Origin of the sequence: Erwinia wuhanensis (assembly GCF_030484085.1) — a bacterium.
Classification (GTDB): Bacteria; Pseudomonadota; Gammaproteobacteria; order Enterobacterales; family Enterobacteriaceae; genus Erwinia; species Erwinia aeris.
The window spans coordinates 1-113,713 of record NZ_JAUJUH010000010.1 but is presented as its reverse complement, the minus strand read 5'-3'; the positions used below and the strand labels follow the sequence as shown (position 1 = coordinate 113,713).

Annotated in this window: 107 protein-coding genes, 2 pseudogenes and 1 riboswitch (1 of these 110 cut by a window edge); of the genes and pseudogenes, 47 read left to right on the top strand and 62 right to left on the bottom strand. The window is 56.9% G+C overall.

What is annotated here, in order from left to right:
* Positions 1-1,076: the 5' portion of a glutamate--ammonia ligase gene (gene glnA / locus QZH36_RS20435; RefSeq protein ID WP_301730996.1), read on the bottom strand. The gene continues 334 nt to the left of window position 1, outside the view; the window shows 1,076 of its 1,410 coding nt (coding positions 1-1,076); it begins with the start codon at positions 1,074-1,076; its stop codon lies beyond the left edge, outside the window.
* Between the two features lie 433 nt (positions 1,077-1,509).
* Between glnA and typA the strand changes: the two genes are divergently transcribed.
* The 5 genes from typA to fabY all read left to right on the top strand — a co-directional run bounded on the left by typA (position 1,510) and on the right by fabY (position 6,359).
* Positions 1,510-3,333, top strand: coding sequence for a ribosome-dependent GTPase TypA (gene typA, locus QZH36_RS20430; RefSeq protein WP_125290646.1), 1,824 nt, complete (start codon positions 1,510-1,512; stop codon positions 3,331-3,333).
* A 154-nt stretch (positions 3,334-3,487) separates the two neighbouring features.
* The gene (gene yihX, locus QZH36_RS20425; protein WP_253456940.1) at positions 3,488-4,087 is read left to right on the top strand and encodes a glucose-1-phosphatase; all 600 of its coding nucleotides are present in this window, start codon (positions 3,488-3,490) and stop codon (positions 4,085-4,087) included.
* On the top strand, positions 4,074-4,997 hold the full coding sequence (locus QZH36_RS20420; protein ID WP_369896567.1) for a virulence factor BrkB family protein: 924 nt from the start codon (positions 4,074-4,076) through the stop codon (positions 4,995-4,997). Before yihX ends, QZH36_RS20420 begins: the two co-directional genes overlap by 14 nt.
* The gene (dtd, locus tag QZH36_RS20415; RefSeq protein WP_301730995.1) at positions 4,933-5,370 is read left to right on the top strand and encodes a D-aminoacyl-tRNA deacylase; all 438 of its coding nucleotides are present in this window, start codon (positions 4,933-4,935) and stop codon (positions 5,368-5,370) included. Before QZH36_RS20420 ends, dtd begins: the two co-directional genes overlap by 65 nt.
* Positions 5,371-5,417: 47 nt before the next feature.
* Complete coding sequence (gene fabY / locus QZH36_RS20410) at positions 5,418-6,359, top strand: fatty acid biosynthesis protein FabY (protein WP_253456948.1); 942 nt, start codon at positions 5,418-5,420, stop codon at positions 6,357-6,359.
* Here fabY and rluF read toward each other — a convergent pair.
* The 3 genes from rluF to QZH36_RS20395 form a co-directional block, all read right to left on the bottom strand.
* Positions 6,356-7,255 (bottom strand): 23S rRNA pseudouridine(2604) synthase RluF, encoded by a 900-nt coding sequence (rluF, locus tag QZH36_RS20405; protein ID WP_253456951.1) that lies wholly within the window; start codon positions 7,253-7,255, stop codon positions 6,356-6,358. The two genes, fabY and rluF, sit on opposite strands and share 4 nt — an antisense overlap.
* A gap of 88 nt (positions 7,256-7,343) precedes the next feature.
* Entirely contained in the window at positions 7,344-9,023 is a 1,680-nt protein-coding gene (locus tag QZH36_RS20400; RefSeq protein ID WP_253456954.1) for an AsmA family protein, read from the bottom strand.
* Positions 9,024-9,127: 104 nt separating this feature from the next.
* Entirely contained in the window at positions 9,128-10,510 is a 1,383-nt protein-coding gene (locus QZH36_RS20395; protein WP_301730994.1) for a nucleobase:cation symporter-2 family protein, read from the bottom strand.
* 160 nt (positions 10,511-10,670) lie between these two features.
* Between QZH36_RS20395 and QZH36_RS20390 the strand changes: the two genes are divergently transcribed.
* Positions 10,671-11,333 (top strand): SDR family oxidoreductase, encoded by a 663-nt coding sequence (locus QZH36_RS20390; protein ID WP_301730993.1) that lies wholly within the window; start codon positions 10,671-10,673, stop codon positions 11,331-11,333.
* Positions 11,334-11,370: 37 nt separating this feature from the next.
* Here the strand turns inward: QZH36_RS20390 and recG are convergent, their stop codons facing one another.
* Genes recG through gmk form a run of 5 tightly spaced genes read right to left on the bottom strand, consistent with a single transcriptional unit; the run spans position 11,371 to position 17,240 of the window.
* Positions 11,371-13,452, bottom strand: a complete 2,082-nt coding sequence (gene recG / locus QZH36_RS20385) for an ATP-dependent DNA helicase RecG (protein ID WP_301730992.1) — start codon at positions 13,450-13,452, stop codon at positions 11,371-11,373.
* Entirely contained in the window at positions 13,449-14,147 is a 699-nt protein-coding gene (gene trmH / locus QZH36_RS20380; RefSeq protein ID WP_301730991.1) for a tRNA (guanosine(18)-2'-O)-methyltransferase TrmH, read from the bottom strand. The genes recG and trmH overlap by 4 nt, the downstream gene beginning before the upstream one ends.
* A 3-nt stretch (positions 14,148-14,150) precedes the next feature.
* Positions 14,151-16,265: a bifunctional GTP diphosphokinase/guanosine-3',5'-bis pyrophosphate 3'-pyrophosphohydrolase gene (spoT, locus tag QZH36_RS20375; RefSeq protein WP_125290632.1), complete on the bottom strand. Its 2,115-nt coding sequence runs from the start codon at positions 16,263-16,265 to the stop codon at positions 14,151-14,153.
* Between the two features lie 22 nt (positions 16,266-16,287).
* Entirely contained in the window at positions 16,288-16,563 is a 276-nt protein-coding gene (gene rpoZ / locus QZH36_RS20370) for a DNA-directed RNA polymerase subunit omega (RefSeq protein ID WP_016191359.1), read from the bottom strand.
* Between the two features lie 53 nt (positions 16,564-16,616).
* Positions 16,617-17,240, bottom strand: coding sequence for a guanylate kinase (gmk, locus tag QZH36_RS20365; protein ID WP_125290631.1), 624 nt, complete (start codon positions 17,238-17,240; stop codon positions 16,617-16,619).
* Positions 17,241-17,491: 251 nt separating this feature from the next.
* Between gmk and ligB the strand changes: the two genes are divergently transcribed.
* Positions 17,492-19,156, top strand: a complete 1,665-nt coding sequence (ligB, locus tag QZH36_RS20360) for an NAD-dependent DNA ligase LigB (RefSeq protein WP_301730988.1) — start codon at positions 17,492-17,494, stop codon at positions 19,154-19,156.
* A gap of 5 nt (positions 19,157-19,161) precedes the next feature.
* Here the strand turns inward: ligB and QZH36_RS20355 are convergent, their stop codons facing one another.
* Positions 19,162-19,779 carry a trimeric intracellular cation channel family protein gene (locus tag QZH36_RS20355; RefSeq protein WP_125290629.1) on the bottom strand — a complete coding sequence of 206 codons (618 nt, stop codon included), beginning with the start codon at positions 19,777-19,779 and terminating at the stop codon, positions 19,162-19,164.
* A 262-nt stretch (positions 19,780-20,041) separates the two neighbouring features.
* On the opposite strand from QZH36_RS20355, the gene QZH36_RS20350 reads away from it, so the two are divergent.
* On the top strand, positions 20,042-20,443 hold the full coding sequence (locus QZH36_RS20350; RefSeq protein WP_301730987.1) for a hypothetical protein: 402 nt from the start codon (positions 20,042-20,044) through the stop codon (positions 20,441-20,443).
* A gap of 47 nt (positions 20,444-20,490) precedes the next feature.
* Here the strand turns inward: QZH36_RS20350 and QZH36_RS20345 are convergent, their stop codons facing one another.
* The 5 genes and pseudogenes from QZH36_RS20345 to QZH36_RS20325 all read right to left on the bottom strand — a co-directional run bounded on the left by QZH36_RS20345 (position 20,491) and on the right by QZH36_RS20325 (position 24,156).
* A complete protein-coding gene (locus QZH36_RS20345) occupies positions 20,491-20,823 on the bottom strand; it encodes a zinc ribbon domain-containing protein YjdM (RefSeq protein WP_253456977.1) in 333 nt (110 codons plus the stop codon).
* Between the two features lie 307 nt (positions 20,824-21,130).
* On the bottom strand, positions 21,131-21,595 hold the full coding sequence (locus QZH36_RS20340; protein ID WP_301253387.1) for a DUF943 family protein: 465 nt from the start codon (positions 21,593-21,595) through the stop codon (positions 21,131-21,133).
* The gene (locus tag QZH36_RS20335; RefSeq protein WP_301730986.1) at positions 21,585-22,433 is read right to left on the bottom strand and encodes a YPO3983 family protein; all 849 of its coding nucleotides are present in this window, start codon (positions 22,431-22,433) and stop codon (positions 21,585-21,587) included. The genes QZH36_RS20340 and QZH36_RS20335 overlap by 11 nt, the downstream gene beginning before the upstream one ends.
* 247 nt (positions 22,434-22,680) lie before the next feature.
* Positions 22,681-23,058: pseudogene (locus QZH36_RS20330) on the bottom strand (DUF943 family protein).
* Between the two features lie 234 nt (positions 23,059-23,292).
* Positions 23,293-24,156, bottom strand: coding sequence for a YicC/YloC family endoribonuclease (locus tag QZH36_RS20325; protein WP_301253389.1), 864 nt, complete (start codon positions 24,154-24,156; stop codon positions 23,293-23,295).
* Positions 24,157-24,377: 221 nt separating this feature from the next.
* Here QZH36_RS20325 and rph point away from each other — a divergent pair, with 221 nt between their 5' ends.
* The gene (gene rph / locus QZH36_RS20320; RefSeq protein WP_125290623.1) at positions 24,378-25,094 is read left to right on the top strand and encodes a ribonuclease PH; all 717 of its coding nucleotides are present in this window, start codon (positions 24,378-24,380) and stop codon (positions 25,092-25,094) included.
* A 51-nt stretch (positions 25,095-25,145) separates the two neighbouring features.
* Positions 25,146-25,787, top strand: a complete 642-nt coding sequence (gene pyrE, locus QZH36_RS20315) for an orotate phosphoribosyltransferase (RefSeq protein WP_253456988.1) — start codon at positions 25,146-25,148, stop codon at positions 25,785-25,787.
* A gap of 181 nt (positions 25,788-25,968) precedes the next feature.
* Here the strand turns inward: pyrE and slmA are convergent, their stop codons facing one another.
* From slmA to coaBC, 3 genes are all read right to left on the bottom strand, one after another.
* Positions 25,969-26,565 carry a nucleoid occlusion factor SlmA gene (slmA, locus tag QZH36_RS20310; RefSeq protein WP_253456991.1) on the bottom strand — a complete coding sequence of 199 codons (597 nt, stop codon included), beginning with the start codon at positions 26,563-26,565 and terminating at the stop codon, positions 25,969-25,971.
* A 107-nt stretch (positions 26,566-26,672) separates the two neighbouring features.
* Entirely contained in the window at positions 26,673-27,131 is a 459-nt protein-coding gene (gene dut, locus QZH36_RS20305; RefSeq protein WP_301730985.1) for a dUTP diphosphatase, read from the bottom strand.
* Positions 27,109-28,320, bottom strand: a complete 1,212-nt coding sequence (gene coaBC / locus QZH36_RS20300) for a bifunctional phosphopantothenoylcysteine decarboxylase/phosphopantothenate--cysteine ligase CoaBC (RefSeq protein WP_301730984.1) — start codon at positions 28,318-28,320, stop codon at positions 27,109-27,111. Before coaBC ends, dut begins: the two co-directional genes overlap by 23 nt.
* A gap of 184 nt (positions 28,321-28,504) precedes the next feature.
* On the opposite strand from coaBC, the gene radC reads away from it, so the two are divergent.
* The 4 genes from radC to mutM all read left to right on the top strand — a co-directional run bounded on the left by radC (position 28,505) and on the right by mutM (position 30,801).
* Positions 28,505-29,173, top strand: coding sequence for a RadC family protein (gene radC / locus QZH36_RS20295; RefSeq protein WP_253456999.1), 669 nt, complete (start codon positions 28,505-28,507; stop codon positions 29,171-29,173).
* Positions 29,174-29,455: 282 nt separating this feature from the next.
* Positions 29,456-29,692: a 50S ribosomal protein L28 gene (gene rpmB / locus QZH36_RS20290; protein ID WP_004154798.1), complete on the top strand. Its 237-nt coding sequence runs from the start codon at positions 29,456-29,458 to the stop codon at positions 29,690-29,692.
* Between the two features lie 16 nt (positions 29,693-29,708).
* Positions 29,709-29,876, top strand: coding sequence for a 50S ribosomal protein L33 (rpmG, locus tag QZH36_RS20285; RefSeq protein ID WP_001051798.1), 168 nt, complete (start codon positions 29,709-29,711; stop codon positions 29,874-29,876).
* A gap of 115 nt (positions 29,877-29,991) precedes the next feature.
* Positions 29,992-30,801, top strand: a complete 810-nt coding sequence (gene mutM / locus QZH36_RS20280; RefSeq protein ID WP_301730983.1) for a bifunctional DNA-formamidopyrimidine glycosylase/DNA-(apurinic or apyrimidinic site) lyase — start codon at positions 29,992-29,994, stop codon at positions 30,799-30,801.
* Here the strand turns inward: mutM and coaD are convergent, their stop codons facing one another.
* The 8 genes from coaD to QZH36_RS20240 form a co-directional block, all read right to left on the bottom strand.
* Positions 30,802-31,284 (bottom strand): pantetheine-phosphate adenylyltransferase, encoded by a 483-nt coding sequence (gene coaD / locus QZH36_RS20275; protein ID WP_301730982.1) that lies wholly within the window; start codon positions 31,282-31,284, stop codon positions 30,802-30,804.
* On the bottom strand, positions 31,281-32,069 hold the full coding sequence (locus tag QZH36_RS20270; protein WP_253457005.1) for a glycosyltransferase family 2 protein: 789 nt from the start codon (positions 32,067-32,069) through the stop codon (positions 31,281-31,283). Before QZH36_RS20270 ends, coaD begins: the two co-directional genes overlap by 4 nt.
* Positions 32,070-33,344, bottom strand: a complete 1,275-nt coding sequence (waaA, locus tag QZH36_RS20265) for a lipid IV(A) 3-deoxy-D-manno-octulosonic acid transferase (protein ID WP_253457007.1) — start codon at positions 33,342-33,344, stop codon at positions 32,070-32,072.
* Between the two features lie 103 nt (positions 33,345-33,447).
* Positions 33,448-34,581, bottom strand: coding sequence for a glycosyltransferase family 4 protein (locus QZH36_RS20260; RefSeq protein WP_301730979.1), 1,134 nt, complete (start codon positions 34,579-34,581; stop codon positions 33,448-33,450).
* Positions 34,574-35,647: a putative lipopolysaccharide heptosyltransferase III gene (rfaQ, locus tag QZH36_RS20255; RefSeq protein ID WP_301731003.1), complete on the bottom strand. Its 1,074-nt coding sequence runs from the start codon at positions 35,645-35,647 to the stop codon at positions 34,574-34,576. The genes QZH36_RS20260 and rfaQ overlap by 8 nt, the downstream gene beginning before the upstream one ends.
* Before the next feature lie 76 nt (positions 35,648-35,723).
* Positions 35,724-36,725: a glycosyltransferase gene (locus QZH36_RS20250; RefSeq protein WP_301730978.1), complete on the bottom strand. Its 1,002-nt coding sequence runs from the start codon at positions 36,723-36,725 to the stop codon at positions 35,724-35,726.
* Between the two features lie 2 nt (positions 36,726-36,727).
* Positions 36,728-37,828, bottom strand: coding sequence for a glycosyltransferase family 9 protein (locus QZH36_RS20245; protein WP_301252463.1), 1,101 nt, complete (start codon positions 37,826-37,828; stop codon positions 36,728-36,730).
* A gap of 213 nt (positions 37,829-38,041) precedes the next feature.
* Positions 38,042-39,127, bottom strand: coding sequence for a glycosyltransferase (locus QZH36_RS20240; protein WP_253461183.1), 1,086 nt, complete (start codon positions 39,125-39,127; stop codon positions 38,042-38,044).
* Positions 39,128-39,444: 317 nt separating this feature from the next.
* Here QZH36_RS20240 and QZH36_RS20235 point away from each other — a divergent pair, with 317 nt between their 5' ends.
* Positions 39,445-40,407 carry a polysaccharide deacetylase family protein gene (locus QZH36_RS20235; RefSeq protein WP_125290610.1) on the top strand — a complete coding sequence of 321 codons (963 nt, stop codon included), beginning with the start codon at positions 39,445-39,447 and terminating at the stop codon, positions 40,405-40,407.
* A gap of 15 nt (positions 40,408-40,422) precedes the next feature.
* Here the strand turns inward: QZH36_RS20235 and QZH36_RS20230 are convergent, their stop codons facing one another.
* The 8 genes from QZH36_RS20230 to envC form a co-directional block, all read right to left on the bottom strand.
* Positions 40,423-41,340: a glycosyltransferase family 2 protein gene (locus QZH36_RS20230; protein ID WP_301730976.1), complete on the bottom strand. Its 918-nt coding sequence runs from the start codon at positions 41,338-41,340 to the stop codon at positions 40,423-40,425.
* Positions 41,337-42,326, bottom strand: a complete 990-nt coding sequence (rfaC, locus tag QZH36_RS20225) for a lipopolysaccharide heptosyltransferase RfaC (RefSeq protein ID WP_253457018.1) — start codon at positions 42,324-42,326, stop codon at positions 41,337-41,339. The genes QZH36_RS20230 and rfaC overlap by 4 nt, the downstream gene beginning before the upstream one ends.
* Positions 42,314-43,375, bottom strand: coding sequence for an ADP-heptose--LPS heptosyltransferase RfaF (rfaF, locus tag QZH36_RS20220; RefSeq protein WP_253457021.1), 1,062 nt, complete (start codon positions 43,373-43,375; stop codon positions 42,314-42,316). The genes rfaC and rfaF overlap by 13 nt, the downstream gene beginning before the upstream one ends.
* Before the next feature lie 16 nt (positions 43,376-43,391).
* Complete coding sequence (gene rfaD / locus QZH36_RS20215; RefSeq protein WP_125290606.1) at positions 43,392-44,324, bottom strand: ADP-glyceromanno-heptose 6-epimerase; 933 nt, start codon at positions 44,322-44,324, stop codon at positions 43,392-43,394.
* 133 nt (positions 44,325-44,457) lie between these two features.
* Positions 44,458-45,366, bottom strand: a complete 909-nt coding sequence (locus QZH36_RS20210; RefSeq protein ID WP_253457024.1) for a hypothetical protein — start codon at positions 45,364-45,366, stop codon at positions 44,458-44,460.
* Positions 45,359-46,594, bottom strand: a complete 1,236-nt coding sequence (locus QZH36_RS20205; RefSeq protein ID WP_301252503.1) for a glycosyltransferase — start codon at positions 46,592-46,594, stop codon at positions 45,359-45,361. Before QZH36_RS20205 ends, QZH36_RS20210 begins: the two co-directional genes overlap by 8 nt.
* A gap of 46 nt (positions 46,595-46,640) precedes the next feature.
* Positions 46,641-47,528 carry a divergent polysaccharide deacetylase family protein gene (locus QZH36_RS20200; protein ID WP_301731002.1) on the bottom strand — a complete coding sequence of 296 codons (888 nt, stop codon included), beginning with the start codon at positions 47,526-47,528 and terminating at the stop codon, positions 46,641-46,643.
* A 48-nt stretch (positions 47,529-47,576) separates the two neighbouring features.
* Positions 47,577-48,881 (bottom strand): murein hydrolase activator EnvC, encoded by a 1,305-nt coding sequence (gene envC, locus QZH36_RS20195; protein ID WP_253457027.1) that lies wholly within the window; start codon positions 48,879-48,881, stop codon positions 47,577-47,579.
* Positions 48,882-49,194: 313 nt separating this feature from the next.
* On the opposite strand from envC, the gene QZH36_RS20190 reads away from it, so the two are divergent.
* From QZH36_RS20190 to cysE, 5 genes are read left to right on the top strand one after another with little or no spacing between them, the layout of a single operon-like run.
* Positions 49,195-49,626 carry a rhodanese-like domain-containing protein gene (locus tag QZH36_RS20190; RefSeq protein ID WP_253457030.1) on the top strand — a complete coding sequence of 144 codons (432 nt, stop codon included), beginning with the start codon at positions 49,195-49,197 and terminating at the stop codon, positions 49,624-49,626.
* 17 nt (positions 49,627-49,643) lie between these two features.
* A complete protein-coding gene (grxC, locus tag QZH36_RS20185) occupies positions 49,644-49,895 on the top strand; it encodes a glutaredoxin 3 (protein WP_125290603.1) in 252 nt (83 codons plus the stop codon).
* A 48-nt stretch (positions 49,896-49,943) separates the two neighbouring features.
* Complete coding sequence (gene secB, locus QZH36_RS20180) at positions 49,944-50,411, top strand: protein-export chaperone SecB (protein WP_125290602.1); 468 nt, start codon at positions 49,944-49,946, stop codon at positions 50,409-50,411.
* Positions 50,411-51,421, top strand: coding sequence for an NAD(P)H-dependent glycerol-3-phosphate dehydrogenase (gene gpsA, locus QZH36_RS20175; RefSeq protein WP_301730975.1), 1,011 nt, complete (start codon positions 50,411-50,413; stop codon positions 51,419-51,421). The genes secB and gpsA overlap by 1 nt, the downstream gene beginning before the upstream one ends.
* A gap of 47 nt (positions 51,422-51,468) precedes the next feature.
* On the top strand, positions 51,469-52,290 hold the full coding sequence (gene cysE, locus QZH36_RS20170; RefSeq protein WP_253457035.1) for a serine O-acetyltransferase: 822 nt from the start codon (positions 51,469-51,471) through the stop codon (positions 52,288-52,290).
* Here the strand turns inward: cysE and trmL are convergent.
* The 3 genes from trmL to cpxR are packed head-to-tail and all read right to left on the bottom strand — an operon-like array spanning position 52,287 to position 54,873.
* A complete protein-coding gene (gene trmL, locus QZH36_RS20165; protein ID WP_125290599.1) occupies positions 52,287-52,760 on the bottom strand; it encodes a tRNA (uridine(34)/cytosine(34)/5-carboxymethylaminomethyluridine(34)-2'-O)-methyltransferase TrmL in 474 nt (157 codons plus the stop codon). The genes cysE and trmL overlap by 4 nt on opposite strands.
* Positions 52,761-52,801: 41 nt before the next feature.
* Positions 52,802-54,178 (bottom strand): envelope stress sensor histidine kinase CpxA, encoded by a 1,377-nt coding sequence (gene cpxA / locus QZH36_RS20160; protein WP_125290598.1) that lies wholly within the window; start codon positions 54,176-54,178, stop codon positions 52,802-52,804.
* Entirely contained in the window at positions 54,175-54,873 is a 699-nt protein-coding gene (cpxR, locus tag QZH36_RS20155; RefSeq protein ID WP_125290597.1) for an envelope stress response regulator transcription factor CpxR, read from the bottom strand. Before cpxR ends, cpxA begins: the two co-directional genes overlap by 4 nt.
* Before the next feature lie 152 nt (positions 54,874-55,025).
* On the opposite strand from cpxR, the gene cpxP reads away from it, so the two are divergent.
* The 6 genes from cpxP to QZH36_RS20125 all read left to right on the top strand — a co-directional run bounded on the left by cpxP (position 55,026) and on the right by QZH36_RS20125 (position 61,300).
* The gene (gene cpxP, locus QZH36_RS20150; protein WP_253457037.1) at positions 55,026-55,535 is read left to right on the top strand and encodes a cell-envelope stress modulator CpxP; all 510 of its coding nucleotides are present in this window, start codon (positions 55,026-55,028) and stop codon (positions 55,533-55,535) included.
* A gap of 579 nt (positions 55,536-56,114) precedes the next feature.
* The gene (locus QZH36_RS20145) at positions 56,115-56,774 is read left to right on the top strand and encodes an Ssp6 family T6SS pore-forming effector (protein ID WP_301730974.1); all 660 of its coding nucleotides are present in this window, start codon (positions 56,115-56,117) and stop codon (positions 56,772-56,774) included.
* 362 nt (positions 56,775-57,136) lie between these two features.
* Positions 57,137-58,033 carry a CDF family cation-efflux transporter FieF gene (gene fieF / locus QZH36_RS20140; RefSeq protein ID WP_253457039.1) on the top strand — a complete coding sequence of 299 codons (897 nt, stop codon included), beginning with the start codon at positions 57,137-57,139 and terminating at the stop codon, positions 58,031-58,033.
* A gap of 204 nt (positions 58,034-58,237) precedes the next feature.
* Positions 58,238-59,200, top strand: coding sequence for a 6-phosphofructokinase (pfkA, locus tag QZH36_RS20135; RefSeq protein ID WP_125290594.1), 963 nt, complete (start codon positions 58,238-58,240; stop codon positions 59,198-59,200).
* 151 nt (positions 59,201-59,351) lie between these two features.
* Positions 59,352-60,344 carry a sulfate ABC transporter substrate-binding protein gene (locus tag QZH36_RS20130; protein ID WP_301730973.1) on the top strand — a complete coding sequence of 331 codons (993 nt, stop codon included), beginning with the start codon at positions 59,352-59,354 and terminating at the stop codon, positions 60,342-60,344.
* Between the two features lie 197 nt (positions 60,345-60,541).
* Positions 60,542-61,300, top strand: coding sequence for a CDP-diacylglycerol diphosphatase (locus QZH36_RS20125; protein WP_301730972.1), 759 nt, complete (start codon positions 60,542-60,544; stop codon positions 61,298-61,300).
* A 6-nt stretch (positions 61,301-61,306) separates the two neighbouring features.
* Here the strand turns inward: QZH36_RS20125 and yhjD are convergent, their stop codons facing one another.
* On the bottom strand, positions 61,307-62,302 hold the full coding sequence (yhjD, locus tag QZH36_RS20120; RefSeq protein ID WP_253457045.1) for an inner membrane protein YhjD: 996 nt from the start codon (positions 62,300-62,302) through the stop codon (positions 61,307-61,309).
* A 56-nt stretch (positions 62,303-62,358) separates the two neighbouring features.
* Positions 62,359-63,258 (bottom strand): LysR family transcriptional regulator, encoded by a 900-nt coding sequence (locus QZH36_RS20115; protein WP_301730971.1) that lies wholly within the window; start codon positions 63,256-63,258, stop codon positions 62,359-62,361.
* Positions 63,259-63,373: 115 nt separating this feature from the next.
* Between QZH36_RS20115 and QZH36_RS20110 the strand changes: the two genes are divergently transcribed.
* Positions 63,374-64,132, top strand: coding sequence for an SDR family NAD(P)-dependent oxidoreductase (locus QZH36_RS20110; RefSeq protein ID WP_301730970.1), 759 nt, complete (start codon positions 63,374-63,376; stop codon positions 64,130-64,132).
* A 42-nt stretch (positions 64,133-64,174) separates the two neighbouring features.
* Here the strand turns inward: QZH36_RS20110 and QZH36_RS20105 are convergent, their stop codons facing one another.
* Positions 64,175-65,026, bottom strand: coding sequence for a PhzF family protein (locus tag QZH36_RS20105; RefSeq protein ID WP_301252475.1), 852 nt, complete (start codon positions 65,024-65,026; stop codon positions 64,175-64,177).
* 150 nt (positions 65,027-65,176) lie between these two features.
* On the opposite strand from QZH36_RS20105, the gene QZH36_RS20100 reads away from it, so the two are divergent.
* Positions 65,177-65,800 (top strand): glutathione S-transferase family protein, encoded by a 624-nt coding sequence (locus QZH36_RS20100; RefSeq protein WP_253457057.1) that lies wholly within the window; start codon positions 65,177-65,179, stop codon positions 65,798-65,800.
* A 4-nt stretch (positions 65,801-65,804) separates the two neighbouring features.
* On the opposite strand, the gene QZH36_RS20095 is transcribed toward QZH36_RS20100, so the two are convergent.
* Positions 65,805-67,262, bottom strand: coding sequence for an aminotransferase-like domain-containing protein (locus QZH36_RS20095; protein ID WP_301730968.1), 1,458 nt, complete (start codon positions 67,260-67,262; stop codon positions 65,805-65,807).
* Between the two features lie 136 nt (positions 67,263-67,398).
* On the opposite strand from QZH36_RS20095, the gene QZH36_RS20090 reads away from it, so the two are divergent.
* Positions 67,399-67,983 carry a LysE family translocator gene (locus QZH36_RS20090; RefSeq protein WP_301730967.1) on the top strand — a complete coding sequence of 195 codons (585 nt, stop codon included), beginning with the start codon at positions 67,399-67,401 and terminating at the stop codon, positions 67,981-67,983.
* Between the two features lie 30 nt (positions 67,984-68,013).
* Here the strand turns inward: QZH36_RS20090 and QZH36_RS20085 are convergent, their stop codons facing one another.
* The 4 genes and pseudogenes from QZH36_RS20085 to QZH36_RS20070 all read right to left on the bottom strand — a co-directional run bounded on the left by QZH36_RS20085 (position 68,014) and on the right by QZH36_RS20070 (position 74,220).
* On the bottom strand, positions 68,014-70,413 hold the full coding sequence (locus QZH36_RS20085) for a phosphoketolase family protein (RefSeq protein ID WP_301730966.1): 2,400 nt from the start codon (positions 70,411-70,413) through the stop codon (positions 68,014-68,016).
* A gap of 151 nt (positions 70,414-70,564) precedes the next feature.
* Positions 70,565-72,121 (bottom strand): annotated as a pseudogene (gene mqo, locus QZH36_RS20080) (malate dehydrogenase (quinone)); the annotation flags it as partial.
* 618 nt (positions 72,122-72,739) lie between these two features.
* Positions 72,740-73,507, bottom strand: coding sequence for a triose-phosphate isomerase (gene tpiA / locus QZH36_RS20075; RefSeq protein WP_253457069.1), 768 nt, complete (start codon positions 73,505-73,507; stop codon positions 72,740-72,742).
* A gap of 119 nt (positions 73,508-73,626) precedes the next feature.
* Positions 73,627-74,220: a YiiQ family protein gene (locus QZH36_RS20070; RefSeq protein WP_301730964.1), complete on the bottom strand. Its 594-nt coding sequence runs from the start codon at positions 74,218-74,220 to the stop codon at positions 73,627-73,629.
* A 92-nt stretch (positions 74,221-74,312) separates the two neighbouring features.
* On the opposite strand from QZH36_RS20070, the gene QZH36_RS20065 reads away from it, so the two are divergent.
* A complete protein-coding gene (locus tag QZH36_RS20065) occupies positions 74,313-74,756 on the top strand; it encodes a DUF805 domain-containing protein (protein ID WP_301730963.1) in 444 nt (147 codons plus the stop codon).
* On the opposite strand, the gene fpr is transcribed toward QZH36_RS20065, so the two are convergent.
* Positions 74,747-75,493, bottom strand: a complete 747-nt coding sequence (fpr, locus tag QZH36_RS20060) for a ferredoxin--NADP(+) reductase (protein ID WP_301730962.1) — start codon at positions 75,491-75,493, stop codon at positions 74,747-74,749. The two genes, QZH36_RS20065 and fpr, sit on opposite strands and share 10 nt — an antisense overlap.
* Positions 75,494-75,773: 280 nt before the next feature.
* Between fpr and emrD the strand changes: the two genes are divergently transcribed.
* The gene (gene emrD / locus QZH36_RS20055; RefSeq protein WP_253457079.1) at positions 75,774-76,952 is read left to right on the top strand and encodes a multidrug efflux MFS transporter EmrD; all 1,179 of its coding nucleotides are present in this window, start codon (positions 75,774-75,776) and stop codon (positions 76,950-76,952) included.
* Between the two features lie 29 nt (positions 76,953-76,981).
* Here the strand turns inward: emrD and glpX are convergent, their stop codons facing one another.
* The 3 genes from glpX to QZH36_RS20040 form a co-directional block, all read right to left on the bottom strand.
* Positions 76,982-77,992: a class II fructose-bisphosphatase gene (glpX, locus tag QZH36_RS20050; RefSeq protein ID WP_301730961.1), complete on the bottom strand. Its 1,011-nt coding sequence runs from the start codon at positions 77,990-77,992 to the stop codon at positions 76,982-76,984.
* 145 nt (positions 77,993-78,137) lie between these two features.
* Positions 78,138-79,649, bottom strand: a complete 1,512-nt coding sequence (gene glpK / locus QZH36_RS20045) for a glycerol kinase GlpK (RefSeq protein WP_253457085.1) — start codon at positions 79,647-79,649, stop codon at positions 78,138-78,140.
* 31 nt (positions 79,650-79,680) lie between these two features.
* Positions 79,681-80,523 (bottom strand): MIP/aquaporin family protein, encoded by an 843-nt coding sequence (locus QZH36_RS20040; protein ID WP_301252485.1) that lies wholly within the window; start codon positions 80,521-80,523, stop codon positions 79,681-79,683.
* Between QZH36_RS20040 and QZH36_RS20035 the strand changes: the two genes are divergently transcribed.
* Together QZH36_RS20035 and zapB are read left to right on the top strand one after the other, a co-directional pair.
* Positions 80,522-80,980 (top strand): hypothetical protein, encoded by a 459-nt coding sequence (locus tag QZH36_RS20035; protein ID WP_253457091.1) that lies wholly within the window; start codon positions 80,522-80,524, stop codon positions 80,978-80,980. The two genes, QZH36_RS20040 and QZH36_RS20035, sit on opposite strands and share 2 nt — an antisense overlap.
* Positions 80,970-81,209, top strand: coding sequence for a cell division protein ZapB (gene zapB / locus QZH36_RS20030; protein ID WP_125290575.1), 240 nt, complete (start codon positions 80,970-80,972; stop codon positions 81,207-81,209). Before QZH36_RS20035 ends, zapB begins: the two co-directional genes overlap by 11 nt.
* A 96-nt stretch (positions 81,210-81,305) precedes the next feature.
* Here zapB and rraA read toward each other — a convergent pair whose 3' ends face one another.
* The 7 genes from rraA to priA form a co-directional block, all read right to left on the bottom strand.
* Entirely contained in the window at positions 81,306-81,791 is a 486-nt protein-coding gene (gene rraA, locus QZH36_RS20025) for a ribonuclease E activity regulator RraA (RefSeq protein ID WP_253457093.1), read from the bottom strand.
* 106 nt (positions 81,792-81,897) lie between these two features.
* Positions 81,898-82,827: a 1,4-dihydroxy-2-naphthoate polyprenyltransferase gene (locus tag QZH36_RS20020; protein WP_253457096.1), complete on the bottom strand. Its 930-nt coding sequence runs from the start codon at positions 82,825-82,827 to the stop codon at positions 81,898-81,900.
* Between the two features lie 172 nt (positions 82,828-82,999).
* Positions 83,000-84,331: an ATP-dependent protease ATPase subunit HslU gene (gene hslU / locus QZH36_RS20015; protein ID WP_125290572.1), complete on the bottom strand. Its 1,332-nt coding sequence runs from the start codon at positions 84,329-84,331 to the stop codon at positions 83,000-83,002.
* 11 nt (positions 84,332-84,342) lie between these two features.
* On the bottom strand, positions 84,343-84,873 hold the full coding sequence (hslV, locus tag QZH36_RS20010; RefSeq protein WP_012439891.1) for an ATP-dependent protease subunit HslV: 531 nt from the start codon (positions 84,871-84,873) through the stop codon (positions 84,343-84,345).
* 90 nt (positions 84,874-84,963) lie between these two features.
* Positions 84,964-85,938, bottom strand: coding sequence for a cell division protein FtsN (gene ftsN, locus QZH36_RS20005; RefSeq protein ID WP_301252492.1), 975 nt, complete (start codon positions 85,936-85,938; stop codon positions 84,964-84,966).
* Between the two features lie 159 nt (positions 85,939-86,097).
* Positions 86,098-87,135: a DNA-binding transcriptional regulator CytR gene (gene cytR / locus QZH36_RS20000; RefSeq protein ID WP_253457102.1), complete on the bottom strand. Its 1,038-nt coding sequence runs from the start codon at positions 87,133-87,135 to the stop codon at positions 86,098-86,100.
* Between the two features lie 198 nt (positions 87,136-87,333).
* Positions 87,334-89,532, bottom strand: a complete 2,199-nt coding sequence (gene priA, locus QZH36_RS19995; RefSeq protein ID WP_253457105.1) for a primosomal protein N' — start codon at positions 89,530-89,532, stop codon at positions 87,334-87,336.
* A gap of 215 nt (positions 89,533-89,747) precedes the next feature.
* Here priA and rpmE point away from each other — a divergent pair, with 215 nt between their 5' ends.
* On the top strand, positions 89,748-89,960 hold the full coding sequence (rpmE, locus tag QZH36_RS19990) for a 50S ribosomal protein L31 (protein ID WP_024966154.1): 213 nt from the start codon (positions 89,748-89,750) through the stop codon (positions 89,958-89,960).
* Between the two features lie 84 nt (positions 89,961-90,044).
* Here rpmE and metJ read toward each other — a convergent pair whose 3' ends face one another.
* Positions 90,045-90,362: a met regulon transcriptional regulator MetJ gene (metJ, locus tag QZH36_RS19985; protein ID WP_125290568.1), complete on the bottom strand. Its 318-nt coding sequence runs from the start codon at positions 90,360-90,362 to the stop codon at positions 90,045-90,047.
* A 244-nt stretch (positions 90,363-90,606) separates the two neighbouring features.
* Between metJ and metB the strand changes: the two genes are divergently transcribed.
* From metB to QZH36_RS19965, 4 genes are all read left to right on the top strand, one after another.
* Positions 90,607-91,767, top strand: a complete 1,161-nt coding sequence (metB, locus tag QZH36_RS19980) for a cystathionine gamma-synthase (protein WP_301252494.1) — start codon at positions 90,607-90,609, stop codon at positions 91,765-91,767.
* Between the two features lie 2 nt (positions 91,768-91,769).
* The gene (locus QZH36_RS19975) at positions 91,770-94,199 is read left to right on the top strand and encodes a bifunctional aspartate kinase/homoserine dehydrogenase II (RefSeq protein ID WP_301730960.1); all 2,430 of its coding nucleotides are present in this window, start codon (positions 91,770-91,772) and stop codon (positions 94,197-94,199) included.
* Between the two features lie 266 nt (positions 94,200-94,465).
* Entirely contained in the window at positions 94,466-95,368 is a 903-nt protein-coding gene (gene metF / locus QZH36_RS19970; protein WP_253457115.1) for a methylenetetrahydrofolate reductase, read from the top strand.
* An 88-nt stretch (positions 95,369-95,456) separates the two neighbouring features.
* Entirely contained in the window at positions 95,457-96,035 is a 579-nt protein-coding gene (locus tag QZH36_RS19965) for a hypothetical protein (RefSeq protein ID WP_253457119.1), read from the top strand.
* A gap of 38 nt (positions 96,036-96,073) precedes the next feature.
* Here QZH36_RS19965 and ppc read toward each other — a convergent pair whose 3' ends face one another.
* Positions 96,074-98,725, bottom strand: coding sequence for a phosphoenolpyruvate carboxylase (gene ppc / locus QZH36_RS19960; RefSeq protein WP_301252495.1), 2,652 nt, complete (start codon positions 98,723-98,725; stop codon positions 96,074-96,076).
* 237 nt (positions 98,726-98,962) lie between these two features.
* Positions 98,963-100,114, bottom strand: a complete 1,152-nt coding sequence (gene argE / locus QZH36_RS19955; RefSeq protein ID WP_253457124.1) for an acetylornithine deacetylase — start codon at positions 100,112-100,114, stop codon at positions 98,963-98,965.
* A 171-nt stretch (positions 100,115-100,285) separates the two neighbouring features.
* Between argE and argC the strand changes: the two genes are divergently transcribed.
* From argC to argH, 4 genes are all read left to right on the top strand, one after another.
* Positions 100,286-101,290 (top strand): N-acetyl-gamma-glutamyl-phosphate reductase, encoded by a 1,005-nt coding sequence (argC, locus tag QZH36_RS19950; protein WP_253457127.1) that lies wholly within the window; start codon positions 100,286-100,288, stop codon positions 101,288-101,290.
* Positions 101,291-101,305: 15 nt separating this feature from the next.
* On the top strand, positions 101,306-102,082 hold the full coding sequence (gene argB / locus QZH36_RS19945) for an acetylglutamate kinase (protein WP_253457130.1): 777 nt from the start codon (positions 101,306-101,308) through the stop codon (positions 102,080-102,082).
* Positions 102,083-102,101: 19 nt separating this feature from the next.
* Positions 102,102-103,316 carry an argininosuccinate synthase gene (locus QZH36_RS19940; protein WP_125290558.1) on the top strand — a complete coding sequence of 405 codons (1,215 nt, stop codon included), beginning with the start codon at positions 102,102-102,104 and terminating at the stop codon, positions 103,314-103,316.
* Between the two features lie 79 nt (positions 103,317-103,395).
* The gene (gene argH / locus QZH36_RS19935) at positions 103,396-104,769 is read left to right on the top strand and encodes an argininosuccinate lyase (protein ID WP_253457133.1); all 1,374 of its coding nucleotides are present in this window, start codon (positions 103,396-103,398) and stop codon (positions 104,767-104,769) included.
* A gap of 98 nt (positions 104,770-104,867) precedes the next feature.
* Here argH and QZH36_RS19930 read toward each other — a convergent pair whose 3' ends face one another.
* Positions 104,868-105,599, bottom strand: a complete 732-nt coding sequence (locus QZH36_RS19930) for a glutathione peroxidase (RefSeq protein WP_125290556.1) — start codon at positions 105,597-105,599, stop codon at positions 104,868-104,870.
* A gap of 135 nt (positions 105,600-105,734) precedes the next feature.
* Here QZH36_RS19930 and oxyR point away from each other — a divergent pair, with 135 nt between their 5' ends.
* Positions 105,735-106,652 (top strand): DNA-binding transcriptional regulator OxyR, encoded by a 918-nt coding sequence (oxyR, locus tag QZH36_RS19925; protein ID WP_253457136.1) that lies wholly within the window; start codon positions 105,735-105,737, stop codon positions 106,650-106,652.
* Here the strand turns inward: oxyR and sthA are convergent.
* Positions 106,635-108,035 (bottom strand): Si-specific NAD(P)(+) transhydrogenase, encoded by a 1,401-nt coding sequence (gene sthA / locus QZH36_RS19920; protein ID WP_253457139.1) that lies wholly within the window; start codon positions 108,033-108,035, stop codon positions 106,635-106,637. The genes oxyR and sthA overlap by 18 nt on opposite strands.
* Positions 108,036-108,228: 193 nt before the next feature.
* Here sthA and fabR point away from each other — a divergent pair, with 193 nt between their 5' ends.
* Both fabR and QZH36_RS19910 read left to right on the top strand, forming a co-directional pair.
* Positions 108,229-108,870, top strand: coding sequence for an HTH-type transcriptional repressor FabR (gene fabR / locus QZH36_RS19915; RefSeq protein ID WP_253457141.1), 642 nt, complete (start codon positions 108,229-108,231; stop codon positions 108,868-108,870).
* Positions 108,871-108,879: 9 nt separating this feature from the next.
* Complete coding sequence (locus QZH36_RS19910; protein ID WP_253457144.1) at positions 108,880-109,233, top strand: YijD family membrane protein; 354 nt, start codon at positions 108,880-108,882, stop codon at positions 109,231-109,233.
* Positions 109,234-109,283: 50 nt separating this feature from the next.
* On the opposite strand, the gene trmA is transcribed toward QZH36_RS19910, so the two are convergent.
* Complete coding sequence (gene trmA, locus QZH36_RS19905) at positions 109,284-110,384, bottom strand: tRNA (uridine(54)-C5)-methyltransferase TrmA (protein WP_301730959.1); 1,101 nt, start codon at positions 110,382-110,384, stop codon at positions 109,284-109,286.
* A gap of 126 nt (positions 110,385-110,510) precedes the next feature.
* Positions 110,511-110,683: riboswitch (cobalamin riboswitch) on the top strand.
* Positions 110,684-110,749: 66 nt separating this feature from the next.
* Here trmA and btuB point away from each other — a divergent pair.
* The gene (btuB, locus tag QZH36_RS19900) at positions 110,750-112,621 is read left to right on the top strand and encodes a TonB-dependent vitamin B12 receptor BtuB (RefSeq protein WP_301252501.1); all 1,872 of its coding nucleotides are present in this window, start codon (positions 110,750-110,752) and stop codon (positions 112,619-112,621) included.
* A complete protein-coding gene (gene murI / locus QZH36_RS19895; protein ID WP_253457155.1) occupies positions 112,566-113,417 on the top strand; it encodes a glutamate racemase in 852 nt (283 codons plus the stop codon). Before btuB ends, murI begins: the two co-directional genes overlap by 56 nt.
* Positions 113,418-113,713 lie beyond the last annotated feature (296 nt).

The following is a 113,713-nucleotide window of genomic DNA, read 5'->3' as shown; positions in this document are numbered from 1 at the left end:
GCTTCAATACGGCGCGCTTTCGGGCTGGCAACCACTGGAATACGGATAGAGGCGGAACGGTTACGGGCAGAGTAGGCCAGCATAACCGGCGCTTCGTAACCCGGAACCAGACGCTTGTAGGAGTTGGTAGTCGGGTTAGACAGCGCGTTGATCGCTTTAGCGTGCTTGATCACACCGCCGATGTAGAACAGGGCCATTTCAGACAGCCCGCCGTATTTGTCGCCAGCGAACAGGTTGGTGCCGCCTTTGGACAGGGACATATGGCAGTGCATACCGGAACCGTTATCGCCAAAAATTGGTTTTGGCATAAAGGTCGCGGTTTTGCCGAAAGCGTGCGCCACATTGTGCACGACATATTTGTAGATCTGAATTTCGTCGGCTTTTTTGGTCATGGTGTTGAAGCGGGTGGCCACTTCGTTCTGACCTGCGGTCGCCACTTCGTGGTGATGAGCTTCAACAACCAGACCCATCTGCTCCATGGTCAGACACATAGCAGAACGGATGTCCTGTGAAGAGTCGACCGGTGGCACCGGGAAATAGCCGCCTTTCAGGCCCGGACGGTGGCCTTTGTTGCCGCCTTCATATTCTTTGCCGGTGTTCCATGCCGCTTCGATATCATCGATAGCCACGTGAGAGCCAGAGGTGGTCGCGCCGAAACGCACATCGTCAAACAGGAAGAATTCTGGCTCCGGGCCAAACAGCACGGTGTCCGCAATGCCGGAAGAACGCAGGAAATCTTCGGCGCGCTTGGCGATAGAACGTGGGTCGCGATCGTAGCCCTGCATGGTGCCTGGCTCAAGGATGTCACAACGAATGATAAGCGTAGAGTCTTCAAAGAAAGGATCCAGGACCGCGGTGGTCGCGTCCGGCATCAGCACCATGTCGGATTCGTTAATGCCTTTCCAGCCGCCGATGGAGGAGCCGTCAAACATTTTGCCTTCTTCGAAGAAGTCAGCGTTAACCTGGTGAGCAGGAATGGTAACGTGCTGCTCTTTACCTTTGGTGTCAGTGAAGCGCAGGTCAACAAATTTGACTTCATGCTCGTTCATCATCGACAGAACGTGTTCAGCGGACATACTTAACTCTCCTGGATTTGTCATGGTCGTCGGTTAGAGAACTTTCGCGGTGCGCTTTGCTTATCTCGCCCAGCCGACCGATAATTATGTTCTCTGACTGCTTAGCAACCGTTGTGGAAACTGGCCTCTTTCGCTTGTTATAATTAAAGCGAAAACTATGCCAACTTTCTTAATTGATGAAAAAAGCGCTATGATGCGCCCTCTCGTGAAACGGGAGCTGCACCATGATGGAAGTCGCGCACCATTATGGTGCTTTTGCGTGCGGTCAGTGCACAATAATAGTGCATTTTTCTGATAAAGGGTGTTTTTTGCACCGGAAACGGCCCCGAAAGCAATCCCGAAAGTTATCTTTAATTGAAAACTGTGATCCTGTTCAGCTCTTCGATTAATCCGTGTACAATAGCGCGCTATTTCTAATGCCTGAGGCAAAGCTGTGATCGAAAATTTGCGTAACATCGCCATTATTGCCCACGTTGACCATGGTAAAACTACCCTGGTTGATAAGTTGCTGCAGCAGTCCGGGACCTTTGACGCCCGCACCGAAGCGACCGAACGCGTAATGGACTCCAACGATTTGGAGAAAGAGCGTGGGATTACCATCCTCGCAAAAAACACCGCCATTAAATGGAACGACTACCGTATCAACATCGTGGATACCCCGGGACACGCCGACTTCGGCGGCGAGGTAGAGCGTGTGATGTCTATGGTCGACTCGGTGCTGCTGGTTGTGGATGCAATGGATGGCCCTATGCCGCAAACCCGCTTCGTGACCAAAAAAGCGTTTGCTAATGGTCTGAAGCCGATCGTGGTCATCAACAAGGTTGACCGCCCTGGCGCACGTCCTGACTGGGTTGTGGATCAGGTCTTTGACCTGTTCGTTAACCTGGACGCGACCGACGAACAGCTCGACTTCCCGGTTATCTACGCTTCTGCTCTGAACGGTATTGCTGGTCTTGACCACAGCGACATGGCAGAAGACATGACCCCGCTGTATGAAGCCATCGTGCAGCACGTTTCTCCTCCACAGGTAGAAATGGAAGCGCCGTTCCAGATGCAGATCTCGCAGCTGGACTACAACAACTATGTTGGCGTTATCGGCATCGGCCGCATCAAGCGCGGCAAAGTGAAGCCGAACCAGCAGGTCACCATCGTCGATAGCGAAGGCAAAACCCGTAACGGTAAAGTCGGCAAGGTGCTGACTCACCTGGGTCTGGAGCGTATCGACGCGACCGAAGCGGAAGCGGGCGATATCATCGCTATCACCGGTCTGGGCGAGCTGAACATCTCCGACACCATCTGTGACCCACAGAATGTGGAAGCGCTGCCGGCGCTGAGCGTTGATGAGCCAACCGTTACCATGTTCTTTAACGTCAACACCTCGCCGTTCTGCGGTAAAGAAGGTAAGTTCGTTACTTCTCGTCAGATCCTGGATCGTCTGCGTAAAGAGCTGGTGCACAACGTTGCGCTGCGCGTGGAAGAGACCGAAGACGCCGATGCATTCCGCGTTTCCGGCCGTGGTGAACTGCACCTGTCCGTACTGATCGAAAACATGCGTCGTGAAGGCTTTGAGCTGGCGGTATCCCGTCCAAAAGTTATCTTCCGCGAAATTGACGGTCGTAAGCAGGAGCCGTTCGAGAACGTCACCCTGGATATCGAAGAGCAGCATCAGGGCTCTGTGATGCAGGCGATGGGCGAACGTAAAGCGGACATGAAAAACATGGATCCGGATGGCAAAGGCCGCGTACGTCTTGACTACGTGATCCCAAGCCGTGGCCTGATCGGCTTCCGTAACGAATTCATGACTATGACTTCCGGTACCGGCCTGCTGTACTCCACCTTCAGCCACTACGACGATATTCGTCCGGGCGAAGTGGGCCAGCGCCAGAACGGCGTGCTGATCTCTAACGGCCAGGGTAAAGCGGTAGCTTTCGCCCTGTTCAGCCTGCAGGATCGCGGTAAGCTGTTCCTGGGTCACGGCGCAGAAGTTTATGAAGGCCAGATTATCGGTATTCATAGCCGTTCTAACGACCTGACCGTGAACTGTCTGACCGGTAAGAAGCTGACCAACATGCGTGCTTCCGGTACTGACGAAGCGACCACGCTGGTGCCGGCTATCAAGATGACGCTTGAGCAGGCGATTGAATTTATCGATGACGACGAGCTGGTGGAAGTGACTCCGCTGTCCGTACGTATCCGTAAACGTCACCTGACTGAAAACGATCGTAAACGCGCATCACGCGGCAGCAAAGAAGCTTAATCGCTTTTTTTAAGCTGTAATACAGGGCCGGATCTTTCCGGCCCTGTTTTTTTTCGCCTGTGGAACCTTCCTTCCAGATTTCAAAATCCTGCCCTGTTCAGCTTCTCTTTTTACCGCTAGAGTGAATACCTTACCGGAACAAATGGAGATGGCCATGCTGTATATCTTTGATTTAGGTAACGTCATTGTTGATATTGATTTCAACCGGGTTCTGGGCGTCTGGAGCGATCTGGGACGCGTGCCTTTGGCCACGCTGCAAAGCCGTTTTACGATGGGAGAAAGCTTTCATCGTCATGAACGAGGAGAAATCAGCGACGAGGATTTTGCCGAACAGCTGTGCGACGAGCTGGGTCTGGCGCTGAGCTTCGAACAGTTCACCGCAGGCTGGCAGGCTGTTTTTGTCGGCGTCAGGGCGGACACCATCCGTATCATGAACGGACTGCGCGCGCGCGGCCATCGGGTCGTGATCCTGTCTAACACCAACCGGCTGCATCAGCGTTTCTGGCCGTCGCAGTATCCTGAGGTACAAAGCGCGGCGGACAAGCTCTATCTTTCCCAGGAGATGGGGATGCGCAAGCCGGAAGCGCGTATCTATCAGCAGGTGCTGAGCGAAGAGGGCTTCACCGCCGACCAGGCTATTTTCTTTGACGACAACCAGGAAAATATCGACGCGGCGCAGGCGCTGGGCATTCAGAGCGTGCCCGTATTTGATGCGACCACCATACCGGCCTTTTTCGCTAATGCGGCCGATTAACCATTATCGACACCGCCTGCGGGCGACCTGGCGCTGGATAAAGCTGCTGTGGCAGCGTATCGACGAGGATGGCATGACGCTGCTGGCGGGGCATCTTGCCTACGTATCGCTGCTGTCGCTGGTGCCGCTGGTGGCGGTGGTATTTGCGCTGTTCGCCGCGTTCCCGGCCTTCGCCGATGTCAGCAGGCAGCTCAAGCTGTTTATCTTTCAGAACTTTGTGCCGGCGTCCGGCACGGTAGTTCAAAGCTATCTGGAACAGTTTGTCGCCAACGTCAATAAAATGACGGCGGTGGGCGCCTGCGGGCTGGTGGTGACGGCGCTGCTGCTGATGTACTCCATCGACAGCGCGCTAAATGTCATCTGGCGCAGCAAGCGCAAGAGGCCCCTCGTTTACTCTTTTGCCGTCTACTGGATGATCCTGACGCTTGGCCCGCTGCTGGCGGGTGCCAGCCTGGCGATCAGCTCTTATCTGCTGTCGCTGCGCTGGGCTTCGGTCAGCGGCGTCAGCGGACTGATTGACTACGGGCTGCGTATTTTTCCGCTGCTGCTCTCCTGGCTGGCTTTCTGGCTGCTCTACAGCATTGTGCCAACGCGGCAGGTACCGGGGAAAGATGCGCTGGTCGGCGCGCTGGTGGCGGGGCTGCTGTTTGAGCTGGGGAAAAAAGGCTTTGCGCTCTATGTTACGATGTTCCCTTCATATCAGCTTATCTATGGCGTGCTGGCGGTTATCCCTATTCTGTTCCTCTGGGTTTACTGGACATGGTGTATTGTCCTGCTGGGTGCAGAGATCACCGCCTCTCTCGGCGACTATCGCCAGCTTAAACAGGAAGAAGAAAAGGAAGAGAATGATTGCCTTAATTCAACGAGCGCTGAGCGCCAGCGTGACGGTAGCCGGTCAGACCATCGGTGAAATCGGGCCGGGATTGCTAATCTTACTGGGCGTGGAAAAAGGCGACGACGAGCAAAAAGCGCAGCGGCTGTGCGACCGCGTGTTGGGCTATCGCATTTTCAGCGATGAGAACGGCAAGATGAATCTTAACGTGCAGCAGGCTGGCGGCAGCGTGCTGGTGGTTTCGCAGTTTACGCTGGCGGCCGACACGCAAAAAGGCATGCGCCCAGGCTTTTCGGGCGGCGCGGCGCCAGCGGAGGCCGAGCGGTTATATGAGTACTTTGTCGCCTGCTGTCGCGAAAGAGGCCTTGTCGCCGAGACGGGCCGCTTTGCGGCGGATATGCAGGTATCGCTGGTTAATGACGGGCCGGTGACGTTCTGGCTCCAGGTATGAAGCGGTCGGAAAGGCTAACGGGCGCTCCGGAAAAAGAGAATCACTTTATGTATCATCTTCGTGTACCTGAAACCGCAGAAGAGCTGGATATCTACTACCAGTTTCGCTGGGAAATGCTGCGTAAACCGCTTCGCCAGCCCAAGGGATCGGAGCGCGACGCCTGGGATGCCTTTGCGCATCACCAAATGGTGGTGGATGAAAGCGGCGCGCCGGTTGCCGCAGGGCGGCTCTATATCAATGCGGATAACGAGGCGGCCATTCGCTTTCTTGCCGTGCACCCGGCGGTGCAGGGCAAAGGATTGGGCACGCTGGTCGCGATGACGCTGGAGTCGGTGGCGCGTCAGGAAGGGGCCAAGCGCGTGGTGTGCAGCGCCCGTGAAGACGCCGTCGAATTTTTCGCCAAGCTTGGCTACGTCAATCAGGGCGAAATCACCGTGCCACAGACAACGCCGGTTCGTCATTTTTTAATGATTAAGCCGGTGATCACGCTGGACGATATTCTGCATCGTGCCGACTGGTGCGGGCAGCTGCAGCAGGCCTGGTACGAGCACATCCCGCTCAGTGAAAAAATGGGCGTGCGTATTTTGCAGTATACCGGGCAAAAATTTATCACCACGATGCCGGAAACCGGCAACCAGAATCCGCACCATACGCTGTTCGCCGGCAGCCTGTTTTCGTTGGCGACGCTAACCGGCTGGGGGCTGATTTGGCTGCTGCTGCGCGAGCGGCATTTAGGCGGCACCATTATCCTGGCCGATGCGCATATCCGCTACAGTCATCCCATCAGCGGCAGGCCGGGCGCGGTAGCGGACTTAGGCTCGCTGAGCGGCGATCTGGACAGGCTGGCCCGGGGACGCAAGGCGCGCGTTCAGCTGGAAGTCGAGCTGTTTGGCAATGAAGAGTGCGGGGCGGTATTTGAGGGCGTCTATATTGTGTTGCCTGCCGATCCGGATGGCCCGCTGGAGCCAGCCGGATCGAATATGCCTTAACGGCCTTTTTTCTTGCGGCCCGGCTGGGTAAAGCGCTTGCGGGAGGCCAGGTTGCCCGGCGTCTTCGCGCCTTCTTTACCGCCTTTATCGCCGCCTTTCGGCCCGCCGATGGCCGGTTTCTTCGCGGCGGCGGGCTTCGCTTTCGCCTGCGCTTTTTTGGCGGGTTTCGCTTCGGATGAGGAATCCTCAATCAGGCCGAACAGCTCGGTCAGCTCGTCGTCGGTCAGATCGCGCCACTCGCCCAGCGGCAGGCCTTTCAGGCTGACGTTCATAATGCGCGTGCGTTCGAGCTTAGTGACCTCGTAGCCAAAGTGCTTACACATGCGGCGGATCTGGCGGTTAAGCCCCTGCACCAGCGTAATGCGGAAAACAAACGGCGCTTCCTTTTGCACCTTGCATTTCAGCGTCACCGTGCCCAGCATCGGCACGCCAGCGCTCATGCCCTCAATAAACTCATCCGTCACCAGCTTGTTTACCGTGACCACATATTCTTTTTCGTGGTTGTTTCCGGCGCGCAGAATTTTATTGACCAGATCGCCGTGATTGGTCAGGAAAATCAGGCCCTGCGAATCTTTATCCAGGCGGCCAATAGGGAAAACCCGCTTGCTGTGGTTAACGAAGTCGCTGATGTTATCCCGCTCGCCTTCTTCCATGGTGGTGATAATGCCGACGGGCTTATTCAGGGCGATAAAGACCAGGTCTTCCTCATCGCGCGGCTCGATAAGCTGACCGTTCACTTTCACCACGTCACCGGCAAAAACCTGCGCGCCAACGGCGGCCCGCTTGCCGTTAATAAAGACATTTCCCTGTTCGATATAGCGATCGGCATCGCGACGAGAACAGATACCGCTCTCGCTAATGTATTTATTGAGACGTATGGATGAGTTGGTCAGCATGGTTCCTCCGTAAAAAAGCGGACTATACATTAACCGCGCTACGTTGCGAATACGGGTTAATCATATAGTCCGCTTACGGACAGCGTTTTTACCTGCTGCCGAGATTACCTGCCTGCACGGTCTGCTGAACTGACTTATCGCCAGCAACAGCGGAAAGCGAGCCGTTAACGGAAGGCTTCAGCGGCGCGTCTTTCGCCAGGCTGCCCTGCATCTTCAGCGTCAGCTCACCGTTTTCGGTCAGGGGCACCGCTGGCCATCCCCAGTCCTGCAACAGATTCAGCGGCGTTTCACGGCCATGCAGCGACAGCGAAAAGGCGCGCTGCGGCTGCTGCGAAACCGTTGCCAGCCCTTCGAGAAGGCCGCTGCGGGGAAACGCGCTCATCTCCGTGACGTTAATGGCATTGCTGTCCGCCGTCAGGGCGAGAGAAGGATGACGCAGATCCACACGGTTAAAGGTCGCTTCCGCTGCGTTAAAACTCAGGTTGCCGCCCCAGATGCCCCATTCCCGATCGCGCGCCAGCAGCAGGTTGCTGCCGTTGCCATCCAGCGAGGTCAGCTGGAAGGGAAAATCCGGATCGATATCAATAATCAGGTTATGGCTGACGTTCAGCTTTGTTACTTCCACAGCGTGCAGCCACGCCGGTAAACGGCTAAGCCAGAACGTCCGCCAGGCTGGCGGCAGCGTGTACTCCAGCCCGGCGATTACCACGTCATCCAGCGTCAGCTTTTTATCGCTGCGCGTCCAGTTACCTGACGCGCGGATCAGCCCGTTAACCCAGCGGGAGCTGAACTGCGTCAGCGCCGCGCCCTGCGGCGAGAAGGTCATATTAACGATAGGATCGTTCAGCAGCAGCGCGCCATTTACAAAGCTGCTGGCGTTCATCGACAGCGAGCCGTCCTCGCTTTCCCAGTCGCCGTCGCGCAGCGTTATATTTTTCAACGCCAGATTAAGATCGGTCACCGCCCAGTTCTGACCTTCCAGTCGGGCATCGGTTACATCCACTCGCTCGAAATGCACGACGGGCAGCGTCAGTAGAGGCTGTAGAAATTCGGCAAGCGTTTTGCTGCTTTGCAGACGCAGATTGTTCAGCCTTAGCGTGCTGACCTGCCAGCTGCCCTGCTCGTCACGCTGTGCGCTGGCCGTCACCGATCCGCGCGCCACGTCGGCGCCCATATTACTAAGCTCCAGCTGTTTGGACCTGATGCGGCCTTCAATCAGCACATTCCTGGCGGGAATGTCTTTAAACGTCAGCGATCCGGCGCTGAACTGGAAGCTGGCATTATTACCGATAAAGCTTGTCGCCTCGGGCTGCCACGGCATCACGCCGCCGTTTACGTGCTGAGCGTCCAGGGGCAGCATGTCGTGATGGCTGCTAACCGCCATTTCGCTCAGCTGCAAACGCGCTGCGGAAAGAGGCAGTTGGCTGGTTTTGCTGGTAATTCTTAGCGTACCCTGGTTAAGCAAAACGCTGGCAAAATGCAGCGGCCGTGAAAACTGCCCGGCGCTTAACCCTAAGTCGACGCTTTTTGCCACCAGGGTGGCTGGTCGGGTTTTATGGCCGAACGAAACGTCATGAAGGATGAGATGCGATGGCGCGGAAAAATTATGCTCCAGCTTGCCGACTGCCAGCTGATAACTACTGTGCTGGCTAACGGTGCGGCTGAGCCAGCTGGCTCCCCAGCGAGTTTGCAGCAGTAGATACAACACAATGACCAATGCCAGCAGGATAACCAGCAGCGAAAGAAGAATTTTTCCAACAAATTTCATGAGCTATCCCTGTGCGCTTGCAATAAGGGGTGTTATGCCTGATTTATGCGCGAAGCTCAACCCTGGGAAGACGGCAGAAGGCGCTTTGCCCTCTGCCGTTTACGCTATTTCTCCTGCGGGAAAAGCAGATTCAGGATGATAGCGGTAATGCCGCCGGCGGCGATGCCGGAAGAGAGCAGCGTTTTCAGCCATTCCGGTGCGAATTGCAGGATCAGCGGCTGTTGTGAAACGCCCAGTCCCACCGCCAGCGACAGCGCAATAATCATAATCGCCCGACGATTCAACGGCTCGCGCGAGACGATGCGCACGCCCGAGGCCGCAATCGTACCAAACATAACGATGGTCGCGCCGCCCAGCACCGGTTCAGGAATATGCTGCACAAAGCCGCTGACCGCCGGGAAAAGCCCCAGCACGATCAGCATCAGCGCCACCACGAAGCCAACGTAGCGGCTGGCGACGCCGGTCAGCTGGATCACGCCGTTGTTCTGTCCAAAACAGGAGTTGGGAAAGGTATTAAACAGCGCCGAGACGCACGAGTTCAGGCCGTTCGCCAGCACGCCGCCTTTCAGCCGCTTCATATAGAGCGGGCCGCTGACCGGCTGTTCGGAAACGTCGGAAGTGGCGGTAATATCGCCGATGGTTTCCAGCGAGGTCACCATAAACACCAGCATCAGCGGGATAAGCAAATTCCAGTCGATGCCCAGCCCGTAATAGAAAGGCTGTGGCACGGCAATCAGCGGCTGGTTCGTTGCGGCGGTTCCGGCGGGGAGCATATCCATCAGCCAGGCCAGCAGATAGCCAACGGCCATGGCTATCACCAGAGAAGCCACGCGCAAATAAGGATTACGCTGGCGGTTCAGCAAAATAATCACCAGCAGCACCGCGCCGGCGAGCAGCAGGTTCTTTGGCGCACCAAAGGTGTGATCGCCCATGGCGGCAAAACCGCCGCCGATAGAGGTCAGGCCGACCTGGATCAGCGACAGACCGATAATCATCACCACAATGCCGGAAACCAGCGGCGTAATTACGCGGCGCGCCAGATGCAGCACGCGGGAAAGCGCCATTTCGGTAACGGAAGCCAGCATCAGCGTGCCGAACAGGGCGGCCATCATGGTCGGCACATCCGCGCCGCCGTTTTTCAGCACCATGCCGCCCATGATCAGCGGCGTCACAAAGTTAAAGCTGGTGCCCTGAATCGACAGCAGTCCCGATCCTATCGGCCCCCAGGTTTTTATTTGCAGCACCGAGGCGACCCCGGAGGCGAACAGTGACATGCTGATAATATGCTGCGTGTCCTGAGCGGGCAGGCCCAAAGCCTGGCAGATCAATAGTGCGGGCGTGATAACCGCCACAAACATCGCCAGCAAATGCTGGCAGGCAGCAAACAGCGTTTGCGGCAGCGGGGGACGATCTTCAAGGCGGTAAATTAATTCACTTTTTGCAGCGGGCGCTGCGCTGCGGCTGGCTTCAGAAAAATTAGCGGACATGCTCAGGGGTTCCGTGGCGAACAAAGTGGCGATTTTAAGCTTCTCCACGGCAAAAGCAAACGATTGCCAACAGCATCGGCTAAACGCCGGACGGCAAAGCGAACCACAATTCACTAAGCTTAATCATCGCGCCTGCGGGCCAGAAAAAAGGAAGCACACAATGAACGTATTTATTATTGGCGCAACGGGCGGCGTGGGGCGACGTCTCAGAAAACGGCTGGTCAATGCGGGCCATCAGGTAACGGGGCTGCATCGTCGGGACAGTCAAAAAGAGGCGCTGGAAGCCGATGGTGTAAAACCGGTCAATATCGACCTGATGAACACCAGTAGCGAAAGGCTGGCGGCGGCGATGCAGGGCTGCGATGCCGTGGTGTTCTCCGCAGGCGCAGCAGGCGCTGGCGTAGATCTCACCGACGGCATTGACGGCCGTGGCGCGCGCTTCGCTGCCGAGGCCGCCAGGCTGGCCGGTATTCAGCGTTTTCTGCTGGTTTCCGCTTTTCCGGATGCCGGAAGGGGCAAGGCGCCTTCGCCGGGCTTTGAGCACTATATGCAGGTAAAAAAGCAGGCCGACGTGATGCTTTCCGCCACCTCACTGGACTGGGTGATCCTGCGGCCCGGCACGCTGGTTAACGAAGCGGGCACGGGAAAAGTCAACGCCGGGTTGGCCATCCCTTACGGCACCATCCCGCGCGATGATGTGGCCGCTGTGCTGCATTCGCTGATTGAGCAGCCAGAGGTGAAAAGGGTGATTATTGAGTTAACCAGCGGCGAGCAGCCCGTTAACGAGGCGGTCGCCGCGATGGCTGCCTTTAGCGGCCGGTAGCCGCAGAGCAGGAGAAAAGACAGCAGGCTGCCGGGGGTCAGGCGTTGGTATAGCGCTCGGTTTCCGGCATCCAGCGTTCAATCAGCGCCTGCGCCTGTTCAGGATAGTGCTGATGAATATGGCGGGCGACGCGCTGCACTTCCGGGATCATCGCGCCATCGCGTACCAGATCGGCTACCTTAAATTCGGCGTTGCCCGTCTGGCGCGTGCCCAGCAGTTCGCCAGGACCGCGGATTTCCAGATCGCATTGCGCAATCACAAAGCCGTCGTTGCTGTCGCGCAGAACCTGCAAGCGTTTCTGCGCGGTTTTGCTCAGCGGCGCTTTATAAAGCAGCACGCAGTGGGAGGCAACCGAGCCGCGACCGACGCGGCCCCGCAGCTGATGCAGCTGCGCCAGGCCCAGCCTTTCCGGGTTTTCAATGATCATCAGGCTGGCATTAGGCACATCCACGCCAACTTCGATGACCGTAGTAGCGATCAGCAGGTCAATCTCGCCCTGTTTAAACGCCTGCATCACCGCCTGCTTCTCGGTGGGTTTCATCCTGCCATGCACCAGCCCGACGTGCAGCTCTGGCAGCGCCAGCTTCAGCTCTTCCCAGGTGGCTTCGGCGGCCTGGGCTTCCAGCTGTTCCGACTCTTCAATCAGCGTACAGACCCAGTAGGCCTGGCGACCTTCGCCGCTACAGGCGTTCTGCACGCGGGTAATAATATCGGCGCGCCGCGTATCGGGAATGGCGACGGTAGTGACCGGCGTACGGCCCGGCGGCAGCTCGTCAATGGTGGAGGTTTCCAGATCCGCATAGGCGGTCATCGCCAGCGTACGCGGGATCGGCGTCGCGGTCATAATCAGCTGATGAGGATGAAAACCCTGCTCCTGGCCTTTCTCCCACAGCGCCAGCCGCTGGTGGACGCCAAAGCGGTGCTGCTCGTCAATAATCACCAGCGCCAGGCCGTTAAACTGCACCTGTTCCTGGAAAATGGCGTGGGTGCCGACAATCATCGATACCTGGCCGCTGGCGATGGCATCCTGCTGCGCCAGGCGCGCCTTGCCTTTCTGCTTGCCAGCCAGCCAGCCAACTTCAATCCCCAACGGTGCAAACCACTGGCGGAAGTTATTGGCGTGCTGTTCGGCCAGCAGCTCGGTTGGCGCCATCAGCGCCACCTGTTTGCCCCAGGCGATAACGTTCAGGGCAGTCAGCGCGGCCACCAGCGTTTTGCCCGATCCTACGTCACCCTGCACCAGGCGCATCATGGGATAGCTTTGTGCCAGATCCTGCTCTATTTCCTGCACGACGCGCGCCTGGGCGTTAGTCGGCTTAAACGGCAAGGCAGCCAGCAGCCTGTCGCTCAGCGCATGGCGAGCCGGCATAGCTAAAGCACGATAGCGCTGCGCGCCGGCGCGCACGGCCAGCATACTGAGATTGTGCGCCAGCAGCTCTTCCATAATCAGGCGTCGCTGGGCAGGATGCCTGCCGTTTTCCAGATCCACCAGCGCCATGTCGGGCGGCGGCCTGTGCAGCATCCGCAGCGCATCCGGCAGGCTGATCATGCCCTGGCTCAGCTCCTGCGGCAGAAGTTCGGCGACAGGACAGGTATCCAGCAACTTCAGCGCCTGATCGGTCAAGTTGCGCAGCGTCGCCTGGCGGATCCCTTCGGTCGTGGAGTAGACCGGCGTCAGCGTTTCCTGTAGCTCCACCACGCTGTTATCGCCCTGAACGCGATACTCAGGATGGATGATTTCGGCCCCGCGCTGGCCGCGCTTTATTTCGCCATAGGCGGTTACGCGCCGGCCGGGCGCCAGGCTGTTTTTCATGCCGGCGTTAAAGTTGAAAAAGCGCAGCGTCAGGATGCCGGTGCCGTCGCTGATTTGACAGGTCAGCATGCGGCGGCGGCCAAAGGAGATATCGCTTTGCAGCACTTCGCCCTCTACCGTGGCGTAGATGTTAGGCAGGAGGTCGTTAATAGCGTAAAGCTGGGTGCGGTCTTCGTAACGAAGCGGCAGATGCAGCAGCAGATCCTGCACGGTGGTCAGCCCGAGCTTCGCCAGTTTGCCAGCCTGGCTGGCACCAACGCCGGCAAGCGTGCTGAGCGGGATGGCGTCCATCAGGCGGCCCGTCATTTTTTACGTACCGATGCCTGCATGGTGGCCCACCAGTCGGGATCGGCAATCACCTCGCCCGTCTCGCTAATTTGCGGATAAGGTAAGCCTTTATGTTTGGCGACCCTGGCCAGAACGGGATAGCCGCCTTCAAACAGCAGGCGCTGCTGTTCGCTGTGGGAAAGCAGGCTCTCCTGACGCTGATACATGCCTGCGTTCTGGCGCTGGCGCTGCGCTTCATAGAGGATCAGTGCCGAAGCCACGGAAACGTTCAGCGACTGCACCATGCCGACCATCGGAATAACGATCTCCTGGTCAGCCAGTTCAAGCGCCTGTTGGGTGATACCGGTTTTTTCCTGACCCATCAACACGCAGGTCGGGCGGGTGTAATCGATTTCGCGGAAATCTACTGCTTTATCAGAAAGATGCGTAGCCAGGATCTGCATTCCCTGGCCTTTAAGATGCGTGACCGCATCGGCAATAGTGGGATGCGTTTTTACCTGCACCCAGCTGTTGCTTCCGGCGGCGGCAGAGGCCATGGTACGCATCCGGCTGCCCGGCCAGACCGCATGGACTTCATGCACGCCAACCGCATCCGCCGTGCGGATCACCGCAGAGACGTTATGCGGTTTGTGCACCAGCTCCATGCAGACGGTTAAATCGTGCTGGCGGGCAGCCAGCATTTCACGGATACGGGCAAAACGTTGAGCATTCATGCGCTAGTTTCGGTTGCGGTGAACTTTGATCACGTCAGGCATTACGCGGATTTTGCGCATAATATTCGCCAGATGAACGCGATCGCGTGCCGTCAGACGGATAAAGGCGCTGTAAACCCGGCCATCTTTCTCTTCCGTGTTCAGGCTCTGGATATTCGATCCGGCGGTGTTTATGGCCGCCGTCAGGTTTGCCAGCGCGCCCTGGTGGTTAAACATATCCACCTTGATCTCCGCCACGAACTCCTGCTCGGTAACCTTATCCCACTCTACCGCCATAAACTTCTCTGGCTCTTTCTGGTAGCCGCGAATATTACGGCAGGATTCGTGGTGCACTACCAGGCCTTTGCCGGGGCTGACATGCGCCACGATAGGATCGCCGGGAATAGGGCGGCAGCACTTGGCAAAGGTGATCAGCACGCCGTCGGCGCCTTTGATTGGCAGCTTGCCGCGCGATGGCGTACTGGAAACCACCGGTGCAGGCTGGTCGCTCTGCTGCAGGTTTTTCGCCACGACCACGCTCATGGCGTTGCCCAGGCCAATCTCTGCCAGCAGATCGTCCAGCGTCGCCAGCTTCATGCGTTCCAGCTCGTGCTGAATGCTCTCCGGCGAAATCTCGGCCAGCTTGCGGCTGCCGCCCAGCGCATGATTCAGCAGACGACGGCCAAGGCTGACCGAGTCGTCGCGCTTGAGGTTTTTCAACAGCTGACGGATTTTGGCGCGCGCTTTGGAGCTGACCACGAAGTTCAGCCAGGCGGCGTTAGGCCGTGCGCCCGGTGCCGTAATGATTTCAACGGTCTGACCGCTGGTCAGCGGCTGGGAAAGCGGGTAGGGCTGGCGATCGACACGCGCGCCCACGCAGGCATGACCGATATCGGTGTGCACCGCATAGGCGAAGTCAACCGGCGTCGCGCCCGCAGGCAGTTCGACGATGCGGCCTTCCGGCGTGAAAACGTAAATCTCGTCCGGGAAAAGATCCGATTTTACGCTTTCGATAAATTCAAAGGAGCTGCCCGCGCTCTGCTGCAGCTCCAGCAGGCTTTGCAACCAACGCTGGGCGCGGATTTGCGCGGTGGTACTGCTTTCGCCCTGCTCTTTATAGGCCCAGTGCGCCGCGACGCCCATCTCTGCCATCTGATCCATATCTTCCGTACGGATCTGCACTTCAACCGGTACGCCATGCGGGCCGATCATCGAAGTGTGCAGCGACTGATAGCCGTTGGCCTTGGGAATAGCGATGTAGTCTTTCACCCGGCCCGGACGAGGCTTGTAGAGGCTGTGCATCTGGCCCAGCACCCGGTAACAGGTATCTACGTCGTGAACGATGACCCTGAAGGCATAGATATCCATAATGGAATGGAAGCGCTGCTCTTTCAGGTGCATTTTGCAGTAGATGGAATAGAGGTGTTTTTCCCTGCCGCTGACGCGACACGGAATGCCGGCTTCCTGCAGACGACCGTCAATTTCCGCAAGGATTTTCTGGATCATCTCTTTGCGGTTGCCGCGCGCCGCTTTCACTACCTCTTTGATAACGCGGTAGCGGTTGGGATAGAGCGCCTCGAAACCCAGCTCTTCCAGCTCGGTTTTCAGGTGATGAATACCCAGGCGATGCGCCAGCGGACTGTAGATCTCCAGCGTTTCCAGCGCGATACGACGACGCTTATCCGGACGCAGCGATCCCAGCGTGCGCATGTTGTGCGTGCGGTCAGCCAGCTTGATCAGAATGACGCGGATATCCTGCACCATCGCCATGATCATTTTGCGAAAGTTTTCGGCCTGCGCCTCTTTCTTATCGCGGAATTTCAGCTTGTCTAGCTTGGAAACCCCTTCCACCAGTTCAGCCACGTTTTTACCGAACAGCTGTTCCATATCCTGATAGGTGGCGGGAGTATCCTCGATGACATCATGCAGAAGCGCGGCCATGAGCGTTTCATGGTCGAGCTTCATCTCCGCCAGAATACAGGCGACAGCAACCGGATGGGTAATGTAAGGCTCACCGCTGGAGCGAGTCTGTCCCTCGTGAGCATCACGTGCGACAAGGTAAGCTTGCTTGAGGCGCTTTATCTGGTCCTCAGGCAAGTATTTTTCAATCAGTTGATTGAGACTTTCAAACAGATACAAGGGCGAGCCTTCCGGCTGATGATTAACGACGACCTTCAGCGATAGCGGTAACAGCCTGCAGTTCTGCGGCTTCCTGCTCCTGCTGTTCCTGACGATCACGGACATCCAGAATCTGGTTGGTGATCAGACCTTCTTCGATCTCGCGCAGCGCGATAACGGTAGACTTGTCGTTTTCTTCCGGAACCAGCGGATCTTTACCGCCAACCTGCATCTGGCGAGCGCGACGAGCGGCGACCAGAACCAGGTCAAAACGGTTACCAATTTTTTCTACTGCGTCCTGTACGGTTACGCGTGCCATAAGTGTGATACTCCACGGTTGACGAAATGACTGGGCATCATACTGAGTTGTCCTCAGTCTGCCAACAGTTTGCTGATTAAAGCATCATGACGGGATTTTTGACGGCCCATTCGCAGACGCTCGGCGCGAATAATGGTTTTCAGATCGGACAGCGCCAGATCGAAATCATCATTCACAATAAGGTAGTCGTACTCCGCATAGTGGCTCATTTCCGCGACGGCCTGCGCCATACGCCGGGCAATGACCTCTTCGCTGTCCTGACCGCGACCGCGCAGGCGGCGATCCAGCTCGTCTTTTGACGGCGGTAAAACAAAAATGCTGCGTGCCTGCGGCATTTTCTGACGGATTTGCTGCGCGCCCTGCCAGTCAATATCTAAAAAGACATCCACGCCGGTTGAGAGCACCTGCTCAATCGCCCTGCGTGACGTGCCGTAATAGTTGCCGAAGACTTCGGCGTGCTCCAGAAAGGCATCTTCTTCGATCATACGACGAAATTCGTCATGGTTTACAAAATAATAGTGTTCGCCGTGATTTTCACCCGGACGCACGCCCCTGGTGGTATGGGAGATGGACACCTGAGTGTCATACAGCGGTTGCGTCTTTAGCAGCGCGTTAATCAGGCTGGATTTACCCGCGCCGCTTGGTGCTGAAACAATAAAAAGTGTGCCTTGAGCCATGATGATTTCTTGCTATGCCAGTCGGAGTTTACTTCCTGCACAGTATACACGGGTGAAGGCCAGGATGCAGCGTTTCGGCTGTTCTGCCGCGTTTTTTCTCTAAAACTGGAAGATGGCTCGCGGTACTGATGACAGGTTTCATGCTAGGGAAAAAACTTTTCGATACGTTTTCCATAAGCGAACTTACGCTATCGCCATGTTCTGATTTTGCCGATTTAATAAGCGAAGCAGAGCAACAAGGGAGTGTGGAGATGCGAAGCATAGTAATAATGTTCGGGCTGGGAGGGTGCGCCATTGCACAGGCTTTTTGCCCCGTCTGGTCGCCCGCCCGGGCAGAACTGGAGATGACGGCGCTGGAAAAACAGCTGAGCGACTGGGATCGGGCCTACTATGAGCAGGGCATCAGCCTGGTAGAGGATGAACGCTATGATGCCTTAGAGAAAACGTATCACGACTGGCAGCGCTGCTTCCGGCCCGAAAGCGAGTCTCGTTCGCCGGCGCTGGCGAAAAGCGGCAAGGTACGGCATCCGGTAGCGCATGTTGGCGTCAAAAAGCTGCCGGACAGGCGGGCGGTGGTGCGCTGGATGGTGGGAAAGCAACCGCTGTGGGTGCAGCCAAAACTGGACGGCATTGCCGTGACGCTCTGGTACCGGCATGGGAAACTTGTGCGGGTAATCAGTCGCGGCGACGGGCTGCGAGGAGAAGACTGGACGGAAAAAGCACGCCATATACCCGCTATTCCGCAGCAGATAACGCTGGATGACGATCCCCTGGTTTTGCAGGGCGAACTTTATCTGAAGATGACCGATCACCAGCAGGCCAGCCAGGGCGGCGTTAATGCCCGCGCCGTCGTGGCTGGCGCAATGCGGCGTAATGAGAGCTCGCCGCTATTGGCACAGCTGGGCATGTTTATCTGGGCGTGGCCGGACGGCCCGGAAAAAATGCCGCAGCGCTTACAGCAGTTAAGCAAGGCGGGCTTCAGCATTATGGAAGCCTGGAGCAAGCCTGTTGCCAACGCTGATGAAGTCGCCGACTGGCGCGAACGTTGGTTTCATCAGCCTCTGCCCTTTGTTACGGATGGCGTGGTGATCCACGGTACGCCAGTAAAGGGCGCTTACTGGCTACCCGGCGATAATACCTGGTCAGCAGCCTGGAAATATACGCCGCTGAAAGTGAGCGCAGAGGTTCGCTCAGTCGATTTTCCTATCGGGCGGACGGGAAAAACAGGCGCGGTACTAAATCTGTTACCCGTACAGCTGGATGATAAAAAAGTCAGCCGGGTCAATATTGGCTCGCTTAAACGCTGGCAGGCGCTGGATATCGTGCCGGGCGACAGGGTCGCCATTAGCCTGGCGGGTCAGGGCATCCCCAGGCTTGACGAGGTCATCTGGCGGGTACAAAAACGGGACAGGCCTCCCGTACCGGATGCTGATGCTTTTCATGCTCTGAGCTGTTTTGACTATACGCCTGCCTGTCGCGAGCAGTTTCTGGCCCGCCTTGTCTGGGCAAGCGGCACACAGGCGCTGGCGATGACCGGCGTCAGCCGCAGCAGCTGGCAGCGCCTGATGCAGGCCGGGCAGCTGACCCATCTCTTTTCCTGGCTTGCGCTGACTCAGGAAGATCTGCGGAAAATTGCTGACCTCACGCCCGCCCGCGCAGACTGGCTTTACCACCAATTCTCGCTAAGCCGACGGCAGCCCTTCAGGCGCTGGGTAAAAGCCCTGGGCGTTCCTGTACCGGAAGGTGCCCTGAACGCTATTGAAGATAACGACTGGTCAACGCTACTGGCCCGACGGGAAGAGGCATGGCAGCAGCTACCAGGCATAGGTAAAACGCTGGCCGGGCAAATCGTGCGTTTTCTGCATCACCCTCAGGTGCAGCAGCTGATTGCTTATGCAGACGAGGCAAGGCGATGAACCTTTTAGTGATCGGCATGAGGATAGTTAAATACCGGCAGCCCCAGCCGGAAGCGCAACGCCAGCAGGCGCGCCAGAAAGCCAAACAGCAGCGTGATGATGATGGCCAATTCGTCGGATACCGGCGTTTTCAACAGCAGGATATAGAGCCAGCCGGAAGCAAAAGCGATACCGGCATAAAGCTCCTTCTGGAAAACCAGCGGGATACGGTTGCAGAACATATCGCGCAGCACGCCGCCGAAGACGCCGGTAATCACCGCACTAATAGCCGCAATAATCGAGGCATGGCCCATATCCAGCGCCACTTTGGTGCCGATGATAGAGAAAACGGCCAGGCCCAGCGCGTCCAGCACCAGGAAGACCTTGCGCAAATGCGGCATCAGCGGCGCCAGCTGGGTGGTAATAACGGCAGCCATCGCCACAATGACGATGTATTCGGGGTGTTTTACCCAGCCAAGCGGGTAGTGCCCAAGCAGCATATCGCGCACGGATCCGCCGCCAATGGCGGTAACGGAAGCGATAATAATTACGCCAAACATATCCATTTTACGGCGGCCAGCCGCCAGCGCGCCGGTCATGGCCTCTGCGGTGATCCCAATCAGATAAAAAACAGTAAGTAGCATAACCCGCTCCTGAGCAATCGGCGGCAAGCCTGCAGGATCCCAGACAGGTTGACGAGTGAATTTTTCTAAAAGCCGTTAAGTAAATGAGTTTACCTAATCTGAAAATAAAGTAACCGTGCGCGTCTCCAGGACAACGTTTTATTTTGTTTAAGTTTTTTTGAATCCGCTATTCAGCAATGGGCTTAGCCACCTGACATAGCATGATTAAAAAACTGCACGGCTGGATCCTGAAGTCGGGCAGGCTACCACAAGGACGAGAAAAATGATGGCAGGTGAAATTTTCCGACTGTTGGCAAAAGGGATCCATCCGGAAACAGGCGAGCTGTTGCCGCCAGCTTCTGTTGTGCATACACCCGATGCTATAAGGCTGTTGTTTGCTCTGGCTGAAGAGTTCAGCGGTGTGAATTTCAGTTCTGTAAAACGGCAAGAAAAAGTGAAGCTGACGCCAGAAGAGCGTCGGGAAAAGAATCGAGCGGAAGGGCGGCCTGGCAATGCTTATCTTCCCTGGTCTGAAGAGCAAAAACAGGAGTTGATAGCGCTTTTCCGGCAGGGCCATTCCGTCAGCGAGCTGGCTGGCCTGTGTGAGCGTTCGCCGCGTTCAATCGCCATGCAGTTAGAAAAGCAGGCGCTTATCACGGCGGAACAAGCTGCGGCCTTTAGCTGAAGACTGCGCAGCCTGTACGGCGATCGTTGCCGCAGGTTAAAACCGGATCAGTTTTTCTTTACGAATTCTGATTTCAGCTTCATCGGGCCAAAGCCGTCAATTTTACAGTCGATATTATGATCGCCTTCCACCAGGCGAATGCTTTTTACCCTGGTGCCGATCTTAAGAGGCGTCGAGCTGCCTTTGACCTTGAGGTCTTTGATAACTGTCACGCTGTCGCCGTCAGCCAGCAGATTGCCGTTGGCATCTTTAACTACCAGCGCCTCTGTGGCTTCTGTGTTGCCAGACCAGACGTGGCCGCATTCGGGACAGTTAAACAGGTCGCCATCCTGCCAGCTGTATTCGGAGTGGCATTCAGGGCAGGGAGGAAGAGTTTGCATAAAAACCTTAAAATTATCCGCAGGAAAAGAAGGGGGATTTTAGCCTGGTGCCGCCTGTAAAACTATTCATCTTTGACGATATGCGCCAGGCACAGGGTTCATGCACTCACCAGTGATAAAAGTGTACGGCGGACAATAACTGTTTATGCATTGGGTCAATCATCTTACCAACCAGTTGGCTGTACGGCTCATAAAGAGCAAATTTGCGGGATAGCGATCGGGCTCACTCATGTTTTCTTCGCATGGTTGGGGACAATACGGAGGGAGCGGAAGATTTTATTGTTATCTCTACGCGAGTGGAGCCGTTCTAATCTGATTTGTTTTTTACCATCTTACCACTGTCGTTTATACGATATGTTCCGCTATCTACAATGAAATAAAGGCCGGTATTCCTGCTATTGTTAACCATAATGAGCGAATCTTTATCAATACAATTTACTGGCGGTTTCATATCATTAAAACAGAGTCGGTCATACCCATCGGTTTCTTTATATCCATCACCAAAATCCCAAAAAATGACGGTGAAAAAACCATCCCGGGCCGGCCTTGGGATGTTATACCTGTTCTTGAGGATTTCCTTGTTTTTCAACCACCAATTAATTTTCCCTTGTTCAGTTAGAGGGAAATTCTTTACTAAAACATCGCTATAGTTATGTCTTTGGTGAACAGCTATGATCTTCACAGGACGTAACGACAACAAGAGGAGGTAAACCAGCAGGGTGCAACTAATAAGTAATGACGCACAAAACGCTTTTTTAATTTTAGATTTCATTGCGCTCACCTGTAATCTCTACAGTAGCTTCCATATTGGTCATGAATGGCCTGAAGCCAAACTGGTTGTATCGCTGGAGCACGAACCAGATACGGAAAAAATGGAACTGACTAAATTTTGTTTTCAAAATATCATCGCTATTCAAACCAAAATGGTCCTGTACCTTGTAATGTACCACTGTCCGGTAGCGATCATTATCAATATGCAGTGATTTTATAGTGATATGTGTAGCCCAGGTATCATGAACGGTAATGCCCATACCATTGTAATTATCCTGGAATCTGTCGAACTTTGGTAACTTACTACTTAGTATTGCATCTCTTAGTCTGTCCTTGTTTTCAACTGGAAAATTTTTTCTTTCCCAGTCTATACCTGTGCTAAATGCTTTTGATAACAAAATGCGTGTGCTTTTTTCCTCGGAAACATCTCTAATTATCTGTTCTTTCAATGCCCTGTTCAGCGCTGCATCCCGGAAAGTGGCACCCTTTTCGTTCTGCATGTGGTCGATCATCTTTTCAATCAGATGGCTGTATGGGCCATAAAGGGAAAATGTGCGTGATAGCGATCGGAGCTCCCCAAACAGGATAATGGCGCACTGCTGGCGAGTAATTTTCTCACCGGCTCCGCGCAGATTGCAGCAGAACATGGACTGAGGGCGATCCAGTGAGGAACGTCGGGTTAACGTATAAGGATCGACCCGATCGGAAATATAATTCAGCTGGTATTGGGATTTCAGCTCTGCTTCGGAAAGGTCACCACAGCGCATATCGTCGGCGTTGTAGTCGTCCATGCGTTTCCGAGACTTGAAAAAGGTACAGGGGAACTCCAGGGCTGGCATAACTTCGCCTCCTTGCGTGCAATAATCCATAAGTGCGTTCAGATAAAGCCAAATTATACGCCGCTGACGCGGCCTGTATAATATTAGATGCTCGGCAGACAAAAATTAGGAATATGGCCCGATTTTAGCGTCTTTTTCTGCATTGGGTGGCACCAGATGAAAACATCTTAAGGTACGTTCCGTATGGCTGGTGTAAGTCCTGGAAAAAACGATGATTTTAGTACTGTCTCAACCTGCGAGGACGGACTTACTCTTTTTTAAGTTTGATTATTTCACCCTCTTTTTTCATCCGATATTCGCCATCATTTAATGTAAATATAGTGCCTCTGTTCCTGCTGGAACTGATTGAAAATACCCTGTCCTTTTCAATACAATTTACAGGCGGGTTCATATCATTAAAGCAAAGCCTGTCATTTTTACCTTCTTCTTTATAACCCTCACCAAATAACCAGAATGTCACATAAAAATGACCATCACTGTCAGGTTCAGGAATGCCATGTTTATCTTTTAACATACCTTTGTTTTTTAACCATCAGTTAATCTTTCCTTTATCCGTTGGCGGAAAAATGGTGACCAGAACATCACTGAAACCACTACTTCTGTGGTGAACGGCTATGATCTCCATGGGGTGCCCCTCAAGCCGTTCTCCTGCCTTAATCCATGCCTGCATCTGAATATCTGTCAGCTTTGCCATAGTGTTGCATTAACATTGAATAGTGCTTTGTACCCAAGCTGGAGCGAGGAAAGTACTTTGGGTACAAAGAAAATGCGCGATGTTATGCAACAGCATGAAAATAATAAAGCCCGCAATTAGCGGGCTTTATTGGTTTTCTGCTACTGAGTGCGACTGTATGCAACTTTACTCAATGTTCTGGATCTGTTCACGCATCTGCTCAATCAGCACCTTCAGCTCAATAGCCGAAGTGGTAACCTCTGCATTGATTGATTTAGACGCCAGCGTATTCGATTCGCGGTTAAATTCCTGCATCATAAAGTCGAGGCGGCGGCCCACCGCTTCTTTCTTTTTCAGGATGTTATAGGTTTCTTTAACATGCGCTTCCAGACGATCCAACTCTTCCGCCACGTCCACGCGCTGCGCCAGCATAATCAGTTCCTGCTCAACCCGATTACTGTCCAGCTGAACCTGAGCCTCTTCCAGTTTGGTAACCAGACGTTCGCGCTGCCATTTCAACACGTCCGGCATCTGCGCACGTACTTTAGTCACTTCAGTACTGACGCCTTCCAGCCGTTGTTCAATCAATGATTTTAACGCGGCGCCTTCCGTTTCACGGGCGGCGATAAAGTCGTCCAGAGCGCTGTCCAGCGCGCTTAACAACTCTGCGGAAATGGCATCCAAATCCTGCTCTTCTGCTGACATGACGCCAGGCCAGCGCAAAATATCGACCGGATTGATTTCGCCCTCGTCGCTCTGCATTTTGACCCAGTTGGCGGCTTTAACCAGCTGGATAGCCAGTTTTTCATTCAGCACCAGAGAGCTCTGCGCGCGCGCGTCTGCGTCAAAACGCAGATTACACTCGATTTTACCCCGGGTCAGTCGGTTGCGAATACGTTCGCGGATCACCGGCTCCAGGCCGCGAAACTGCTCGGGCAGACGGATATAGGTTTCTAAATAGCGCTGGTTTACGGAACGAAGCTCCCAGGCTGCGCTGCCCCATTCGCCTTTGGTTTCACGCCGGGCGTAGGCGGTCATACTGCGGATCATTATGCGTACCCGTTTTCAGAATAAGTTCAGGTGATTATAGCGGTGCCGGCCTTGCCTTAACAGGCATCTGGTCAAACTCTGACAAATCAATGGGATTGAGGCGGCGCTTACTATCGCGCCAGCTGCGCAGAAACCGCGTTGCCAGCAGGCTGTCATAGGCATTCGGCTGTGAAATCCGTATAATGCGCAGCCAATCACGATTTTCAAGCCGGAGAAAAACCATGCGTCCAGCAGGCCGTAATGCCCATCAGGTGCGTCCCGTCACCCTGACTCGCCACTACACCAAACATGCGGAAGGCTCCGTTCTGGTTGAATTCGGTGAAACCAAAGTCCTTTGCACCGCCACCATTGAGGAAGGCGTGCCGCGCTTTCTGAAAGGACAGGGCCAGGGCTGGGTAACCGCAGAATATGGCATGCTGCCACGCGCTACTCATAGCCGTAACGCTCGCGAAGCGGCCAAAGGCAAGCAGGGCGGCCGCACGCTGGAAATTCAGCGTCTGATTGCCCGTTCCCTGCGAGCAGCGCTGGATCTGAAAGCGCTGGGCGAGTTCACCATCACGCTGGACTGCGACGTCCTGCAGGCGGATGGCGGCACGCGTACCGCTTCTATTACCGGCGCCTGCGTAGCGCTGGCAGATGCGCTTAATCATCTGGTCGCTATCGGCAAGCTGAAAGCCAACCCGATGAAGGGGATGGTCGCCGCCGTGTCTGTCGGCATCGTCAACGGCGAAGCGTTATGCGATCTGGAATATGTCGAAGATTCCGCTGCGGAAACCGACATGAACGTAGTCATGACCGAAGATGGCCGCATGATTGAAGTGCAGGGCACGGCAGAAGGCGAGCCGTTCAGCCATGACGAGCTGCTGACGCTGCTGTCGCTGGCTCGCGGCGGTATTGATACGCTGATTCAGGCGCAGAAAGCGGCGCTACAAGACTGATTTCCCCAGGCGACCAGAGAGTCGCCTTTTTTAATGATTGAGGAGCGAGACATGAAAGCCTGGCAGCGCCAATTTATCGAATTTGCTATTAATAAGCAGGTCCTGAAATTTGGAGAGTTCACGCTGAAATCCGGACGTAAAAGCCCCTATTTCTTTAACGCGGGCTTGTTTAACACGGGCCGTGACCTGGCGCTGTTAGGCCGTTTCTATGCGCAGGCGCTGGTGGATTCCGCTATCGATTTCGATCTGGTGTTCGGCCCGGCCTATAAAGGCATTCCTATCGCTACTACCACCGCCGTTGCGCTGGCCGATCACCACGACCGCGATGTGCCTTACTGCTTCAACCGTAAGGAAGCGAAGGACCACGGCGAAGGCGGAACGCTGGTCGGCAGCCCGTTACAGGGCCGTATTATGCTGGTAGATGACGTTATTACCGCCGGTACCGCTATTCGCGAATCGATGGAGATTATCTCGGCGAATAAGGCGACCCTGGCCGGCGTGCTGATTTCGCTGGATCGTCAGGAGCGAGGCCGCGGACAGGCGTCGGCTATTCAGGAAGTGGAGCGCGATTACGGCTGCAAGGTTATTGCCATCATCACGCTGAACGATCTGATTAGCTACCTGGAAGAGAAACCGGAGCTGGCCGATCATCTGGCCGCCGTCCGGGCCTACCGCAAAGAGTACGGTATCTGACGAATGCGGGCCGCGAGTTGCGGCCCTTTCATTTCACACCGGCTGGAAGGCCAACTGCGGCCTTCTCGATTCAGATCAGCTGGCAGGCCAACCGCGGCCTTCCCGATTCAGATCAGCTGGCAGGCCAACTGTGGCCTTCCCGATTCAGACCGGCTGACAGGCCAACTGCGGCCTTTTCGATTCAGACCAGCTGACAGGCCAGCAGCGGCCAGCGCGTTTCAAATTCCACCGTCGGGCGATAGCGGAAGTCGGAACGCACAAAGCGCGACAGCAAACCTTCACAGAAAGCCAGCAGCTGCGAGGCCAGCAGCGCCTCCTCCGTCTGGAATCCTTCGCCGGTACGCATTTTCTGCTCGCGCAGCACCTGCTTCAGCTGCACCTCAATCCGTTCGAACAGCTGGTTAATTCTGCTTTGCAGGCGGTCCTGCTCGAACATCAACGCATGGCCGGTCAGAATACGTGATAAGCCCGGATTACGCTCACCAAAGCCCAGGATCAGCTGGATAATCAGCCGTAAACGCGGCAGCGTCTCTTTTTCATCCTGCAAGATTAGATTGATGCGCGTAATCAGGCTGTCTTCAATAAACTCAATCAGGCTGTCAAACATGCGGGTTTTGCTGGGAAAGTGCCGGTAAAGCGCAGCTTCAGAAACCCCCACGCTTGCCGCCAGTTTGGCGGTAGTGATCCGCTGGCTACCATCGCTGGATTCCAGCATCTGCGCCAGCGCCTGCAGTATTTCTTCGCGACGATTCCTTTTCGCACTTTTTTTCTCTGCCATGTCCTGAAAGACCCCTGAAATATCACCATGTACGGGCAAGCGCCCACGCAACATCCGTGAGCCATCACGCTCACGGTGGAAATAAGGACGGGTACTCTGGTCGGTCGTTACTGACGACCCGAGTGGCCGAAGCCGCCTTCGCCGCGCACGCTGGCGTCGAAGTCATTAACCAGATTGAATTCAGCCTGAACGACCGGTACAAACACCATTTGCGCGATACGCTCGCCTGGCTCAATGCTGAACGTCTCCTGGCCGCGGTTCCAGACGGAAACCATCAGCTGTCCCTGATAATCGGAGTCGATTAGCCCGACCAGGTTGCCCAGCACCACGCCATGCTTATGGCCGAGGCCGGAGCGCGGCAGGATAACGGCCGCCAGCTGCGGGTCGCCAATATGGATAGCCAGGCCGGTCGGTACCAGCGTGGTCGCGCCCGGCGCCAGCTGTACCGCCTCGTCCAGGCAGGCGCGCAGATCGAGACCAGCGGAGCCGGAAGTGGCATAGGCGGGCAGAGGGAAAGTGGTGCCCACGCGCGGGTCTAAAATCTTAACGTCGATTTTTTTCTTCATAACGGCTGACTATCTCGTCCAGTAATTGTTGGCCCAGGAGCTGCTTATCGCCGAGCGGTAAGGCTTTATTCCCTTCCTGCCAGAAAAGATGCAGGGCATTGGTATCGCTGTTGAAACCGTGCCCGGCTTTTGAAACATCGTTGGCGCAAATCAGATCCAGATTCTTCCGAATCCTTTTTTGCCGGGCGTATTCTTCCACATTCCGGGTTTCCGCTGCAAACCCCACCACGTACGGGCGATTTTGCTGCATGGCCGCGACGCCCGCGACGATATCCGGATTTTTAATCATCTTCAGCAGGATTTCGTCGCCCTGCTTTTTGATTTTCTCGCTGGAGACTTCCGCAGCGCGGTAGTCGCCGACGGCAGCGGCCGCGATAAAAATCTGCTGTTCGGCGGCGCTGGCCATCACCGCCTGCTGCATTTCCAGCGCGCTTATCACGTCGATACGTTTGACGCCCGGCGGCGTGGCTAAGGCGACCGGCCCGGCGACCAGCGTCACGTTAGCGCCCCGTTTTGCGGCGGCGGCAGCCACGGCGAAGCCCATTTTACCCGAGCTGTGGTTGCTAATGAACCGGACTGGATCAAGCGATTCGCGGGTTGGGCCAGCGGTTACCATCACATTAAGGTGCGTTAAATCGTGCTGCGGCGTCGCCCAGCGGACGGCTTCGTCCACGATAGTCAGCGGATCTAACATACGGCCCGGCCCGACGTCGCCGCAGGCCTGGCTGCCGCTGTCCGGCCCCCAAATCATCAGGCCGCGCGCCTGCAAAACCTGAAGATTATGCTGCGTGGCGGCGGCACGATACATCTGCTGGTTCATGGCGGGAACGACGGCAACAGGCGCCGCCGTCGCCAGGCAAATCGTGGTAACCAAATCGTTAGCCATGCCTGCGGCGACGCGAGCGATAAGATCGGCCGTGGCGGGTGCCAGGATCACCAGATCAGCCCATTTTCCCAGTTCGATATGCCCCATCGCCGCTTCCGCCGCCGGATCGAGCAGGTCGTCGCTGACCGGATGACCCGATACGGCCTGTAGACTCAGCGGCGTGATAAATGCTTTGGCTGCGGCAGTCAGCACGACGCGCACTTCCGCCCCGCGATCGCGCAGGCGTCTTACCAGCTCAGGCGCCTTGTAGGCAGCGATACCGCCGCTTACGCCCAGCACAATACGTTTACCGGTTAATGTCATAGTTTCTGCTCCATTGAGCCAGCAGGGCGCCCGCGCGCCGGAATTCCGCCATTTTATCATAATCCCTGCCTGCTGACTTTTAGCACAACGACCGTACTGTAAAGCAGCCCGGCAGACGGAAAAATGCATGGAAAACTACTGTATATAATGCCATGATTTAGCCAGCTACGGAAGGAGAAAGCGGATGAAGAAGCCATGGAAAAAAATGCCACCGCGCGAAAAGCTGGTGGCAGGCGGGGCCGGCACGTTAACGGATACGGAACTGCTGGCGATTTTTTTACGTACCGGCGCGCGCGGTGTCCACGTAATGACGCTGGCGCAACAGCTGCTGGAGGAGTTCGGTTCGCTGCACCGGCTGATGACGGCGGACAAAGACGCGTTTTTACGGGTGAAAGGCGTAGGCGTGGCGAAGTATGCCCAGCTGAATGCCATTGCCGAACTGGGCAGGCGTTTTTTCACCTGTGCGGATTCGGTAAAACAGGCCATGCAAAGCCCGGGCGATATGGTGAATTTCCTGCACAGCAAGCTGGCGCATCGTGAACGGGAAATATTTATGGTGGTTTTTTTTGATAATCAGCATCGGGTCATTCACACCAGTGAAATGTTTGCGGGCACGATAGCCAGCGTAGAGGTGCATCCGCGTGAAATCGTGCGTGAAGCGCTGAAGCAAAACGCGGCGGCGATTATCCTGGCGCATAACCATCCCTCGGGCATTTCGGCGCCCAGCATGGCAGATCGCGATGTGACTCAACAGGTTAACGACTGCTGCAAGCTGTTTAACATCCGCGTGCTTGACCATATTGTTATCGGTCAGGGCGAATATGTTTCCTTTGCGGAAAAAGGCTGGCTGTAATGCGGAAAAAAGCGGCAAACCGTGTTTTTTCCCACGTAGCGGCGGTGCTTTTTCCGTTCAAATGCGGCAATTTTGCGCGATCCAAAGGGATCTTTATCTGTTCGGGACTTGAGCACCAGCGTTGCAGGGCGTATACTACGCCACCTTTGAGAATCTCGGGTTTGGCATTTGGGCCTGCTCAGCGGGTTCACATAGAACTCGCCTGGATGGGCTAAGAGCCTGACGAGGCGGCCAAGACCTTATTTTTAAAGCTCGAGCTTATTTGATTTTTGGAGAATTGACATGTCACGAGTCTGCCAGGTAACTGGAAAGCGTCCGGTGACGGGTAACAACCGTTCCCACGCAATGAACGCGACGAAACGCCGTTTCCTGCCGAACCTGCACTCTCACCGTTTCTGGGTTGAGAGCGAAAAGCGCTTCGTTACACTGCGCGTATCTGCCAAAGGCATGCGCGTAATTGATAAAAAGGGTATTGAGACGGTTCTGGCCGATCTGCGTACCCGCGGTGAGAAGTACTAAGGTAAGGAACTGAAACATGGCTAAAGGTATTCGTGAGAAGATCAAGCTGGTTTCTTCTGCTGGTACAGGTCACTTCTATACCACCACGAAGAACAAGCGTACTAAGCCGGAAAAACTGGAACTGAAGAAATTCGATCCTGTTGTCCGCCAGCACGTGATCTACAAAGAAGCTAAAATCAAGTAATTGACTTTAGCGACTGAAAAACCCTGCCTCGGCGGGGTTTTTTCTTTTGTGCGCCTGAAAACATTTGCACGTCTGAAAACATCTGTACGCCTGAAAACATCTGCGGGAGGTTTGTATGCCGGAATTACCAGAGGTTGAAACCAGCCGACGCGGTATCGAACCGCACCTTGTCGGCGCCACCATTCTGCACGCCGTGGTGCGCAACGGCCGGTTGCGCTGGCCGGTCTCGCATGAAATCCACAGCCTCAGCGACCAGCCGGTACTCAGCGTACAGCGCCGCGCCAAATATCTGCTGTTGGAGCTGCCTGAAGGCTGGATCATCATCCATCTTGGCATGTCCGGCAGTCTACGCGTGTTGTCAGAAGAAGCACCGCCGGCGAAGCATGACCATGTGGATTTGGTGATGAGCAACGGCAAAGTGCTGCGCTATACCGATCCTCGCCGCTTTGGCGCCTGGCTGTGGAGCAGCGATCTGGCCGCCAGTAACGTACTGGCCCATCTTGGCCCGGAGCCGCTGAGTGAAGCTTTTAACGCGGATTACCTGTTTGAGAAGTCGCGCAGCAGGCGTACGCCGGTCAAGCCCTGGCTGATGGACAACAAGCTGGTGGTGGGCGTTGGCAACATTTACGCCAGCGAATCGCTGTTTGCCGCCGGGATCCATCCCGATCGACCGGCAATGGCGTTGACCAGAGAAGAAGTGGTTCTGCTGACGGAAACGATCAAGGCCGTGCTGCTGCGATCGATTGAGCAGGGCGGCACCACGCTGCGTGATTTCCTGCAGTCGGACGGTAAACCGGGCTATTTCGCGCAGGAGCTACAGGTCTATGGCCGTGCTGGCGAACCCTGCCGCGTTTGCGCTACGCCGATCGTAGGCGCCAAACACGCGCAGCGCAGCACCTTCTATTGCCCGACCTGTCAGAAATAATCAGGCGGAGAGCTTTGCCAGCAGCGCGCTGTGCACCGACGGCGGCAGGAAAGCGCTGACGTCGCCGTGATGGCGCGCCACCTCTTTGACCAGCGTGGAAGAGATAAACGAATATTTTTCTGAAGGCATCAGAAACACGCTTTCCAGCTCCGCCAGCAGGTGCCGATTCATATGCGCCAGCTGCATTTCGTATTCAAAATCGGACACCGCCCGCAGGCCGCGCACCAGGACGTTGGCCTGCTGATCCCGCGCGAAGTTCGCCATCAGATCGCTGAATCCTACCACTTCCACATTCGGCAAGTGTGCGACCACCTGTTGCGCCAGCACCACGCGTTCATCCAGCGAGAACATCGGCTTTTTACTGGGGCTGGCGGCAATAGCCAGGACGATATGGTCAAACATTAACGCGGCGCGCGTGACGATATCCAGATGACCGTTGGTCATGGGATCGAAAGTGCCGGGATAGATCGCTTTTGTGCTCATAGGCCGCCTTTGCCGGAAGCGTGGGAAGAGTGGTTCAGCGCCCAGAGCGCCGTGTATTTATTGAAGGTGTACTGCGCGTTAACCACGGCAAGCAGCCAGCCCTGTTTGCCATCCAGAAAACCGGCGCGCAGCACCAGCGTTTTCAGGAAGGCGCCCAGCGTATGGGCGAAAATTGAAAACAGGCCGCACTTTTTCCCCTGGTGGTGACGCTGCTTCGCCCAGGCTTCGGCATAGGCGAACTGCTTCCACTGAAACGCAGAGAAATCGCGGCAGGTCAGATGCAGCAGATCGCCCTTTAGCGCCACCACCTGCGCCCCTCTGGCTTCCAGCGATTCATGCACCTGATGATCGTTATAGCCGTATTCACGTGGATAGAGACGAGTCACGCGGTCAGGATACCAGCCGCTATGGCGCATAAAACGCCCCAGAAACAGATTGCGGCGGCCCAGGCTATAAACCGTGGCTGGCGCGGCAGGCTGTTGCAGCACGGATTCGATAGCGGCGCGCAGCTGCGGCGTCACGCGCTCGTCGCTGTCGATCATCAAAATCATCGGATGCGTGGCATAGCTTTGCGCCAGCTGGCGCTGTTTGCCGTAGCCGTGCCATTCGCGGGAGTGAAACACTTTGGCGCCGTGGCGGGCGGCGATTTGCGGCGTGCCGTCGCTGCTGCCGGAGTCCAGCAGCACAATCTCGTCGGCCCAGTTCACGGACTCCAGACATTCCGGCAGCAGCTCGGCTGCGTCTTTAGCGATCAGCACGACCGACAGAAGCTGACGTGAAGGCATTTAGTGATTCCGCTGTGGCAGATAGGGTTCAAGTAACTGTAGCAGACGCTGTAGCGCGCCCTGATTCTGGTGCAGTACCTCTACCGCATGGCGGCCGTAGTAAAGACGATAGTCTTCGTCGGTCAGCAGCGTGCCGATCTCTTTATCCAGCGAGTCGGCATCGGTTACGGCGATCAGGCCGTCCGCCTGCTGAAGTTTTGCACAGATATCTTTGAAGTTAAACGTATGCGGCCCCATCAGCACGGGGATAGCATGTGCGGCGGCCTCGAGCGGATTATGCCCGCCGCGCTCCACCAGGCTGCCGCCGACGAAAGCCAGATCGGCGATGCCGTAGAGCAGCATCAGTTCGCCCATCGTATCGCCAATCACCACCTGGGTGCCGCTGGAAGGGATCTCGCCGCTGCTGCGTAGCGTGTAGCTGAAGCCGGCCTTTTGCGTCATGTCGCGAGCCGTGTCGAAACGTTCCGGATGGCGCGGTACCAGGATGAGCAGCAAAGAAGGAAAACGCGCCAGGAGCTTGCGGTGCGCTTCCAGAATAATGCTTTCCTCGCCTTCGTGCGTGCTGGTGGCTATCCATACCGGACGACGCGGCGCCCACTGCCGACGCAGCGTGACCGCGCGGGCGGCCAGCTCGGGCGTTACGGAAATATCGAACTTCAGGCTGCCGGTCACCGCCAGCTGGGAACGCTTCAGGCCAAGCGCCACAAAGCGTTCGCCGTCTTCCTCGTTCTGCGCCGCGATCAGCGTAATCTTTTGCAGCAGACGCTGCATAAATTTACCGAGCTTGCCGTACCCTTTCGCCGAACGCTCCGACAGGCGGGCGTTCGCGATTACCAGCGGGATTTTTCGGGCGTGAAGCTGCGCGATCATATTCGGCCACAGCTCGGTTTCCATAATGATGACCAGCCGCGGGCTGACATTATCCAGAAAACGGTTCATCGAGCCGGGCAGATCGTAAGGCAGATAGACGTGATGAACATCTTTACCGAAGGCGGAAGCCGCTCGTTCCGAACCGGTCGGCGTCATGGTCGTCACGGTAATCGGCATCGTGGGATAACGGTGGCGCAGCGCCCTGACCAGCGGCACGGCGGCCAGCGTCTCGCCGACAGAAACGGAGTGCAGGAGTATACCGTCCGGCTTGACCTTGCCTTTACAGTAGCCGTAGCGTTCGGCCCAGCGCTTCCGGTAGGCGGGCGCTTTTCTGCCGCGTAACCAGAGCCGGAGCCAAATCAGCGGCTGAATAAGATAGAGCAGGACGGAATAAATTGTTGTCATCACAGTGTTTACGAATTACGGAGTGACTCGCGTCAGAAAGTGCCGGAAAAGAGAAACATTACCGCATGTTAGCAGATAAGTCGCGCATGCTCACACCTTCTTCTCAGGCCTGTCGCAACACTTGTTGATATAGCGCATGAAGCTGCCCTGCCAGGCGCTGCGGCGAGCAGGGGAGAACGCGCTCCCGGGCCGCATCGCCCATGCGCGCATCAACGCTTCTGAGCGGGATGGCCTGCGCGGCGGCGCTCAGTGCCACAATATCCAGCGCGTCGCAAACGTAGCCCTGCTCGCCGTTAACGATAAACTCTGCGCCGCCGCAGGTGTCGCTGGTGATGACCGGCAGACCGCAGGCCATCGCTTCCAGGATCACGTTAGGGAAAGGATCGTAAAGCGTGGGCAGGATCAGCGCGTCGGCCGCATGGTAATAAGGGATCACGTTGTGCTGCACGCCGACAAAGTGGACGCGTTTTTCGCAGCCCAGCGCGCGGGCGTGGCTAAGATAGCGGGCCTGCTGTTTATCCTGACCCACCACCAGCAGGTGCGCTTCGGTAGCGGCCAGGGCGCTGATGGAGGCCCTTAATCCTTTGCGCTCGAAACCGGAACCGACGTAAATAAACACTTTGGCTTCGTCAGGCAGACGCAACGACGCGCGCGCCTGCTGGCGCTCGGCCGGCGTGGCAGGCTGAAAGCGCTGCGCGTCAATCGCGTTGTAGATCACCGCGAACTTCTCTTCCGGCACCTGAAAACAGCGCATGATATCGTTTTTTACCATCAGCGAATTACAGATGATTTTTTTCAGCGCAGGTGAGCGGAACATCTCTTCTTCCGCCGCCATCACATAGCGATGATAAGGGCTTAAATCGGCCAGCAGCTTTTGCACGGGCGAAACGATGCGCGCTCTTTGCGCCAGCCAGACGCGATGCACGCCGTCGCCGGCGCGAAAAATATCGCAGCCCGCAATGCGCTCGTGGCTTTGTACGATATCAAACTTCTCTCGCTGCCAGCATGCACGCGCCGCCAGCGCAAAGCCGCGCTCGCGCGAGATGCGTCCCCATTTTTTCGGGTTACAGATATGCAGGTGCCATTCCGGTTTCGGCTCGCCCTGCCAGCTGCGGGTGATGATGTTCAGATCCAGACTGTCATCGTCCAGCGCCTCCAGCGCCCGCGAAATAAACCGCTCCGCGCCGCCGTCCGGGCGATATTTTTGCCGCACTATAGCCAGTCGTACTTTACTCATCCAGATAGTTCCTTGCGGCTTTGACCACGTCATCAAGTGGGATGGCAGAAAGATAACGGGTCTCGGTCCTGGTATTAATGCTGTCCGGCGAAGGGAGAGGCGCATAGTCGCCGGCCCAGATCACCTGATTATTGTCGCCCCAGGGACGCCACTGCTTAAGCTTGGTCGGGCCAAACAGCGCGATGCACGGCGTATCCAGCGCGGCGGCCATATGCATCGGCGCGGAATCGACGCCGATAAACAGGCGGGCATGATCGATCAGCGAAGCCAGCTGCGGCAGCGACAGCTTTCCGGCCAGCGAAATCGCTTTGCCGGGACACAGCGAGAGAATATGGTCGATCATCGCCAGCTCTTTTTTGTCCGGCGCGGCGGTCAGCACGATATCGATCTGCTCAGAGGCCAGCGCGGCGATCAGCCCGGCCACTTTGTCATCTTCCCAGCATTTAAAAATCCAGCGCGAGGTAGGCTGGATAACGATATAGGGACGCGTAACCTTGCTTTGCGCCAGCACGGTTTGCGTATGTGACCAGTCGCTTTCGCTGTAGTGCATCGCTGCCGGGAAACCGGAAAAGGGAATATTCAGCGGCTGTAGCGCGGCCAGGTTTTGCTCAACGGTATGCAGCTGGCTGTGGTTGCTGGTGGACACGAGGTGCGTATGCGCCCGTTGCCAGAAGGCGTTGCGACGCTTGTTGTAAGCGAACCCAATCCGAACCGGCGCGCCGGAAAGGGCGGTGATAATCGCGCTGCGCCACTGATCGGCCAGGTTGATGACCAGATCGTAGCCTTCCTGGCGGATCGCCTTAAGCAGCGCGGCTTCATGGCGCAAATGCGCCAGCGTTCCCTCGTTTTTCCATTTGCGATCGATAAAGCGCAGCTGACGAATATGCGGATGCGCCTGCAGCATCGGCAGCGTCTCTTTATAGAGCAGCACGTCGACGGCGGCCTGCGGATAGCGCTGGCGCAGCGCCTCAATAACCGGCGTGGTAAGCAGCATATCGCCATGGTGACGCAGCTTGATCAGCAAAATCTTTCGCGGCGCAAAGGAGGCGGGAATCGACGAAGAAATGGCCATACTCATGGGATCTCAAAATAAAGTGGACCGATTGTAAGGGAAAGCTCGTGCAGGAAAAAGGCGCCGCGCATTACGAACGACGCCAGCGGTAAATCCGGATCAGCCAGAGCAACAGCTGATACCACTGTTTAACGCCGCGCGCGTTGCGCAGCATCCTTCCCGGCGTTTTGCTGGCGAGCAGATCCGCTATCATCGCCTGCCGTGCTTCAGCATCAGGTTCACGCCGTAAAGCGTGGCAAACGGTCAGCGCCTCTTTGGTTACCTGACGATAAATTGCCGGACCAATTTTAACTTTATCGCGATAGCGCAGGTTGATCTCATCCAGCATCCGGGCGATTTTCAGATAATGCCGTTGATACTCGACGTTTGCCATACCGCTGCGTTTGCGGTTGCTGATGGACTGGTCGTGAACGTAATACCGGTACAAAACCTTATCGGTGTAGCGAACGCGGCGAGCGTTCAGCATGAGTTCGGTCGTCCACGGGATATCCTGATGGTGCAGGCCGGGTTCAAACTGTAGGTGCAGCTGGTCGATTAGCGAACGGCGATAGATACCCAGCCACACGACGTGCAGATAGCGGTTGGACGCCAGCGCCTTGTTCAGCCATTCTGCGCCGCTCAGCACCGGCGTAGCCTGTAGACGGTCGGCAGGGATAAGCGTTTTTGCCCGGCCCGATCCCCAAAAAACGCGCTCGGCGTTACACTGCGCCACGTCCAGATCGTCCTGTTCCGCCATGGCGATCAGCGTGCTGTACATCTCTGGCGAAAGCGTATCGTCGGCGTCGGGGAAAGTGACATATTTGCCGCGCGCTATCGCCAGCCCGGCGTTGCGGGCGCGGGAAACGCCGCCGTTAGCCTGGTCGATCACGGTGATATGGTCATATTCGCTGGCGTAGCGGTGCGCCAGCTGCGCCGAAGCATCCGTCGAGCCGTCATTGACGATGATGATTTCCAGCGAGGCCAGCGTTTGCGCCAGCATAGAGTCGATAAAAGCCTGAAAGCTGGTTCCGGCGTTGTACATCGGGACGATCGCGCTCAGCAAAGGCGCTGAGGAGGTATCTTGCGGTTTCATGCTCAGGATGACGTCTTCTTTTCTTGTAATGGCCGCTTGCGCGCGCAGATAAAATCATAAATATCGTCGAGCTTGCGATTATCCAGCTCGTAAAGCTGCTCGACGGGATGATTAAACTTATACAGGGCGTGAAAAACAAACGACGACGGCGCGATATGATTCGGCCCGATTAACAGCACGTCGCCCAGCGGACGCTGCTCTTCAACGCAGCAAGGCCCGTAGATCAGGATCACTGGCACATTTTGCGAGTCAGCGATGTAGATGTTGCCCGAGTCGGAGGCGATGTAAAAATCCATCTGGCTGATGGCGTAGGGCAGGCCTTCCAGCGAAACCTTACCGATCATGTTAACGATGTTATCGCTTTCACCCACCACTTTATTGAGCTCGTGCAGGCGAGTAAGTTCATTTGGCGCGCCAAAAACATAAAACAGGCAGGGCAGCCCGCTCAGCCTGTCGAACAGGGCTTTCCAGATCGTCGGCGGAATGGTTTTCGCCTGGTTGCCGGCCGAAATACTGATGCCGATTTTGATCTTGTCCGTTCTGAACACTTCTTCCGGCGTAGTGTCCGGCTTCAGCAGCGGCAGCGTGGCGTGCTTGGGATAGCTTTCTTTGGTCAGCGAACGATCGGCCAGCCTGAGGTAGTTTTCCAGGGTTAGCGAATACTTATCATGTTCCACGGTGCCGGTCGCGGTCAGATAAAAGATCCCCTGATACCATTTGCGGCGGTACATCGACAGAAACTGCTTGTTGCTCGCGTTACAGCAGGCGGCATAAAACAGATTGGTATTATTGGGATGCAGCAGATAGACGTTTTCATAGCGATTCATCAGCTTCAGGGCCAGCTTCAGCTTGCTGTACGTGCTGCTTTTATGCTCTTCAATATAAAAAATGTCCGCCAGCGTGCTGTCGTGCTCCGCCAGCGGTGCAACGGTACGGCTCAGCAGCGCGTCGCTCTTTTCAAGATGCGCCAGCAGGGGGGTGATATTGACAAAATCGCCGATTTTCGCCGTCTGGATCACCAGATTACGGGCCTCTTTTTTATGGCTGAGTTTCATCAACAGCTTAAAAGGCAGTAAAAGTAAAAACAGCAACACATAATTCACGCTCTGTTCTCCCTGAGCGAAAAGTGCCGGTATTCAGCTGCCACAGATGACGTTTGTAACGTTTTCACCGTGCTCTGATAGCCGTTTTCGGTTATGAGCGTATTCATACTGAAACCTTAAAAGATAAAAATGCGCGTCCGGCCAGGCCAGGGAGCGCGCCAGAATAATGTCTGACCCTCTCAGACATCTCCGATCCGCAAACGTTGCGTGGGCCTAAGAAGCGATCAGCGCAAGATACTGTTTGCAGATTGCTTCGATGCTGTAAGCCTCCAAATCAAGCTGTGAAACATCAGGCGGGTTTGACCAGACGTCCGCGATAGTGTCCGCCAGCGAATCCACATCCAGGTTCGCCAGGCCGCGAGCCAGTTCGCCGGTCATGATCGACACGGGGCCGCCGGGACAGCGCGTACTGACTACGGGCACCTGGCAAATCAGCGCTTCTACCAGCACGTTGCCGAAGCCTTCGCTGTCCGAGCTGACCACCAGCAGCTTCGCGTTGCGGATCCAGGGATAGGGGTTGCTGGTAAAACCTTTAAAAATTACCCGATCCTGAATGCCCAGCGTTAGCGCCAGTTTCTTAATTTTTCCTACTGCTTCATCCGTGCCCTGGCCGATTAAAACCAGCGGCGCGCTTATCCCCGTTTTGGCATAGGCGCGCAGCAGCCTGTCGTGGCGCTTGGTCTGGTGAAAGCGGCCGACGTGGATCAGATAGGGTTCGCCCGCCATCTCGCAGGGCTGCATAGCCGCGGTACGAACGGTATCAAAATCGAAAGGGTTGAAAATGATCCGCTCGTGCTTTGGCTGTATCGCAAAGGAGCGTTTCAAATCGCTGACCACGTACTGAGAGACGCCGATGATATTCCGGTTTTGATATACGCGGCGCGTTTTCAGTTTCTTCTGCCACAGGGAAAAGCCCTGCCGGTGGGCCAGATAAGAGGCGGAAAAGACGCCGTGCAGGCAAAACCAGGTCTTGTCCTTGTCGAGATGGCGACAGCGGCTGACGATACGGTCGGTTTTGTGCAGGTGCGATACCACCAGGTCGAAACGGCCCTGCTCTTTTTCGGCCTGCATTATCGCCCGATCCAGGCAGGCTGCGCGCCGGCTCAGCTCCGTAAGTTTCCGCCAGGGCATATGGCAGGTATCCTGAATGACCTGATAATCCAGCCCGGCAGGAATGGCGTAATCGCAGACGGCACGCAGCGAAAACAGCGAAACCCGATGACCGCGCTCTATCAGCCCTTTGGAAAGCGTCAGCACAACTTTCTCCGCGCCCCCGCCGGGCAGACCATCAATGATCATTAATACGCGCTTGGACAATTTTGTACCCTTAGCAGAGAAAATCATGCGGTGCCGACCGATTCCAGGCCACTAACCGCACGAAAAAAAGCATTTTTTTATCTAGTCGGGCAAGTCCCTTGCCGTAGCCCGGTAAAGCTGTCCTGCCGATCCTGTCAGGCTGAGCCAGTTTTATCTGTTTATCTTAGAAAAATAAAAAAGATAGCGCCATAGCCAATCGCTTTCGCGCCGTTGCGCTGCAATTACTGTTGCGTCCCGTCATGCCGCTGTTACCATACCGGCAGAGTTAACACGAGGTTAACGCGGAGCGCCGCATCGACATGAAAAAACCTGCTTTCTTAATCACCATCGATACGGAAGGTGATAATCTCTGGCGTAATCGCTCTGGTCAGGTGACCACCGAAAATGCCGCCTGGCTTGCCCGCTTTCAGCAGCTTTGCGAGAAATATACCTTTAAACCGACCTGGTTGACGAACTATGAAATGGCCGTCGATCCGGTTTATATCGATTTTGCCCGCGATGTTATCGCTCGCGGCCAGGGCGAAGTAGGCATGCATCTGCACGCCTGGAACAGCCCGCCAGCCTATGAATTAACCGACAACGACTGGCAGCATCAGCCCTATCTGATTGAATACCCTCGTGAAGAGATACGCAAAAAAGTCGCTTTTATGACTGAGCTGCTGGAAGAGACGTTTAACGTTAAAATGCTCAGCCACCGTGCGGGACGCTGGGCGTTCAACGAGTATTACGCTCAGCTGCTGGTCGAACACGGCTACCGGGTTGACTGCTCGGTGACGCCGGGCGTTAACTGGCGGTTTTCCCCGGGCGCGCCGCAGGGCAACGGCGGCACGGACTATACGCACTTTCCCCGCTCGGCTTACCATCCCGATAGCGCAGATATTTCTCGGCCCGGCAATTCACCGCTGCTGGAAGTGCCGATGACCATCCGTTATAAGCACTCCGGGCTGATGAATGCGGTTAAACAGGGCTACGATCGCCTGCGCGGCAAGCGCCGCAGCCCTTCCGTTTACTGGCTGCGCCCGACTGGCGGCAACGCGCAGCAGATGATCGACCTGGCGGAAAAAACGCTGGCGGAAGGCGCTGACTACGTAGAGTTTATGCTGCACTCCAGCGAGTTTATGCCCGATGGCAGCCCGACCTTTAAAACGGCGGCCGATATTGACCGGCTCTATGACGATCTGGCGCAGCTGTTCAGCTGGCTGCAAAGCCGCACTCATGGCATGACGCTGGCGGAGTATGCTGCCGCGAAAGCCGGCACCTGAACAGAAACGGGGCCGTTAAAGGCCCCGTTTTCTCACCGTCAGCATTTTCCTTTTATAACTTGTCCTGATTTTGCCGTTCAGCAAAAAACGCCCCAGGCCGACCTGCGCGATCCGCGCTCTCACTTTGTCGCCCTGCGAGGTTCCTCGCAGATCGGCATGGTAGCGATTGGCGATATCCAGCCAGTGGCAGGTGATCAAATGCTCATAGCGCGGCGGTAAAACCTCGTCCATATGCGCCGTTGCGGCGATCAGGCAGGCAATTTTGTCGGCATCAATAGCGGACGACAGGCTCTGCTCATGCTTACGGTAGAGATAAAAACCGGCGGAGGTAAACAGCGTTTTTTTGCTCTGCATCAGCAGCTGCGGAAACAGCCAGCTATCTTCGTAGCAGATAAAGTCCGGAAAAGCGTGCTGCTGAATAAGCGCGCGGGAGAAAAACTGGCCGATAAAATGCGCCTGATAATCACGATGGATCAGGAAGCGCTCTACGGCATCATGCGTGGTCAGCTCCTCAGGCTCGGCAGGCTGCCACTGCACCGTGGGCGAGGCGTGCCGCACTTCGATAATTTTACTGAGCAGAATATCCGGCGAGGTCTGGCGCAGCGTCGTCAGCCGGTGCGCCAGCGCGTCGGGCAGCAGCATATCGTCGCCGTCCACCATTAAGACATAATCGCCGCGCGCCAGGCCTACCGCGTGGTTACGCACTTTGCCAACGTTGCGATAGTCGGTATGGCTGCTGCGAAGCTGCGGCAGCCGCGCCGCGTAGCGCTCAATAATGCTCTGCGTCGCATCCGTGGAAGCGTCGTTAACCACGACTATCTCTGCGCGATCGATTGCCGCGCCCAGCGAAGCGACGACGCTTTCCAGCGTATCGGCCAGCGTCTCGCTGCAGTTATGGGCAGCAATCAGCACGCTCAGCGCAGGGCTGTTCATGACTTTTCTTCCGGCGAGGAACCCAGCAGCGGCATCAGCTGCGCCATCACGTTTTCGGCAGAAATATCCGCCATGCGATTGCCCTGCGCGGGTTTCAGTACAAACTGGTTTTTGCCATAGCCGCCGATCAGGCCGGGATCGGTGGGGCCATACAGCGTGATATTAGGGCGATCCAGCGCCGCCGTTAAATGGCTAAGCCCCGTATCTACCGACACTACCGCGGCGGCGCCCGCCAACGTGCGCGCCACTTGCTCCAGCGTAAGTTTGGGCAGCACTTCCACATAGTCGAAGCCAGCCGCCAGCCGCTGCGCGCGCTGGTGCTCATGTTCCGCGCCCCACGGCAATTTGATCCGCAGGCCGCTGCCGTTCAGCAGCGTAATCAGCTCACGCCACTGCGCTTCCGGCCAGTGCTTTTCATCGCGCGTGGTGGCGTGCAGGAAGACCAGATAGCGGCCGTCATCCGGCGAAGGCTCACGCATAAAATGTTGCGCGATAGCGTAATCGCCAGGCGTCTCCGGCAGCGGATAATTCAGGCTTTTGGCAAACAGCTCGCGCGTGCGCTGCACGGCATGCTGCTGCTTATTGATTTCATGGCGTTGGTCATACCACCAGCTGGCGAAAGGTTCGCGCGCGCTGCGGCTGTCCTGACCATGCTTGACGCCTTTAGCGATGCGCGTCACCAGCGCGGCGCTTTTGATCAGGCCCTGCGCGTCAATCACCATGTCATACTGGCGCGACTGTACTTCGCGCTTGAACAGAAAGCGTTCTTCGCGCACTTCGCTGCCGAACCAGTGTTTGCGCCAGCGGCGGATTGCCACGGGGATAACCCGATCAACCGCCGGATGCCAGGAGGGGATTTGTGCGAAACCTTCTTCTACAACCCAGTCGAAACGGATGCCGGGGATAGCCCGCATGGCGTCGGTGAGGGCGGGCAGCGTGTGCAGGACATCGCCCATTGAGGAGGTTTTTACAATCAGGACGTGCATACAGCCTCCAGAGGCTGACCCAGCAGCGCCGACAGCTCTTCCGCCACGCGCTGCGGCTTAATATCTATCAGGCTCTGGTGATAGCCTTCTTCCGCATCGCCTTTACGGACCTTGTGATAGCCTGTGATCAGCCGGATAACGCGCGCTTTGTGCGACAGCGGCGGCGTAAAGTCCGGGCTGCTTGGGCCGTAAAGCGCAACGAGCGGGCGATCCAGCGCGGCGGCGATATGCATCAGGCCGGAGTCGTTGCTGACCACGGCCTGGCAGTGCGCCAGCAGAATGACCGCCTGCTCCAGTTTGGTTTCGCCAGCCAGATTATGGCAGTGCTGGCGCGAGCTTTCTTCCAGGCTTTGCAGGATTTGCTCGCCGGTCTCTTTATCTTTAGCCGAGCCAAACAGCGCGATCTGATAGCCGCTGTCGATCAGCTGCTGCGCCAGCGCGGCATAGTGATAGTGCGGCCAGCGCTTGGCCGGCCCGAATTCCGCGCCGGGACAGAAGCCGATAAGCGGCCGTTCCGCGCTCAGCCTGAAGGCGGCGGCGGTTTCCTGCTTTTCCTGCTCGTTGACGAGCAGCTTCGGCCAGAGCAGCGGCTGCGGCAGATCGCTGGCGCTCGCGATCTGCGCTTTGTCGTAAGCCAGCGCGACGTAGCGCTCAACCATCAACGGAAACGCGGCTTTATCCAGCACGCGGATATCGTTCAGCAGGCCGTAGCGCATCTCGCCGCGCCAGCCTGTACGGGTCTGGATATCGGCAAAGAAAGGCACCAGCGCGGATTTAAAGGAGTTGGGCAGGACGTAAGCGCGATCGTAACCCTTATCGCGCAGCGAGCGGCCCAGACGGCGGCGCTCGCCCAGCGCCAACGCGCCGTGGCCCAGCGGCATCGCCAGCGCCTCGTTGACTTCCGGCATCCGCGACAGCAGCGGACGGCACCACGCGGGGGCCATCACGTCAATTGTGGCTTCAGGCCAGCGCTGTTTCAGCGTGCGATAAAGGCTTTGCGACATCATCATATCGCCGACCCAGGACGGCCCGATCACCAAAATTTTCATTGCCGGATCCGTCCCGTTACGCGTTGCGATTCAGCCAGGCCATATACTCGGCCACGCCTTCTGCCACGGTTTTAAACGGCTTATCGTAGCCCGCCGCGCGCAGTTTGGTCAGGTCCGCCAGCGTATAGGCCTGGTAACGTCCTTTCAGTTTTTCCGGGAAAGGAATGTATTCGATCTGGCCTTTCTGATGGAAATTCAGCGCGGCGTCGGCCACTTCCTGGAAAGATTCGGCACGGCCGGTTCCGCAGTTAAAAATGCCGGAAACGCCGTTTTCCCAGAACCACAGATTGACGGCGGCGACGTCTTCCACATAGATAAAGTCGCGCTTAAAGTTATCGCTGCCTTCAAACAGTTTTGGATTTTCGCCGTTGTTCAGCTGGGTGTTCAGATGGAAAGCCACGCTCGCCATGCTGCCTTTATGCCCTTCGCGCGGGCCATACACGTTGAAGTAGCGGAAGCCGCAAATCTGCGACTGCGCTTCCGGCAGGATCTCACGTACATAGTGGTCAAACAGCATTTTGGAATAGCCGTAGACGTTCAGCGGCTGCTCATACTGACGCTCTTCGATAAAGTTATCGTTGCGGCCGCCGTAAGTCGCGGCGGAAGAGGCGTACAGGAAAGGGATCTGACGCTCAAGACAGTAGTGCAGCAGCTCTTTGGAGTACTGATAGTTGTTATCCATCATGTATTTGCCGTCCCACTCGGTGGTGGAAGAGCAGGCGCCTTCGTGGAAAACCGCCTCGACGTCGCCAAAGTCTTCATCGGCCAGAATGGCGATCAGGAAATCTTCTTTATCCATATAATCGGCAATATTCAGATCCGCCAGGTTGGCGAATTTGGTGCCGTCTTTCAGGTTGTCGACCACCAGAATATCGGTGTGGCCTTTGTCATTCAGCGCTTTGATGATGTTACTACCGATAAATCCCGCGCCGCCAGTGACGATAATCATGAGTTTTAACCTTTAAGAATGTGGGTGAAACACAAAGTTCACGCGCTAATGCCTGATATCATAACATCTCAGCCCGCCTCAAACAGCCGGATGACTCCGTAAGAGAAGGTAAATTCCGGCCGGAGGCGGCAAACTACTTCAGCTTTTCCGCGTCGGTCAGATAGCGTACTTTGCGGGTATAATCCTGGCCCTTGAACGTCAGCGGCGTATCAGGGGATTGCAAATATTTTTGCCATTCGTCCAGCGGGAACCCGCCGTGCGCGCCCACTACTTCTTTGGGAATGGCTGCTGTAGTGCCGCCGATTTTTTTAGAAACCGGCCAGTTTACCCAGTCACCTAAATTAACCGTTTTGAAATCCAGCAGATCCAGAAGCGCGGCCAGCGGCAGCTGATCGGTCGGCGGCTGCGAATCATCCAGAATTTCCCAGGTATCTTTAAACATCGCCAGCCACAACGGACAGAGGCGTTTCCAGGTCGACCGGGTAGCAACGAGAAAGGCGCTGTTGGCATGATCCTGCAAAAAAGGTCGGATGGTGTGCCGATAGTACGCCGGGCGTTTTTCTTCCGGCGCGCTCATCAGCTTGGCGGCCATTTTCCCCTGACGGAAGCTGGAATAGAGATGGTTGTCCCGCACGTTGATTTCCGGCATTTTCAGTAAGTTGAGATCGGAATCGATCATCAAAATGCCGTCCGTCTCGGCATACAAAGGCGCTTGTATTTTGATCAGGCGACTGCGGTAAATTTGCTTATAACGATAGCTCTCTTCCCGCACGGGCACATCCAGCGTCACCACGCGCGTTTTCTCCGGCAGCTGGCCGAAAGCTTCGACAGGCTGGTCGCTGACGATGACGATTTCCTGTGCCGCAGGCGCGAAGCGCGAGGCGAACAGCGCGCTCAGCCTGGCCTCTTCAACAAAATCCGCGCCCGTACAAGGAATAACAACAGAGGTCACCGGAACAGCGCCCTGAACTTCTGGCTGTTGATACGAAATATTATGCCGTGCGCGAATATGCCGAAATCGGGGGTTCAAAAATTCAAACATGCGATGAGTTTCCATAAGCCGCAGTTTTCAAAATGGTTTCCACGCCAGAGACGTAGTGCTCAATGGCATAGTGTTCTTTGACGTGCTGGTTTGCCTGGCGCAGAAGCTGCTGGCGCTTTTCAGCATCAAGCCACAGCGTTTCCATCTGTTTGAACAGGCCCTGCGTATCGCCATAATCAAACAGCAGGCCGGTTTTGTTATGCTCAATAAGCTCCGCCGTGCCGGTGACTTTTGAACCGATTACAGCGGTGTTGAGCAGCATCGCTTCCAACACCACGCGCGGCAGGCCTTCGCTTTTCGACGCCAGAATAAAAACGTCGAAAGCAGCCAGATAATCCAGCGGGTTGCTGCGAAAACCGGTAAAAATCACGCGATCCTGAATCCCGGCCTGCGCCGCCTGCTGCTGCAGTGCCGCCAGCTCCGGCCCTTCGCCCAATATCACCATACGCCAGTCGGCTTTGGGAAAAGCAGCGGCAAACTTCGCCAACGCCTGCAAGGTATGGTGATTGGATTTTCTGGCAATCAGCGAGCCGATACTGCCGAAAACAAAGGTATCGTCGGTTACGTCCGGCAGCTGCCGGCGCATGGCGGCCCGTTCCGGTAACGGTTGATAAATATCGATGGCGTTAAAAACGGTAAGGCATTTTTCCGCCGCTACGCCGTTGGCCAGCAACACTTCGCGTACGCCGTTGGAGACGGCGATAACCGCATCGGCGCGCCGGTTGACCATCGCAACCAGCTCGCGATCCAGCACCGGCTCAATACGGCAGTGCTGCACCACGCTGACGGGCAGATCGCGGGCAGCCAGATAGCCTTCGGCGTTGGAGCCGGGCTGATTATTCATATACAACATATCGCTCTGTTGCTGAATAAGCAGCTGGCGAATAGCGCGGGCGTTGGGCCGGATGCGCCATAGCTTATCGACAAAACGTGTGGCTTTCAGCCGCAGGCCGCGATGGAAAAACACCAGCGAACGCAGCAGCTCTTTAAGCAGCTTCGCCCAGCGCGGCTGTTTGCGCTGGGCAATAAAGGTAACGGGGATAGCCAGCGAAGCCAGCACCTGCTCAATGGAATCCCCGCTGCCGCGCCGGTAGTTATGGTAAAAGCAGCAGCGGATATCGAACTGGCTGCGATCGATACGCTTCAGCAGCTCCAGCATACTGTTGGTGCCGCCGCCCCATTCATTGCCGGTATCCAGTAACAGAATTTTTTTACGCTGTGGCGCCATCATGCCGCTTCCAGACTCGTTTAGCCGACGTGATGCGGCATGAAGATTAATCGTTGCCCAGTTCCAGCTTCAGGCCGGAAAAGTAAGTATTGATATAGCGGACGCCCGCGCTGTCGGCGAGGCTTTCCGTTATGGCGTTCAGCGCGCGGCTGGCCGGCACAAATTCAGGCTTGCCCGGGCAGGCTTTCACGCCCTTGAACGGATTACGCGGCGGCGTCGGTTTCGCGACGGTCGGCGGCGCCTGACGGCCTGCGTTTTGTGGCTCGTTCAGCAGCTGACCCGGACTGACCAGCGTGATATCGGCTGGCAGCGTCGGCAGCATCTGTTGCAGTACTTTCACCGTAGTCGGGTGTGGGTGTCCAATAGCAATCGCGGAGCCGTCGCGCTGGGCCAGATGCACCGCGCGCAAAAACTGTTTGCGAATATCGGTTTCGTTTTGCGTATCGTCCAGAAAGACGCGGCGCTTAATCACTTTAACGCTGGTGCCCGCTGCGGCACGGGTCGACTGACTGTTGCCGATGGTCATGCTGTCGAGAAAATAAAAGTTGTAGTGGTTCAGCACCTGCATCACTTTCTGCATGCCCGGCAGGCTGGAAGTCATCGCGCTGCCCATATGGTTGTTCAGCCCCACGGCGTAGGGAACTTTAGCCACGGCCTCCCGGATAATCCGCTCTACCTCTTCGCTGGACATGTCCGGGCGCAGCGTGTTTTTTTCCAGCGGCTGTTTGCTGAGCGGCGCCATCGGCAGATGGATCAGCACCTCATGTCCCCGCTGGTGGGCTTTCGTTGCCATTTCATGAGCATGGGTAGCGTCCGGCAATACCGCCACGGAAATGGCTGCCGGCATTTGTAATACCTGGTTTTCCTGCGCCGGACGATAGCCAAAATCGTCAATGACGATAGCGAGTTTACCCGCGTGCGCCGAACAGGCCATCAGCAGACCCGTCAGCGCGCCGCTGAATTTATAAAGATAAGACAAAAGTTATTTTCCCAACCACGGAAGTGGATTAACGGCCTGTCCCTGGCGGCGGATTTCAAAATAGAGCGAAGGCGTGCCGCGCCCGCCGCTGGTGCCGACCAGCGCAATCGGCTGGCCTGCCCTGACCTGAGCGCCCACGCTGACCAGCGCGCTCTGATTGTAGCCGTACAGGCTCATATCGCCTTTGCCATGTTCCACCACCACCACCAGACCATAGCCCTGTAGCCAGTCCGCCATCAGCACGCGACCGTCGGCAACGGCTTTGACTTCCCGGCCTTCCGGCGCGTCGATCACCAGTCCTTTCCAGCGCAGTTCACCCTGCAACTGCTCGCCGAAACGGTGCTCAAGGGTGCCGCGCACTGGCCACAGCAGCTGGCCGCCGGGCCTGCCCAGACCGCCGGTTCTCGCCATCAGCGAGCGCTCGCCCTCGGTGGGTTTATAGGTGGTGCCTTTGCTTTTCGCCTGCGCCTCGCGTTCGCGCACGCGCTGCGCTTCTTTGGCCTCTTTTTCGGCTCTGGCGCGGGCTTCCCGCTCCGCTTTGGCGATCTTATCGCGCAGGCGGCTCTCGTTCGCCCGCATCTCTTCCAGCTGCGCCTGGTCTTTCTCCAGCGAGGATTCCAGCGTGGTCAGCGTTTTCTGGCGCGCCGCACGAGCGCTTTCCAGCTTCTGCTGCTGGACTTCCTGCTGCGAAAGCATCGCTTTCTGCTTCGCCTGCTTGTCGACCAGCGAGGTTTTCTGGGAAGAGAGATCGCTGCGCGTTTTTTTCAGATCGTCGATCGATTTCTGGCGCGCATCGTTCAGGTAGCCAAAGTAGGCCAGGATACGTTCGCTACGCTGGCTCTCTTCGCTGCTCAGCAGCAGCTGTAAACCGTTGTGCTGGCCCTGGCGAAAGGCGGCGTCCAGCTGCTCGGCCAGCATTTTTTCCTGCTTCGCCTGCTGGGTTTGCAGTTTGCCGATCGAGGCGGTAAGCGCCGCGATCTCGCCATTGAGCGCGCCAAGCGTACGCTGGGTTTCACGCAGCTGTCGGCTGGCCTGGGCAATGATTTTTTCCTGGCTTTGCAGCTGGTCGAGCAGCTTGCTGCGCTGCTGTTTTTGCTGCTGAACGCTTTTTTCTTTGGCGGCGATATCGGCACGCAGGCTGGAGAGCGCGGATTTCGTGTCGTCTGCGTGGCCGATAGCGGGCAGCAGAAGCAGGCCAGCGCAAAACAGGCTGGCTGACAGCGTGAACATGCCCGATCGTAACGGGGGTGCAGAGGCCAATCCGTTAGCTGGGGTTCGTTGATATGAAACTGTCGCTTTTTCCCTCATAGGAGGAGGATTATTCCACGATGAACAGCGCCTTACCAGCCTCGCCGGCGGGTTTTGCGTTTCCATCGGTGACAAAGCGAGGCGGCTGACCGGAAAGCGCAGACGCAAAGAGGGTCGCTGCGCAATTAATCGCCAGTCAGGATTGCTGCGTTAACCTTCGGATCGAACGTTTATGACATAAGCCAATTTTTTTGGGAAATTTGCCGCAGAAAAAGCAACTCTGACGGCATCGCGTCTGTACATGAAACGCCTGGCAGGTATACTCAGAAGCCTTGTTTTCGCTTATTAACCCTTTCGGGAGTTGTTACCCCTCATGCAAGATATTATGCAGTTCGCAGGCAATCATACCCTTCTTAGTCTGGCATGGGTCGTCCTGCTGGTTTTGGTGATCGTGACCACTGTTAAGGGCATGTTCTCCAAGGTAAAAACCATCAGTCGCGGCGAAGCAACGCGTCTGATTAATAAAGAAGAAGCCGTGGTAGTGGACGTGCGCGGGCGCGATGACTTCCGTAAAGGCCATATTTCTAACGCGATCAACGTGCTGGCTGCCGATATCAAAAAGGGCAGCTTTGGCGAACTGGAAAAACACAAAACCAAGCCGGTTATCGTGGTGTGCGCTAACGGCGTTTCTGCAGCCGATCCTGCTGCGCAGCTGAACGCCGCCGGTTTTGAACAGGTTTTCATTCTGAAAGACGGCGTGGCTGGCTGGAGCGGTGAAAACCTTCCGCTGGTGCGTGGCAAATAATTTCTGGAGACGAAGGTATGGCAAACGTTGAGATCTACACCAAAGCAACCTGTCCTTTCTGTCATCGCGCCAAAGCGCTGCTGGCTCAGAAAGGCGTAGCGTTCCAGGAAATCGCTATCGACGGCGACGCTGAGAAGCGCGAAGAGATGATCAAACGCAGCGGCCGTACCACCGTTCCGCAGATTTTCATCGATGCACAGCATATTGGCGGCTGTGACGACCTCTATGCCCTCGAGGGCCGCCAGGGCCTCGACCCGCTGCTGCAGTAACGCGGGCAAGTGGCGCAATAACGGATTATTAACCCATAGGATTTTAAAATGTCAGAACAAAATAACACCGAGATGTCTTTCCAGATCCAGCGTATCTATACTAAAGACGTCTCTTTTGAAGCACCAAATGCGCCGCAGGTTTTCCAGAAAGAGTGGGAACCAGAAGTGAAACTGGATCTGGATACGGCATCCACTCTGCTGGCTGATGACGTATACGAAGTGGTTCTGCGCGTAACCGTGACCGCCACCGTGGGCGAAGATACGGCTTTCCTGTGCGAAGTGCAGCAGGCGGGCATCTTCTCCGTGGCCGGCATTGACGGCAACCAGATGGCGCATTGCCTGGGCGCATACTGCCCGAACATCCTGTTCCCTTATGCGCGCGAATGCATTACCAGCCTGGTTTCCCGTGGGACCTTCCCGCAGCTTAACCTGGCGCCGGTTAACTTTGACGCGCTGTTTATGAACTATCTGCAGCAGCAGTCAGGTGAAGGCGCCGCTCCGCAACAGGATGCATAATGCCTGCCTCAATGAGTGTACTCGGTGCCGGCTCGTACGGCACCGCCCTGGCTATCACGCTGGCCCGTAACGGACACGACGTGGTGATGTGGGGCCATAACCCACAGCATCTGGCGCAGCTCCAGGCTGACCGCTGCAATGCGGCTTTTCTGCCCGATGTTCCTTTTCCCGATTCGCTGAGCCTTGAGAGCGACCTGGCGACGGCTATTGCCGCCAGCCGCGATCTGCTGGTGGTTGTGCCCAGCCATGTGTTCGGCGATCTGTTACAACAAATTAAACCGCACCTGCGCAGCGACTCCCGCATTGTCTGGGCCACCAAAGGGCTTGAAAAAGAGACCGGGCGGCTGCTGCAGGACGTGGCGCGCGAAATCCTGGGCGACGATCTGCCGCTGGCGATTGTGTCCGGCCCGACCTTTGCCAAAGAGCTGGCGGCGGGCATGCCGACAGCGATCGCGCTGGCCGCGACGGATGCGGAATTTGCCGACGATTTACAGCAGCTGCTCCACTGCGGCAAAAGCTTTCGCGTTTATAACAACCCCGATTTCACCGGCGTGCAGCTTGGCGGCGCGGTAAAAAACGTTATCGCCATCGGCGCGGGTATTTCTGACGGTATCGGCTTTGGCGCCAACGCCAGAACGGCGCTGATTACCCGGGGCCTGGCGGAGATGACCCGGCTGGGCGTAGCGCTGGGGGCCGATCCCGCCACCTTTATGGGCATGGCGGGACTGGGCGATCTGGTGCTGACCTGTACCGATAATCAGTCGCGCAACCGCCGCTTCGGCATGATGCTGGGGAAGGGAATGGACGTAACGGCGGCGCAAAATACTATCGGGCAGGTAGTGGAAGGATTCCGAAATACCAAAGAGGTGAGGGCGCTGGCCGCACGCTGCGGCGTGGAGATGCCGATAACCGAGCAAATTTATCAGGTATTGTATTGCGAAAAGAACGCGCGGGAGGCAGCATTAAGCCTGCTTGGGCGTACACGGAAAGACGAAAACAGCATCAGCTGAGACAGGGAAGCGCCGCAGTATTCTGTTATTTGATGGGGAGTAGAGTAATGCCGTGTGTAGAGCCCGGGGTGGTCTGGGATTATATCAAAGAGGAAGCGCGGGCGCTGGCGGAAGGCGAGCCGATGCTGGCCAGTTTTTACCACGCTACCTTGTTAAAGCACGATGATCTGGGGAGCGCGCTGAGCTATATGCTGGCTAACAAGCTGGCTAACCCAATCATGCCCGCTATCGCCATCCGCGAGATCGTCCAGGAGGCCTATAAGCAGGACGCCTCTATGATCCAGTCGGCCGCCTGCGACATTCAGGCCGTACGCCAGCGCGATCCCGCCATCGATAAATACTCTACGCCCCTGCTCTACCTGAAAGGGTTTCATGCTCTACAGGCTTACCGTATCGGCCACTGGCTGTGGAATGAAGGCCGCCGTGCGCTGGCCATCTATCTGCAAAACGAAATCTCTGTCTCTTTTGCCGTGGATATTCATCCGGCCGCGAAGATCGGGCGCGGCATCATGCTCGACCACGCCACAGGCATTGTCGTGGGCGAAACCGCCGTGATTGAAGATGATGTTTCTATCCTGCAATCGGTGACGCTGGGCGGGACGGGCAAGACCAGCGGCGACCGTCATCCTAAAATCCGCGAAGGCGTGATGATTGGCGCAGGCGCGAAAGTGCTGGGCAATATTGAAGTGGGACGCGGTGCCAAAATCGGCGCCGGTTCCGTGGTGCTACAGCCCGTGCCGCCGCATACCACGGCGGCCGGCGTACCGGCGCGCATCGTCGGCAAACCCAGTAGCGACAAACCGTCAATGGAGATGGATCAGCACTTCAACGGTATGGTGCCGGGCTTTGAGTTCGGCGACGGTATTTAGCTTTTAATCAGCGCGCCCGCATAGTCCAGCTGGCGCCACGCTTCATAAACCACCACGGAAACCGCATTCGACAGGTTCATGCTGCGGCTGTCCGGCTGCATTGGAATACGAATTTTCTGCGCCGCAGGCAGCGCGTCCAGGATCTCTTTGGGCAGGCCGCGCGTTTCCGGGCCGAATAGCAAATAATCCCCTTTCTGATAGCTTACGGCGCTGTGCGCGGGCGTGCCCTTGGTGGTCAACGCAAACAGGCGCTGCGGCTGTTCGGCTGCCAGAAAAGCCGCATAGTCGGCGTGACGCTGGATGGCGGTGAATTCATGGTAATCCAGACCAGCCCGGCGCAGACGCTTATCATCCCAGGTAAAACCCAGCGGCTCAATCAGATGCAGGCGAAAGCCTGTATTGGCACACAGACGAATAATATTGCCCGTGTTTGGGGGGATTTCAGGTTCAAAAAGTACGATATTCAGCATCAGCAGCGGCCCTCGTTCACAAGGGCCGCAGCATAGCAAATTCAGCTGTTGCTGGTATAGAGCGGCAGCCAGAGCGTCAGTCGCAGTCCGCCAAGCGGGCTGTCATCTGCTTTCACCCAGCCGCGATGTTGCTGAATGGCGGTTTCCACAATCGCCAGCCCCAGGCCGGTGCCGCCAGATTCACGGTCGCGCGCCTCGTCGGTACGGTAAAACGGCCGGAAAATCTGCTCGCGATCTTCCGCGCTGACGCCCGGGCCATCATCATCCACATGGATGGTAATACCCTGTTTATCCACGGAAAAGCTGACTACGATACGGCTATGAGAATAGCGCAGCGCGTTACGAACGATATTTTCCAGCGCACTATCCAGCGCGCTCGGGTTGCCGTAAAGCGGCCACGGCCCTGGCGGATAGGGGACTTCCAGCGTTTTGCCCATCTGCTCCGCTTCAAACCGGGCGTCGTCCAGCACGCCTGACCAGAGATGATTGGCCTTCATGGCTTCGCTGACCAGCGCGTTCTTATGCTGGGTGCGCGACAGCACCAGCAGATCGTTGATCATGCCGTCCAGCCTTTGCGCCTCCATCTCAATGCGCTGTAGCTCTTTACCTTCACCCTGGCGACGACGCATCAGCGCGGTAGCCAGCTGTAATCGCGTCAGCGGCGTGCGCAGCTCGTGCGAGATATCGGACAACAGACGCTGCTGCGCGGTCATCATTCGCTCCAGCGCGCTCACCATCTGGTTGAAGCTGGAACCGGCGGCGAGAAACTCCTGCGGGCCAGATTCGAGCTCAGGGCGTTGCCGCAGATTGCCGGCGGCCACGTCATCGGCCGCGTGTTTCAGTTTGCGCGCCGGTTTCGCCAGGCTCCACGCCAGCCAGAGCAGCAGCGGCGAGCTGATCAGCATGGTGACTATCAGCAGCAGCAGCGGGCGGTCAAACAGCAGGTTGATAAAATCCAGCTGCGAACTGCCGGCAGGTCTGATCAGATAGAGCTGATAGCTGTCTTCGCCATCGCGCACGGAAAACGGCCCGAGCATCTCTGTGCGGCCATATTTCTTTTTCTGCGGGTGATCGGCGTTATCGGACTGGCCGATAAAGTTACGGATAACCTGCATCTCGTTATGCTGCGCGCCGATGACGCGGCCTTCGCTCGTCACCAGCAGCAGGCGCTGACCCGGCGGCGCCCACTTGTCGATGGCGCGAAACAGCCTGCGCCACCACATTAAATCGTTGGGCGGATCCTGCATCAGCTCCGCCTCGACGTGTTGTTCTATCATGGTGCCCTGCCGCTGCTCATTATCAAGCAGCGGCGTCATCTGACGGGTATCCAGTTTGGGCACCATCAGCACCAGCATCAGCACCAGCGCCAGGGTCAGCCAAAAAATGGCAAAGATGCGGGTAGTCAGGCTCGATATCATGTAGCGGAGACCATCAGATAGCCCCGACCGCGCAGCGTTTTAAACCAGGGATGTCCATCCTTGCGGTCCGGCAGCTTGCGGCGCAGATTGGAAATATGCATATCGATGGCGCGGTCAAACGGCGTTAAGCGTTTGCCTAACACTTCCTGGCTCAGGTGTTCGCGAGAGACGACCTGGCCCAGATGCTGCGCGAGCAGATAGAGCAGCGTAAACTCGGTACCGGTTAAATCCAGCGTGACGTCGTCAAAGCTGGCCTCCTGACGCCCCGGATTCAGGCGCAGATGGTCAACCTCCAGCGTTGGGGAACCGCTGTCGTGCTGTTGCTGCTGTTCACTCCAGTTGGAGCGGCGTAAAATTGCGCGTATGCGGGCCACCAGTTCGCGATCGTTGAAGGGCTTAGGCAGATAGTCATCCGCACCCAGTTCCAGCCCCAGAACGCGATCCAGCTCGCTACCGCGCGCGGTCAGCATGATAACCGGCGTTTGATGCTGCTGACGCAGCTCTTTCAGGGTATCAATACCGTTCTTTTTGGGCATCATAACGTCGAGAAGTAACAGATCGACAGAACTATCCAACAGGGCCAGTGCCTGTTCGCCGTCGCCGGCTACCAGTACGTCGAACCCTTCCATTTCAAGCAATTCTTTCAATAGCGAAGTCAATTCGCGATCGTCGTCAACCAACAGGATTTTATTCATTTTTTATCGCCCTCCACAGGCAAAATACCGTGAACGAATGCCCGCAATCCATGACTTTACGTAGTTTTACACCCCCTGACGCATGTTTGCAGCTGCCCCCGTAGACTGATTTTCGTTGAATCGAAATATGGAAACCAACCTGGGAGTTAACGATGCGCAAAGTTACCGCCGTCGTTGTGGTTCCGGCGCTGATACTCAGCTTCTCCGCCGCATGGGCTACAGATGTGACGACGTTTGACGAGATGCATCGGGGTAGCGCAGTGCCAGGCAGTATGGCGCAAGTTCCGCAAAACCACATGTTTGATGGCATCGATCTTACCGAACAGCAGCGCCAGCAGTTACGGGATCTGATGCAGCAGGCTCGTCATGAGCGTTCTCCCATAAGTATTAACGATTTAGAACAGCTGCACGCAATGATTATTGCAGATAAATTTGATGAGGCGGCCTATAAAGCCCGCGTCGACAAAATTGCTCAGGCTGAAGTAGCACGGCAGGTAGAGATGGCGCGAGTGCGCTACCAGATGTATCACCTGCTGACGCCGACGCAGCAAGCCGTTCTGAATCAGAAGCATCAGCAGCGCATAAACGAAATGCGCCGCCTGACGGAAGCGCAGCACGTTACACCGCTGCAGGCTGTAAGTAGCACAGGCAGTAACCAGTAGCAGAATATCCCTTTTTTCCTTGCCATAGACACCATCCCTGTCTTCCCCCACATGATGTGGGGTTTTTTTTTATCAACGACTTAGCTGTAATTTCCTTTCAAAACAACCCCCTGTAGAAATGTTGGAACGGTCTGGAACGGTTTCTAAATGTCCTGAATGTGGACGTTATGTGGACACTGTGGACACTTTGTGGACATGGCCGGGGCACCGCATACCCACTGCCCCGCCTGTGTGATTAAGGCACTGCCAGCCCGCGCCAGTGCTGGGCGGCGGCGGTACGCGGGGTTTTGCAATCTGCGCAACGTTTCGCAGGTTTTTGCAAAAACAGGCGCGCCGCGCGCTGGTAGCCTTTCGTATAACTTAATGTTTTTTAAAAGAATCTATCCGATTGCGCGAGGATCAAGTTAGGATCGCGTATGACGCATGATAATTGCTGTCAGAGACGTTCGGGTCAGGCCTGGCGCAGGATAGACATCAGTCATAGCACTGTAACAACCTTGCAAATCATTGCGTCAGGGTTATTGAATCAATGCACAACTAGCGATACCGTCAGTGTGATTTTTATCAGGAGATAATTGTATGGATGCAAAAATGGTAGCACGTGGGATAGCTGATGGCATTTCCAGTATACCCGGATTGATGGGACGTGGACTAGTCAGAACCTGGCAGGGTAGCGGCGCGGCAGGTGATGGCCTTAGGGACAGAAATCAGCGAGAAACAGAACGGTTTATCAGGTTGGTTAAATCGCTGGGAGACAAGGAGGAGCCGTTGCGTCGCCTGATTGAGTTAGTCATGGTTGAATTTTATCAAAAAATGAACGACTCAGGACGGGCAGCCATAAACAGTAAGATAAATTATGGTGTAGGGCATTTTGCTGGAAAGACTGCAGCGCAATTTGCACTGGCATATACAGCTGGCTCAATAATGTTACGCCATGTGACATCGGCACCCGTATATCGTGAGTTCGTTCGATTTGGCGTTTCGGTGCCGCTCAATGTTCTGATGTGGCAGGGACTCATTGAGGAAGCCGCAGAGGCCTCTCGCCGTTTGCGGCGAGACTATCCGCAGACATATTACAAGGTGTCGATACAAGACCTTGATATGATTTATTTTTTAGTAGAGGGTCAGCTCGAACCTTATATTAAATTTATCAACAGCCATCCGGCAATGTGCAGGACGATCGAAAATGAACTCTGTAAAATATTGCCTGGCAAAGTTCGCCAGGTATGTGGGAGTTAGTGTATCTCATGCGCTGGCAGCTACAGTGATTGGTTTCGCCTCGTTGGCATCACTTCTTTCGTTGTTCATGTTTGATAGCGGCATAATGAAATTAATCGGCGCTATAGGATTTTTGATACTCGGTTATCTGGTCACCTTGGGCCTTGCATTGCTGCGCGGTGAACGCTAACGCTAGCCCGCCCCGCTGGCAGGCTAATTTTTTGATGTGGTCAATCTGTGGACATTGTTAGAAACAAATCCTTTTTTTTCATTTATTTATGATGATATTTAGATCACCACCCCTGTCTTTCCCCTCATGATAACGGGGCTTTTTTTGCCCGAAATCCGGTATACTTAAGCCACTGTCCTGAACGGAGTGCGATATGGCACAGCATTATGCGCGCCTGGTTAACTCTGCCGCTCTGGCGGCTACGGCTCTGGCTTCTCTGTTACTTCTGGTGAAGATTTTCGCCTGGTGGTATACCGGCTCGGTCAGCCTGCTGGCGGCGCTGGTGGATTCTCTGGTGGATATTGCTGCCTCGCTGACTAACCTCTTTGTGGTGCGCTACTCTCTGCAACCTGCCGATGAGGAACATACCTTCGGACACGGCAAGGCCGAATCGCTGGCCGCGCTCGCGCAAAGCATGTTTATCTCCGGCTCCGCGCTTTTCCTCTTCCTGACGGGATTACAACATCTGTCGACGCCTGCCGGGATGCGTGCGCCGTTGGTTGGGGTTATCGTCACGCTTATTGCGCTCTTTTCTACGCTACTTCTGGTCGCTTTTCAGCGCTGGGTGGTGCGCAAAACCCATAGTCTCGCCATTCGCGCCGATATGCTTCACTATCAATCTGACGTTATTATGAACGGCGCCATCCTGATAGCGCTGGGATTGAGCTGGTATGGCTTTAAACGCGCCGATGCGCTGTTTGCGTTGGGTATCGGCGTCTGGATCCTCTATAACGCGCTGCGGATGGGGTACGAAGCAGTACAGCTGCTGTTGGACAGGGCGCTGCCGGAGTCAGAGAAGGCAGAAATTGCGACCATTGCCGGCCAGTGGCCCGGTGTGGAAGGCGTACACGATATCCGCACGCGTCTTTCCGGCCCGACGCGTTTTATTCAGCTGCATCTGGAACTAAAAGACCATCTGACGCTGTTTCAGGCGCACCTGATTGCGGAAGAAGTTGAACGAGCGTTGCTGAAAGCTTTTCCCGGTTCTGATATTACTATTCACCAGGATCCCTGCTCGGTAGTACCTGAAAAGGAGCTGAATGGGCTATGATTTTCAGAGAGTTAAAAGAGTTACCCGAAAATTGCCTGAAAGAGTTATTTTGCGATGGAAAAATAGCAGAATGATCTCTGACCTGAATCAATTCAGCTAAAAGGCTTTGATATACTATTGCCAACATTAGTCGATCGCTCGCGTACGCCGATCCCCCAAGGCGTTCAGAATTTAAAATTTGCATTAACAAGTTCAGAGGTTGTCATGATCAAAAAAATCGGTGTACTGACAAGCGGCGGTGACGCGCCTGGCATGAATGCAGCTATTCGGGGTGTCGTTCGTGCGGCGCTGAGTGAAAATCTTGAAGTTTTTGGTATTTATGACGGCTACCTGGGATTATATGAAGACCGCATGGTAAATCTGGATCGCTACAGCGTTTCCGATATGATCAACCGCGGCGGTACTTTCCTGGGGTCAGCGCGTTTCCCGGAGTTCCGCGAAGAGTCCGTTCGTGCCGTGGCCATTGAGAATATGAAAAAGCGCGGGATTGATGCGCTGGTGGTCATTGGCGGCGACGGCTCCTATATGGGCGCCAAAAGGCTGACGGAGATGGGCTTTCCCTGCATCGGCCTGCCGGGCACCATCGATAACGACGTGGCCGGTACGGATTACACTATCGGCTACTTTACCGCGCTGGAAACGGTGGTAGAGGCCATTGACCGCCTGCGTGATACCTCTTCTTCCCATCAGCGTATCTCTATTGTCGAAGTGATGGGCCGCTACTGCGGCGATCTGACGCTGGCGGCAGCGATCGCGGGCGGCTGCGAATTTATCGTCCTGCCGGAAATTCCGTTTACCCGCGAAGAGCTGGTGCAGGAGATTAAAGCGGGCATCGCTAAAGGTAAAAAGCACGCGATTGTGGCGATTACCGAGCACATCTGCGATATCGACGAGCTGGCGAAATATATCGAATCCGAAACCAAACGCGAAACCCGCTCGACGGTGCTGGGCCACATTCAGCGCGGCGGCGCGCCGGTAGCCTATGACCGCATTCTGGCTTCACGGATGGGCGCCTACTCTATCGAGCTGCTGCTTCAGGGCTACGGCGGCCGCTGCGTCGGTATTCAGAATGAGAAGATGGTGCATCACGATATTATTGACGCCATTGAGAATATGAAGCGTCCATTTAAAGGCGACTGGCTGGATACGGCTAAACGTCTTTATTAAATCGTAATGACTTTTCAGGCGCTGCCCGTCAGCGCCTTTATTATGCAAAGTGATATTCCATTCAGTTATTACAGCTATCTTTTAATTCTTTAAGTCAGCAGTCACTTTGTGTCACGCTCTCTGCCAGAAAAAACCTTTGGGAGCGCGCATAATGAAAAAGTGGAGCATCGGATTAACCCTGCTGCTGGCTTCAACTAGTGTTCTGGCAAAAAATATCCAGCTGTTAAACGTCTCTTACGATCCTACCCGTGAGCTTTACGAGCAGTACAACAAAGCTTTCAGCGCGCACTATAAGCAGGAAACAGGCGATAACGTGGTGATCCGTCAGTCGCATGGCGGCTCCGGCAAGCAGGCGACCTCCGTGATTAACGGCATTCGCGCCGATGTGGTGACGCTGGCGCTGGCTTCCGACGTGGACGCTATTGCCGAGCGCGGACGCATCGACAAAAACTGGATCAAGCGTTTGCCGGAAAACTCCGCCCCTTATACTTCCACCATTGTGTTCCTGGTCCGCAAGGGCAACCCAAAACAGATCCACGACTGGCAGGATTTGACGAAGCCTGGCGTTTCCGTGATCACGCCAAACCCAAAAACCTCTGGCGGCGCGCGCTGGAACTATCTGGCTGCCTGGGGCTGGGCGCTGGACAAAAACAACGGCGACAACGACAAGGCGCTGGCCTATATCAAGGCGCTGTTTAAGAATGTTGAAGTACAGGATTCCGGCGCACGCGGCGCAACCAATACTTTTGTTGAACGCGGCATCGGCGACGTGCTGATCGCGTGGGAAAACGAAGCTTACCTGGCCGTCAACAAGCTTGGCAAAGATCAGTTTGAGATTGTGACGCCGAGCGAGTCGATTCTGGCCGAGCCGACGGTATCCGTTGTGGATAAAGTGGTCGACGAGCGCGATACCCGTAAAGTGGCCGATGCCTACCTGAAATACCTTTATTCGCCGGAAGGTCAGGATATCGCGGCGCAAAACTATTATCGTCCGCGCGATCCGGCAGTGGCGAAAAAATATGCCGACAAATTCGCGCCGGTGAAGCTGTTTACCATCGACGATCCTAAGTTCGGCGGCTGGGCCAAAGCGCAGAAAACGCATTTTGCGGATGGCGGCACCTACGACAAAGCCATGCAGCGTTAATATCTTCAGAATGCTGACAGAGGGTGAGTTTGTCATCAGTCAGAAGCCAGTCATCCGACTGGCTTTTGTTTTCTTCGTTATATCCTGCTGATTCCAAAAAGCTTCCGCCAAATAGTCACGCGTGTTGATTATTTAGCATGACCTTTAGCAACGATTCGTTTACATTATGCGCAATTTAACGCGCAGAGGTTGTTGTCATGCAGGGAGGAACGCGTGTCCTGATTATGGGCATCGTGGCGTCCGTGGCTGTTATTGCAGGCTGCAAGGCGCTCAGTTTTAAACACAATGCCAATGCATTATGGAATATCGTCAGCCAGCAGTGCGTACCCAATCAGCAACAAAACAACGATCCGGCGCCCTGCCGCATTGTAGATTTGCGCAACGGCTACGTGGTGATGAAAGATCGGGAAGGGCCGCTACAGTTCCTGTTAATGCCCGTGAAAAAGCTTGGCGGTATCGAAAGTCCGGAGCTGCTTAATCCTTTTGCTCCTAACTATTTTGCCGAGGCCTGGCACGCGCGTCACTATATGGAAGAGCGTCGCGGCTCGCCGGTAGACGACAGCGCGGTAGCGTTAAGCATTAACTCGCAGCGCGGCAGAACGCAAAATCAGCTGCATATTCATATCTCCTGCCTGCGTCCGGATATCCGGCGGCGGCTGGACAGCCTGAACAGCTCGCTAAGCGAGAAATGGCAGTCGGCGCAGTTGGGTAAGCATGAGTATCAGATCAGGATAGTGAGCCGTGACGAACTGAAAAAAACCAGTCCGTTTGTCCGCATTGCAAACGAGTTGCCGGGCGCGCGTGAGGAGATGGGGAAATACGGTATCGCGGTGGCGGCAATGCCGGGCGGGCGGCGGGCGCTGATGGTGATTAAGCGCAATCTGCTGCTGCTGAACCGGGGTTCGGCGGAAGAGCTTCAGGATCACAGCTGCGCTATTTTGCAGCCGTCATCCTGATTGTTATCAGACCGGAGTATTAGCCTGCTCCGGCTCATCATCCGCATATTCCGCCGTGGCTATCCAGGCGGCGCAGAACAGCGTCAGACGCGCGAAAAAGTAGAAGAAAGCCATCAGGCCAAGCACGGAGCCGAACGCCGCGCCGGAAGGTGAAGAAGCCAGCTTCGGCAACGTCATGGTCATAATGGCTTTAATCACCTCAAAGCCGATAGCGGCGAGCAGCGTCCCGCGGAACAGCGCCTTTTTACGCGGCTGGTGGCGCGGCAGGCGCCAGAAAATCCACAGAAACAGCAAATAGTTCGCCAGGATAGAGATGGTCAGGGCAATGGTGGTCATCGCCGGGCGCAGCCATTCGATACCGTCCAGCCCCAGCGCCCGCACAATGGCGTCCTGCGCCGCACCAGCGACCGAAGTCAGCATGATGGTAATAAACAGCGCCAGCACCAGGCCTATCAGCGAGATAAAATCGCGGGTGTATTTGAAGTAAATCTTTTCTTTATCCTGCTGGTTACGTTCCCAGACGTCGCGCGACTGCGCGCGGACGGCTTCGCGCAGGTTGCCCATCCAGCTGATGCCGGAATAGAGCGCCACCAGCAGGCCGGTGATCCCCACGGTAGTGCGCTGCTCGACGGCCGTTTTCACGCTGTTTTTCAGGGTAGTGGCCAGCGTAGGATCGCTGATGCTGTTAACCATTCTGTCGATCAAATCCGTCAGCAGATCCTGATTGGAAGCGAGTACGAAACCCACACCCGCAAACGACACCATCAGAATGGGGATCAGCGAAAGAAAAGAAAAATAGGTGATCGCCGCGCCAAACTGGCTGCCCATGCGGTCGGTAAAGCGCTCCCCGGCGCGGATAAAATGCGCCACCGCCGGAATAGCCTGAAACCAGCTTACCAGACGGGAAACGCGCGTAATCGACTTATCAACGGTTTGATTGCCGGTTTTGATATTAATCAGCGGCTTTTCCGCTTTTTTCTCTTCGGGTTTATTTTCCTTCATGGATCCTTCTTCATATCCTTCAAGTGCATGGCGTAAAACAAATTATAGCCGGACGCTCAGGCAACGTAGTTTTTCATTGCCTGGGTCAGCCATTCCATAAAGACCTGAACCCGACGCGTCAGGTTGCGGCGATGGGGATAAATCAGCGAAACGGGCATCGGTTCGGCGCGAAAATGCGGCAGGATCTCGACCAGCTTTCGCTCGGTCAGCGCCTGTTTTACGCCGCGTTCCGGCACCTGAATAATGCCCAGGCCGGCCAGACAGGCGGCGCGATAGGTTTCCGTGCTGTTAACGGTTACCGTTCCACCGGTTTGAATATAGCGGCTATTTTTACCGTCAAAGTATTCAAAGCCCGTCGGCTGCACGCCAATCTGCTGGCTGTAGTGCACCATCGCGTGCGAGACGAGATCGTCCGGCGTGGTCGGCGTACCAAAACGCGCCAGATAGTCAGGGCTGGCGCAGTTAATCAGCGTCAGCTTACCCAAAGGCCTGGCGATCAGGCCGGAACTTTCCAGCACGCCGACGCGCACCACGCAGTCAAAGCCTTCCCGCACCACGTCCACGCGTCTGTCGCTGCTGCTCAGCTCCAGTTCGATGCCGGGATAGTGCTGCATAAAATCCGGCAGCAGCGGCAGGATATAGTCGCACGCCATGCTGATGGGCATATCCACCCGCAGCTTGCCGCTTAGCGTGGCGGGATCGTGCTGGAACAGCGAATCCATTTCATCCAGCGTCGCCAGCACGTCGCGGCAGCGTTCGTAATAGATCAGGCCGTCCTGCGTCAGCTGGACGCGCCGCGTGGTGCGGTGCAGCAGCCGCACGCCCATCGCGTTTTCCAGCGATTGCAGCTGCCGCGACAGGCTGCCTTTAGGCAATCCCATGCTGTCGGCAGCGCGGGTGAAGCTCTGAAGTTCAGCGACCCTGACGAAAACCTGCATTGCGTGAATTTTATCCATTTATCCGCCCATTGTTGCTTATAACGAAACAGTGATGCGTAGCCAGGACCATTTATAGATCGCTTTGCGAGCAATATCCTGTTTTTTATCCACAGCGGAACCTACGGAGCGAGAAATGAGCCATAAAATTGCGGTTATTACCGGCGGCAGCCGGGGTTTAGGCAGAAACGGTGCGCTGAAGCTGGCTGAAAAGGGCGTTGACGTGATTTTTACCTGGCGCAGTAAAGAACAGGAGGCGCAGGCGGTCGTTAAGGAAATTGAAGCGCTGGGCGCCCGTGGCGTCGCGCTACAGCTGGACGTCGGCGACAGTCAGGCCTTTCCCGGCTTTGTCAGCGAAGTGCAAAAACAGCTAAAAGCGATCTGGCAGCGTGACAGATTTGATTATTTATTAAACAACGCGGGCACGGCGCTGCATGAGCCTTTTGCGTCGACCACGGAAGCGCAGCTCGAGGCTTTGGTTAACGTCCATTTTAAAGGGCCGTTTTTTCTGACGCAGCAGCTGCTGCCGCTGATAGCCGACGGTGGGCATATCCTTAATGTCTCCAGCGGCCTGACGCGTTTCAGCCAGCCTGGCTCCGGAGCGTATGCGGCGGTAAAAGGTGCGATGGAAGTGTTAACGCGCTATCAGGCGAAAGAGCTGGCGGCGCGGGGCATTCGCGTCAATATCCTGGCACCCGGCGCTATCGCAACGGACTTCAGCGATGGGCGAGTACGCGACAATCCGCAAATTAATGCGTTTATCTCTTCCGTCACGGCGCTGGGTCGCGTGGGGCTGCCGGACGATATCGGCAAGGCGATCGCCATGTTGTTCAGTGACGAAAGCGCCTGGATCACCGGACAGCGCATCGAGGCGTCCGGCGGCATGTTTCTCTGAGGCGTTTCAGGCCGGGAAGCGTCGCGCCTCCCGGCTTTAGCCTCAAAGACGGATCGTGCCGTCTATGACCGTGACCGTCTGGCCGCCAATCCAGGCTGTGCCCGACGCCCAGCTGACGCTCAGGCGACCGGCGCGCTGTAAAGCCGTGCCCTGACGCACGCGGTAATCCAGCTCCACGCCCTGCGCCTGCAGGTAGCGGGCGAGACAGGCGTTGGCGCTGCCGGTCACGGGATCTTCGCACAGCGAGCCGTGCTCCATCAGCAGGCCGCGCACCTCATACTGTTCCGCTGCGCCCTGCAAAGGGCCAAACGGCATCACGCCGGTCACGCGGGCTTTTTTCAGCAGCCGTTCAAATTCCGTAACGTTGGGTTTGATCGCCAGCACCGCTTCGGCGGAAACCATTGGTACCAGCAGAAAACGAATGCCCATATCCGCAATCATTACCGGCAGACGGGTTTCTATCGCATCGGTGTTTAACGCGCTGCCCAGCGGCGCCTCGTTAAATTCCGTCAGCGTCGCCTCCGGGGCGGCAAAAGCCAGCGCGCCGTCGTCGGCAATCTTAACCTTTACCAGCCCCAGCTCGCACTGCTGCACAATCTGGCCCGGCTTCTTCAGGCTAATACCGGATTCCAGCAGCGCATGGGCCGTACCGAGCGTTGGGTGGCCAGCGAACGGCAGTTCGCCGTCCGGCGTAAAGATACGCACCCGGTAATCGGCGGCCTCGTTGGTTGCCGGCAGAACAAAGGTGGTTTCCGATAAATGCGTCCAGCGGGCCACGGCCTGCATCTGCTCTGTGCTGAGATCCTCGGCCGCCATGATCACCGCCAGCGGGTTGCCGTTTAAAGGCGAAGAGGTAAAAACATCAACCTGTTTAAAAGCGCGTAGCTGCGTCATCTGTCTCTCCTTTCCATTAATTTTCTTTGACAATATCAGGAATTTTCCCGGTCGGGGTGCTGAAGAGGTGCTATTTTCAGGTTAAGGAGCGCCGTTATCAGTTCACGCTGTAACAGGTAGCCTAAACCCGAACAAAAAAGTGACGGAAATATGCTGAAAATACTGGGGCGTGCATCGTCTATCAACGTCCGTAAAGTCCTGTGGGCCTGTGAGGAACTGGGTATCGCCTCTGCACGCGAAGAGTGGGGCGAAGGCGCCAGATCGCCTCAGGAGGCCGAATTCAGGGCGCTTAATCCCAACGCATTAATGCCGGTTATTCAGGAAGGCGATTTTATATTATGGGAGTCCAACGCCATCATTCGCTATCTGGCGAACGCTTATGAAGGCGGCTGGCTCTACCCACAGGAACCGCGCGCGCGTGGACGGGTCGATCAGTGGATTGACTGGCAGGCCACCGAACTGAATACTTCCTGGCGCTATGCGTTTATGTCGCTGGTGCGGCATTCCCCCGCCCATCAGGATCCGCGCCTGCTGGCCGCCGCCTGTAAAGGCTGGAACTACACAATGGCTATTCTTAATCAGCAGCTGGAAAAAACCGGCGCTTTTGTCGCGGGCGACGCGTTCTCGCTGGCCGATATCCCGATTGGGCTGTCGGTGAACCGCTGGTATGAAACGCCGATGGAGCATCCCGAGCTGGCGGCGGTGCGCGCCTACTACGAGCGCCTGACGAAGCGTAAGGGCTACGCACACTGGGGACGCAACGGGATGCCGTAACGGCTCAGGCTATGCCGGGCGGGATGCCGCTCATCTCGCAGGCCAGCTCGCCGGTGCGCTTCAGTGCCCAGGTATAGCGTTCGTCAAAGTGGTAGCAGCAGGTCAGCCGGATCGCGCTGTTGCAGCGGTCGCTCAGCGTATAGAGCGCGCCCGGCGTCAGGCAGATTTTCTCCTGCAGCAGGCGGTGGAACAGATCGATGCAGTCGATCTGGCCCGGCAGCTCGACCCAAAAGATAAAGCCGCCGCTGGGCAGCGTCGCTCTGGTGCCCTGCGGGAAATGCCGGGCGATCAGGCCGCGCGCCTCATCCATTAACGTGGCATAGCGGCGACGCATGGTGCGAAGATGACGATCGTAGCCGCCGGATTCCAGAAACAGCCCAAGCGTTTCGCTCAGCAATTTTGATTCCGTCAGGGAAGAAACCGACTTAAGCCGCGCCAGCGCCTGGGAAAAACGTCCCGCCGCTATCCAGCCAACGTGAAAATCGGGCGCCACCGTTTTAGTGAAGCTGGCACAGTGCAGCACCCAGCCATCCGTATCGAAAGCCTTTACCGCTGGCGACAGCGGCCAGCAGAATTGCAGCTCGTCATAAAGCCCATCCTCGATCAGCGGCACCTGATAATGGTTAACCAGCTTCGCCAGCCGCTTTTTATCCTCCAGCCGCATGGTGCAGCCCAGCGGATTTTGTACCGTCGGCATGGCTACCAGCGCCTGAATGCGCTGCTCACGCAGCACCAGCTCCAGCGCGTCCAGCGACAGACCGTGCTGCGGATCGGTAGGCAGCTCCAGCACCTTCAGGCCCAGGCTCGCCACCAGAGGGAAGAGGTAGAAATAGGTGGGCGTTTCCAGCCCGATGCAGTCGCCGGGCTTGGTGACGGCGCGCAGAGCCAGCTGTAGCGCCTCCATACAGCCGTGCGTCAGCGTAATATCTTCGGCGGTGAGTATCATGCCCAAATCCGCTACGCGCCGGGCGATTTCACGACGCAGACGCTGGCTTCCCGGCGGCAGCGCGTAGCGGCCGATCAGCCCAGGTTCGCGCCGCAGCAGCGAAGCCATAATGCGGCTGATTTTCGCCGTCGGAAAGAAATCGCTGTTTTGCGGGCAGGCCAGCGAAAGGTTGATATAGTCCGGATGGTTTTGCGCCGCAAAGACGGTATCGATCAAATCGAGCTTCTCGCTGCCGGGCGTGCGCACCTGTGACTGGTGGCCGTTGCGCGCTCTTAACGAAGGCAGCACGCCCCGGACATAGTAGCCGGACTGGGGACGCGCTTCGATCAGTCCGCGATCTTCCAGTAGCCGATAGGCCGTCAGCACGGTGTTAACGCTGACCTGATGGATAGCGGCGCAGCGGCGCACGGCGGGAAGGCGGCTACCCGGCAGCCAGGTGCCGTTGTGAATAGCTTCCGCCAGCGTTTCGGCCAGCTGGTGATATAGCGTCTGCTCTTGCGGATCGATAATGGACACAGTCACGTCTCCGGCTAATGGGTACAGTTAATCGATAACAAGGATTGTGCTCATAACAATAGTGGATTTCTGAATCTGTTACCATCATCGCAGACGCCTTACCATGTTCTTCTCATTCACTTGCAGGAGAGCGGCCATGCTCGATCCCTCTTTTTTCAGCTACGTTACCGTTATGTCGATCACGCCTGGGCCGAACAATCTGATGCTTGCCACTTCCGGCGTTAATTTCGGGATGCGCCGCACCGTGCCGATGATGTTCGGCATCACGCTGGGCTGCGCCTTGCAGATAGCGATCGCCGCGCTGCTGCTGGACAGCCTGCTGCTGTGGATGAGCGCCATTCGCCTGCCTTTAACACTGCTGGGCTGTGCCTATCTGTTGTGGCTGTCATGGAAGATTTTCCGCGCGGGCGCGCCGGAACTGCGGGAAAAAGCGAGGCCGCTGACGCTGCTGGGCAGCGCGCTGTTTCAGGTGGTCAATCCAAAGGCCTGGCTGATGGCCACCAACGTAGCGTTGATCTATTCCGCCAGCAGCGGCATCCTGCCGATCATGAGCGGTTTCGCCGTGCTGAATCTGCCCTGCATTTTGGTCTGGGCGATGATGGGCGACAGGTTGGGCAGACATTTGCAGGTGGCGTGGAAGCTGCGGGCCTTTAACAGCGTGATGGCGCTGTCGCTGGTGGCCACCATCGGCTGGATGCTGGCAGAGGTGTTAAAGCCATAAAAAAGGGCGGCCCGAAAGCCGCCTTCTGTTTTAGTCGCCGACTTCGCCGCCGCCTTGCTGCGACGGCCACTTCCAGTCCCGTACTTCCGGGATATCCTCGCCGTATTCACGCACCCAGGCGTGATGAGCCGCCAGCTTCTCCTGAAGCTTGTCCAGCACGTCGGCGGCTTTCTCCTGCAGACCGGGCACGCGCAGGATCGCTTCCTGCGCCAGATGGTAACGATCCAGCTCGTTCAGCACCGTCATATCGAAAGGCGTGGTGGTGGTGCCTTCTTCGTTAAAGCCTCTGACGTGGAAATTCGGATGATTATTGCGCTGGTAGGCCAGGCGATGGATCAGCGCCGGATAGCCGTGGAAAGCGAACACCACCGGCCTGTCGCGCGTAAAGATCGCATCGAAATCCTGCTCTTCCAGCCCGTGCGGATGCTGGTCGCGGGTTTGCAAAGCCATTAAATCCACCACGTTAACGACGCGAACCGACAGATCGGGCAGATATTGCCGCAACAGATCGACGGCCGCCAGCGTTTCCATCGTCGGCACGTCGCCCGCGCAGGCCATTACCACGTCCGGCTGTTTGCCTGGCTTCTCGTTGCCTGCCCAAGGCCAGATGCCCATGCCTTTCTCACAGTGCGCGATAGCCTCATCCATGCTCAGCCACTGCGGCTCCGGCTGCTTGCCGGCGATGATCACGTTAATGCGGTCCCAGGTTTTCAGGCAGTGATCGCCGACCCACAGCAGAGTATTGGCATCCGGCGGCAGATAAACGCGGACAATATCGGCTTTCTTGTTGATAACGTGATCGATAAAACCGGGATCCTGATGGCTGTAGCCATTGTGATCCTGTCGCCAGACGTGCGAGGAAAGCAGATAGTTAAGCGAGGCGATCGGCTCGCGCCACGGCAGCTTGCGGGAAACCTTCAGCCACTTGGCGTGCTGGTTGAACATCGAATCGATAATATGAATAAAGGCTTCGTAGCAGTTGAACAGGCCGTGGCGACCGGTTAACAGATAGCCTTCCAGCCAGCCCTGACACTGATGCTCGCTGAGGATTTCCATTACCCGCCCATCCGGCGCCAGCTGCTCGTCGTAATCGCGGATCTCCTCCATCCAGGTACGATTAGTGACGTCAAAAACCTTGCTAAGCCGGTTAGAGGCGGTTTCGTCCGGGCCGAACAGACGGAAGTTATCAGGGTTATCGCGGAAGATAGCGCTCAGATAGCTCGCCAGCACGGCGGTAGACTGCTCCTGCGTGTCGCCAGGCTTATCGATTTTTACCGCAAATTCCCGAATATCCCGCGTTTTTAACGGTTTGCGCAGCCGGCCGCCGTTGGCGTAAGGCGTCGCGCCCATGCGCTTTTCGCCCTGTGGCGCCAGCGCCTGCAATTCGGGTTTAAGCCTGCCTTGTTCATCAAACAGATCGTCAGGCCGGTAGCTTTGCAGCCAGTTTTGTAACAGCTGGCGGTGCTCGTCGTTTTCCCGACATTCGGAAACCGGCACCTGATGCGCGCGCCAGAATCCTTCCACCTTTTTGCCGTCCACCGTTTTTGGGCCGGTCCAGCCTTTCGGGCTGCGCAGAATAATCATCGGCCATGCCGGTACGCTGTCGCTGGTGTGGCCCTGACGCGCCTGCTGCTGGAAGTAACGGATGCGATCGAAAGCACGATCCAGCGTGTCGGCCATCAGACGGTGCATTTTTTGCGGGTCGTCGCCGCTGACAAACAGCGGTTCATAGCCGTAACCAGCGAACAGCTGCCGCAGATCTTCATCGCTGCTGCGGCCAAGCAGCGTAGGATTGGCAATTTTGTAGCCGTTCAGATGCAGGATCGGCAGCACGGCGCCGTCCCGCGCGGCGTTTAAAAACTTAGTGCCGTGCCAGCTGGCCGCCAGCGGGCCGGTTTCCGCTTCGCCATCGCCGATCACGCAGGGCACGATAAGATCCGGATGATCGAAAGCCGCGCCAAAGGCGTGCACCAGCGAATAGCCCAGCTCGCCGCCTTCATGGATGGAGCCGGGCGTTTCCGGCGCCGCGTGGCTGGGAATGCCGCCGGGAAACGAAAACTGGCGGAAAAGATGCTGCATGCCCTGCGCGTCCGCGCTGACTTTTGGGTAGATTTCGCTGTAGGTGCCTTCCAGCCAGGTATTGGCGACCATGCCTGGCCCGCCGTGGCCGGGGCCGCAGATATAAAGCAGGTTGAGATCGCGCTGGCGAATAATGCGGTTCAGGTGCGCATAGATAAAGTTCAGGCCCGGCGTGGTTCCCCAGTGCCCCAGCAGACGAGGCTTGATATGTTCAGGCTGCAGCGGCTCGCGCAGCAGAGGATTAGCCATCAGGTAAATCTGCCCGACTGAAAGATAGTTAGCGGCGCGCCAGTAACGGTCAAGCAGCGCTAATTCAGTCTCGGTAGCGGAATGGGGTGAAGAGGTGTCCATCAGCTGCTCCTTTTAAATGAGTCAGCTAAAAGCATAGACGCCTGGGGGAGTTGTGCAGGAAGCGGCAAAATGCGCGCGTAAAAAAGGCGGGAGATCCCGCCTTCAGGCTTTACTATTTACCGATTACGGCTGCGGCCACCGCCGCTTCGTCATTGGCCGCGGTAAACGGCGTGTAGTCGAGCTGCAAAACGCGGCTGGTTTCCGCCAGCTGGTGCTCGGTTGCCGCCACGTTGCCGTTCAGCTTCTGGCCGTAAGAGGGCACAATCGCTTTCAGCTTCGCCTGCCATGCCGACGTCGCCATCTGCTCAGCGAACACTTTGCTCATCAGATCGATCATAATAGGCGCGGCCGTGGAAGCACCCGGCGAGGCGCCCAGCAGCGCGGAGATGGTGCCGTCCTGCGACGTGACGACCTCCGTGCCCAGCTTCAGCACGCCGCCTTTCTGTGCGTCTTTCTTGATAATCTGTACGCGCTGGCCCGCCTTAACGCGACGCCAGTCCTCTTTTCTCGCCTCCGGGAAATAATCCCGCAGCGCCTGGCAGCGATCGTCATCGGTCAGCATGACCTGGCCAATCAGGTATTTCACCAGGTTAAAGTTATCCAGCCCGACGTGCACCATTGGCTTAAAGTTCGACGAGGTCATGGAGCCGAACATATCCCACAGCGAGCCTTGCTTCAGGAACTTCGTCGAGAAGGTGGCAAACGGCCCGAACAGCAGCACCTGCTTGCCATCCAGCATCCGCGTATCCAGATGCGGCACGGACATCGGCGGCGCGCCAACGGAAGCTTTGCCGTACACTTTGGCCAGATGGCGCTTCACGATCTCCGGGTTTTCGCTTACCAGGAACTCGCCGCCGACCGGGAAGCCCGCATATTCTCTGGCTTCTGGAATACCGGTCTGCTGGAGCAGCGTCAGCGCCGCGCCGCCCGCGCCGATAAAGATATATTTCGCGCGGATGGTTTTCCGGCGGCCGTTGTTTTTCAAATCGGCCACGGTCACGTTCCAGCTGCCGTCGCCGTTGCGCTTAAAGCCGCGAACCTCATGGGCGGTTTCCAGCGAAAAATGCTGGTTTTTCTGTAGCGATGCCACCATCTGGCGCGTGATTTCGCCGAAGTTCACGTCGGTGCCGGTGGTGATGCGCGTGGCGGCAACGCGATCTTTGTCGTCACGTCCTTCCATCAGCAGCGGTGCCCACGCCCTGATTTGCTCCGGGTCTTCTGAATACTCCATACCGCGGAACAGCGAGCTTTTCTGCAGCGCCGTAAAGCGTTTCTTCAGGAACGCCACGTTGTCGTCGCCCCAGACAAAGCTCATATGGGGAACGGTGTTGATAAAGCTGCGTGGATTGCGCAGGACGCCTTTCTGGACCAGATGGGACCAGAACTGGCGCGAGATCTGAAACGCTTCGTTGATCTCGACGGCTTTTTTGATATCGACCGAGCCGTCTTCTTTCTGCGGCGTATAGTTCATTTCGGCCAGCGCGGCATGCCCGGTACCGGCGTTGTTCCAGCCGTTGGAGCTTTCTTCAGCCACGCTGTCCAGGCGTTCGATCATACTGATGCGCCACTCGGGTTCCAGAGCCTGCAACCAGGTGCCAAGCGTAGCGCTCATCGCGCCTCCGCCGATCAGTAATACATCTTTTTCTTCATCTGCCGTAGCGGCTTTCGCAGAGCCCATAGCGGCCAGAAGTCCTGCTAATTTTGGCATGAGGCGACTTCTCCGTATGTTGATAAATCAACATGGTGAGCAGGTGAAACGGCGGCGATCTCTTTCGGACCGTGGTAGCCGCTTCGCTGAGTACAGTGCGCTTCCATCACAAAAACGGATGATTAACGCGCGTTAAGCGTTGTGGAAATATACCATTGTTACGTAGCAATTAAAAAATTGTTTAAAGATTAAAAATGAGAATGAATAATCAAACAAAATTAGAGGAAGTAATACCAGAGGCTGCTTCAGCGAAACGGCAAAGAGAGTTAGCGGTTATTTATTATTAATTTTCATAAGGATAATTTGGTTTTCTTCGGATGGGGTTGTGCAAAAAGCAGGCAGGTAAAGCCTGAAAAGCAGGCGTGAGCAGGGAAGATCGCAGAGAATTTAGTTGTTATTAAATGTTAACTGATTGTTAAGTGGGAAAGACCGGCGGACGATTCAGCCGCGTGGCGGGTAAAATGAGGGTGGATATCTCCGTGCGGACAGGCCGATTTAAAAAACCTCCGCGCAGGCCGGGCAAAAAAATGCCTGCTCCGCACGGGCGGAACAGGCGTCACAGATTGATACGTCCGGCATGCTGCCGGACGGAACAGGCACTGTGCTTTATCGGCAGCGTCAGGCTTTTTTAGCCGCTGCGGCAGCCTTAACGATTACCGCGAAAGCATCCGCTTTCAGCGATGCGCCGCCAACCAGCGCGCCGTCGATATCCGGCTGGGCAAACAGCTCGGCCGCATTCTTATCGTTAACGGAACCGCCGTACTGGATAATGACCTGTTCTGCGACAGCGGCATCTTTTTTGGCGATATGGTCACGGATAAATTTATGCACGGCCTGGGCCTGTGCAGGGGTAGCGGATTTGCCGGTGCCGATAGCCCAGACTGGCTCATAGGCAATGACCACGCCGTTGAACGCGTCAGCGCCCTGGGTTTCCAGCACGGCGTCAATCTGGCGTGCGCAAACTTCTTCGGTTTTACCCGCTTCGTTTTCCGCTTCGGTTTCGCCAATGCACAGTACCGGGATCAGACCGGCCGTTTTCAGCACCGCGAATTTTTTGGCAATCAGCTCGTCGCTCTCTTTATGATAAGTGCGACGCTCGGAGTGGCCGATAATGATGTATTTCGCGCCTACGTCTTTCAGCATCTCGGCGGATACTTCGCCGGTGAACGCGCCAGACAGGTTAACGTCCACGTTCTGCGCGCCAAGCACGATATGGCTACCCGAGCTGGCGTGCTTCGCCAGATCCAGATAAATCGTTGGAGGGGCAATGGCTACGCCGCAGCCATCGACGGCGCTCAGCTCATTACGCAGACCGGCAATCAGCTCGTTGACCATGTGTTTGCTGCCGTTCAGTTTCCAGTTACCCATTACTAACGGATGTCGCATTCTATCCTCCACGCTTAGCGCGATACGGTTTAATTACCCTGCCTCAGCAGCGTTGTCTGCCGGACAGTATAGAGATCAAAGCCCTTCAGAGCTTTGCTTTTCGTCATTTTTAAACCCGGTTAGCCACCGTTCAGGGCGAGTTTTACCGGCTCGATGGCGAAGGTCAGCCCTTTTTCGCCGTTGTCGGCCACCACGTAGCGCAGCGCGCCTTCCGCCTGGGCATAGTAGCGCGAGCCTTTCCCTTTACTCAGCAGATCGTCCAGCCGCTTCTGACTCTGTTCCTGAGTCAGCGTCGGTTCAAAAAACCGCGTCAGCGCAATCATATAGGCCAGCGCTTTATCCCGTGCGGCTTTCTCTTCCGGGCCGGGCACCGGCAGCCAGGTAATCTGTAACGTTTTGATCTTTCCGGTTCCCTGTTCCAGCGCGGTAGAAGAGTAGAGATTTTCATTGATCTTGCTGGCGGCACGGGTCAAATTACTTTTATCACCGCGGCTGTCCGTCGCCCGGTATTCAGCAATCTGTAACTTTGGATTGATAGCATTATACTTTTCGCGAAACTGGCCGATAGTCATATCAAAGGTCGGCGCACCCGCCAGAAGATAGGGCGCTGTAGGCATATGTTCAGCACGCTCCTGAGGATCGGCTTCGGCCCGAACGGGCGCGGTACTCAGCCAGACCAGTAACGTAAAACCCGTGAACAACGCTTTATTCATTATCTGTCGCTCTAACTAATGCAGTTAACGCAAGATTAAAACGGACAATGACCGGCAAAGTCAAAGCCTGACGCTGTTCTGAGGAAGAAAAAATGACCTTACAAGCGTGGTGTTTTTCCTGGCGTGGCAGGCTGGGGCGGCGCGATCTGTGGATTTGGCTGACGCTGTGGCTGGTGCTGCTGACCGTGCTGTTTACCCTGGCCGCGCGAGGCTGGATCAGCACGCAGACCGCCGCCTTCTGCGTGGTCAGCCTGCTGTGGCCGTCCAGCGCCGTGGTGGTGAAACGTCTGCACGACCGTAACAAATCGGCCGCCTGGGCTTTGCTGCTGATCGTGGCGTGGATGCTGCTGGCAGGGAACTGGTCGGCGCTGCCCGCCACCTGGCAGTGGACGCTGGGGCGCTTTATTCCCACGCTGATCCTGGTGACCATGAGCCTGGAGCTGGGCGTGTTCAGCGGCAGCAAGGGCGCCAACCGCTTCGGCAAAACGACGTTGCAGGTGAACTATTTTGGCCGTCGGACGCCCGATTACCAGTAGTGTTCGCTGGTGATATGGCCAGGCTTACGTTTCAGGTGCTTGCGCATGTCGCGCGTCTCTTTCAGCAGCTGCTGGGTGTCTCTGACCATCTGCGGGTTGCCGCACAGCATGATATGGCTCTCTTCTGCCGTCATGGGCAGCCCGACGGCGGCTTCCAGCTCGCCACGCTCTATCAGCGCGGGCACGCGGCCGGTCAGCGACCCCTCGGCCGCTTCGCGGCTGACCAGCGTCTGAATACGTAGCTGTCCCTGATAGCGCTGCTCCAGCGCCTGCATCAGCGGCAGATAGCTCAGGTCCTGCGCGTAGCGGACGGCATGGACGAGAACGATATGCTCAAAACGCGCCAGCCCTTTGCCTTCCTGCAGGATAGAAAGATAGGGGCCGATAGCCGTCCCGGTCGCCAGCATCCACAGCGTTTTGCACTCGGGGATTTCATCTATCACAAAAAAACCGGCGGATTCTTTGGTGATCATCAGCTTCTGGCCCGGCTGCAATGCATGAAGTCGCGGGCTTAATTTGCCTTCCGGCACCGTCACCAGGTAGAACTCCAGGTTGGCGTTGCTGGGGGCGTTCACAAAAGAGTAGGCGCGCTGCACGCGTTCGCCGTCGACTTCCAGCGCCAGCTTGGCGAACTGTCCGGCAATAAAGGGATCGATGGGCGCGGTGACGGTAATGCTGAACAGGCTCTCCGTCCAGTCCTGCACCTGCTGTACTGTGGCGTTGACCCACTCGGCCATAGTGCGCTCCTTAGTCAAAACGGTTGAATAGCCTATCTTCGCTACGGAACGGCTTTTTTGCCAGCCTCCGTGATGCGCAAAGCTCATATCGACAAATCCGGCATCCGACGTACAGTTTCATTTACGCCGCTGAACGCTTTTGCTGACACTTAATTAAAGACCATTTTTCCTTGCCCTCTCGCTTTGTCATGCGTTCCTGATATTTTCCTCGCTATCGAAAACCCTTCCTGGCCAATCGTCCTGTTTAATGGCGATTTAGCCGATAAATTGTGCTGATAAAATGAAGAAAATTGCAAACGGGCATTTGCTGGTGATGCTGATCGCGCTGGTGGCCGTCGGTCAGATGGCGCAAACCATTTATGTTCCGGCGATGGCGACCATCGCACAGGATTTTGGCGTGCGCGACGGCGTGGTGCAGCGCGTGATGGCCGCGTATCTGATGACCTACGGCGGCTCGCAGCTGCTGTATGGCCCGCTGTCGGATAATATCGGGCGGCGTCCGGTTATCCTGGGCGGATTAACTATTTTTATGATCGGTTCACTGGTCGCGCTCGGTGCGCCGACCTTCGATCTGCTGGTGCTGGGCAGCGCCATTCAGGGACTGGGAACGGGCGTGGCGGGCGTGATGGCTCGCACCATGCCGCGCGATCTGTATGCGGGCGGCGCGCTGCGGCAGGCCAACAGCCTGCTGAATATGGGCATTCTGGTCAGTCCGCTGGTTGCGCCGGTGATTGGCGCGCTGCTGACTCATCTGTTTGGCTGGCACGCCTGCTTTATTTTTCTGCTGTTGCTCTGCCTGGGTGTGGGCACGGCAATGCTGCGTTGGCTGCCGGAAACGCGTCCCGCGCCGTTGGAAAAACGCGCGCTTTTTTCACGCTATAAGCCGCTGCTGGCTGACAGCACCTTTGTGCGCTATCTGATTATGCTGATGGGCGCGCTGGGCGGCATCGCCGTGTTTGAAGCCAGCTGCGGCGTGCTGATGGGCGGCGTGCTGGGACTCAACAGCCTCACGGTCAGCCTGCTGTTTATTCTGCCGATCCCGGCGGCGTTTTTCGGCGCGTGGTTTGCCGGTCGCGACAATAAGCCTTTTCAGCAGCTGATGTGGTGGTCGGTCAATAGCTGCCTGCTGGCTGGCGCGCTGATGTGGATCCCGGCCTGGTTCGGCGTGATGACCATCTGGACGCTGGTGGCGCCTGCCGCGCTGTTTTTCTTCGGCGCGGGCATGCTGTTTCCCCTGGCGACCACGGGCGCCATGGAGCCGTGGCCCTATATGGCCGGTACGGCGGGCGCGCTGTTGGGCGGCCTGCAAAACCTGGGATCGGGCCTGGCGGCCTGGCTGTCGGCGCTGCTGCCGCAGAACGGCCAGTTCAGCCTGGGAATGCTGATGTTCGCCATGGCGCTGCTGATCCTGCTGTGCTGGCTACCCTTGTCGAAAAGGCCGGAGATGCACGCGGTATGAAGTAACGGGCCAAACGGCCCGTAAACATCCTACAGAATATATTGATGCAGGCTCGCGTCCTTACGATCCAGATAGTGAATGGACTGGATGCGGCGGATAGTGCGCGATTTGCCGCGCACCAGCAGCGTTTCGGTGGTGGCGACGTTGCCCTGGCGCGTAATGCCTTTCAGCAGATCGCCGCTGGTGATGCCGGTTGCGGAGAAAATAACGTTATCGTTGCGCGCCATGTCGGTCAGCGCCAGCACCTTTCCGGCTTCAATACCCATTGCCCGACAGCGTTGCAGCTCCTGTTCACCCAGCGCGCGGTTTTCCGGCGTATCGCCTTTGACCGCGTGACGCGGCAGCAGGCGTCCCTGCATATCACCATCCAGCGCGCGGATCACCGCCGCCGAAACCACGCCTTCCGGTGCGCCGCCGATGCCATACAGCACGTCCACTTCGCTGTCCGGCATACAGGTCAGGATAGAGGCGGCCACGTCGCCGTCGGGAAAGGCAAAAATTCGCACGCCCAGCTGCTGCATCTCGGCAATCACGCCGTCATGGCGCGGCTTGGCAAGAACGGTGACGGTCAGCTCCGTCAGCGGTTTTTGCAGCGCCCGCGCGATATTTCGCAGGTTTTCCGCCAGCGGCAACGCCAGATCGATAGCGCCTTTCGCGCCAGGGCCAACCGCCAGCTTTTCCATATACATATCGGGCGCGTTCAGAAAGGTGCCTTTATCGCCAACGGCCAGCACGGCCAGCGCGTTGGCCTGGCCCATGGCGGTCATGCGCGTGCCTTCAATAGGATCGACCGCGATATCCACCGCATCGCCCTGGCCACTGCCCACTTTTTCGCCAATGTACAGCATCGGTGCTTCGTCGATCTCGCCTTCGCCGATGACGATTTGCCCATCGATATCGACTTTATTCAGCATGATACGCATGGCGTGCACCGCAGCGCCGTCGGCCGCGTTCTTGTCGCCGCGCCCCAGCCATTTATAGCCAGCCAGCGCTGCCGCTTCCGTTACGCGTGAAAATTCAATAGCGAGTTCTCGTTTCATAATGGGCCTTACGCAAAGTAATGAAGCAGGAAGTCTGGCATGGCGGGGAGGAAAAACGCCAGCATTCTTATCGCCGGGTTCTGAACATCAGGGAGGAGGGGCGGAACAGATGCCCGCAGCTGTGGCGACTGCGGGCGAGAAGACGTTACTCTTCGTGGTCTTCCCATGCCTGAGCGCGGGAAACGGCTTTCTTCCAGCCTGCATAACGATAGTTACGCTCGGTGGTTTCGATGCTCGGACGGAATTCGCGTTCAATGACGGCCTTGGCACGGACTTCATCCAAATCTTTCCAGAAGCCGACCGCCAGCCCCGCCAGATAGGCGGAACCCAGCGCGGTTACTTCCAATACTTCCGGGCGTTCGACGCGGGTGCCCAGGATATCGGACTGGAACTGCATCAGGAAGTTGTTGGCTACCGCGCCGCCATCGACACGCAGAGACTGCAGGCGGGTGTTGGAGTCATTCTGCATGGCTTCCAGCACGTCGCGGGTCTGGAAGGCGATAGATTCCAGCGTGGCGCGAATAATATGGTTCGCGTTCGCGCCGCGCGTCAGGCCGAAGATAGCGCCGCGCGCATACGGGTCCCAGTAAGGCGCGCCCAGGCCGGTAAAGGCCGGCACCATATACACGCCGTTGCTGTCTTTCACCTTGGTGGCGAAGTATTCGGAATCGGTGGCGTCACCGATTAGCTTCATCTCGTCACGCAGCCACTGGATAGACGCGCCGCCGATAAATACCGCGCCTTCCAGCGCATAGTTGACTTCGCCGCGCGGGCCGCAGGCGATAGTGGTCAGCAGGCCGTTAGTGGAGGTGACCGCTTCCGTGCCCGTGTTCATCAGCATAAAGCAGCCGGTACCGTAGGTGTTTTTCGCCATGCCCGGCTGAACGCAAAGCTGGCCATACAGCGCCGCCTGCTGGTCGCCCGCGATACCGGCGATAGGGATACGCGTGCCGCCTTTACCGCCGATATTGGTCTGGCCGTAGACTTCGGAAGAAGACTTCACTTCCGGCAGCATTTCACGCGGGATATCCAGGATATCCAGCATGCGCTGATCCCACTCCAGCTTGTGGATGTTGAACATCATGGTACGCGAGGCGTTGGTGTAATCGGTGATGTGCACCCGTCCCTGCGTCATTTTCCACACCAGCCAGGAATCGACGGTGCCGAACAGCAGCTCGCCGCGCTTTGCCCGCTCGCGCGAGCCTTCAACGTGATCCAGGATCCATTTAACCTTGGTGCCGGAGAAGTAAGGGTTAATCACCAGCCCGGTAGTGTGCTGAATATACTCTTCCAGCCCCTCTTTTTTCAGTCGGGCGCAGTAGTCGGCGGTGCGCGGATCCTGCCAGACGATAGCGTTATAGATCGGCTTGCCGGTCTCTTTGTCCCAGACGATAGCGGTTTCACGCTGGTTGGTGATGCCAATGGCGGCTATCTCGTCCGAACGGATATCGGCGTGGGCCAGCACTTCCACCAGCGTGGAGCTTTGTGACGCCCAGATGTCCATCGGATCGTGTTCGACCCAGCCGGTCTTAGGATAAATTTGCTGAAATTCGCGCTGGGAAACCGCAACAATGTTGGAGTCGTGATCCAGCACCACGGCGCGGGAGCTGGTTGTGCCCTGATCCAGCGCGACGATATATTTTTTATCTGTAGTCATAAATCCTTCCTGATGTGTAAAGGGTTAGCACTTACGCTTTACGCTGTTCAGCACGCGCTATCGTCTCTGGCTTCTTTACCGCAGCTGCGCCAGGCAGGTTACGGGCGATCAGAGAGCGGTAGCCGAATGCACCCACGCAGGCACCAACAATCGGGCCAAAAATTGGCACGAGGAAATAAGGAATATCGCGGGCGCCGGTGAAAGCAACGTTACCCCAACCGGCCAGCCAGGCAAAGATCTTGGGTCCGAAATCACGGGCCGGGTTCAGGGCGAAGCCGGTCAACGGACCCATTGCACCGCCGATAACCGCGATAAGCAGGCCGATCAGCAGCGGAGCCATCGGGCCGCGCGGCAGGCCGTTGCCGTCGTCGGTCAGCGCCATAATCAGCCCCATCATCACGGCAGTGATCACGGCTTCAACCAGGAAAGCCTGGCCAACGCTGATATGCGGATTAGGGTAGGTAGAGAAAATACCGGCCAAATCCAGGCTCTCGACGCTGCCGCGCACCATATGGTGCGTCTGCTCGTAGTCCAGAAACAGGTTATGGTAGAGCGCATAAACCAGCGCGGCGGAGCAGAAGGCGCCTGCTACCTGCGCCACAATATAAGGAATAACTTTACGGCCTTCGAAGTTGCCAAACAGGCAAAGCGCCAGGGTCACGGCCGGGTTCAAATGCGCTCCGGAAATGGCCGCGCTCAGGTAAACCGCCATGGCAACGGCGATCCCCCAGATGATGCTGATTTCCCACAGGCCGAGTACCGCGCCTGCTACCTTTGCCGCCGCGACGCAGCCGGCACCAAAGAAAATAATCGTGCCGACGCCGAGAAACTCGGCGATGCACTGCCCTTTAAGGGTGGTGGTTGTCTGGCTCATGATGTTGGTTCCTGAAGGCGAGGTTAAATGGTGTACGGCTTTTTTTTCTCTTTCCCTGAGTCGCCCCAATCTTGTGTGGGGTTGTTGTGAATTTATCGTTAACGAGCATAAACGAGAAATAGCGAAATCAAAAGTTGTGTGCTGCTTCAAAAAAATGAGCGTTTTCGCGTCTTTTAACGGAATTTTCCTGCGGCTTTTGGCTTTCGTTTTCCATTTCATGTTGCAATTTGTTAACAATACCCGCGCAGGGATCGCGGGTAAATGTTACAAACACCAGGTCTGCGCTGAAAAACGCGGCTCTCTGCGCCGTAGCAGGTTCGTTGCTGGACTTGGCGGGCCGCTCTACATACAATCGGAACATCGTTGTGAGCCGCAGCGGGTCGGCCAGTGTCGATCGCGCCGCGTCTGCAACATCAACGCCTTGCGATTAGGAGAGGTCATTTACGATGTCATTTGAAGTGTTCGAGAAACTGGAAGCAAAAGTACAGCAGGCGATTGATACTATCACGCTGCTGCAGATGGAAATTGAAGAGCTGAAAGAGCAGAACAACAACCTGAATCAGCAGGTTCAGCAGGCCGCGGGCAACAGCGAATCCCTGGTGCGTGAAAACCAGCACCTGAAAGAGGAGCAGCATGTCTGGCAGGAGCGTCTGCGTGCGCTGTTGGGAAAAATGGAAGAAGTCTGAGTCAGGTTTGACGGCAGGCGGTAAAAGAACGGGTGCCAGTCAGCACCCGTTTTTGCTATATGCCAGCCGGTGGATCTTCTGGAAGGATAAGGTTTGCTATTCGATATCCAGCGGATCTTCGGAAAGGATAATACCGGTATTGTCGGCATAAAGATGGTCGCCTGAAAAGAAGGTCACGCCGCCAAAATTGACGCGCACGTCGCTTTCGCCAATGCCTTCGCCAGCGGCGCCAGCCGGGATAGCCGCAATCGCCTGAATGCCGATATCCAGCTCTTCCAGGTCGTCTACCTGGCGCACGGAGCCGTAGACCACCAACCCTTCCCATTCGTTTTGCAACGCCAGGCGAGCCAGCGCCGCATCGACCAGCGCGCGCCGTACAGAGCCGCCGCCGTCTACCAGCAGCACGCGCCCGCGTCCGTTTTCTTCCAGCAGATCATACAGAAGCCCGTTATCTTCAAAACATTTCACCGTGGTGATTTGCCCGCCAAACGAGGTGCGGCCACCAAAGTTTGAAAAGAGCGGTTCAACCACGTTCACATCTTCATGATAGATGTCGCAGAGTTCGGAAGTATCGTATTTCATAAGGGGTTCATCTGTTCGCCACAGGGAGACTAAGTATATCGCTTTCTGGCGGTTGTTGGCAAAATCATCAGTTGTTAAAAATTGCGGCAGGTCAGGGACATCGCGATTAGTTCATCGCCAGACCAATGGCGAAAAGCAGATTAACCAGCAGCGTCGCTTTTACCGTTTTCTCCAGCACGGGCCGCATAGCGGCGGCGGCGGTATGTTTGATAACAAAGCGTGCCTGGCCGAACAACAGCGGCGCGCTGAGCAAAAACAGCCAGCCCGACGCGTCCAGCATCGCCAGTTTGGCATACAGGCCAAAGCAAAACAGCGCGCCGGAAAGCAGCATGGCATGGTAATAGCGCGCGTTACAGGCGCCGAGCCGTACGGCCAGGGTGAATTTACCGTTCCGCCGATCGCTGTCGATATCGCGCATGTTATTGACGTTGAGCACGGCGACCGCCAGCAGGCCGCAGCCGGTCGCGGGCAGAAAAGCCAACAGATGCAGGCCGTGCGTTTGCAGATAAAAGCTGCCCACCACGCCCAGCCAGCCAAAGAAAACCAGCACGGAAAGATCGCCCAGCCCAAGATAGCCGTAAGGTTTTTTCCCTACCGTATAGGCGATGGCGGCGACGATGGCCAGCGCGCCCAGCGCCAGAAAGCCCAGCATATCGCCGGGGCTCTGACAGGCGCGCACCACCAGCGTTACGCCTGCGATCAGCGTCAGCGCGACCGTCAGCGTCAGCGCAAAGCGCATCTGCTTCAGGCCGATCAGCCCTTTCTGCATGCCGCGTAGCGGGCCGAGGCGATCGGGCTTGTCGCTGCCTTTTACCGCATCGCCATAGTCGTTGGCCAGATTGGACAAAATTTGCAGCAGCGCCGTGGTCAGCAGCGTCAGCAGCGCGACGGCCGGATCGAAATGTCCCTCACGCCAGGCCAGCGCCGAGCCGGTAATCACTGACGCGCAGGCTAAAGGCAGCGTACGTAAGCGCAGGCTTTCCAGCCATGCGCGGAAAGAGGTAAAAGCCGGAACTGCAGAGATATTGTCGCTCATCAGGCTGGGCCTTTGCTGAAAGAGGATGAATGCCGGAAAGCGACCAGTTTACTGGCTGTCTGCACGCGGAGAATTAATCCACGTCAGGAATTGGGCGGGAAAGCAGAGGCGGCGGACAAAGAAAAACCCCGCGCGTAAGCGACGGGGTTTAAAAAGGCGCGAGCGTGGAAGATTACAGAATAAAGCGGCTGAGATCTTCGTCCGCTACCAGCTCGTCCAGATGTTTACCAACGTAATCGGCATCGATGGTGATCGACTCGCCGTTGCGGTCGCTGGCGTCGTAGGAAATCTCTTCCATCAGGCGCTCCAGCACGGTATGGAGACGACGCGCGCCGATGTTCTCAGCGGTTTCGTTCACCTGCCAGGCTGCGGCAGCGATGCGGCTGATGCCGTCTTCCGTAAAGTGGATATCCACGCCTTCGGTCTTCATCAGCGCCTTGTACTGCACGGTGACGGACGCGCTTGGCTCGGTCAGGATGCGCTCAAAGTCGTGCGTGGTCAGCGCCTGTAGCTCGACGCGGATCGGCAGACGACCCTGCAGTTCCGGGATCAGATCGGAAGGGCTGGCGACCTGGAACGCGCCGGAAGCGATAAACAGAATGTGGTCGGTTTTCACCATACCGTGCTTGGTGGAAACGGTGCAGCCTTCCACCAGCGGCAGCAGGTCGCGCTGTACGCCTTCGCGGGAAACGTCCGGGCCGGAGCTTTCGCCACGCTTACAGACCTTGTCGATTTCGTCGATAAACACGATGCCGTGCTGCTCGACCGCGTCGATCGCTTCCTGCTTTAACTCTTCCGGATTGACCAGTTTGGCGGCTTCTTCCTCGATCAGCAGCTTCATCGCTTCTTTGATCGGCAGCTTACGCGGCTTCTGCTTCTGGCCGCCGATGTTCTGGAACATCGACTGCAGCTGGCTGGTCATCTCTTCCATACCCGGAGGCGCCATGATCTCGACACCCATTGGCGCGGCGGCCAGATCGATTTCGATCTCTTTATCGTCCAGCTGGCCTTCGCGCAGCTTTTTGCGGAAAGACTGGCGGGCAGCAGACGGCTCGGCAGCGGCTTCCGGCTGGCCCCAGTTGTTTTTCGCCGGTGGGATCAGCACGTCGAGAATGCGTTCTTCGGCCATCTCTTCGGCGCGATAGCGGTTTTTCTCAATCGCCTGCGAGCGCACCATTTTGATCGCGGAATCGGTCAGATCGCGGATGATAGAATCCACTTCTTTACCTACATAGCCCACTTCGGTGAACTTAGTCGCTTCCACCTTAATAAAAGGCGCATTCGCCAGCTTGGCCAGGCGACGGGCGATTTCGGTTTTACCTACGCCGGTCGGGCCAATCATCAGAATATTTTTAGGCGTCACTTCGTGGCGCAGCTCTTCGTCGAGCTGCATACGGCGCCAGCGGTTGCGCAGGGCGATGGCAACAGCGCGCTTGGCGCCGTCCTGGCCGATAATAAATCTGTCCAGTTCGCTGACGATTTCGCGCGGGGTCATTTCAGACATAATCAGGGTCCTTACGCTTTAGACGATAATTCTTCGATAGTAAGATTGTGGTTGGTATAGATGCAGATATCGCCTGCAATACCCAGCGCTTTTTCCACGATGTCGCGCGCGCCAATGTCGGTGTTTTCCAGCAGCGCACGAGCGGCAGCCTGTGCGTACGGGCCGCCAGAACCGATGGCGATCAGATCGTTTTCCGGCTGGATCACGTCGCCGTTGCCGGTGATGATCAGCGAGGCGTTTTCGTCAGCTACGGCCAGCAGGGCTTCCAGCTTGCGCAGCATCCGATCGGTACGCCAGTCTTTGGCCAGTTCGACCGCCGCCTTCACCAGATGGCCCTGATGCATCTCCAGCTTGCGTTCGAACAGCTCAAACAGCGTAAAGGCATCTGCTGTGCCACCGGCAAAACCAGCAATGACCTTGTCATTATAAAGACGACGCACTTTTTTGACGTTGCCTTTCATTACGGTGTTGCCGAGCGTAGCCTGGCCATCACCGCCAATTACTACCTGGCCGTTGCGTCGTACACTTACAATTGTTGTCACGGGCAGACCCCTTGTTACAGTCGAAAGATCTCCCCGCAGGCCTACTGCGGGGCAATGATGCGATCAGATATGGGGGGAATCTGGAAGGTTTCAACCCCCCAAAGAGACAGGAATACAATTTGAATGGCCGTTGCCGCGCAGGCGTTTCAGCGTGCTGTCGGCGGCGGTGCGGCTGTTGTAAGGGCCGACGATCACGCGATTCCAGCCGCCGCCGCTGGTGATTTTGCTTTCAAAGCCTTCAAACGCCAGCGAGGCGCGTACGGATTCCGCCTGGTCGCTGCCTTTGAACGAGCCGCACTGCACCATCCAGCGCTGCGTCTTCTCTTTTTCGACTTCTTTTGGCTTCTCGGTTTTCGGCTGCGGCTGGCGGACAGGCTCCTGAGCTACCGTCGGCTGCTGGCTGTGCTGCGGCAGCATGTGCTGCTGCTGTGCCGGCTGCTGACGCGATGGCTGTACCTGCGGCTGCGTTTGAACCTGACGCGGCTGGATCTGTGGCTGCGTCTGTACCTGACGAGAAGGCTGAGGTTCTGATGAATAGGCGTTCTGCGGCTGGCGCGACTGCTGTTGCAGCTGCGTCTGCTGCTGCTGGCGCTGTAGCGTTTGCTGGCGTTGGGCTGGCGTCTGCTCGTTCCACGGCACTTCGTTCAGCTGGGTAGGCTGCTGGCGCATATCGGCCTGCATCTGCTCCAGCAGCTGGCGCTGTTCGTCGGTCAGTTGCGTAGGCGAATGCACTTCACCGCCTGCCGAAGGCTCGACGGGCGTCGGCACGGTGATTTGACGGTTCTCCAGCTCTTTAATGTAGCGCCAGCGCTCTTCTGGCTTGGGCGGCAAACCGTTGCCGGCTGCTTTGTGATCCGGAATGACCGGCGCCTCTTCCTCTTTTTTATGATGGGCGATAAACCATAAGCCACCGACAAACGTCACCAGTACCGCGACGGCCAGACCTACCATGATCTTTGATACACCCGATCCGCTGCTGCGCTTTTTACTGCCGCCGCGGCCGTTGCTCTTTTTGCGACGCGTCCCTGTCGAACGCCCGCGGCCTACGTAATCTTTTTGTGCCACTATCGTTCCGCTAATAATCAATGAAGAGTAAGGTCGGGCCAGCGCGCTGGCCTGCAGCTCGCCATGTTACTCAAGGGCCGGAAGTTTGACCAGCAGGGATACGATTAAGAATCTGCTGAATCTCGGTTTTGTTGCCCAAAAGGAAAGATTTTGTTCGCGCTACGCTTTTTGCCGCAGCGCGGGCGCCGTGCTGCCGCGAATTTTTATTTCAAAATCCAGCAGCCGGGAACCGCTGTTTACCAGCTTGCCCTGTAGCTGTTCCAGCAGCAGATTCATCGCCTCGCGGCCGATGTTGAATCGCGGCTGGGCAATGGTAGTCAGCTGAGGATCGCTGTAGCGCGACAGTTCGATATCATCAAAACCAATCAGCGACAGATCTTTCGGCACGCGCAGCCCCATTATTTTCGCCTGCGCCATCGCGCCCAGCGCCATGATATCGCTATGGCAGAACAGGGCGTCCGGCGGCTGCGGCAGCCGCATTAGCTGCTTCAGCGCGCGGCTGCCGGCGTCAAACGTGAAATCGCCGCGCACGATATAGCGCGGATCCAGCCTGATGCCGTTGCGTTGCAGCGCCTGAATATAGCCCTGCAGGCGATACTGACACAGCGGCATCTCCTGCGGCCCGGCGACGCAGGCGATACGCTCGTGGCCCAGCTTAAGCAGATGGTTCACCGCCTCGAACGCCGCCGTCAGGTTATCAATGTGCACGGTCGGCAGCGCCAGATCGGGCGCGAATTCATTGGCCATCACCATCGGCGGCAGGCTGCGCTGCTCTTCCGGCCCGGTTTCAAAAGGCACCTGCGACCCCAGCAGCACCATGCCGTCAATCTGTCGGGTCATCACCAGATTCAGGAAAGCGCTCTCCTGACGGTTTTGGTGCGCGCAGTCGCCAATCAGCACCAGATAGCCTTCTTCGGCCGCCACCGATTCCACGCCGCGAATAATTTCGCTGAAAAAGGGGTCGCAAATGTCGGGCACTATCACCAGGATTGTGCGGGACTCGCTGCGTCGCGGATGGCGCACCATGGCATGAGGCGAATAGCCAACGGCAATCACCGCCTCGTCGACTTTTTGGCGCGTGGCGGCAGAAACCTTTTCCGGACTCATCAGGGCGCGGGAAACGGTCGCCGTCGATACGCCCGCTTTTTCCGCCACGTCTTTCATCGTGGCGCCCACGGTTTCTGGCTTGTGCTCCAACGCTGTTCTCCTCATACCGGCCGGTTGACTGCCCGGCGTCGGCCGGAAATAAAAGGCTTTTTGTCAGCGTTATAGCCGACCCTCACCGTGAAATTAACCAATGCTAATCAATTGCGTTACTTAATTTGCATAAAAATAGTGACTTGTGCGACTTTTTTCGAGCCGGCTCGCAGCAAGAAGACGATATCGTCTGGCATTTCAGCTTTCGGTGGGATCCACATCCAGCGTCCATTTCACCTTGCGCGACTGCGGCAGCGTGCCCATCAGCGGCAGCGTAGCCTTAATCAGCCGCTGCAGCAGCGCGCGGGAAGGATGCTGGAGCAGCAGCTGCCAGCGGTAGCGCCCGCCTCGTTTAGGCTGAAGCGCCGGCACCGGGCCCATAACCCAGAACGCTTCATCCTTAAGCGGGCTGGCTTCCAGCAGATTGCGCAGCTGCTGTAAAAAGAGCGCGGACTGCTGGTTATCGTGATCCTCCGAGCGGAACAGCGCGTGGCTGGTGAACGGCGGCAGAAACACGGTTTTCCTTTCGACCAGCGCCTGCTGCGCAAAAGCGTCGTAGCCCTGATGCAGCAGCGTTTGCAGAAGGGGATGTTCAGGATGATGGGTTTGCAGCATCACTTCGCCCTGTTTCCCGGCACGTCCGGCACGCCCGGCCACCTGGGTATAAAGCTGGGCGAAGCGCTCGGCGGAGCGGAAGTCGGCGGAAAACAGCGCGCCGTCGACATCCAGCAGCGAAACCAGCGTCACGTCAGGAAAGTGGTGGCCTTTTGCCAGCATCTGCGTGCCCACCAGGATCCTGGCGCCGCCACGATGAACGTCGGCCAGATGTTGTTCAAGCGCGCCCTTGCGGCTGGTGGTGTCGCGGTCGATGCGGGACAGCGGCACGCCGGGAAACAGCTCGCCCAGGTTTTGCTCCAGCTGTTCGGTGCCCAGGCCGACCGGCACCAGATGCGTCGAGCCGCACTGGGGGCACTGGTGCGGAATAGGGCGCTGGCTGTCGCAGTGGTGGCAGCGCAGCTGGCGGTGGTGCTGATGCAGCGTGTAGTAGCGGTCGCAGCGCTGGCATTCGGCTATCCAGCCGCACTCGTGGCAGAGCATGGCCGGAGAAAAGCCGCGTCGGTTTAAAAACAGCAGCACCTGATTATCCGCCTGCAGATGCTGCCCTATCTTTTTGATCAGCATCGGCGACAGGCCGCCCTGAAGCTTCACGCCTTTCAGGTCGATCAGCTGCTGCGTCGCCTGACGCGCGTTGCCCGCACGCTTGCTGAGGTTCAGCTGACGATATTTGCCCATCTGCACGTTGTGCAGCGTCTCCAGCGCGGGCGTGGCGGTTCCCATTACAATCGGGATATCTTCCTGACGGGCGCGAAAAACAGCCAGATCGCGCGCCTGATAGCGCCAGCCTTCCTGCTGCTTGTAGGAGCTGTCGTGCTCTTCATCGATAATAATCACGCCCAGCTGCGCAAAAGGCGTGAACAGCGCCGAGCGGGTGCCGATAACGATGGCCGTTTCACCCTGACGGGCGCGCAGCCATACCGCCAGCCGCTCGCTGTCGTTCAGCGCGGAGTGCAGCACGTCTACCGGCGCGTCAAAGCGCTCGCGGAAGCGGGCGATGGTTTGTGGCGTCAGGCCGATTTCCGGCACCAGCACCAGCGCCTGCTTGCCGCTGGCCAGCACGTTCTCCAGCACGCTCAGGTAGACTTCGGTTTTGCCGGAGCCGGTGATGCCGGCCAGCAGCCAGGCAGCGAAATGGTCGTCTTCGGCCCGGATAGCGCCGACCGCCGTGGCCTGTTCGGTGTTCAGCCGCAGCCGTTCGCCTTTGACGGCGTAATGCGTTCGCCAGTCCTGCGGCGCGCGCTGCTGCGTCTGGAGATCGCATAATCCTTTGGCGCGCAGGGCCTGAAGCGTCGCATCGGTAATGTCGTGCTGGCCGATTTCATGGCGATAGAGATTACGCTGGCGCAGCGCCGCCAGCGCCTGCTGCTGTTTCGGCGCGCGCTTCAGGCTTTCCGGGGCGGTTTCCCGACCTGTTTCCGTGATAAACCACTGCCAGAGCGGCGCCTCCCGCGCGGGTTTCCCCTGGCGCAGCAGCACGGGCATGGCGTGAAAAAGCACTTCGCCCAGCGGATAGTGATAATAGTCCGCCGCCCACAGCAGAATGCGCCACAGCGAAGCGGGATACAGCGACTCGTCGTCCAGCACTTCATAAACGGGCTTCAGCTGATCGAGGGGAAAGTCGCTGGTATCCGCAAGCCCCACCACCACGCCGACCGCTTTGCGCTTGCCAAACGGCACGCTGACGCGCGCGCCCGGCACCGCCGCAGGCAGATGCGCAGGCAGCAGATAGTCAAAGTTGCGGGCAAGCGGAACGGGCAGAGCGACCTGAACGACGGGCATGAATTTATCCGGATGAAATTATGAGCGGGATAGTGTACACTGTGTCTTCCTGAATGTGCGGATTCGATTGCAGCGAGCGGTTATTTTCTGTATAGTTCGCCGCCGTTGGTACGGCATTTTGGTATCAAATCACCTGAATTATTAATCTTCGTGTGGTGCCGGTGCAGGGTTTTCCTGGCACGGGAGAGCGACACGGCCTTAACTGAGGTTTTCCCATGAAAAAAGGTATTCACCCAAATTACGCTGAAGTTACTGCTAAATGTTCTTGCGGTAACGAAATCAAAACCCGCTCAACCGTGGGTCACGACCTGAACCTGGACGTGTGCGGCAAATGCCACCCGTTCTACACCGGCAAGCAGCGTGACGTTGCCAGCGGTGGTCGTGTTGACCGCTTCAACAAGCGTTTCAGCATCCCAGGCAGCAAATAAGTCGCCTGCACGAAGCGGATACCGTTTCGGATGCAATAAAAAACCCAGCTTCGGCTGGGTTTTTTTATATCTGCGAAAAAGCGCTCAATATTCCCAGGTATCGGGATCGACGCCCATTTCCCGCATGATCGCTTTGGCGGCTTCCGGGATTTCGTCGCTGCGCTCTTTACGCAGATCGACATCATCCGGCAGAGGCTGGCCGGTAAAAGCGTGCAGAAACGCTTCACACAGCAGCTCGCTGTTGGTGGCGTGACGCAGGTTGTTAACCTGACGACGGGTACGCTCGTCGGTCAGAATTTTTAAAACTTTTAACGGGATGGATACCGTAATTTTTTTTACCTGCTCGCTCTTTTTACCGTGCTCAGCGTAAGGGCTGATATATTCGCCATTCCATTCAGCCATGGGTTACCTTAGTCATCATTAATATTTACTGTGCCGAAATTCAGCTAATTATGCCCGAAGTTGGGCGGCGCCACACCGTATTGCGCCCACTTTTTCCAGGGAGCAAAAAGGTAATATTACCGGTTATTGACAGATTGCTCAATCTATACGCAAAGACATTTAGAAGTCCAGATGTATTGACGTCTATCTGTTCCCTGTTATGCTGGTGGCTCTTCTTTCTTTCTCCTGCAGGAATTTATGCACCATGACGCGTAAACAGGCAACCATCGCGGTACGCAGCGGCTTGAATGATGACGAACAGTATGGCTGCGTTGTCCCGCCAATCCACCTCTCCAGCACCTATAACTTTACCGATTTCAACGAGCCTCGGGCGCATGACTACTCACGTCGCGGTAATCCTACCCGCGATGTTGTCCAGCGCGCGCTGGCCGAGCTGGAAGGCGGCGCCGGTGCGGTGATGACCAATACCGGCATGTCGGCGATCCACCTGGTTTGTACCGTCTTCCTGAAGCCCGGCGATCTGCTGGTGGCGCCGCACGACTGCTATGGCGGCAGCTATCGCCTGTTTGACAGCCTGAGCAAGCGCGGCGCGTATCGCGTGAAGTTTGTCGATCAGGGCAACGAAGCGGCGCTGCACGCTGCGCTGGCGGAAAAACCGAAGCTGGTGCTGGTAGAAAGCCCGAGCAACCCGCTGCTGCGCGTGGTGGATATTGAGGCTATCTGTAAGGCGGCGGCAGAAGCGGGCGCGGTTAGCGTGGTGGATAACACCTTCCTTAGCCCGGCGTTGCAAAACCCGCTGGCGCTGGGCGCCGATCTGGTGATCCATTCCTGCACGAAATACCTTAACGGCCACTCCGACGTGGTGGCGGGCGCGGTAATTGCCAAAGATCCCGAGCGGGTGAAAGAGCTGGCCTGGTGGGCGAATAATATCGGTGTAACCGGCGCGGCTTTCGACAGCTATTTACTGCTGCGCGGCCTGCGCACGCTGGCGCCACGTATGGCGGCCGCACAGCGCAACGCGCTCGCTATCGTGGATTATCTGAAACAGCAGCCGCTGGTTAAAAAGCTGTATCATCCTTCACTGCCGGAAAACGCGGGCCATCAGATTGCCGCCCGCCAGCAGAAAGGCTTCGGCGCGATGCTCAGCTTTGAGCTGAACGGCGACGAGCAGACGCTGCGTCGTTTCCTGAAGGCGCTGGAACTGTTCACGCTGGCCGAATCGCTGGGCGGCGTGGAAAGCCTGATCTCCCATACTGCTACCATGACCCATGCGGGCATGTCGGCAGAGGCGCGCGCGGCGGCAGGTATTTCGGAAACGCTGCTGCGGGTTTCCGTAGGGATTGAAGATCACGAAGATTTAATTGCCGATCTGGATAATGCATTCCGGATAGCGGCTAAGAGGTAAGCATGAGTCATTCAGCAGTGGCAGCAGGCGCGCGTCAGCTGCATAAATTCGGGGGCAGCAGCCTTGCCGACGCCAAATGTTACCTGCGGGTAGCGGGGATCATGGCGGAATACAGCCGTCCCGGCGACGTGATGGTGGTGTCCGCCGCAGGCAGCACCACCAATCAGCTGATTAGCTGGCTGAAGCTGAGCCAGAGCGACCGTCTGTCGGCGCATCAGGTGCAGCAGGCGCTGCGACGCTACCAGAGCGAGTTAATCAGCAGCCTGCTTCCGGCACAGACGGCGGACGGGCTGATCGGCGAATTCATTCGCGATCTGGAAAAGCTGGCCGCTCTGCTGGATGGCAAAATAACCGAAGCCGCCTACGCGGAAGTGGTGGGACACGGTGAAATCTGGTCGGCACGGCTGATGGCGGCCGTGCTTCAGCAGCAGGATATGGCGGCGAGCTGGCTGGACGCGCGGGAATTTCTGCGCGCCGAGCGGGCCGCCCAGCCGCAGGTGGATGAAGGAAAATCCTGGCCGCTGCTGCAACAGCTGATTGCCCAGTATCCGGGCGAGCGGCTGGTGGTAACCGGCTTTATCAGCCGCAACGACGCGGGTGAAACCGTGCTGCTGGGCCGTAACGGCAGCGACTATTCCGCCACGCAGATCGGCGCGCTGGCCGGCGTGTCGCGCGTTACCATCTGGAGCGACGTAGCGGGCGTTTACAGTGCGGATCCGCGCAAGGTGAAAGACGCCTGCCTGCTGCCGCTGCTGCGGCTGGATGAGGCCAGCGAGCTGGCGCGCCTGGCCGCGCCGGTGCTGCATACCCGTACGCTACAGCCGGTTTCCGGCAGCGATATCGACCTGCAGCTGCGCTGTAGCTACCAGCCGGAACAGGGCTCGACCCGCATTGAGCGCGTGCTGGCTTCCGGCACGGGCGCGCGGATTGTCACCAGCCACGACGACGTCTGCCTGATTGAGTTCCAGGTGCCGCCGCAGCACGATTTCGCCACGGCGCAGAAAGAGATTGAACGACTGCTTCAGCGCGAGCAGCTGCGTCCGCTGGCGACCGGCGTTCATCCCGATCGCCACCTTTTACAGCTTTGTTATACCTCGGAAGTGGTGAACAGCGCGCTGACGCTGCTGCAGGACGCGGGCATTCCCGGACGCCTACAGCTGCGGGAAGACATGGCGCTGGTCGCGCTGGTGGGCGCAGGCGTCTGCCGCAATCCGCTGCACAGCCACCGTTTCTGGCAGCAGCTGAAGGATCAGCCGGTTGAATTTATCTGGCAGTCGGAAGAGGGCATCAGCCTGGTCGCCGTGCTGCGCGTCGGGCCGACTGAACATCTGATCCGCGGTCTGCACCAGTCGCTGTTCCGCGCGGAAAAACAGGTCGGCCTGATGCTGTTCGGCAAGGGCAATATCGGCTCCCGCTGGCTGGAACTTTTCGCGCGCGAGCAGGAAACGCTATCGGCGCGGACGGGATTTGAATATGTTTTAGCCGGCGTGGTCGACAGTCGTCGCAGCCTGCTGAACTACGAAGGGCTGGACGCCAGCCGCGCGCTGGCCTTCTTTGATGACGAGGCGGTGGAGCGGGACGAGGAGTCGCTGTTCCTGTGGATGCGCGCGCACCCGTTCGACGACCTGGTGGTGCTGGACGTGACCGCCAGCGAGCAGCTCGCCGATCAGTATCTGGATTTCGCCAGCCACGGTTTTCACGTGATTGGCGCGAACAAAGTGGCCGGGGCGTCAAGCAGCGACCGCTATCGTCAGATCCGTGACGCCTTCGCTAAAACCGGCCGCCACTGGCTTTACAACGCCACCGTCGGTGCCGGGCTGCCGGTTAACCACACCGTGCGCGATCTGCGTGAAAGCGGCGACAGCATTATCGCCATCAGCGGCATCTTCTCCGGCACGCTTTCCTGGCTCTTTTTGCAGTATGACGGCACCGTGCCGTTTACCGAGCTGGTGGATCAGGCATGGCAGCAGGGGCTGACCGAACCGGATCCGCGCGTCGATCTTTCCGGTCAGGACGTGATGCGCAAGCTGGTGATCCTGGCGCGCGAGGCGGGCTACGATATCGAACCGGATCAGGTGCGCGTGGAGTCGCTGGTGCCGAAAAGCTGCGAAAGCGAGTCGGTCGATCACTTCTTTGAGAACGGCGAGGCGCTGAACGAGCAGATGCAGCAGCGCTTTGAGGCCGCACAGGAGATGGGGCTGGTGCTGCGTTACGTGGCCCGCTTTGACGCCAACGGTAAGGCGCGCGTCGGCGTCGAGGCGGTCAGGGACGATCATCCGCTGGCGGCGCTGCTGCCTTGCGATAACGTCTTTGCCATTGAAAGCCGTTGGTATCGCGATAATCCGCTGGTGATCCGTGGGCCGGGCGCAGGTCGCGACGTAACGGCAGGCGCAATCCAGTCCGACATCAACCGGCTGGCGCAGCTGCTGTAGTTCTTTCGGGGCCGTAAAACGCGGCCCCGGCTTAAATGATAGCGCGTCATTTTTCTGTGCATTCAGCCCGATCGCGGCGGCCCTTTGATTTTCCTCACTTCTTTTTCCTGCATGAATTTCATTCAACTTTGTTGAGAATTTGTCACGCTGCGGCATCATTTATCTGTTGACGTAAAACTGCCGATCCGTCATTTTGAATGTCTGGACGTCTAAACGTATAGAAGTTCAAGGTGGGCCGTTTTCTTCCGCGATCGATGAGGTAAGCCATGAGTTTTTTCCACGCCAACCAGCGCGAAGCACTGAACCAGAGTCTGGCCGAACTGAACGGGCAGATTAACGTCTCGTTTGAGTTCTTTCCGCCGCGCAGCAGCGAAATGGAACAGACTTTGTGGCGCTCTATCGATCGTCTCGGCAGCCTGAAACCGAAATTTGTTTCGGTTACTTACGGCGCGAACTCCGGCGAGCGTGACCGTACCCACAGCATCATCAAAGGTATTAAGGATCGCACCGGGCTGGAAGCCGCGCCGCATTTAACCTGCATTGACGCCAGCCGCAGCGAGCTGCGCGCTATCGCTCAGGATTACTGGGACAGCGGCATTCGGCATATCGTGGCGCTGCGCGGGGATTTACCGCCGGGCGGCGGCAAGCCGGAAATGTACGGCGCGGATCTGGTGGCGCTGTTAAAGGAAGTGGGCGATTTTGATATCTCCGTTGCCGCCTATCCCGAGGTGCATCCGGAAGCCAAAAGCGCGCAGGCGGATTTGATCAACCTGAAGCGCAAAATTGATGCGGGCGCAAACCGGGCTATCACCCAGTTCTTTTTCGATGTGGAAAGCTATCTGCGCTTTCGCGACCGCTGCGTAACCGCCGGGATCGACGTGGAAATCGTGCCCGGCATTCTGCCGGTTTCCAACTTCAAACAGCTGCAGCGTTTTGCCACGCTGACCAACGTGCGCGTGCCGGGCTGGATGACCAGCATGTTCGCCGGGCTGGATGACGACCCGGAAACCCGCAAAATGGTGGGCGCCAACGTGGCGATGGATATGGTAAAAATCCTCAGCCGCGAAGGCGTGAAAGATTTCCATTTCTATACGCTGAACCGTGCGGAGATGAGCTACGCCATTTGCCACACGCTGGGCGTGCGCCCGGCGGTTGCCGTGCCGGCCTGATAAGTAAAAGCCAGCTGCGGCTTCGTTTACGCGAGGCGGCATTTTTTTTATGATACCTGTTTTCCAGGGCAGGAATCATGAAGAACCCATGCAAAACATTATCAGGGAAATAAAGCGGCTGGGGATAAAAGGCTGTTTACTGATGGCCTTTTTTACCGTTGTGCCTTTGGTGGCGATGGCGTACTGGTCTGCTCTTTCGCGCAACGTCTATCTGGCCGATCCAGATAGCGTTTTCTGGATAGCTGGCGAAGTCGGCGTAGGCGCCGCCTTAGTCATTACCTTAGTGGCCGTCATCTTTTTTCACCATCGCCTGACGCTGCGGCAGCTCCCTAAACTTTTTATCTGTAGCGCTTTTATGATCGGCGTGTTCTCGTTGCAGCTGCCCTCCGCTCTGGTTCGCTATCTTCCCCATCAAAGCAGTCAATATCTCACGGAGTATGACGTCTCTTTTCCCGGCCCGAGCCGGGGAAAATCGGGCCGTTGCGAAATGGGGCTGTGGCTTAAGGATCGTCACCTTAACCGCTGGATACAGTTTTGCAGCAGCAGGGCCTGGCTGGCTGAACATTGCGAAAGAGGCATGGACAGAATGGAAGTGGTGGAAGAGGTCAATAAGTATGGCGTCAGGGTCGTCAACTTCTGGTGCGCGTGGTCGCCCATTAAACCATAAGGGCGTTCATATCCGGCAGATATGAACGCCCTGTACCGTTAGCCCGTATTACGCATGCCCGCCGCGACGCCGGCTATTGTCACCATCAGCGCCTGCTCAACGCGCGGATCCGGCTCTTCACCATTGGTTTCCTGTAGGCGGGAGCGGTGCAGCAGCTCGGCCTGCAGTACGTTCAGCGGATCGGTATAAACGTTACGCAGCGCGATGGATTCGGCAATCCACGGCTGGTCGGCCATCAAATGCGCATCGTTGGCGATGGTCAGCACCGCTTTGATATCGGAATCCAGCTGGTCGCGCAGCTGCCTGCCCAGCGGCCACAGCGTCTGGTCCACCAGCCGCTGATCGTAATATTCCGCCAGCCAGAGATCGGCTTTGGAAAATACCATTTCCAGCATCCCCAGACGGGTGGAGAAGAACGGCCAGTTGCGGCACATCGCCTCCAGCTGATCCTGATGACCCGCCTGCATCGCTTTTTGCAGCGCCGCGCCCGCGCCCAGCCAGGCAGGCAGCATCAGGCGGTTCTGCGTCCAGGCGAAGATCCACGGTATCGCGCGCAGCGACTCGACGCCGCCACTGGGGCGCCGCTTGGCCGGACGGGAGCCCAGCGGCAGTTTGCCCAGCTCCTGTTCCGGCGTGGCCGACCGGAAATAGGGCACGAAGTCGGCGTTTTCACGCACGTAGCCGCGATACATCTCGCAGGAGTCGGCGGAAAGCTGATCCATAATGCCGCACCAGGCCGCTTCCGGTTCCGGCGGCGGCAGCAGGTTGGCTTCAAGGATGGCGCCGGTGTAAAGCGTCAGGCTGCTGATGGTGACTTCCGGCAGGCCGTATTTAAAGCGGATCATTTCGCCCTGCTCGGTCACGCGCAGGCCGCCTTTCAGGCTGCCCGGCGGCTGGGAAAGCAGCGCCGCGTGGGCCGGCGCGCCGCCACGGCCGATGGTGCCGCCGCGTCCGTGGAACAGCGTCAGCGCGATACCGGCTTTTTCGCAGGTTTTAATCAGCGCATCCTGGGCCTGATACTGGGCCCAGCTGGCGGCCATCACGCCCGCGTCTTTTGCCGAATCGGAGTAGCCAATCATCACCATCTGCTTGCCCTGGATAAAGCCGCGATACCAGCCGATATCCAGCAGCTGACGCATCACGTCGTTGGCGTTGTTCAGGTCGTCCAGGGTTTCAAACAGCGGCGCCACCGGCATGGCGAAAGGAATGCCCGCCTCTTTAAGCAGCAGATGCACCGCCAGCACGTCGGAAGGCGTTTTCGCCATTGAGATCACGTAAGCGGCAATGGAACCTTTCGGCACTTCCGCCGCCACGCGGCAGGTATCCAGCACCTCCTGCGTCTCGGCGCTCGGCTCCCACTGACGCGGCAGCAGCGGGCGTTTGGAACTCAGCTCGCTGATCAGAAACGCCTGTTTATCGGCTTCCGACCAGCTGGCGTAGTCGCCCAGGCCTAAATAGCGGGTGACTTCTGCAATAGCGTCGGTGTGGCGCGTGCTCTCCTGACGCAGATCGATGCGCACCAACGGCACGCCGAAGCACTTGATGCGGCGCAGCGTGTCCAGCAGCTGGCCGTTGGCGATAATCCCCATACCGCAGGCCTGCAACGACTGGTAGCAGGCGTAGAGCGGATCCCAAAGCTGTTCGTTGGCAATCAGCAGGTTATCGGGACGCGCAGGCCGCTCGCCCTTCAGGCGGCGCTCCAGATACGCCTGGGTCGCCAGCAGCTGGGCGCGCAGGTTTTTCATGATTTCGCGGTAAGGCTCCAGCGCCTCCGGGTTGCCGCACAGCTCGCGGACTTCCGGCGTACACTCCGACATCGACAGCTCGGAAACCAGCACGGCGATATCGCGCAGGAACAAATCGGTGGCTTTCCAGCGGCTTAGCTGCAGCACGTGGCGGGTGATTTTAGCCGTCACGTTCGGGTTGCCGTCGCGGTCGCCGCCCATCCAGGAGGTAAAGGTAACTGGCACAAAATCTACCGGCAGCTTAACGCCAAACGACGCCTCTACCTGCTCGTACAGCTCGCGCAGAAAGGCCGGGACGCCTTCCCACAGGCTGTTTTCCACCACCGCGAAGCCCCACTTGGCTTCATCGACCGGCGTCGGGCGATATTTACGGATTTCATCGGTATGCCAGGCCTGCGCAACCAGCTGGCGCAAACGACGCATAATCTGCGATCGGTCGTAGTCGGAAAGATCGTTGTGATCCAGCTGTTTCAGACAGCTGTTGACCTCGACCAGCTTGTGGATCAGCGTGCGGCGGGTGATCTCCGTCGGGTGTGCGGTCAGCACCAGCTCCAGAGAAAGCGATTCGATAGCCTCGCGAATTTTGGCTTCCGTCAGGTTGGGCTGCTGCTTCAGGCGCTCGAAGGTTTTCGCCAGCAGCTCCTGGTGATTGGCGCCTTCGCCCTTGGGCGATATGGTGTGGTACTGCTCGGCGACGTTGGTCAGGTTCAGAAACTGGCTGAAGGCGCGCGCCACCGGCAGCAGTTCGTCATTGGATAAATTTTGCAGCGTGGTAAGCAGCTCTTTACGGTGGGCGTCGTTTCCCGCGCGGGAAGACTTGGAGAGCTTACGGATGGTTTCCACCCGATCCAGGATGTTCTCGCCAAGCGCATCCTTAATCGTATCCCCGAGCAGTTTGCCGAGCATACTGACATTACTTCGCATTGCGGAATATTGTTCGTTCATATGACCCCTGACCGTTATTTTTATCACTCTCTACCGTCGCCGGTATAACATTGCCTTTTATCTAGCCACGTTCCCGTCCATCCGTCAATTGACTTAAACGTGTGCGAACCTGTCGCTAACTTGCGGTAATTTAAGAAATTTAACAGCGACGTAGCGAGATAAGTTATTCTTATCGAGAAACAAATGATAAAGCCGGGGTAAAAGGCCGTTTTACTGGCTAAATGCCCCGCTTTTCACTCAGTGATTGCAAAAATGCTGTACGACCTGCGTAATCAATTCGCGGGTAGGTTTAATAAAAGCGGTATCAAGATATTCATCCGGCTGGTGCGCCTGGTTAATCGAACCTGGCCCTAACACCAGCGTCGGGCACAGTTCCTGAATAAACGGCGCTTCGGTGCAGTAGTTCACGATGCTGGTTTCCGTGCCCAACAGCTTTTCCACCACTTTGACCAGCCGATGATCGGCCGGACATTCATAGCCGGGGATCGGCGGATGCAGCTGGCTGACGTTGACGCGGCCCGGCCAGCGTTCGCTGACGGGCGCCAGCGCCTCGTTAATCAAGCCTTCCAGCTCGTTCAGCGTCAGGCCCGGCAGCGGCCGCAGATCCATATGCAGATCGCAGCAGGCGCAAATGCGATTTGCCGCATCGCCGCCGCTGATATGGCCAAAGTTCATGGTGGGATAAGGAATGGCAAAACCGTCGTGACGATAGCGCGTTTTCAGCGTGTCGCGCAGCGCCATCAGCTGCGTGATGGACTCATGCATCAGCTCAATGGCGTTGACCCCGCGTGAAGGATCGCTGGAATGGCCCGACTGGCCTTCAATGCGGATCACGTTCGACATATGGCCTTTGTGCGCCCGTACCGGCTGTAGCGAGGTAGGCTCGCCGATAATGGCGCAGTCGGGCCGCACTGTGGCGTTTTCAGAGAAATATTTCGCGCCCGCCATCGTGGTTTCTTCATCGGCGGTCGCCAGCACGTAGAGCGGTTTCGCCAGCTTTTTCACGTCAACATCGCGCAGCGCATCAAGGATAAAGGCGAAGAAGCCTTTCATATCGGCGGTGCCCAGGCCATACAGCTTGTTATCGTGTTCGGTTAACGCAAAGGGATCGCGCGTCCAGCGACCATCGTCGAACGGCACGGTGTCGCTGTGACCAGCCAACAACAGGCCGCCAGCGCCGCTGCCGGTACGGGCCAGCATATTAAATTTATGGCGCGTGCCGGGAACCGGCTGCACTTCCACCTCAAAGCCAATATCGCGGAACCAGCCTGCCAGCAAACTGATTAAAGCTTCATTACTCTGATCCATCGCGCTGTCGGTGGCGCTGATGGACGGCGTGGCGATCAACTCACGGTAAAGCTCAATAAAAGGCGGTAATTTTGTCTTCACTGTTGACAGTCCTTGCGTTAGGATAGTATCAATATTCATGCATTAATAGTGAATAAAAATACATTAATGGCGTGGGGATGGAAACCAGATTTCCTGCATAACCGGCGCTAACCGCGTGGGAATACGGCGTGAAGCCGTCACCCGAAACCCGAGACCGTTATAAGGTGTCCGATGTTAAATACGCTGATTGTTGGTGCCAGTGGCTATGCTGGCGTAGAGCTTGCGACCTACCTGAACCGTCACCCTCAGGTGAACATAACCGCTTTAGCGGTATCAGCGCAAAGCCCTGACGCCGGAAAATTGCTTTCCGATCTGCATCCGCAGCTGAAAGGCATCCTGGACATGCCGCTGCAGCCGCTGACAAGCGCGGCAGAGTTCGCCGACAAAGTGGACGTGGTGTTTCTGGCGACGGCGCACGAAGTCAGTCATGACCTGGCGCCTGAATTCCTGGCCGCCGGCTGCGTGGTGTTCGATCTGTCAGCCGCGTTCCGCGTCAACGAAGAGAGCTTCTTCACCGACTATTACGGCTTCCCGCATCAGCATAAAGCGTGGCTGGCAAAGGCCGTGTATGGCCTGGCCGAATGGCAGCAGAGCCAGCTAAAAGAAGCGCAGCTGATTGCCGTGCCGGGCTGCTATCCGACCGCCGCGCAGCTGGCGCTGAAGCCACTGATTGCGGCGGATCTGCTGAACGAAGCGCAGTGGCCGGTGATCAACGCCACCAGCGGCGTCAGCGGCGCAGGACGCAAAGCGTCCGTGACCACCAGTTTCTGCGAGGTCAGCCTGCAGCCTTATGGCATTTTCACCCATCGTCACCAGCCGGAAATCGCCGCGCATCTTGGCGTGCCGGTGATCTTCACGCCGCACCTGGGCAACTTCCCGCGCGGCATCCTGGCCACCACCACCTGTCGGCTGAAGGCGGGCGTAACGCGTGAAGACGTGGCGGAAGCGTTCCATAACGCCTATCACGATAAGCCGCTGGTGCGTGTCTATGATAAAGGCGTGCCGTCGATCAAAGGCGTGGTCGGCCTGCCGTTCTGCGATATCGGCTTTGCCGTGCAGGGCGAGCACGCGATTATCGTCTCGGCGGAAGATAACCTGCTGAAAGGTGCGTCGTCGCAGGCGGTGCAGTGTATGAATATTCGTTTCGGCTTCCCGGAAACGCAGTCGCTTATTTAATCAGTGAGAAAGCCCATGACCAATCCTTTAATTATTAAACTCGGCGGCGTGTTGCTGGATAGCGAAGAGGCGCTGGCGCGCCTGTTTGACGCACTGGTGGCGTACCGCGAAACCCATCAGCGCCCGCTGCTGATCGTTCACGGCGGCGGCTGCCTGGTCGACGAGCTGATGAAGAAGCTGGCGCTGCCGGTGAAAAAGAAAAACGGCCTGCGCGTCACGCCAGCCGATCAGATCGACATCATTACCGGCGCGCTGGCGGGCACCGCCAATAAAACGCTGCTGGCCTGGTCGAAAAAACACGGTATTGATGCCGTTGGCCTGTGCCTGGGCGACGGCGGCAGCGTCAACGTGGCGGCTTTTGATGAAGAGCTGGGCCACGTGGGCCAGGCGACGCCGGGCAATCCCAAACTCATTACTACGCTGCTGGAAGCAGGCTACCTGCCGGTGATCAGCTCTATCGGCATCACCGAAGACGGCAAGCTGATGAACGTCAACGCCGACCAGGCCGCCACCGCGCTGGCCTCGACGCTGGGCGCCGATCTGGTGCTGCTCTCCGACGTCAGCGGCATTCTGGACGGCAAAGGCCAGCGCATCGAAGAGATGACGACGGCGCTGGCAGAACAGCTAATCGCCCAGGGCATCATTACCGACGGCATGATTGTTAAAGTCAACGCTGCGCTGGATGCCGCCCGCACGCTGGGCCGTCCGGTCGATATCGCCAGCTGGCGTCATGCCGAACAGCTACCAACCCTATTTAACGGCGTGTCGATTGGCACCCGGATCCTCGCTTAACCGGTTCAAGGAAATGACAATGCAAGATAAAAGCATCAAAAAAATCGTTCTGGCTTACTCTGGCGGTCTGGATACCTCCGCGATTATTCCGTGGCTGAAAGAGAACTACGGCGGCTGTGAAGTGGTCGCTTTCGTGGCCGATATCGGCCAGGAGCGTGGCGATCTGGAAGGCGTTGAGCAGAAAGCGTTGCAGTCCGGCGCTTCCGAATGCCACGTAGTGGATCTGCGTGAAGAATTCATCAGCGATTACGTCTATCCCGTGCTGCAAACCGGCGCGCTGTATGAAGGTACTTATCTGCTGGGCACGTCGATGGCGCGTCCTATTATCGCCAAAGCGCAGGTTGAGCTGGCGCTGAAAGTCGGCGCAGATGCGCTGTGCCACGGCGCAACCGGTAAAGGCAACGACCAGGTGCGTTTCGAAACCACCTACACCGCGCTGGCCCCACAGCTGAAAGTGGTTGCGCCATGGCGCGAGTGGAACCTGCGTTCCCGTGAGGCGCTGCTCGACTATCTGAAAGAGCGCAACATCCCGACCACCGCGTCGCTGGAAAAAATCTACAGCCGTGATGAAAACGCCTGGCATATCTCTACCGAAGGCGGCGTGCTGGAAAGCCCGTGGAATGCGCCAAACAAAGACTGCTGGGTCTGGACTGTCGATCCGCTGGAAGCGCCGGACCAGCCTGAGCAGGTGACGGTATCCGTGGAGAAAGGCCGCGTGGTTGCCGTAAACGGCGAAGCGCTAAGCCCGTTCGGCTGCCTGGAAAAACTGAACGTTATCGGCGCGAAACACGGCGTGGGCCGTATCGATATCGTCGAAAACCGTCTGGTGGGCATCAAGTCTCGCGGCTGCTACGAAACCCCTGGCGGCACCATTATGGTCAACGCGCTGCGTGCGGTTGAGCAGCTGGTGCTGGATCGCGACAGCTTCAAATGGCGCGAACAGCTGGGCCACGAGATGTCCTACGTGGTTTACGACGGCCGCTGGTTCGCGCCGCTGCGTAAATCCATTCAGGCCGCTGCCGAATCGCTGGCGGAAGAAGTCAACGGCGAAGTGGTGCTGCAACTTTATAAAGGTCAGGTTACGGCGATCCAGAAAAAATCCGCTAACAGCCTCTATTCAGAAGAGTTTGCGACCTTCGGCGAAGATGAAGTGTACGACCATCGTCACGCGGGCGGCTTTATCCGTCTGTTCTCGCTCTCTTCACGCATTCGTGCGCTGAACGAGAAAAAGTAAGCCGGTATTTAGCCTGGCGAAATAAGGCGGCGCAGGCCGCCTTTTAAAGAAAACTCAACGAATTTAAGGGAGCACTGACATGGCACTTTGGGGTGGACGGTTTACTCAGGCAGCAGATCAACGTTTCAAACTGTTTAATGACTCGCTGCGCTTTGACTATCGTCTGGCAGAGCAGGACATTGTCGGGTCCGTAGCCTGGTCCAAAGCGCTGGTGACGGTCAATGTTCTGACTACAGAAGAGCAGCAGCAGCTGGAAACCGCGCTGAACGTGCTGCTTGAGGAAGTACGCGCTAATCCGCAGCAGATCCTGGAAAGCGATGCGGAAGATATTCACAGCTATGTTGAAGGCAGGCTGATTGAGAAAGTCGGCGCGCTCGGCAAAAAGTTGCATACCGGCCGCAGCCGTAACGATCAGGTCGCCACCGATCTGAAGCTCTGGTGCAAAGCGCAGATCGGCGAGCTGCTGATCGCCACGCGTCAGCTACAGCAGGCGCTGGTGGCCACGGCAGAAGCGAACCAGGACGCGGTCATGCCGGGCTACACCCATTTGCAGCGCGCGCAGCCGGTGACCTTTGCGCACTGGTGCCTGGCTTATGTCGAGATGCTGGCGCGGGATGAAAGCCGCCTGCAGGATACGCTGAAGCGTCTGGACGTCAGCCCGCTGGGCTGCGGCGCGCTGGCCGGCACGGCTTACGAGATCGACCGCGAGCAGCTGGCCGGCTGGCTGGGCTTTGCCTCCGCCACGCGCAACAGCCTGGACACCGTTTCCGACCGCGATCACGTGCTGGAGCTGCTTTCCGACGCCTCTATCGGCATGGTGCATCTTTCCCGCTTCGCCGAAGATCTGATTTTCTTCAATACCGGCGAGTCAGGCTTTGTTGAGCTGTCCGATAAGGTTACCTCCGGCTCTTCGCTGATGCCGCAGAAGAAAAACCCGGACGCGCTGGAGCTGATCCGCGGCAAGTGCGGCCGCGTGCAGGGCGCGCTGACCGGCATGATGATGACGCTGAAAGGCCTGCCGCTGGCCTACAACAAAGATATGCAGGAAGACAAAGAAGGCCTGTTCGACGCGCTGGACACCTGGTCCGACTGTCTGCATATGGCCGCGCTGGTGCTGGACGGCATTCAGGTGAAGCGTCCGCGCTGCCAGGAAGCGGCAGAGCAGGGCTACGCCAATGCGACCGAGCTGGCTGACTATCTGGTAGCTAAAGGCGTCCCGTTCCGCGAAGCGCATCATATCGTGGGCGAAGTCGTTGTGGCGGCAATTGGCAAAGGCGTGGCGCTGGAAGCGCTAAGGCTGGAAGAGCTGCAACAGTACAGCAAGGTGATTGGTGAAGACGTCTATCCAATCCTGTCGCTGCAATCCTGTCTGGACAAGCGTAATGCGAAGGGTGGCGTTTCGCCGCATCAGGTGTCGCTTGCGATTACCGACGCGAAAAATCGCCTGGCGTAAGCAAAAAAAAGGCGGGCATCAGGCCCGCCAACTAATTTCGACTTATATTTTTATTTTAGGCACATAAGAGGGCGGGCGATGGCTCGCCTTCTTAATTCTTAGGCTAAAAAGAACTGTTCCAGATCGTCGCTGCCGCCGATGTGGCGTCCGCCGATAAAGACCTGAGGAACGGTCGCACGGCCGGTTACAGCGCGCAGGCTGACGGTGGTGGCATCCTGGCCCAGCACGATTTCTTCGTACTGAATACCGCGATCCAACAGCATCTGCTTGGCTTTAGCGCAGAACGGGCAGCCCGGCTTGGTGAACAGGGACACGGACTCCTGCACCTTAAATTCCGGTGCCAGATAGCGCAGCATGGTGTCGGCATCAGACACTTCAAACGGGTCGCCCGGCTTGTTTGGCTCAACAAACATTTTCTCTACCACGCCGTTGCGAACCAGCATGGAGTAGCGCCATGAGCGCGGGCCAAAGCCCAGATCCGCTTTCTCGACCAGCATTTCCATGCCGCGAGTAAAATCGCCGTTGCCATCCGGGATAAAGGTAATGTTGTTAGCGTGCTGATCGGCTTTCCACGCGTTCATAACGAAGGTGTCATTGACCGATACACACAGAATATTGTCCACGCCATGTTTTTTGAAAACGTCTGACAGCTCGTTATAGCGTGGCAGATGGCTCGATGAACAGGTTGGCGTAAACGCGCCTGGCAAAGAGAACACGATGACAGTTTTGTCTTTAAACAGCTCATCAGTCGTGACGTCTACCCAGCTGTCGCCCTGACGCGTATGAAAAGTGACCTGCGGGACTGACTTACCTTCCTGACTTGCAAACATAAACTACCTCTTGATTAGGGGTAAAAGTGACTCATCTCTCGAACGGGTGACATTATTATCATCCGGGCTTGATAGGGCTAATCGTTGATTGCTATTCTATCTATCGCCATGAACTATCGTGGCTCGGAGGAAAAGATGAATATTCGCGATCTTGAGTATCTGGTAGCGTTGGCTGAACATCGGCATTTCCGACGGGCAGCTGATTCCTGCCACGTCAGTCAACCTACGCTCAGCGGTCAGATCCGCAAGCTGGAAGATGAACTGGGCGTTATGCTGTTAGAACGCACCAGCCGTAAAGTGCTTTTCACTCAGGCTGGCCTGTTGCTGGTCGACCAGGCGCGCACCGTGCTGCGCGAGGTCAAGGTGCTGAAAGAGATGGCCAGCCAGCAGGGCGAGGCGATGTCCGGGCCGCTGCATATCGGGCTGATCCCGACCGTGGGACCTTATCTGCTGCCGCAGATTATCCCGACGCTGCACAAAACCTTTCCCAAGCTGGAGATGTATCTGCACGAGGCGCAAACGCAGCAGCTGCTGGCGCAGCTGGACAGCGGCAAGCTCGACTGCGCGATCCTGGCCCTGGTGAAAGAGTCAGAAGCCTTTATCGAGGTGCCGCTGTTTGATGAGCCGATGAAGCTGGCGATCTATCAGGATCATCCGTGGCACGACCGCGATCGCGTACCGATGTCGGATCTGTCTGGCGAGAAGCTGCTGATGCTGGAAGACGGCCACTGCCTGCGCGATCAGGCAATGGGCTTTTGCTTTCAGGCCGGGGCAGACGAAGACACGCATTTCCGCGCCACCAGCCTGGAAACGCTGCGTAATATGGTGGCGGCAGGCAGCGGCATCACGCTGCTGCCCGCGCTGGCGGTGCCGAAAGAGCGCGTGCGCGACGGCGTTTGCTATCTGCCGTGCTACAAACCGGAACCGCAGCGCACCATCGCGCTGGTGTACCGGCCAGGCTCGCCGCTGCGCGGCCGCTATGAGCAGCTGGCAGAGGCGATCCGCACCCATATGCAGGGCTATATGAACAGCGCGTTAAAACAGGCGGTTTAACCCGTTCAGCGCGGCCACGCGGTAGGCTTCGGCCATGGTGGGATAGTTAAAGGTGGTATTCACGAAGTATTCAATCGTGTTGCCGCCGTTTTTCTGCTCCATGATGGCCTGGCCGATATGAATGATCTCGGCAGCGCGTTCGCCAAAGCAGTGGATCCCCAGGATCTCTTTGGTTTCACGGTGGAAAAGGATCTTCAGGCTGCCGACGTTCATCCCCACAATCTGTGCGCGCGCCAGATGCTTAAACTGCGCCCGACCCACTTCGTAAGGCACCTTCATCGCCGTCAGCTGCTGCTCCGTTTTGCCCACCGAACTGATTTCCGGAATGGTATAAATACCGGTTGGGATATCCTCAATCAGGTGCGCGTTCGCTTCGCCTTTCATCAGCGCCTGAGCGGCAATGCGGCCCTGATCGTAAGCGGCAGAAGCCAGGCTTGGATAGCCGATCACATCGCCTACGGCATAAATATGCGGCTGGGCGGTCTGATACATGCTGTTGACCTTCAGCAGGCCACGGCCGTCCGCCTCCAGCCCGACGTTTTCCAGCCCCAGCGCATCGGTATTCCCGGTACGGCCGTTGGCGTACAGCAGGCAGTCGGCCTTCACTTTTTTGCCGGACTTCAGATGCATGATCACGCCGTCGCTGACGCCTTCGATTTTCTCGAACTCTTCGTTATGGCGGATAACCACGCCGCTGTTCCAGAAATGGTAGGAAAGCGAATCTGAGATTTCCTGATCGAGAAACGCCAGCAGATGATCGCGCGTGTTGATTAAATCAACTTTTACGTTCAGTCCACGGAAGATAGAAGCATATTCGCAGCCGATCACGCCCGCGCCATAAATAATCACGTGGCCAGGTTCATGATGCAGATTAAGAATGGAATCGCTGTCGTAAATGCGCGGATGGGTAAAGTCCACGTCTACCGGATGATAAGGACGCGAGCCGCAGGCGATAACAAATTTCTCAGCGGTCAGTCTTTCCACGCTGCCGTCGTGCGTAACGATTTCGATAGTGTTGGCGTCAACGAAACGGGCGTCGCCCTGATACAGTTCGCAGCGGTTGCGCTCGTAAAAGCCCTGACGCATCCGCGTTTGCTGACTGATAACGTTTTCCGTATGGTTCAGAATGTCAGCAAAAGAAGAGCGCAGCAGGCGGGTGTGATCGCTGTAAAGCGGATTCTGGTTAAATTCGATAATGCGGCTGACGGCGTGGCGGAGTGCTTTTGATGGAATGGTTCCCCAATGGGTACAACCGCCGCCGATATTGTGATAACGCTCGATAACGGCAATGCGCGCGCCCTGTTTAACCAGGCCCATCGCCGCGCCTTCGCCGCCAGGACCGGAACCAATCACGATGGCGTCGTAATCATAAGACTGTTGCATACCAATACGTCCTATATTCTTATACAAATTTTCAACTTTATTCTAACATCTCGTGAGCGGGTTCCCAATTTTAACTGTTCAATTTGCCATTTATTGACAAAGCGGAAGGTTAACAGGCGTACACAAAGTTGATACCGCTGTACGCTGAAAAGTTTGATATAGTGCAAATCTGGCAGGCAAAACAGGCACAAACATGGGCGTCAGAGCGCAGCAAAAAGAACGGACACGGCGTTCGCTGATCGAAGCGGCATTCAGCCAACTGAGTGCCGAGCGGAGTTTTGCCAGCCTGAGCCTGCGGGAAGTCGCCAGGGAAGCGGGCATCGCGCCGACTTCCTTTTATCGTCATTTTCGCGATGTTGACGAGCTTGGGCTGACAATGGTGGATGAGAGCGGCCTGATGCTGCGCCAGCTGATGCGCCAGGCGCGTCAGCGTATCGCTAAAGGCGGCAGCGTTATCCGCACCTCGGTGTCCACATTTATGGAATTCATCGGCAATAATCCCAACGCTTTCCGCCTGCTGTTGCGTGAACGCTCCGGCACGTCGGCCGCGTTTCGCGCCGCGGTAGCCCGTGAAATCCAGCATTTTATCGCCGAGCTGGCGGACTATCTTGAAGTTGAAAATCGTATGCCGCGCAGCTTTACCGAAGCGCAGGCGGAGGCGATGGTTATTATTGTCTTTAACGCCGGGGCCGAGGCGCTGGATATCGACGTGGCGCAGCGACGCCAGCTTGAAGAGCGGCTGGTGTTGCAGCTACGGATGATCTCTAAAGGCGCTTACTACTGGTATCGACGCGAACAGGAGCGGCTGGCGGTGTCGCCAGGCGCCCATGATTAGGAGAGTGAGATGAGTTTAGCGACTGGCCGGGACAAGGGTACGCTGCTGCTGGCCTTTCTGACCGGGCTATCCATTAACGGCTCGTTTTCGGTGCTGTTCAGTTCGATAGTGCCGTTTTCCGTTTTCCCGCTTATCGCGCTGGGCCTTTCCGCCTGGTGCCTGCATCAGCGCTATCTTAACCGCGCGATGCCGGACGGCATGCCTTCTCTCGCCGCTGCGTTTTTCCTGCTCGGCATCCTGGTTTACAGCGCTATCGTCCGCGCGGAATATCCTGAAATCGGTTCTAACTTTGTGCAGACTATTTTGATGGTTGCGCTAATTTTCTGGATTGGCCTGAAGCTGCGGGCGCGCAGAGGCGGCTAACGCCCGACGGTGCAATAAAAAGAGCGATGCCTGGCATCGCTCTTTTGCGTTTAGCGCCGCGTCAGCAGAACGCCGCACTCCATATGATGGGTATAGGGGAACTGGTCAAACAGCGCCAGCCGTTCAACGTCATGGGTGGCGGAAAGCGTAGCCAGATTGTCGCACAGCGTCTGCGGGTTGCAGGAGATATAAAAGATGCGCGGGTAAGCCTGCACCATTTTTACCGTCTCTTCATCCAGCCCGCTACGCGGCGGATCGACAAAGATAGTCTCGCACTCGTAGCTGCTGAGATCGATGCCTTCCAGACGGTTAAACTGGCGCGTGCCGTTCATCGCCTGGGTAAACTCTTCTGCCGCCATGCGGATAATCTGCACGTTTTCAATATTGTTGACGGCAATATTGTACTGGGCGGAAGCGACCGACGGTTTGGCGATCTCCGTAGCCAGCACGCGACGGAAATTGCGTGCCAGCGCTAAAGAGAAGTTGCCGTTGCCGCAGTAGAGTTCCAGCAAATCGCCGCTGGCGTCTTTTGTCACGTCCAGCGCCCACTCCAGCATTTTAATGTTCATCGCCGCGTTCGGCTGGGTAAAGCTGTTCTCTACCTGACGATAGATCAGCTCTTTTCCGGCTACCGGTAAACGCTCGTCCACAAAATCCCGATCCAGGCAGATTTTGGTTTTAGTGGCGCGGCCAATCAGATGCAGATCGAAGCCTTCCGCACGCAGCTCGTCACGCAGCGCCGTGGCCGCCTGCTGCCATTCATCCGTCAGCGCGCGATGGTAAAGCATGGAAACCACAATCTGCTTGCTCAGCGTGGAGAGATAATCAATCTGGAACAGCTTATGGCGCAGCACCGGCTTATCGCGCACGGCGTCAATCAGGCGAGGCATCAGCTGATTGATCAGTTCACTGGCCGCCGGAAAGCTGTCGACGCGGATACGCTGGCGCGTCTGCTGGTCAAAAATAATATGGTAGAGGTCGTCGCCGTCGTGCCAGATCCGGAACTCAGCGCGCATACGGTAGTGGCTGACTGGCGAACGGAAAACTTCGACATCCTGTGCGGTAAAAGGAACCATCAGCGTTTGCAGACGGGCTACTTTCTCTTCCAGTTGGGCATCGTAGTGTTCGATCGGCAGCTGTTCGGGAGTCATGGTCATTCCTGGGTTAAGGGCCTTAAAAGCCCTGCGATTGTAGGCATCCGCCGCGTAATGTCCAGCGTTGTCCGGTGCTGGCATCGTTTGGATGCGCGGGCGTCTGGAATTCTGTATGGGTTAACCATAAAATGCGCTGCCGGCCTTTCAATAAGTTAAAAGGGAATCCAGTGCAAAGCTGGAGCTGACGCGCAGCGGTATGGAATGTCGTCGTGGGTGCCTGACACTGTCTTTGGATGGGAAGTCTGCACCGTTTCATGATTCCGAGCCCGAAGACCTGCCGGTGATTACGTCGCAACTCCTACGAGCGCGTTCTTTCTCGTATGCCTGCGGCATCTGCATGATCTACCGGATGCTCTGACACCATGATAACGAAACCGAAGCTGTTCGCCTTCAGCGCTACGGCACTTTCCCTCTGGGCGCAATATGGCTTTGCGCAGGATGCCGACAGCACGTTGGTCACCACCGCAAACCGTTTTGCACAACCCGTTTCCTCCGTGCTTGCGCCCACCACGGTCGTCACGCGCGAGGAGATAGATCGCTGGCAGTCGAAAAGCGTTGCCGATGTGATGCGTCGGCTGCCGGGCGTGGATATCGCGCGCAACGGTGGGCTGGGGCAGCAAACCTCGCTGTTTATTCGCGGCACCAACTCCAGCCACGTGCTGGTGCTGATTGACGGCATTCGCCTGAATCAGGCCGGCATCAGCGGCTCTTCCGACCTCAGCCAAATCCCGATCTCGCTGGTGCAGCGTATTGAATACGTGCGCGGCGCGCGCTCGGCCGTTTATGGCTCTGATGCGATTGGCGGCGTGGTTAACATTATTACCGGGCGGGAAAAACCGGGCACGACCTTAACGGCCGGAGTCGGTTCAAACGGCTATCAGGCTTATGACGGCGCCACGCAACAGATGCTGGGGGAAAACACGCGTGTGACCCTGGCGGGTAACTATACCTATACCAAAGGGTATGATGTGGTGGCGAACTATCCGGATGCTTCAGGCAACGAGCGGCAGAAAGATCGCGATGGCTTTATGAGCAAAACGCTTTACGGCGCGATTGAACAGCAGATCAATGACGAGTTCAGCGGTTTCGTGCGCGGCTACGGCTACGACAACCGCACGGCCTACGATGGCTACTCTACCTATGTTAAGCCGGATACCTATGTCGATACGCGTCAGCTTTACAGCCAGACGTGGGATGGCGGCCTGCGCTTCAATAACGGGCTTTACTCTTCTCAGCTTGTCGCCAGCTATAGCCACTCTAAAGATTACAACTACAGCCCAGGCCTGGGACGGTATGACGGATCCGCTACGTTAGACGACTCGCAGCAGTACAATCTGCAATGGGGCAATAACATTGTGGTAGGCAACGGCAGCGTTAGCGGCGGCGTCGACTGGCAGAAGCAAACCATCGAGCCCGGCACGGCCTACGTTACCGACAGCCACGAAGTAACAAATACCGGCCTTTATGCAACAGCCCAGCAGGCGTTCGGTTCACTGACGCTGGAAGGCGCGGTGCGCGGCGACGATCATGCCGAGTTTGGCTGGCATAACACCTGGCAAACCAGCGGCGCATGGGAGTTCGCAGAAGGCTATCGCGTTATCGCCAGCTATGGAACGGCCTTTAAGGCGCCAACCATCGGCCAGCTTTACGGCTCCTTTGGCGGCAACAGCGATCTCGATCCGGAGCAAAGCAAGCAGTGGGAAGGGGGCTTCGAAGGCCTGACCGGCCCGGTTACCTGGCACGTGTCGGGCTATCGCAACGATATCGATAGTCTGATCGACTACAGCAACGTAACCAGCAGCTACTACAACGTGAATAAAGCCACGATTAAAGGCGTGGAAACCACGGCGTCGTTTGATACCGGCCCCGTCAGCCACACGCTTTCCTATGACTATACGGATGCGCGTAACGGTGAAACCAACGAAATCCTCTTGCGTCGCGCCAAACAGCAGGTGAAGTATCAGCTTGATTACACCCTGTATGCCTTCGACTGGTCGCTCAGCTATCAATATCTGGGCCAGCGCTACGATAAAGAGTATTCACAGGATGCCAGCGGCAAAATTGTGAAGCTTGGCGGCGTCAGCTTATGGGATCTCGCGGTTTCGTATCCGGTCACATCCCGGCTGACCGTTCGTGGTAGAATAGCCAACCTGTTTGATAAAGATTACGAGACAGTTTATGGCTATCAAACTCCAGGAAGGGAGTATTACCTCAGCGGCAGCTACACCTTCTAATCCGCGACCCACCGTGCTGGTGTTTGATTCCGGCGTCGGTGGGCTTTCCGTCTGCGAAGAGATCCGGCAGCTGCTGCCGGATCTGCACTATATCTACACCTTCGATAACGTCGCCTTCCCCTACGGTGAAAAAAGCGAAGCTTTTATTGTTGAACGCGTGCTTGAAATCGTGACCGCCGTTACGCGTCTGTATCCGCTGTCGCTGGTAGTTATCGCCTGCAACTCGGCCAGCACCGTTACGCTTCCCTCCCTGCGCGAACGTTTCAGTTTTCCTGTCGTCGGCGTGGTGCCGGCAATTAAACCCGCTGCGCGCTTAACGCGTAACGGCGTAGTCGGCCTGCTGGCGACGCGAGGGACGGTAAAGCGTCCTTATACCCATGAGCTGGTTAAGCGCTTCGCCGGTGAATGCAAAACGGAAATGCTGGGTTCCGCAGAGCTGGTGGAGCTGGCGGAAGCCAAGCTGCAGGGTAAAGAGGTGCCGCTGGAGCAGGTAAGACAGATCCTGCAACCCTGGCTGCGGATGAAAGAGCCGCCCGATACGGTGGTGCTCGGCTGCACGCACTTCCCTTTATTGGCGGATGAACTGCAACAGGTATTGCCTGAAGGGACGCGATTAATCGACTCCGGCGCGGCTATCGCGCGTCGCACCGTCTGGCTGCTGGAAAATGAGTCGCCAAAAGTCTTCTCCGAAGAAAGTAATCTGGCCTTTTGTCTGGCAATGACGGAGCAGGCAGTACAATTAATGCCCGTTTTACGGCGTTATGGCTTCGAAAAGCTCGAAAAACTGGCGCTTTAGCCCGGCTTTGCATAAAAAAACAACGGTCGGAAAATTTTTTAAAAATAGGGGTTGTCAGCCGTCAGAAACTCCCTATAATGCGCCTCCACTGACACGGAACAACGGCCTGACGGTCACCGGGTCAGAAGGTTCAGGAAGCTGAATCGCCGGAGAAAACTTCTGAAAAAGTGGTTGACTCTGAAGGAGGAAAGCGTAATATACGCCACCTCGCGGCAGGAAGCGAAAGCACTGCTCGCAACGCTCTTTAACAATTTATCAGACAATCTGTGTGGGCACTCGCAGGATTGATATCAAGC

Coding starts and splice junctions, on each gene's coding strand:
- yihX (WP_253456940.1), top strand. CDS start 3,488: ATGCTGTATATCTTTGATTTAGGTAACGTCATTGTTGATATTGATTTC.
- QZH36_RS20420 (WP_369896567.1), top strand. CDS start 4,074: ATGCGGCCGATTAACCATTATCGACACCGCCTGCGGGCGACCTGGCGC.
- dtd (WP_301730995.1), top strand. CDS start 4,933: ATGATTGCCTTAATTCAACGAGCGCTGAGCGCCAGCGTGACGGTAGCC.
- fabY (WP_253456948.1), top strand. CDS start 5,418: ATGTATCATCTTCGTGTACCTGAAACCGCAGAAGAGCTGGATATCTAC.
- rluF (WP_253456951.1), bottom strand. CDS start 7,255: ATGCTGACCAACTCATCCATACGTCTCAATAAATACATTAGCGAGAGC.
- QZH36_RS20400 (WP_253456954.1), bottom strand. CDS start 9,023: ATGAAATTTGTTGGAAAAATTCTTCTTTCGCTGCTGGTTATCCTGCTG.
- QZH36_RS20395 (WP_301730994.1), bottom strand. CDS start 10,510: ATGTCCGCTAATTTTTCTGAAGCCAGCCGCAGCGCAGCGCCCGCTGCA.
- QZH36_RS20390 (WP_301730993.1), top strand. CDS start 10,671: ATGAACGTATTTATTATTGGCGCAACGGGCGGCGTGGGGCGACGTCTC.
- recG (WP_301730992.1), bottom strand. CDS start 13,452: ATGACGGGCCGCCTGATGGACGCCATCCCGCTCAGCACGCTTGCCGGC.
- trmH (WP_301730991.1), bottom strand. CDS start 14,147: ATGAATGCTCAACGTTTTGCCCGTATCCGTGAAATGCTGGCTGCCCGC.
- rpoZ (WP_016191359.1), bottom strand. CDS start 16,563: ATGGCACGCGTAACCGTACAGGACGCAGTAGAAAAAATTGGTAACCGT.
- gmk (WP_125290631.1), bottom strand. CDS start 17,240: ATGGCTCAAGGCACACTTTTTATTGTTTCAGCACCAAGCGGCGCGGGT.
- ligB (WP_301730988.1), top strand. CDS start 17,492: ATGCGAAGCATAGTAATAATGTTCGGGCTGGGAGGGTGCGCCATTGCA.
- QZH36_RS20355 (WP_125290629.1), bottom strand. CDS start 19,779: ATGCTACTTACTGTTTTTTATCTGATTGGGATCACCGCAGAGGCCATG.
- QZH36_RS20350 (WP_301730987.1), top strand. CDS start 20,042: ATGATGGCAGGTGAAATTTTCCGACTGTTGGCAAAAGGGATCCATCCG.
- QZH36_RS20345 (WP_253456977.1), bottom strand. CDS start 20,823: ATGCAAACTCTTCCTCCCTGCCCTGAATGCCACTCCGAATACAGCTGG.
- QZH36_RS20340 (WP_301253387.1), bottom strand. CDS start 21,595: ATGAAATCTAAAATTAAAAAAGCGTTTTGTGCGTCATTACTTATTAGT.
- QZH36_RS20335 (WP_301730986.1), bottom strand. CDS start 22,433: ATGCCAGCCCTGGAGTTCCCCTGTACCTTTTTCAAGTCTCGGAAACGC.
- QZH36_RS20325 (WP_301253389.1), bottom strand. CDS start 24,156: ATGATCCGCAGTATGACCGCCTACGCCCGGCGTGAAACCAAAGGCGAA.
- rph (WP_125290623.1), top strand. CDS start 24,378: ATGCGTCCAGCAGGCCGTAATGCCCATCAGGTGCGTCCCGTCACCCTG.
- pyrE (WP_253456988.1), top strand. CDS start 25,146: ATGAAAGCCTGGCAGCGCCAATTTATCGAATTTGCTATTAATAAGCAG.
- slmA (WP_253456991.1), bottom strand. CDS start 26,565: ATGGCAGAGAAAAAAAGTGCGAAAAGGAATCGTCGCGAAGAAATACTG.
- dut (WP_301730985.1), bottom strand. CDS start 27,131: ATGAAGAAAAAAATCGACGTTAAGATTTTAGACCCGCGCGTGGGCACC.
- coaBC (WP_301730984.1), bottom strand. CDS start 28,320: ATGACATTAACCGGTAAACGTATTGTGCTGGGCGTAAGCGGCGGTATC.
- radC (WP_253456999.1), top strand. CDS start 28,505: ATGAAGAAGCCATGGAAAAAAATGCCACCGCGCGAAAAGCTGGTGGCA.
- rpmB (WP_004154798.1), top strand. CDS start 29,456: ATGTCACGAGTCTGCCAGGTAACTGGAAAGCGTCCGGTGACGGGTAAC.
- rpmG (WP_001051798.1), top strand. CDS start 29,709: ATGGCTAAAGGTATTCGTGAGAAGATCAAGCTGGTTTCTTCTGCTGGT.
- mutM (WP_301730983.1), top strand. CDS start 29,992: ATGCCGGAATTACCAGAGGTTGAAACCAGCCGACGCGGTATCGAACCG.
- coaD (WP_301730982.1), bottom strand. CDS start 31,284: ATGAGCACAAAAGCGATCTATCCCGGCACTTTCGATCCCATGACCAAC.
- QZH36_RS20270 (WP_253457005.1), bottom strand. CDS start 32,069: ATGCCTTCACGTCAGCTTCTGTCGGTCGTGCTGATCGCTAAAGACGCA.
- waaA (WP_253457007.1), bottom strand. CDS start 33,344: ATGACAACAATTTATTCCGTCCTGCTCTATCTTATTCAGCCGCTGATT.
- QZH36_RS20260 (WP_301730979.1), bottom strand. CDS start 34,581: ATGAGTAAAGTACGACTGGCTATAGTGCGGCAAAAATATCGCCCGGAC.
- QZH36_RS20250 (WP_301730978.1), bottom strand. CDS start 36,725: ATGAAACCGCAAGATACCTCCTCAGCGCCTTTGCTGAGCGCGATCGTC.
- QZH36_RS20240 (WP_253461183.1), bottom strand. CDS start 39,127: ATGATCATTGATGGTCTGCCCGGCGGGGGCGCGGAGAAAGTTGTGCTG.
- QZH36_RS20235 (WP_125290610.1), top strand. CDS start 39,445: ATGAAAAAACCTGCTTTCTTAATCACCATCGATACGGAAGGTGATAAT.
- QZH36_RS20230 (WP_301730976.1), bottom strand. CDS start 41,340: ATGAACAGCCCTGCGCTGAGCGTGCTGATTGCTGCCCATAACTGCAGC.
- rfaC (WP_253457018.1), bottom strand. CDS start 42,326: ATGCACGTCCTGATTGTAAAAACCTCCTCAATGGGCGATGTCCTGCAC.
- rfaF (WP_253457021.1), bottom strand. CDS start 43,375: ATGAAAATTTTGGTGATCGGGCCGTCCTGGGTCGGCGATATGATGATG.
- rfaD (WP_125290606.1), bottom strand. CDS start 44,324: ATGATTATCGTCACTGGCGGCGCGGGATTTATCGGTAGTAACATCATC.
- QZH36_RS20210 (WP_253457024.1), bottom strand. CDS start 45,366: ATGTTTGAATTTTTGAACCCCCGATTTCGGCATATTCGCGCACGGCAT.
- QZH36_RS20205 (WP_301252503.1), bottom strand. CDS start 46,594: ATGGCGCCACAGCGTAAAAAAATTCTGTTACTGGATACCGGCAATGAA.
- QZH36_RS20200 (WP_301731002.1), bottom strand. CDS start 47,528: ATGGCCTGTTCGGCGCACGCGGGTAAACTCGCTATCGTCATTGACGAT.
- envC (WP_253457027.1), bottom strand. CDS start 48,881: ATGAGGGAAAAAGCGACAGTTTCATATCAACGAACCCCAGCTAACGGA.
- QZH36_RS20190 (WP_253457030.1), top strand. CDS start 49,195: ATGCAAGATATTATGCAGTTCGCAGGCAATCATACCCTTCTTAGTCTG.
- grxC (WP_125290603.1), top strand. CDS start 49,644: ATGGCAAACGTTGAGATCTACACCAAAGCAACCTGTCCTTTCTGTCAT.
- secB (WP_125290602.1), top strand. CDS start 49,944: ATGTCAGAACAAAATAACACCGAGATGTCTTTCCAGATCCAGCGTATC.
- gpsA (WP_301730975.1), top strand. CDS start 50,411: ATGCCTGCCTCAATGAGTGTACTCGGTGCCGGCTCGTACGGCACCGCC.
- cysE (WP_253457035.1), top strand. CDS start 51,469: ATGCCGTGTGTAGAGCCCGGGGTGGTCTGGGATTATATCAAAGAGGAA.
- trmL (WP_125290599.1), bottom strand. CDS start 52,760: ATGCTGAATATCGTACTTTTTGAACCTGAAATCCCCCCAAACACGGGC.
- cpxA (WP_125290598.1), bottom strand. CDS start 54,178: ATGATATCGAGCCTGACTACCCGCATCTTTGCCATTTTTTGGCTGACC.
- cpxR (WP_125290597.1), bottom strand. CDS start 54,873: ATGAATAAAATCCTGTTGGTTGACGACGATCGCGAATTGACTTCGCTA.
- cpxP (WP_253457037.1), top strand. CDS start 55,026: ATGCGCAAAGTTACCGCCGTCGTTGTGGTTCCGGCGCTGATACTCAGC.
- QZH36_RS20145 (WP_301730974.1), top strand. CDS start 56,115: ATGGATGCAAAAATGGTAGCACGTGGGATAGCTGATGGCATTTCCAGT.
- fieF (WP_253457039.1), top strand. CDS start 57,137: ATGGCACAGCATTATGCGCGCCTGGTTAACTCTGCCGCTCTGGCGGCT.
- pfkA (WP_125290594.1), top strand. CDS start 58,238: ATGATCAAAAAAATCGGTGTACTGACAAGCGGCGGTGACGCGCCTGGC.
- QZH36_RS20130 (WP_301730973.1), top strand. CDS start 59,352: ATGAAAAAGTGGAGCATCGGATTAACCCTGCTGCTGGCTTCAACTAGT.
- QZH36_RS20125 (WP_301730972.1), top strand. CDS start 60,542: ATGCAGGGAGGAACGCGTGTCCTGATTATGGGCATCGTGGCGTCCGTG.
- yhjD (WP_253457045.1), bottom strand. CDS start 62,302: ATGAAGGAAAATAAACCCGAAGAGAAAAAAGCGGAAAAGCCGCTGATT.
- QZH36_RS20115 (WP_301730971.1), bottom strand. CDS start 63,258: ATGGATAAAATTCACGCAATGCAGGTTTTCGTCAGGGTCGCTGAACTT.
- QZH36_RS20110 (WP_301730970.1), top strand. CDS start 63,374: ATGAGCCATAAAATTGCGGTTATTACCGGCGGCAGCCGGGGTTTAGGC.
- QZH36_RS20105 (WP_301252475.1), bottom strand. CDS start 65,026: ATGACGCAGCTACGCGCTTTTAAACAGGTTGATGTTTTTACCTCTTCG.
- QZH36_RS20100 (WP_253457057.1), top strand. CDS start 65,177: ATGCTGAAAATACTGGGGCGTGCATCGTCTATCAACGTCCGTAAAGTC.
- QZH36_RS20090 (WP_301730967.1), top strand. CDS start 67,399: ATGCTCGATCCCTCTTTTTTCAGCTACGTTACCGTTATGTCGATCACG.
- QZH36_RS20085 (WP_301730966.1), bottom strand. CDS start 70,413: ATGGACACCTCTTCACCCCATTCCGCTACCGAGACTGAATTAGCGCTG.
- tpiA (WP_253457069.1), bottom strand. CDS start 73,507: ATGCGACATCCGTTAGTAATGGGTAACTGGAAACTGAACGGCAGCAAA.
- QZH36_RS20070 (WP_301730964.1), bottom strand. CDS start 74,220: ATGAATAAAGCGTTGTTCACGGGTTTTACGTTACTGGTCTGGCTGAGT.
- QZH36_RS20065 (WP_301730963.1), top strand. CDS start 74,313: ATGACCTTACAAGCGTGGTGTTTTTCCTGGCGTGGCAGGCTGGGGCGG.
- fpr (WP_301730962.1), bottom strand. CDS start 75,493: ATGGCCGAGTGGGTCAACGCCACAGTACAGCAGGTGCAGGACTGGACG.
- emrD (WP_253457079.1), top strand. CDS start 75,774: ATGAAGAAAATTGCAAACGGGCATTTGCTGGTGATGCTGATCGCGCTG.
- glpX (WP_301730961.1), bottom strand. CDS start 77,992: ATGAAACGAGAACTCGCTATTGAATTTTCACGCGTAACGGAAGCGGCA.
- glpK (WP_253457085.1), bottom strand. CDS start 79,649: ATGACTACAGATAAAAAATATATCGTCGCGCTGGATCAGGGCACAACC.
- QZH36_RS20035 (WP_253457091.1), top strand. CDS start 80,522: ATGATGTTGGTTCCTGAAGGCGAGGTTAAATGGTGTACGGCTTTTTTT.
- QZH36_RS20040 (WP_301252485.1), bottom strand. CDS start 80,523: ATGAGCCAGACAACCACCACCCTTAAAGGGCAGTGCATCGCCGAGTTT.
- zapB (WP_125290575.1), top strand. CDS start 80,970: ATGTCATTTGAAGTGTTCGAGAAACTGGAAGCAAAAGTACAGCAGGCG.
- rraA (WP_253457093.1), bottom strand. CDS start 81,791: ATGAAATACGATACTTCCGAACTCTGCGACATCTATCATGAAGATGTG.
- QZH36_RS20020 (WP_253457096.1), bottom strand. CDS start 82,827: ATGAGCGACAATATCTCTGCAGTTCCGGCTTTTACCTCTTTCCGCGCA.
- hslU (WP_125290572.1), bottom strand. CDS start 84,331: ATGTCTGAAATGACCCCGCGCGAAATCGTCAGCGAACTGGACAGATTT.
- priA (WP_253457105.1), bottom strand. CDS start 89,532: ATGCCCGTCGTTCAGGTCGCTCTGCCCGTTCCGCTTGCCCGCAACTTT.
- rpmE (WP_024966154.1), top strand. CDS start 89,748: ATGAAAAAAGGTATTCACCCAAATTACGCTGAAGTTACTGCTAAATGT.
- metJ (WP_125290568.1), bottom strand. CDS start 90,362: ATGGCTGAATGGAATGGCGAATATATCAGCCCTTACGCTGAGCACGGT.
- metB (WP_301252494.1), top strand. CDS start 90,607: ATGACGCGTAAACAGGCAACCATCGCGGTACGCAGCGGCTTGAATGAT.
- QZH36_RS19975 (WP_301730960.1), top strand. CDS start 91,770: ATGAGTCATTCAGCAGTGGCAGCAGGCGCGCGTCAGCTGCATAAATTC.
- metF (WP_253457115.1), top strand. CDS start 94,466: ATGAGTTTTTTCCACGCCAACCAGCGCGAAGCACTGAACCAGAGTCTG.
- QZH36_RS19965 (WP_253457119.1), top strand. CDS start 95,457: ATGCAAAACATTATCAGGGAAATAAAGCGGCTGGGGATAAAAGGCTGT.
- ppc (WP_301252495.1), bottom strand. CDS start 98,725: ATGAACGAACAATATTCCGCAATGCGAAGTAATGTCAGTATGCTCGGC.
- argC (WP_253457127.1), top strand. CDS start 100,286: ATGTTAAATACGCTGATTGTTGGTGCCAGTGGCTATGCTGGCGTAGAG.
- argB (WP_253457130.1), top strand. CDS start 101,306: ATGACCAATCCTTTAATTATTAAACTCGGCGGCGTGTTGCTGGATAGC.
- QZH36_RS19940 (WP_125290558.1), top strand. CDS start 102,102: ATGCAAGATAAAAGCATCAAAAAAATCGTTCTGGCTTACTCTGGCGGT.
- argH (WP_253457133.1), top strand. CDS start 103,396: ATGGCACTTTGGGGTGGACGGTTTACTCAGGCAGCAGATCAACGTTTC.
- QZH36_RS19930 (WP_125290556.1), bottom strand. CDS start 105,599: ATGTTTGCAAGTCAGGAAGGTAAGTCAGTCCCGCAGGTCACTTTTCAT.
- oxyR (WP_253457136.1), top strand. CDS start 105,735: ATGAATATTCGCGATCTTGAGTATCTGGTAGCGTTGGCTGAACATCGG.
- sthA (WP_253457139.1), bottom strand. CDS start 108,035: ATGCAACAGTCTTATGATTACGACGCCATCGTGATTGGTTCCGGTCCT.
- fabR (WP_253457141.1), top strand. CDS start 108,229: ATGGGCGTCAGAGCGCAGCAAAAAGAACGGACACGGCGTTCGCTGATC.
- QZH36_RS19910 (WP_253457144.1), top strand. CDS start 108,880: ATGAGTTTAGCGACTGGCCGGGACAAGGGTACGCTGCTGCTGGCCTTT.
- trmA (WP_301730959.1), bottom strand. CDS start 110,384: ATGACTCCCGAACAGCTGCCGATCGAACACTACGATGCCCAACTGGAA.
- btuB (WP_301252501.1), top strand. CDS start 110,750: ATGATAACGAAACCGAAGCTGTTCGCCTTCAGCGCTACGGCACTTTCC.
- murI (WP_253457155.1), top strand. CDS start 112,566: ATGGCTATCAAACTCCAGGAAGGGAGTATTACCTCAGCGGCAGCTACA.